The organism is Pseudomonas sp. HY13-MNA-CIBAN-0226, from assembly GCF_040310305.1.
In the GTDB taxonomy this organism is placed as follows: domain Bacteria; phylum Pseudomonadota; class Gammaproteobacteria; order Pseudomonadales; family Pseudomonadaceae; genus Aquipseudomonas; species Aquipseudomonas gregormendelii.
Map to the genome: position 1 here is coordinate 115344 of NZ_JBEOPS010000001.1, position 115343 is coordinate 230686.

101 protein-coding genes, 1 pseudogene and 1 riboswitch (1 of these 103 only partly in view) are annotated in these 115343 nt (G+C 60.3%); of the genes and pseudogenes, 56 read left to right on the plus strand and 46 right to left on the minus strand.

The features are described from left to right. The 5 genes from AAEZ05_RS00520 to AAEZ05_RS00540 all read right to left on the minus strand — a co-directional run. Window positions 1-2790 carry the 5' portion of a sarcosine oxidase subunit alpha gene (locus AAEZ05_RS00520; protein ID WP_045059911.1) on the minus strand. Its footprint begins 228 nt before the window's first position, so only the first 2790 of its 3018 coding nucleotides appear in the window; its start codon is at window positions 2788-2790; its stop codon lies beyond the left edge, outside the window. Beyond that, window positions 2787-3116 (minus strand): sarcosine oxidase subunit delta, encoded by a 330-nt coding sequence (locus AAEZ05_RS00525; RefSeq protein WP_350646433.1) that lies wholly within the window; start codon window positions 3114-3116, stop codon window positions 2787-2789. Before AAEZ05_RS00525 ends, AAEZ05_RS00520 begins: the two co-directional genes overlap by 4 nt. A 14-nt stretch (window positions 3117-3130) precedes the next feature. Continuing rightward, complete coding sequence (locus AAEZ05_RS00530) at window positions 3131-4381, minus strand: sarcosine oxidase subunit beta (protein ID WP_007947735.1); 1251 nt, start codon at window positions 4379-4381, stop codon at window positions 3131-3133. Between the two features lie 23 nt (window positions 4382-4404). Beyond that, window positions 4405-5658: a serine hydroxymethyltransferase gene (gene glyA, locus AAEZ05_RS00535; protein ID WP_045059909.1), complete on the minus strand. Its 1254-nt coding sequence runs from the start codon at window positions 5656-5658 to the stop codon at window positions 4405-4407. A 282-nt stretch (window positions 5659-5940) separates the two neighbouring features. Further along, window positions 5941-6657 (minus strand): TraX family protein, encoded by a 717-nt coding sequence (locus tag AAEZ05_RS00540; protein ID WP_350646434.1) that lies wholly within the window; start codon window positions 6655-6657, stop codon window positions 5941-5943. A gap of 132 nt (window positions 6658-6789) precedes the next feature. Between AAEZ05_RS00540 and AAEZ05_RS00545 the strand changes: the two genes are divergently transcribed. Then, entirely contained in the window at window positions 6790-7830 is a 1041-nt protein-coding gene (locus AAEZ05_RS00545; protein WP_045059907.1) for a threonine aldolase family protein, read from the plus strand. A gap of 211 nt (window positions 7831-8041) precedes the next feature. Here AAEZ05_RS00545 and gbcB read toward each other — a convergent pair whose 3' ends face one another. Continuing rightward, window positions 8042-9142, minus strand: coding sequence for a glycine betaine monooxygenase reductase subunit (gbcB, locus tag AAEZ05_RS00550; RefSeq protein WP_045059906.1), 1101 nt, complete (start codon window positions 9140-9142; stop codon window positions 8042-8044). A gap of 295 nt (window positions 9143-9437) precedes the next feature. Between gbcB and gbca the strand changes: the two genes are divergently transcribed. Continuing rightward, entirely contained in the window at window positions 9438-10733 is a 1296-nt protein-coding gene (gene gbca, locus AAEZ05_RS00555; RefSeq protein WP_045059905.1) for a glycine betaine monooxygenase oxygenase subunit, read from the plus strand. 695 nt (window positions 10734-11428) lie between these two features. Here gbca and etfB read toward each other — a convergent pair. The 6 genes from etfB to AAEZ05_RS00585 all read right to left on the minus strand — a co-directional run bounded on the left by etfB (window position 11429) and on the right by AAEZ05_RS00585 (window position 19192). Then, a complete protein-coding gene (gene etfB / locus AAEZ05_RS00560) occupies window positions 11429-12199 on the minus strand; it encodes an electron transfer flavoprotein subunit beta (RefSeq protein WP_045059904.1) in 771 nt (256 codons plus the stop codon). Window positions 12200-12214: 15 nt separating this feature from the next. After that, window positions 12215-13435, minus strand: coding sequence for an electron transfer flavoprotein subunit alpha (gene etfA / locus AAEZ05_RS00565; RefSeq protein ID WP_350646435.1), 1221 nt, complete (start codon window positions 13433-13435; stop codon window positions 12215-12217). Beyond that, a complete protein-coding gene (dgcB, locus tag AAEZ05_RS00570) occupies window positions 13435-15387 on the minus strand; it encodes a dimethylglycine demethylation protein DgcB (RefSeq protein WP_045059902.1) in 1953 nt (650 codons plus the stop codon). Before dgcB ends, etfA begins: the two co-directional genes overlap by 1 nt. Before the next feature lie 142 nt (window positions 15388-15529). Further along, window positions 15530-17590 carry a dimethylglycine demethylation protein DgcA gene (gene dgcA, locus AAEZ05_RS00575; RefSeq protein WP_045059901.1) on the minus strand — a complete coding sequence of 687 codons (2061 nt, stop codon included), beginning with the start codon at window positions 17588-17590 and terminating at the stop codon, window positions 15530-15532. Window positions 17591-17605: 15 nt separating this feature from the next. Further along, window positions 17606-18136, minus strand: coding sequence for a DUF5943 domain-containing protein (locus AAEZ05_RS00580; protein ID WP_034116150.1), 531 nt, complete (start codon window positions 18134-18136; stop codon window positions 17606-17608). Between the two features lie 78 nt (window positions 18137-18214). Further along, window positions 18215-19192 (minus strand): dipeptidase, encoded by a 978-nt coding sequence (locus AAEZ05_RS00585; RefSeq protein WP_008033250.1) that lies wholly within the window; start codon window positions 19190-19192, stop codon window positions 18215-18217. A gap of 247 nt (window positions 19193-19439) precedes the next feature. Between AAEZ05_RS00585 and AAEZ05_RS00590 the strand changes: the two genes are divergently transcribed. From AAEZ05_RS00590 to AAEZ05_RS00600, 3 genes are all read left to right on the plus strand, one after another. Then, entirely contained in the window at window positions 19440-19841 is a 402-nt protein-coding gene (locus AAEZ05_RS00590; protein ID WP_045059900.1) for a lysozyme inhibitor LprI family protein, read from the plus strand. 99 nt (window positions 19842-19940) lie between these two features. Continuing rightward, window positions 19941-20195, plus strand: coding sequence for a type II toxin-antitoxin system RelE family toxin (locus AAEZ05_RS00595; protein WP_045059899.1), 255 nt, complete (start codon window positions 19941-19943; stop codon window positions 20193-20195). After that, complete coding sequence (locus AAEZ05_RS00600; RefSeq protein ID WP_045059898.1) at window positions 20179-20502, plus strand: helix-turn-helix domain-containing protein; 324 nt, start codon at window positions 20179-20181, stop codon at window positions 20500-20502. Before AAEZ05_RS00595 ends, AAEZ05_RS00600 begins: the two co-directional genes overlap by 17 nt. A gap of 151 nt (window positions 20503-20653) precedes the next feature. Here the strand turns inward: AAEZ05_RS00600 and AAEZ05_RS00605 are convergent, their stop codons facing one another. Next, window positions 20654-21163 carry a nucleoside deaminase gene (locus tag AAEZ05_RS00605; protein WP_045059897.1) on the minus strand — a complete coding sequence of 170 codons (510 nt, stop codon included), beginning with the start codon at window positions 21161-21163 and terminating at the stop codon, window positions 20654-20656. A gap of 62 nt (window positions 21164-21225) precedes the next feature. Beyond that, window positions 21226-22560: a nucleobase:cation symporter-2 family protein gene (locus AAEZ05_RS00610; RefSeq protein WP_045059896.1), complete on the minus strand. Its 1335-nt coding sequence runs from the start codon at window positions 22558-22560 to the stop codon at window positions 21226-21228. Window positions 22561-22742: 182 nt separating this feature from the next. Here AAEZ05_RS00610 and AAEZ05_RS00615 point away from each other — a divergent pair, with 182 nt between their 5' ends. Next, the gene (locus AAEZ05_RS00615) at window positions 22743-23657 is read left to right on the plus strand and encodes a LysR family transcriptional regulator (protein WP_045059895.1); all 915 of its coding nucleotides are present in this window, start codon (window positions 22743-22745) and stop codon (window positions 23655-23657) included. Window positions 23658-23725: 68 nt separating this feature from the next. Further along, complete coding sequence (locus tag AAEZ05_RS00620) at window positions 23726-24142, plus strand: DUF3010 family protein (protein ID WP_045059894.1); 417 nt, start codon at window positions 23726-23728, stop codon at window positions 24140-24142. A 30-nt stretch (window positions 24143-24172) separates the two neighbouring features. On the opposite strand, the gene AAEZ05_RS00625 is transcribed toward AAEZ05_RS00620, so the two are convergent. Beyond that, window positions 24173-25117, minus strand: a complete 945-nt coding sequence (locus tag AAEZ05_RS00625) for a GlxA family transcriptional regulator (protein WP_205892074.1) — start codon at window positions 25115-25117, stop codon at window positions 24173-24175. A gap of 207 nt (window positions 25118-25324) precedes the next feature. Between AAEZ05_RS00625 and choX the strand changes: the two genes are divergently transcribed. From choX to AAEZ05_RS00650, 5 genes are all read left to right on the plus strand, one after another. Further along, window positions 25325-26269 (plus strand): choline ABC transporter substrate-binding protein, encoded by a 945-nt coding sequence (gene choX / locus AAEZ05_RS00630; protein ID WP_350646436.1) that lies wholly within the window; start codon window positions 25325-25327, stop codon window positions 26267-26269. 90 nt (window positions 26270-26359) lie between these two features. Beyond that, window positions 26360-27247 (plus strand): 3-dehydrocarnitine:acetyl-CoA trimethylamine transferase CdhC, encoded by an 888-nt coding sequence (cdhC, locus tag AAEZ05_RS00635; RefSeq protein ID WP_205892073.1) that lies wholly within the window; start codon window positions 26360-26362, stop codon window positions 27245-27247. Between the two features lie 140 nt (window positions 27248-27387). Further along, window positions 27388-28353: an L-carnitine dehydrogenase gene (locus AAEZ05_RS00640; protein ID WP_045059890.1), complete on the plus strand. Its 966-nt coding sequence runs from the start codon at window positions 27388-27390 to the stop codon at window positions 28351-28353. Between the two features lie 147 nt (window positions 28354-28500). After that, window positions 28501-28977 carry a thioesterase family protein gene (locus AAEZ05_RS00645; RefSeq protein ID WP_205892072.1) on the plus strand — a complete coding sequence of 159 codons (477 nt, stop codon included), beginning with the start codon at window positions 28501-28503 and terminating at the stop codon, window positions 28975-28977. Between the two features lie 466 nt (window positions 28978-29443). Then, entirely contained in the window at window positions 29444-29707 is a 264-nt protein-coding gene (locus AAEZ05_RS00650) for a hypothetical protein (RefSeq protein ID WP_045059888.1), read from the plus strand. A gap of 89 nt (window positions 29708-29796) precedes the next feature. Here AAEZ05_RS00650 and gbdR read toward each other — a convergent pair whose 3' ends face one another. Together gbdR and AAEZ05_RS00660 are read right to left on the minus strand one after the other, a co-directional pair. Next, entirely contained in the window at window positions 29797-30900 is a 1104-nt protein-coding gene (gene gbdR, locus AAEZ05_RS00655) for a choline metabolism transcriptional regulator GbdR (RefSeq protein ID WP_045059887.1), read from the minus strand. 540 nt (window positions 30901-31440) lie between these two features. Continuing rightward, on the minus strand, window positions 31441-32817 hold the full coding sequence (locus AAEZ05_RS00660) for an L-serine ammonia-lyase (protein WP_045059886.1): 1377 nt from the start codon (window positions 32815-32817) through the stop codon (window positions 31441-31443). A 435-nt stretch (window positions 32818-33252) separates the two neighbouring features. On the opposite strand from AAEZ05_RS00660, the gene AAEZ05_RS00665 reads away from it, so the two are divergent. The 3 genes from AAEZ05_RS00665 to choV all read left to right on the plus strand — a co-directional run bounded on the left by AAEZ05_RS00665 (window position 33253) and on the right by choV (window position 36300). Then, complete coding sequence (locus AAEZ05_RS00665) at window positions 33253-34203, plus strand: choline ABC transporter substrate-binding protein (protein WP_045059885.1); 951 nt, start codon at window positions 33253-33255, stop codon at window positions 34201-34203. 76 nt (window positions 34204-34279) lie between these two features. Next, a complete protein-coding gene (choW, locus tag AAEZ05_RS00670; RefSeq protein WP_045060006.1) occupies window positions 34280-35125 on the plus strand; it encodes a choline ABC transporter permease subunit in 846 nt (281 codons plus the stop codon). Further along, the gene (choV, locus tag AAEZ05_RS00675) at window positions 35122-36300 is read left to right on the plus strand and encodes a choline ABC transporter ATP-binding protein (protein ID WP_350646437.1); all 1179 of its coding nucleotides are present in this window, start codon (window positions 35122-35124) and stop codon (window positions 36298-36300) included. Before choW ends, choV begins: the two co-directional genes overlap by 4 nt. A 198-nt stretch (window positions 36301-36498) precedes the next feature. Here the strand turns inward: choV and AAEZ05_RS30620 are convergent, their stop codons facing one another. Both AAEZ05_RS30620 and AAEZ05_RS00680 read right to left on the minus strand, forming a co-directional pair. Beyond that, window positions 36499-36858 (minus strand): hypothetical protein, encoded by a 360-nt coding sequence (locus AAEZ05_RS30620; protein ID WP_205940125.1) that lies wholly within the window; start codon window positions 36856-36858, stop codon window positions 36499-36501. Between the two features lie 44 nt (window positions 36859-36902). Further along, window positions 36903-38448: pseudogene (locus tag AAEZ05_RS00680) on the minus strand (BCCT family transporter). A gap of 380 nt (window positions 38449-38828) precedes the next feature. On the opposite strand from AAEZ05_RS00680, the gene betI reads away from it, so the two are divergent. The 9 genes from betI to yccS all read left to right on the plus strand — a co-directional run bounded on the left by betI (window position 38829) and on the right by yccS (window position 52769). After that, window positions 38829-39422: a transcriptional regulator BetI gene (gene betI / locus AAEZ05_RS00685; protein ID WP_045059882.1), complete on the plus strand. Its 594-nt coding sequence runs from the start codon at window positions 38829-38831 to the stop codon at window positions 39420-39422. 118 nt (window positions 39423-39540) lie between these two features. Beyond that, a complete protein-coding gene (gene betB, locus AAEZ05_RS00690) occupies window positions 39541-41013 on the plus strand; it encodes a betaine-aldehyde dehydrogenase (protein ID WP_350646438.1) in 1473 nt (490 codons plus the stop codon). Window positions 41014-41164: 151 nt separating this feature from the next. Next, window positions 41165-42868 carry a choline dehydrogenase gene (gene betA, locus AAEZ05_RS00695; protein WP_045059880.1) on the plus strand — a complete coding sequence of 568 codons (1704 nt, stop codon included), beginning with the start codon at window positions 41165-41167 and terminating at the stop codon, window positions 42866-42868. Between the two features lie 311 nt (window positions 42869-43179). Further along, window positions 43180-44622, plus strand: a complete 1443-nt coding sequence (locus AAEZ05_RS00700) for a TldD/PmbA family protein (RefSeq protein ID WP_350646439.1) — start codon at window positions 43180-43182, stop codon at window positions 44620-44622. Further along, entirely contained in the window at window positions 44622-45959 is a 1338-nt protein-coding gene (locus AAEZ05_RS00705) for a TldD/PmbA family protein (RefSeq protein WP_350646441.1), read from the plus strand. Before AAEZ05_RS00700 ends, AAEZ05_RS00705 begins: the two co-directional genes overlap by 1 nt. Before the next feature lie 143 nt (window positions 45960-46102). After that, window positions 46103-47530, plus strand: a complete 1428-nt coding sequence (mdtD, locus tag AAEZ05_RS00710; protein ID WP_045059877.1) for a multidrug transporter subunit MdtD — start codon at window positions 46103-46105, stop codon at window positions 47528-47530. A 156-nt stretch (window positions 47531-47686) separates the two neighbouring features. Next, window positions 47687-49024, plus strand: coding sequence for an ATP-dependent RNA helicase DbpA (gene dbpA / locus AAEZ05_RS00715; protein ID WP_236695861.1), 1338 nt, complete (start codon window positions 47687-47689; stop codon window positions 49022-49024). A gap of 153 nt (window positions 49025-49177) precedes the next feature. Beyond that, window positions 49178-50356 carry a BaiN/RdsA family NAD(P)/FAD-dependent oxidoreductase gene (locus tag AAEZ05_RS00720; RefSeq protein ID WP_350646442.1) on the plus strand — a complete coding sequence of 393 codons (1179 nt, stop codon included), beginning with the start codon at window positions 49178-49180 and terminating at the stop codon, window positions 50354-50356. 229 nt (window positions 50357-50585) lie between these two features. Beyond that, window positions 50586-52769, plus strand: a complete 2184-nt coding sequence (gene yccS / locus AAEZ05_RS00725; RefSeq protein ID WP_045059874.1) for a YccS family putative transporter — start codon at window positions 50586-50588, stop codon at window positions 52767-52769. Between the two features lie 21 nt (window positions 52770-52790). Here yccS and AAEZ05_RS00730 read toward each other — a convergent pair whose 3' ends face one another. Beyond that, window positions 52791-53528 (minus strand): substrate-binding periplasmic protein, encoded by a 738-nt coding sequence (locus tag AAEZ05_RS00730; RefSeq protein ID WP_350646443.1) that lies wholly within the window; start codon window positions 53526-53528, stop codon window positions 52791-52793. Between the two features lie 168 nt (window positions 53529-53696). Between AAEZ05_RS00730 and AAEZ05_RS00735 the strand changes: the two genes are divergently transcribed. Continuing rightward, window positions 53697-54149 (plus strand): GNAT family N-acetyltransferase, encoded by a 453-nt coding sequence (locus AAEZ05_RS00735; protein WP_045059872.1) that lies wholly within the window; start codon window positions 53697-53699, stop codon window positions 54147-54149. A gap of 119 nt (window positions 54150-54268) precedes the next feature. Here AAEZ05_RS00735 and AAEZ05_RS00740 read toward each other — a convergent pair whose 3' ends face one another. Genes AAEZ05_RS00740 through AAEZ05_RS00750 form a run of 3 tightly spaced genes read right to left on the minus strand, consistent with a single transcriptional unit; the run spans window position 54269 to window position 57270 of the window. Next, complete coding sequence (locus tag AAEZ05_RS00740; RefSeq protein WP_045059871.1) at window positions 54269-54559, minus strand: winged helix-turn-helix domain-containing protein; 291 nt, start codon at window positions 54557-54559, stop codon at window positions 54269-54271. Window positions 54560-54609: 50 nt separating this feature from the next. Next, a complete protein-coding gene (locus tag AAEZ05_RS00745) occupies window positions 54610-55101 on the minus strand; it encodes a M48 metallopeptidase family protein (RefSeq protein WP_045059870.1) in 492 nt (163 codons plus the stop codon). A gap of 45 nt (window positions 55102-55146) precedes the next feature. Continuing rightward, window positions 55147-57270 carry a putative bifunctional diguanylate cyclase/phosphodiesterase gene (locus AAEZ05_RS00750; protein WP_045059869.1) on the minus strand — a complete coding sequence of 708 codons (2124 nt, stop codon included), beginning with the start codon at window positions 57268-57270 and terminating at the stop codon, window positions 55147-55149. A 321-nt stretch (window positions 57271-57591) separates the two neighbouring features. Between AAEZ05_RS00750 and AAEZ05_RS00755 the strand changes: the two genes are divergently transcribed. Next, window positions 57592-58260 carry a polysaccharide lyase family 7 protein gene (locus tag AAEZ05_RS00755; protein WP_205892064.1) on the plus strand — a complete coding sequence of 223 codons (669 nt, stop codon included), beginning with the start codon at window positions 57592-57594 and terminating at the stop codon, window positions 58258-58260. A gap of 129 nt (window positions 58261-58389) precedes the next feature. Here the strand turns inward: AAEZ05_RS00755 and fba are convergent, their stop codons facing one another. From fba to tkt, 6 genes are all read right to left on the minus strand, one after another. Continuing rightward, entirely contained in the window at window positions 58390-59454 is a 1065-nt protein-coding gene (gene fba, locus AAEZ05_RS00760) for a class II fructose-bisphosphate aldolase (RefSeq protein ID WP_008151974.1), read from the minus strand. Window positions 59455-59672: 218 nt separating this feature from the next. Then, window positions 59673-60002, minus strand: a complete 330-nt coding sequence (locus AAEZ05_RS00765; RefSeq protein ID WP_045059867.1) for an MliC family protein — start codon at window positions 60000-60002, stop codon at window positions 59673-59675. 56 nt (window positions 60003-60058) lie between these two features. After that, window positions 60059-60280 (minus strand): lipoprotein, encoded by a 222-nt coding sequence (locus AAEZ05_RS00770; RefSeq protein ID WP_045059866.1) that lies wholly within the window; start codon window positions 60278-60280, stop codon window positions 60059-60061. A 35-nt stretch (window positions 60281-60315) separates the two neighbouring features. After that, window positions 60316-61479: a phosphoglycerate kinase gene (locus AAEZ05_RS00775; protein WP_045059865.1), complete on the minus strand. Its 1164-nt coding sequence runs from the start codon at window positions 61477-61479 to the stop codon at window positions 60316-60318. A 17-nt stretch (window positions 61480-61496) separates the two neighbouring features. After that, the gene (epd, locus tag AAEZ05_RS00780) at window positions 61497-62561 is read right to left on the minus strand and encodes an erythrose-4-phosphate dehydrogenase (protein WP_045059864.1); all 1065 of its coding nucleotides are present in this window, start codon (window positions 62559-62561) and stop codon (window positions 61497-61499) included. Between the two features lie 154 nt (window positions 62562-62715). Then, the gene (gene tkt / locus AAEZ05_RS00785) at window positions 62716-64713 is read right to left on the minus strand and encodes a transketolase (protein WP_045059863.1); all 1998 of its coding nucleotides are present in this window, start codon (window positions 64711-64713) and stop codon (window positions 62716-62718) included. A 273-nt stretch (window positions 64714-64986) separates the two neighbouring features. Between tkt and AAEZ05_RS00790 the strand changes: the two genes are divergently transcribed. The 4 genes from AAEZ05_RS00790 (at window position 64987) to AAEZ05_RS00805 (ending at window position 69562) form a co-directional block, all read left to right on the plus strand. Continuing rightward, complete coding sequence (locus tag AAEZ05_RS00790) at window positions 64987-65982, plus strand: ArsR/SmtB family transcription factor (RefSeq protein WP_045059862.1); 996 nt, start codon at window positions 64987-64989, stop codon at window positions 65980-65982. 18 nt (window positions 65983-66000) lie between these two features. Continuing rightward, window positions 66001-67191, plus strand: coding sequence for a methionine adenosyltransferase (gene metK / locus AAEZ05_RS00795; RefSeq protein WP_045059861.1), 1191 nt, complete (start codon window positions 66001-66003; stop codon window positions 67189-67191). A gap of 208 nt (window positions 67192-67399) precedes the next feature. Next, window positions 67400-69067 (plus strand): NAD-dependent DNA ligase LigB, encoded by a 1668-nt coding sequence (gene ligB / locus AAEZ05_RS00800; RefSeq protein WP_350598851.1) that lies wholly within the window; start codon window positions 67400-67402, stop codon window positions 69065-69067. A 99-nt stretch (window positions 69068-69166) separates the two neighbouring features. After that, complete coding sequence (locus AAEZ05_RS00805) at window positions 69167-69562, plus strand: DUF1090 domain-containing protein (protein ID WP_045059859.1); 396 nt, start codon at window positions 69167-69169, stop codon at window positions 69560-69562. A gap of 82 nt (window positions 69563-69644) precedes the next feature. Here AAEZ05_RS00805 and AAEZ05_RS00810 read toward each other — a convergent pair whose 3' ends face one another. After that, entirely contained in the window at window positions 69645-70094 is a 450-nt protein-coding gene (locus AAEZ05_RS00810; RefSeq protein ID WP_205892063.1) for a c-type cytochrome, read from the minus strand. Window positions 70095-70221: 127 nt separating this feature from the next. On the opposite strand from AAEZ05_RS00810, the gene mltA reads away from it, so the two are divergent. After that, window positions 70222-71394 carry a murein transglycosylase A gene (gene mltA / locus AAEZ05_RS00815; protein WP_350646444.1) on the plus strand — a complete coding sequence of 391 codons (1173 nt, stop codon included), beginning with the start codon at window positions 70222-70224 and terminating at the stop codon, window positions 71392-71394. Between the two features lie 126 nt (window positions 71395-71520). Here mltA and AAEZ05_RS00820 read toward each other — a convergent pair whose 3' ends face one another. Continuing rightward, window positions 71521-71904 (minus strand): MAPEG family protein, encoded by a 384-nt coding sequence (locus AAEZ05_RS00820; RefSeq protein ID WP_122841172.1) that lies wholly within the window; start codon window positions 71902-71904, stop codon window positions 71521-71523. A gap of 39 nt (window positions 71905-71943) precedes the next feature. Next, on the minus strand, window positions 71944-72777 hold the full coding sequence (locus AAEZ05_RS00825; RefSeq protein ID WP_350646445.1) for an EamA family transporter: 834 nt from the start codon (window positions 72775-72777) through the stop codon (window positions 71944-71946). Between the two features lie 308 nt (window positions 72778-73085). Between AAEZ05_RS00825 and AAEZ05_RS00830 the strand changes: the two genes are divergently transcribed. Both AAEZ05_RS00830 and AAEZ05_RS00835 read left to right on the plus strand, forming a co-directional pair. Continuing rightward, window positions 73086-74255, plus strand: a complete 1170-nt coding sequence (locus tag AAEZ05_RS00830; protein WP_045059854.1) for an MFS transporter — start codon at window positions 73086-73088, stop codon at window positions 74253-74255. Between the two features lie 106 nt (window positions 74256-74361). After that, window positions 74362-75627: a cation:proton antiporter gene (locus AAEZ05_RS00835; RefSeq protein ID WP_045059853.1), complete on the plus strand. Its 1266-nt coding sequence runs from the start codon at window positions 74362-74364 to the stop codon at window positions 75625-75627. On the opposite strand, the gene AAEZ05_RS00840 is transcribed toward AAEZ05_RS00835, so the two are convergent. Then, entirely contained in the window at window positions 75628-76509 is an 882-nt protein-coding gene (locus AAEZ05_RS00840) for a formate/nitrite transporter family protein (RefSeq protein ID WP_045059852.1), read from the minus strand. It lies immediately after the preceding gene. A gap of 261 nt (window positions 76510-76770) precedes the next feature. After that, window positions 76771-77163 carry an acyl-CoA thioesterase gene (locus AAEZ05_RS00845; protein WP_045059851.1) on the minus strand — a complete coding sequence of 131 codons (393 nt, stop codon included), beginning with the start codon at window positions 77161-77163 and terminating at the stop codon, window positions 76771-76773. A 198-nt stretch (window positions 77164-77361) separates the two neighbouring features. Next, window positions 77362-77463, plus strand: a riboswitch (S-adenosyl-L-homocysteine riboswitch). 23 nt (window positions 77464-77486) lie between these two features. Here AAEZ05_RS00845 and ahcY point away from each other — a divergent pair. The 4 genes from ahcY (at window position 77487) to rhlE2 (ending at window position 83033) form a co-directional block, all read left to right on the plus strand. Continuing rightward, window positions 77487-78896 (plus strand): adenosylhomocysteinase, encoded by a 1410-nt coding sequence (ahcY, locus tag AAEZ05_RS00850; RefSeq protein WP_045059850.1) that lies wholly within the window; start codon window positions 77487-77489, stop codon window positions 78894-78896. Between the two features lie 179 nt (window positions 78897-79075). Next, window positions 79076-79921: a methylenetetrahydrofolate reductase [NAD(P)H] gene (gene metF / locus AAEZ05_RS00855; protein WP_045059849.1), complete on the plus strand. Its 846-nt coding sequence runs from the start codon at window positions 79076-79078 to the stop codon at window positions 79919-79921. Window positions 79922-80110: 189 nt separating this feature from the next. Next, entirely contained in the window at window positions 80111-80926 is an 816-nt protein-coding gene (locus AAEZ05_RS00860; protein WP_045059848.1) for a substrate-binding periplasmic protein, read from the plus strand. 223 nt (window positions 80927-81149) lie between these two features. After that, complete coding sequence (rhlE2, locus tag AAEZ05_RS00865) at window positions 81150-83033, plus strand: RNA helicase RhlE2 (RefSeq protein ID WP_350598836.1); 1884 nt, start codon at window positions 81150-81152, stop codon at window positions 83031-83033. Window positions 83034-83282: 249 nt separating this feature from the next. Here rhlE2 and AAEZ05_RS00870 read toward each other — a convergent pair whose 3' ends face one another. The 3 genes from AAEZ05_RS00870 to AAEZ05_RS00880 all read right to left on the minus strand — a co-directional run bounded on the left by AAEZ05_RS00870 (window position 83283) and on the right by AAEZ05_RS00880 (window position 86555). Further along, a complete protein-coding gene (locus AAEZ05_RS00870) occupies window positions 83283-83876 on the minus strand; it encodes a YceI family protein (RefSeq protein ID WP_045059846.1) in 594 nt (197 codons plus the stop codon). A 32-nt stretch (window positions 83877-83908) separates the two neighbouring features. Next, window positions 83909-84460 (minus strand): cytochrome b, encoded by a 552-nt coding sequence (locus tag AAEZ05_RS00875; RefSeq protein ID WP_350598834.1) that lies wholly within the window; start codon window positions 84458-84460, stop codon window positions 83909-83911. A gap of 343 nt (window positions 84461-84803) precedes the next feature. Next, window positions 84804-86555, minus strand: a complete 1752-nt coding sequence (locus AAEZ05_RS00880; protein ID WP_045059844.1) for a flavin monoamine oxidase family protein — start codon at window positions 86553-86555, stop codon at window positions 84804-84806. 222 nt (window positions 86556-86777) lie between these two features. On the opposite strand from AAEZ05_RS00880, the gene AAEZ05_RS00885 reads away from it, so the two are divergent. Further along, the gene (locus AAEZ05_RS00885) at window positions 86778-88184 is read left to right on the plus strand and encodes an adenosylmethionine--8-amino-7-oxononanoate transaminase (protein WP_045059843.1); all 1407 of its coding nucleotides are present in this window, start codon (window positions 86778-86780) and stop codon (window positions 88182-88184) included. A 155-nt stretch (window positions 88185-88339) separates the two neighbouring features. Further along, a complete protein-coding gene (locus AAEZ05_RS00890; protein WP_045059842.1) occupies window positions 88340-89059 on the plus strand; it encodes a 16S rRNA (uracil(1498)-N(3))-methyltransferase in 720 nt (239 codons plus the stop codon). Window positions 89060-89157: 98 nt separating this feature from the next. Here the strand turns inward: AAEZ05_RS00890 and trhA are convergent, their stop codons facing one another. The 7 genes from trhA to pilG all read right to left on the minus strand — a co-directional run bounded on the left by trhA (window position 89158) and on the right by pilG (window position 99824). Next, complete coding sequence (gene trhA, locus AAEZ05_RS00895) at window positions 89158-89775, minus strand: PAQR family membrane homeostasis protein TrhA (protein ID WP_045059841.1); 618 nt, start codon at window positions 89773-89775, stop codon at window positions 89158-89160. Between the two features lie 177 nt (window positions 89776-89952). Beyond that, complete coding sequence (locus AAEZ05_RS00900; protein ID WP_350646446.1) at window positions 89953-90408, minus strand: chemotaxis protein CheW; 456 nt, start codon at window positions 90406-90408, stop codon at window positions 89953-89955. Beyond that, a complete protein-coding gene (locus AAEZ05_RS00905) occupies window positions 90401-96292 on the minus strand; it encodes an Hpt domain-containing protein (protein ID WP_350646447.1) in 5892 nt (1963 codons plus the stop codon). The genes AAEZ05_RS00900 and AAEZ05_RS00905 overlap by 8 nt, the downstream gene beginning before the upstream one ends. 37 nt (window positions 96293-96329) lie before the next feature. Next, the gene (locus tag AAEZ05_RS00910; RefSeq protein WP_502947567.1) at window positions 96330-98390 is read right to left on the minus strand and encodes a methyl-accepting chemotaxis protein; all 2061 of its coding nucleotides are present in this window, start codon (window positions 98388-98390) and stop codon (window positions 96330-96332) included. A gap of 62 nt (window positions 98391-98452) precedes the next feature. After that, window positions 98453-98986, minus strand: a complete 534-nt coding sequence (locus AAEZ05_RS00915; protein ID WP_045059837.1) for a chemotaxis protein CheW — start codon at window positions 98984-98986, stop codon at window positions 98453-98455. 10 nt (window positions 98987-98996) lie between these two features. Then, window positions 98997-99362: a twitching motility response regulator PilH gene (gene pilH, locus AAEZ05_RS00920; protein ID WP_045059836.1), complete on the minus strand. Its 366-nt coding sequence runs from the start codon at window positions 99360-99362 to the stop codon at window positions 98997-98999. Between the two features lie 57 nt (window positions 99363-99419). Beyond that, entirely contained in the window at window positions 99420-99824 is a 405-nt protein-coding gene (gene pilG, locus AAEZ05_RS00925) for a twitching motility response regulator PilG (RefSeq protein ID WP_045059835.1), read from the minus strand. Window positions 99825-100069: 245 nt separating this feature from the next. Here pilG and gshB point away from each other — a divergent pair, with 245 nt between their 5' ends. The 7 genes from gshB to AAEZ05_RS00960 all read left to right on the plus strand — a co-directional run bounded on the left by gshB (window position 100070) and on the right by AAEZ05_RS00960 (window position 106046). Next, window positions 100070-101026 (plus strand): glutathione synthase, encoded by a 957-nt coding sequence (gene gshB, locus AAEZ05_RS00930; protein WP_045059834.1) that lies wholly within the window; start codon window positions 100070-100072, stop codon window positions 101024-101026. Window positions 101027-101143: 117 nt separating this feature from the next. Continuing rightward, on the plus strand, window positions 101144-102043 hold the full coding sequence (locus AAEZ05_RS00935; RefSeq protein ID WP_045059833.1) for an energy transducer TonB: 900 nt from the start codon (window positions 101144-101146) through the stop codon (window positions 102041-102043). 89 nt (window positions 102044-102132) lie between these two features. Beyond that, the gene (locus AAEZ05_RS00940; protein ID WP_045059832.1) at window positions 102133-102705 is read left to right on the plus strand and encodes a YqgE/AlgH family protein; all 573 of its coding nucleotides are present in this window, start codon (window positions 102133-102135) and stop codon (window positions 102703-102705) included. Beyond that, entirely contained in the window at window positions 102705-103142 is a 438-nt protein-coding gene (gene ruvX / locus AAEZ05_RS00945; RefSeq protein WP_005792259.1) for a Holliday junction resolvase RuvX, read from the plus strand. The genes AAEZ05_RS00940 and ruvX overlap by 1 nt, the downstream gene beginning before the upstream one ends. 97 nt (window positions 103143-103239) lie before the next feature. Continuing rightward, a complete protein-coding gene (pyrR, locus tag AAEZ05_RS00950; RefSeq protein ID WP_045059831.1) occupies window positions 103240-103746 on the plus strand; it encodes a bifunctional pyr operon transcriptional regulator/uracil phosphoribosyltransferase PyrR in 507 nt (168 codons plus the stop codon). A 27-nt stretch (window positions 103747-103773) separates the two neighbouring features. Then, the gene (locus tag AAEZ05_RS00955; RefSeq protein ID WP_007913665.1) at window positions 103774-104778 is read left to right on the plus strand and encodes an aspartate carbamoyltransferase catalytic subunit; all 1005 of its coding nucleotides are present in this window, start codon (window positions 103774-103776) and stop codon (window positions 104776-104778) included. Further along, window positions 104775-106046: a dihydroorotase gene (locus AAEZ05_RS00960; protein ID WP_045059830.1), complete on the plus strand. Its 1272-nt coding sequence runs from the start codon at window positions 104775-104777 to the stop codon at window positions 106044-106046. Before AAEZ05_RS00955 ends, AAEZ05_RS00960 begins: the two co-directional genes overlap by 4 nt. A 91-nt stretch (window positions 106047-106137) precedes the next feature. Here the strand turns inward: AAEZ05_RS00960 and AAEZ05_RS00965 are convergent, their stop codons facing one another. Beyond that, window positions 106138-106557 (minus strand): NINE protein, encoded by a 420-nt coding sequence (locus tag AAEZ05_RS00965; protein WP_045059829.1) that lies wholly within the window; start codon window positions 106555-106557, stop codon window positions 106138-106140. Window positions 106558-106807: 250 nt separating this feature from the next. Between AAEZ05_RS00965 and AAEZ05_RS00970 the strand changes: the two genes are divergently transcribed. Beyond that, window positions 106808-107416, plus strand: a complete 609-nt coding sequence (locus tag AAEZ05_RS00970; RefSeq protein ID WP_045059828.1) for a C40 family peptidase — start codon at window positions 106808-106810, stop codon at window positions 107414-107416. Window positions 107417-107547: 131 nt separating this feature from the next. Here the strand turns inward: AAEZ05_RS00970 and AAEZ05_RS00975 are convergent, their stop codons facing one another. Then, the gene (locus tag AAEZ05_RS00975; protein WP_122841143.1) at window positions 107548-108582 is read right to left on the minus strand and encodes a type IV pilus twitching motility protein PilT; all 1035 of its coding nucleotides are present in this window, start codon (window positions 108580-108582) and stop codon (window positions 107548-107550) included. 57 nt (window positions 108583-108639) lie between these two features. Here AAEZ05_RS00975 and AAEZ05_RS00980 point away from each other — a divergent pair, with 57 nt between their 5' ends. From AAEZ05_RS00980 to AAEZ05_RS01020, 9 genes are all read left to right on the plus strand, one after another. Further along, window positions 108640-109332, plus strand: a complete 693-nt coding sequence (locus tag AAEZ05_RS00980) for a YggS family pyridoxal phosphate-dependent enzyme (protein WP_045059826.1) — start codon at window positions 108640-108642, stop codon at window positions 109330-109332. 24 nt (window positions 109333-109356) lie between these two features. Continuing rightward, window positions 109357-110175 carry a pyrroline-5-carboxylate reductase gene (gene proC, locus AAEZ05_RS00985; RefSeq protein WP_205892053.1) on the plus strand — a complete coding sequence of 273 codons (819 nt, stop codon included), beginning with the start codon at window positions 109357-109359 and terminating at the stop codon, window positions 110173-110175. A gap of 10 nt (window positions 110176-110185) precedes the next feature. After that, window positions 110186-110776, plus strand: coding sequence for a YggT family protein (locus AAEZ05_RS00990; RefSeq protein ID WP_045059824.1), 591 nt, complete (start codon window positions 110186-110188; stop codon window positions 110774-110776). Window positions 110777-110969: 193 nt separating this feature from the next. Beyond that, window positions 110970-112109 (plus strand): homoserine O-succinyltransferase MetX, encoded by a 1140-nt coding sequence (gene metX, locus AAEZ05_RS00995; RefSeq protein ID WP_045059823.1) that lies wholly within the window; start codon window positions 110970-110972, stop codon window positions 112107-112109. 7 nt (window positions 112110-112116) lie between these two features. After that, entirely contained in the window at window positions 112117-112737 is a 621-nt protein-coding gene (metW, locus tag AAEZ05_RS01000) for a methionine biosynthesis protein MetW (RefSeq protein WP_045059822.1), read from the plus strand. Window positions 112738-112763: 26 nt separating this feature from the next. Then, window positions 112764-113198: a DUF4426 domain-containing protein gene (locus tag AAEZ05_RS01005; protein ID WP_350646448.1), complete on the plus strand. Its 435-nt coding sequence runs from the start codon at window positions 112764-112766 to the stop codon at window positions 113196-113198. Next, entirely contained in the window at window positions 113195-113791 is a 597-nt protein-coding gene (rdgB, locus tag AAEZ05_RS01010; protein ID WP_205892052.1) for an RdgB/HAM1 family non-canonical purine NTP pyrophosphatase, read from the plus strand. Before AAEZ05_RS01005 ends, rdgB begins: the two co-directional genes overlap by 4 nt. Continuing rightward, window positions 113788-114993, plus strand: a complete 1206-nt coding sequence (hemW, locus tag AAEZ05_RS01015) for a radical SAM family heme chaperone HemW (protein ID WP_045059819.1) — start codon at window positions 113788-113790, stop codon at window positions 114991-114993. The genes rdgB and hemW overlap by 4 nt, the downstream gene beginning before the upstream one ends. Window positions 114994-115015: 22 nt before the next feature. Next, the gene (locus AAEZ05_RS01020) at window positions 115016-115339 is read left to right on the plus strand and encodes a DUF3392 domain-containing protein (protein WP_205892051.1); all 324 of its coding nucleotides are present in this window, start codon (window positions 115016-115018) and stop codon (window positions 115337-115339) included. Window positions 115340-115343 lie beyond the last annotated feature (4 nt).

Genomic DNA, 115343 nt, shown 5'->3' on the forward strand with positions numbered 1-115343 from the left:
CTGCGCACCCTCAGGGAGCCATTTGGTCGGATCGATCGGCTTCAGGCCAACCAGCTGTTTGCGTTGATCGCGCACACAATCCTCGCGGTTCATGCCGCGCCAGCCGATCCACGAGAACGGTTTGGTGCGACCGACACACCAGCCCATGTTCAGGTCATCCGGGGTCATCGAACCGTCGGTGTCCTGGCCGACGATAATGAAGCCCTTCTCGGCCCGCAGAACGTGCATGGTTTCAGTGCCATACGGGGTCAGGTTGTACTGCTTGCCCGCCTCGACGATTTTCTCCAGCACGCCCATCGCGTAGTCGGCTTGCACGTTGACTTCATACGACAGCTCGCCGGTAAACGAAATCCGGAACACCCGCGCCGGGACGCCACCGACCAGGCCTTCTTTCCAGGTCATGAACGGGAAGGCTTCGTTGCTCAAGTCGATGTCCGTGACCTGGCTGAGCAGCTTGCGGCTGTTCGGGCCGGACAGGGTCATGGTTGCCCAATGGTCAGTCACTGAAGTGAAGTACACCTTCAGGTCTGGCCATTCGGTCTGCTGGTAAATTTCCAGCCACTGCAGTACCCGAGCGGCGCCGCCGGTGGTGGTGGTCATCACAAAATGGTTGTCGGCCAGGCAAGCGGTCACGCCATCGTCGAAAACCATGCCGTCTTCTTTGCACATCAGGCCGTAACGCGCCTTGCCCACATCGAGCTTGGTCCAGGCGTTGGTGTAGATGCGGTTGAGGAATTCGCGGGCGTCCGGGCCCTGGATGTCGATCTTGCCCAGGGTCGAAGCATCCAGCAGACCGACGCTGTCGCGCACGGCCTTGCATTCGCGCTTGACCGCGGCATGCAGGTCTTCACCGTTTTTCGGGAAATACCATGGGCGTTTCCATTGGCCGACGTCTTCAAACTCGGCGCCGTTTTTCACGTGCCAGTGATGCAATGCAGTAAAACGCACAGGCTCGAAGATGTGCCCACAGTGACGACCGGCTACGGCACCGAAAGTCACCGGCGTGTAGTTGGGACGGAACATCGTGGTGCCCATCTGCGGGATGGTGACGTTCAGCGAGCGGGCGGCGATGGCCAGGCCGTTGACGTTACCCAGCTTGCCCTGATCGGTGCCGAAGCCCAGTGCGGTGTAGCGTTTGACGTGCTCAACCGACTCGAAACCTTCGCGGGTCGCCAGTTCGATGCCACCGGCGGTGACGTCGTTCTGGAAGTCGACAAATTGCTTGGGTGCACGGGCCGAATTCTTCTCGTGGGGCACCTGGAACAGCGCCAGGGTTGGCTCTTCGAGGCGGCTCAGGGCTTTAGGCAAAGTACCTTCGACCACCCCGAAACCGGCTTCGCTGGCGGCACGGGCGCCACCTTCAAAACCATCGGCCAGGGAATCACCCAGACCGTAGACGCCATTGATACCGCCCACGCAGACGCGCTTTTGCGGTGCCTCGCCCGGTACAAAACCGAGGATGTCTTCACGCCAGGTCGGCTTGCCTCCCAGGTGCGACGCCAGGTGCACCACCGGGCTGTAGCCGCCGGAGCTGACCACCAGGTCGCAGTCCAGCCATTCGCCGGGGCTGGTGACCTTGTGCCCTTTGACGTCAATGGCAGCAATGCGCGCGCCAGTCACGCGCTTGGTGCCGCGAGACTCGATCACGGCACTGCCGGTCAGGATGCGAATGCCTTTGGCGCGCGCCTCTTCCACCAGCGCGCCGCGCGGATTGCTGCGCGCGTCAGCGATAGCCACGACTTGCAGGCTGGCATCGAGCCAATCCAGCGCCACGCGATAGGCGTGGTCGTTGTTGGTGCTCAGGACCAGCTTTTTGCCGGGTGCGACGCCATACCGGCGAACGTAAGTCGAGACGGCACCGGCAAGCATGTTGCCCGGCACGTCGTTGTTGCCGTAGACCAGCGGACGCTCGTGAGCACCGGTCGCCAGCACCACGCGCTTGGCGCGGACGCGGTGAATGCGTTGACGCACCTGGCCGATCGGAGCGCGGTCGCCGAGGTGATCGGTGAGACGCTCGTGAATGGTCAGGAAGTTATGGTCGTGGTAACCGTTGACCGTGGCACGCGGCAACAGCAGCACGTCAGGGGTGTTCTTCAGTTCGTCGATGACGCTGGCGATCCATTCCACGGCAGGCTTGCCGTCGAGGCTTTCGCGGGAATCGAGCAGGCTGCCGCCGAACTCTTCCTGTTCATCGGCCAGGATCACCCGGGCACCGCTGCGCGCAGCCGCCAGTGCCGCGGCCAGGCCAGCAGGGCCACCGCCAACGATCAGCACGTCACAGTGCTGGTTCATGTAGTCGTAGGTGTCCGGATCGTTCTCGGTCGGCGATCGACCAAGACCTGCGGCCTTACGAATGTACTTCTCGTAGGTCATCCAGAACGATTGCGGGTACATGAAGGTTTTGTAGTAAAAGCCCGGCGGCATCAGCTTGCCGCCGACCTTGCCGAGAATGCCCATCATGTCGTTGTTCACGCTTGGCCAGCCGTTGGTGCTGGTGGCGACCAGGCCTTGATACAGGGCCTGTTGCGTGGCGCGTACGTTGGGTATCTGCGTGGCTTCGGTCGCGCCGATCTGCAGCACTGCGTTCGGCTCTTCAGCGCCTGCGGCGAAGATGCCGCGTGGGCGGGAATACTTGAAGCTGCGACCGATGATATCCACGCCGTTGGCGATCAGCGCGGCGGCCAGGGAGTCACCTTCATAGCCCTTGTAGCTCTGGCCGTTGAACGTGAAGCTCAGCACTTTGTTGCGGTCGATGCGTCCGCCGTTGGACAGGCGATTGATCTGGCTCATACCTTCTCTCCCAGAACCGTGGCGGCCGCTTTCGGGCTGTCGGTCTTGTCGGTGAATTGTGGCTTGGTGCCGATCTTGTAGGTTTCGAGAATTTCGTAGGTCACGGTGTCGCGGGTGGCGTTGAAGTACTGACGGCAACCGGCGGCATGAATCCACAGCTCGTGGTGCAGGCCGCGAGGGTTATCGCGGAAGAACATATAGTCGCCCCACTCCTCGTCGGTGCAGGAGGTCGGGTCCAGTGGACGCGGGATGTGCGCCTGGCCGGATGCGTGAAATTCCTCTTCGGAGCGCAGCTCGCCGCAGTGAGGACAGAAGATATGCAACATGGGGATTTCTCCTGTTAGTGGGCAACCGCAGCAGCGCCGTGTTCATCGATCAACGCACCGTTGTGGAAACGGTCGATGGAGAAAGGTGCAGCCAATGGGTGCATTTCACCCTTGGCCAGGCTCGCGGCAAATACGTTGCCCGAGCCAGGTGTTGCCTTGAAGCCACCGGTGCCCCAACCGCAGTTGAAGAACATGTTCGGCACCGGGGTTTTTGAAATGATCGGGCAGGCGTCCGGCGTGGTGTCGACGATGCCACCCCACTGCCGGTTCATGCGCACGCGGGACAACACCGGGAACATCTCGACGATGGCCTGGATGGTGTGCTCGATCACCGGGTACGAACCGCGCTGGCCGTAGCCGTTGTAGCCGTCGATACCGGCGCCGATCACCAGGTCGCCCTTGTCGGACTGGCTGATGTAACCGTGTACGGCGTTGGACATGATCACGCTGTCGATAATCGGCTTGATCGGCTCGGACACCAGCGCTTGCAGCGGGTGGGATTCGATCGGCAGCCGGAAACCTGCCAGCTTTGCCATGTGCCCGGAGTTACCGGCTGTCACCACGCCAACGCGCTTGGCGCCGATGAAGCCCTTGTTGGTTTCCACGCCGATGCATACACCGTTTTCCTTGCGGAAGCCGATCACTTCGGTCTGCTGGATCAGGTCCACGCCCAGTGCATCGGCGGCACGGGCAAAGCCCCAGGCCACGGCATCGTGACGGGCCACGCCGCCGCGACGCTGGACAGTGGCGCCCATCACCGGGTAGCGAGTGTTTTTCGAGCAGTCGAGGTACGGAATCTCATCGGCCACTTGCTTGGCATCGAGCAGTTCACCGTCCACGCCGTTGAGGCGGTTGGCGCTGACCCGACGCTCGGAATCACGGATGTCCTGCAGGGTGTGGCACAGGTTGTAGACGCCGCGCTGGGAGAACATCACGTTGTAGTTCAGGTCCTGTGACAGGCCTTCCCACAGTTTCATCGCGTGTTCGTACAGGTGCGCCGACTCGTCCCACAGGTAGTTGGAACGAACGATGGTGGTGTTGCGCGCGGTGTTACCGCCGCCCAGCCAGCCTTTCTCGACCACGGCCACATTGGTGATGCCGTGTTCCTTGGCGAGGTAGTAGGCGGTCGCGAGACCATGCCCGCCACCACCGACGATGACCACGTCATAGACCTTTTTAGGGGTCGGCGTGCGCCACATTTTCTGCCAGTTTTCGTGATGGCTGAGGGAGTGTTTGAAGAGGCCGAAGCCCGAATACCGTTGCATAGTCATTTACTCCAAAACCGCGCTCAGCGATAAACCGGGAAGTCCGCGCACAGGGCCGTCACTTGCTGGGCAACATTTGCTTCTACGTCGGCGTCGCCGAGGTTGTCGAGGATGTCGCAGATCCAGCCGGCCAGCGTGACGCACTGCGTCACCTTGAAGCCGCGAGTCGTCACCGCCGGAGTGCCGATGCGCAGGCCAGAGGTCACGAACGGCGACTGTGGATCGTTCGGGACAGCGTTCTTGTTCACGGTGATGTGAGCGCGACCGAGTGCTGCATCCGCTTCTTTGCCGGTAAGGCCCTGACGAATCAGGCTGACCAGGAACAGGTGGTTATCGGTGCCGCCGGACACTACATCGTAGCCGCGATTGATAAATACGCCGGCCATGGCCTGGGCGTTGTCGATCACTTGCTGCTGGTACGCCTTGAAACCTGGCTCCAGCGCTTCCTTGAAGCACACGGCCTTGCCGGCTATCACGTGCATCAGCGGGCCGCCCTGGCCGCCGGGGAACACGGCAGCGTTGAATTTCTTTTCCAGCTCTTCGTTGGCCTTGGCCAGGATCAAGCCACCCCGTGGACCGCGCAGGGTCTTGTGGGTGGTGGTGGTGACGACGTCGGCGTATGGCAGAGGGTTCGGGTACAGCCCGGCAGCGACCAGGCCGGCGACGTGCGCCATGTCGACGAAGAAATAGGCACCGACTTTGTCAGCGATCTGGCGGAAGCGCGGGAAGTCCAGAGTCTTGGAGTAGGCGGAGAACCCGGCGATGATCATTTTCGGCTTGTGCTCGACCGCCAGGCGCTCGACTTCGTCATAATCGATCAGGCCGGTGGTGGTGTCGATGCCGTACTGCACGGCGTTGTAGAGCTTGCCGGAGAAGCTGACCTTGGCGCCGTGAGTGAGGTGACCGCCGTGGGCCAGGCTCATGCCAAGCACGGTATCGCCTGCGTTCAACAAGGCCAGATAGACAGCGGCGTTAGCCTGGCTGCCGGAATGCGGCTGGACGTTGGCGTAATCGGCACCGAAGAGTTGCTTGGCGCGCTCGATGGCCAGCGCTTCAACCTTGTCGACGTGCTCGCAGCCACCGTAGTAGCGCTTGCCCGGGTAGCCTTCGGCGTATTTGTTGGTCAGGCCGCTGCCTTGCGCTTCCATCACGCGTTTGCTGGTGTAGTTTTCGGACGCGATCAGCTCGATATGATCTTCCTGACGTTGCTCCTCGGCATTCATCGCCGCCAGCAGTGCATCGTCGTAACCCTGGATCTGGTCTTGCTTGCTGAACATCGCGTCTCTCCCAGCGGCATCTATGCGCCATTCGTCTCGGTGAGGCACTGGTGTTGCGACAGTGCCCTTTGATGCGATGGTATGACCGGCGCAGACAGGCCAAATGCCTACGGACGCCACGCAAAGGTGCGTTTACGACATGGGCGGAAATGGCATGCCGAACACGATCCTCAAATCAACGAAAAACCCTGTGGGAGCTGGCTTGCCAGCGATGGCGGTGGGTCATCCACCATCAATGCCGGATGTGACGCCGCTATCGCTGGCAAGCCAGCTCCCACAGGGTTAAGCGATGATTTCGCGGACGAGTAACAGCACAAGGAAATGCAGCGGATACAACGCATACGCCCAGCGTCGCATCGGCGCAGGCTTGAGATGTTTGGCATGTCGCAACAAGACCATCCCCAGCCATGGCGCGATCAGACAAGTGACAATGCCCCAGATGGCGGCGACATTGCCAAACTGCGCCGCCGGATACAGCACCTGCCATTGATTCGCCGCCAGGCCCACCACCCCAGGCAACAGGCTGTAATACCAGGGCCGCCTGATCACCAGCAGCATCGCCAGCGGCAACAGCACGCCGAAGAACCCGAACATCAGTCGTTCCGGGAACAATGCAGCCAGTACCAATGCACCCAGCGCGAGTAGACGCGATTCCAGCGTTTGCTGCTGCCAGCCGCGCGCCACCAACAACCCTAGTACCAGCGTGGGCAGCACGTTCAGCGTGTCGGGCGCCGGCATGAAGAGCCGATACGGGATCTCGCTGATGGCGCTGAACACCACCAACCACGACAGATACCGCCACGGAGTGCCGGCGCGGGATGCGCCCATCCGCGCCAGGTTCGCAGCCATTGCCAGGCAGAACCATGGGAACGCCAATCGCCCCGGCGCAAACAGGATATCAATGGAATAGCCGACATATCGCAGGTGATCGAGCACCATGCTCAAAAGCGCCAGCCACTTGAGCAGATCGAGTGCACCATCGCGCTGAGTCATGTGCATAATTGTCCGCCAACGCTGTATTTTTTCGAAAGCAACATCCCGTGTGCTCCCCGGACGATCTTCGGTAAAGTGCGCACCATCATTGACCACGAATGCTCTTCACCATAAGAGCTTCGATCACGGAAGCCGGCCATGACCGACAAGAGCCAACAATTCGCCAGCGACAACTATTCCGGTATCTGCCCTGAAGCCTGGGCTGCCATGGAGCAGGCCAACCACGGCCACCAGCGCGCTTATGGCGACGATGAATGGACCGCACGCGCGTCCGATCAATTCCGCAAACTGTTCGAAACCGACTGCGAAGTGTTCTTTGCCTTCAACGGCACCGCTGCCAACTCCCTGGCCCTGTCGTCGCTGTGCCAGAGTTACCACAGCGTGATCTGCTCGGAAACCGCCCACGTCGAGACCGACGAATGCGGCGCGCCCGAATTCTTCTCCAACGGCTCCAAGCTGCTGGTTGCGCGCACCGAAAATGGCAAGCTGACCCCGGCATCCATTCGTGAAGTCGCTCTCAAGCGCCAGGATATTCACTACCCAAAACCCCGCGTAGTGACCCTGACCCAGGCCACCGAAGTCGGCAGCATCTACACCCCTGAAGAAATCCGTGCCATCAGCGCCACCTGCAAGGAGCTCGGCCTGAACCTGCACATGGACGGCGCGCGATTCTCCAACGCCTGCGCCTTTCTAGGCTGCTCTCCAGCGGACCTGACTTGGAAGGCCGGTGTCGACGTGCTGTGCTTTGGCGGTACGAAAAACGGCATGGCGGTGGGTGAAGCGATCCTGTTTTTCAACCACAAACTGGCCGAAGACTTCGACTACCGCTGCAAGCAGGCCGGGCAGTTGGCCTCGAAAATGCGCTTCCTCTCGGCCCCCTGGGTCGGGATCCTGGAAAACGACGCCTGGCTCAAATACGCCCGCCACGCCAACCATTGCGCGCAATTGCTGGCCGAGCTGGTCAGCGATATTCCAGGAGTGGAACTGATGTTCCCGGTGCAGGCCAACGGCGTGTTCCTGCAACTGTCGGAACCGGCCATCGCCGCACTGACCGCCAAGGGCTGGCGCTTCTACACCTTCATCGGCAACGGCGGCGCGCGCTTCATGTGCTCGTGGGACACCGAGGAGGAACGGGTACGTGAATTGGCGGCGGACATTCGCGAGGTCATGTCCCGCTAAGCTTTCCCTCTGCAGGTCTGCGCAGCTACCTGCTTGTGGACCTGCGCACCTGTAGGAGCCGTAGGAGCTGTCGAGTGCAACGAGGCTGCGATCTTTTGATTTTGGTTTTAAAGTCAAGATCAAAAGATCGCAGCCTCGTTGCACTCGGCAGCTCCTACAGATTTCGTCATCCATGGTCCGCAGGGTCAATCAGCAGTCATCACCACGCCGATTAAAACTCAATGCGCACGTCCCCTTTCGGCACGCTGCAGCACGACAGGATGAACCCTTCCGCTTCGTCCTCTTCGGTAATTCCGCCGTTGTGGTCCATTTCCACCTCGCCCCCCAATTTCAACACCTTGCACGTACCGCAAATACCCATCCCGCAGGCCTTCGGAATCAGCAAACCGAGCTTGGCCGCCGCCGCATGCACGGTTTCACCGGGCGCCACACGAATGCTCTTGCCGGACGAGATAAATTCGACCTGATGCAGATCCGCCAAATCAACTTCCGGCGCGTCGGCAGCAATTTCCGCCTGCTCCACCGCATCCGCCCGGGCTTCCGGTGGCGTCGCACCGAAGGATTCTTCGTGATAACGCGACATGTCGAAGCCGACCGCTTCAAGCATGCGCTTGACCGCATTCATGTACGGCGTCGGGCCGCAGCAGAACACTTCGCGCTCCATGAAGTCGGGTGCCATCAGCTCCAGCATCTTGTGGTTCAGGTAACCGCGATACCCCGCCCAAGGCTCACCCAGACCATGCTTCTCGCATATCAGGTGCAGGCTGAAGTTGTCGATCCGCGACGCCATGTGTTCGAGCTCACGGTGGTAGATGATGTCCTTGGGTGAACGGGCGCTGTGAATGAACACCATGTCGACGTTGCCGTTGGTGTCGTAGAACCAGCGCGCCATGGACATCACTGGCGTGATGCCGACCCCACCGCTGAGGTACAAGACCTTTGGCGCGGTAAAGTCCATGGCGTTGAACAGCCCGACCGGCCCGTGCACCGCCAGCTCCTGGCCTTCGTGCAGAGTGTCGTGCAACCAGTTCGAGACCTTGCCCCCCGGCACGCGCTTGATGGTCACGGAGAAGCTGTACGGCACAGAGGGCGAGCTGGAAATGGTGTAAGAACGCATGATCGGCACGCCTTCGATTTCCAGCTCCAGGGTAACGAACTGCCCCGGCTTGAAAAAGAACAGGATCGGCTGGTCTGCCATAAAGCAGAAAGTGCGCACGTCCCAGGTTTCCTGGATGACTTTGACGCAACGGACGATGTGTCGACCATTGGCCCAGGTCTGGGTGGTTACCGGATTCAGGAAGCTGTTGGACATGCTGTTCTCCACCGCCGATGGTCGGCCTTATGTTGGCGATTCTGCGTATAGCGCGAACCACCCATTTACCTATCTGCGACATTCACATACTTATCGCGACCAGCCCTTGGTTACCGGGGGTTGCGCGTCGGGAACAGATTGGGCCATGTCGCCCATGGATAAGGTTCTGGGCAGCGCCGGCCCCACACTCGCTCCACACAAAGACAGATTCTTTACACCTTGCGTAGCAAACCCGCTAAACCGGCCACATAGCCACTTTCGCCGGCCACACAGAATGGCCTTGAGGATCAAATTGATGGACGTCACCGCAAAAATCAGCCTGGGCGATCCGCTGGAACCCGCACGCAAGGCCACCGCACAGATGCTGCAAGAGCGCGAGCGCACTTTCTCGCTGCCGCAGCCGTTTTACTCTGACGAGCGGCTGTTTGATATCGACATGCAGGAAATTTTCCAGAAGGAGTGGTTGATCGCCGGCATGACCTGCGAGATCCCGACCAAGGGCAACTACCTGACCCTGCAGATTGGCAAGAACCCGATCATCGTGATCCGCGGTGCCGAAGGTGTGGTGCATGCGTTCCACAACGTCTGCCGTCACCGGGGTTCGCGTTTGTGCACCAGCGAAAAAGGCAAGGTCGCCAAGCTGGTCTGTCACTACCACCAGTGGACCTACGAGCTGGACGGCCGCCTGCTGTTCGCGGGCACCGAAATGGGTGCAGACTTCGACATGAAGCAGTACGGCCTCAAGCCGGTGAACGTGAAGACTGCGGGCGGCTACATCTTTATCAGCCTGGCGGAAAATCCGCCGGCCATCGATGACTTCCTGTCGACGCTGAACCACTACATGGAACCCTACGACATGGAGAACACCAAGGTGGCGATTACCACCACCCTGGTTGAAAAAGCCAACTGGAAGCTGGTACTGGAAAACAATCGCGAGTGCTACCACTGCAACGCCTCGCACCCGGAACTGCTCAAAACCCTGCTGGAATGGGACGACGTCACCGACCCGCGAGCCGACCAGGGGTTCAAGGACCACGTGGCCGCCTCGGCCGCTGCCTGGGAAGCCGAGAAGATCCCTTACGCGCATGCCAGCTTCGGCCTGCGTAACCGCATCGTGCGCATGCCGCTGCTCAAGGGCACCGTCTCGATGACCCTGGACGGCAAACAGGGCTGCGCAAAACTCATGGGGCGCATCAAGAACCCCGATCTGGGCTCGATGCGCATCCTGCACCTGCCGCACTCATGGAACCACTGCATGGGCGATCACATCATTGTGTTCACCGTGTGGCCGATCAGTGCCCAGGAAACCGTGGTCACCACCAAGTGGATCGTGCACAAGGACGCCGTTGAAGGCGTGGACTACGACGTTGATCGCATGCGCCAGGTCTGGGATGCCACCAACGACCAGGACCGTCGCCTGGCGGAAGAGAACCAGCGCGGGATCAATTCCACGGCTTACCAGCCTGGGCCGTATTCCAAGACCTATGAGTTCGGTGTGGTGAACTTTGTGGACTGGTACAGCGAACGCCTGCTGAACAATCTGGGGGCTGAGCCTGCGCCGTATCTCAAAGGCGTTCCCGTTCAAGGTTGATCAAAGTCAAAAGATCGCAGCCTGCACCAGCTCCTACAGTGACGCGTGCACCGATAATTTATCGGACACAACAAACTGTAGGAGCTGCCGCAGGCTGCGATCTTTTAACGACAACACCCGATTCAAGTTATAACTGTACGAAATATGATCAATTGCGTTCAGAGCTATACAGTGCGCAGCTCGTGGCCTTCCGCCAACAAGTTATCCACATCTCCACCCACAGCAATTGGGGACAACTGTGGATAGGCGGAAATCATTTCCGTATAAACTAAATAAAATCCGTGACTTATCCGAAACATGCGTTTATCGAAGCAACTGATCATTTTTTGATCTAATGCTTCAAAGCCACGCTCTGCCTGGCTCGCAGCGGATCGCAAACACCTTATCCACAGAAGCGCCAACAGACTTCGGGGACAACTATTGGAGATCTGTGGAAAACCAGGGGAAACCACGCTAAATAAGGGATTTCGAAGGATATTCATGTAGATAATGAGAGATTGGCTATTTTTTAATCAAACTCTTGAGAAGCCCGATTTATGGGGCCTGTAGCCGACAGCAAACAACTTATCCACAAAACCGCCAACAGCGATTGTGGGCAAGTAGAAAGCCCCGGAATAACTGGATAGTTTGACGTATTGAAGCCACAGCATCCTCCGGCCCAGAGCTCACGGCTCGCGTGCAGTGGCTGCCAAGCCTTAGCGAACGACGCCTTCTTCGATCAACAACTTGAGGATCGCGTCGGCGGCGGCTTGCGCAGTCAATCCCTTCAAAACCTGCCCGCCCCCACCACTGGCCTTCGCCGTTGCGGCCTTCATGCGATCAGCGCCACTTTTGGCCTTGATCACCTTCAAGCGTTTCGGCCGTGGCTTGGCAGGTTGCAGGGTCGCTACCGCGAGTAACTCATCGTCGAATACCTCGACTTCGTCCGCCTGCAACAAGCCGCGTCGCGCCGGGCCGTAGGCGCTCTGGCGAGGCTTGGGTGCAGCGTTATCCACAGTGGCCAGAAACGGCAGCCGTACTTTAAGGCGACGACGCTGGCCTCGCGGTAATGCCTGCAGCACCATTGCGCAATTACCGTCGATGGATTCAACCTGCGCCAGCCCCACGACCAGCGGCCAGCCGAGACTCTCCGCCAGCAGGAACGGCAGCATGCCCGACCCTTCGCCGGTTTCCGCCTGGCTGCCGGTGAGTACCACCTGGGCGCCGGCTTCATGCAAGTAGGCGGTCAATGCGGGCAATGCATCGGCGCCCTGCGGTTGTTCCAGTACATGCAGTTGCTCAAGACCCATACCCAGATAGGCACGTAAGGCAGGCTCGGCGACGTCGCCTGCGTGCAGGACTTGCAAGTTATCCCCAGCCAGTTGCAAGCCCAGTTCTACCGCGCGCGCATCCTGCTCAGCGCGACGTGGCCGGCCGGAGGTTGGGTGGGCGCCGATGGACACCAGGCTGATGATTTTCGTGCTCATGACCTTTTCCTTCCCTTAAGCCGCATCGCGCTTGGCGTCGTTCCGGTAAGCCGCTACCGCATCGATCAAGGCTTGTAGAATCTCGGCACTCTCGCCGATCACCGACAGGTCGGCCCGTTTGATCATGTCGCAACCGGGGTCGAGATTGATCGCCACCACCTTGTCACAGGCACCGATGCCTTGCAGGTGCTGGATCGCCCCGGAAATCCCCACCGCTACATAGACCCGTGCGGTGACCCAGGTGCCGGACGCACCGACCTGACGCTCGCGCGCCATGAAGCCGTCGTCCACCGCTACCCGCGATGCGCCTTCGGTAGCGCCCAACGCTTGGGCGGTACTGTGGAAAAGTCCCCAGTCCTTGACGCCGTTACCGCCAGAGAAGATGAATTCCGCTTCGGCCATGGGAATCGCTGCCGGGTAGACTGCCACTGCGCCCAGATCTTCGATGCGCGAAAGGCTGCGCGCCACGGCTGTGGATAACTCCACCGGCAAGGCTTCATGACGGCTTTCACTGACCGGCTCGGCGCATTCGACGGCAGCCAGAATCAGGCGCGCAACCGGCCGGGCAAGATCCTGCAGGCCAGCACCGGCACGGCCGATACACTCCTGATCCTTGACCTGCCACACCCGTGTTGCCGGGCGTTCACCCAAGGTTGCGGCAAACCGACGGCCTAGTTCGCCGCCGCCGGTACGGCTGTCAGGCAGCAACCAGTGACGCGGATTGAACTGGTTATCCACAGCCCGCAGGCCCTGCACTCGTTGTTCCGGTGCATAACCGCTGAATTCCTCGCCGTCCAGCACCAACAGGCGATCCACGCCAGCGGTGGCAAATGTGCTTTCCTTGTGTTCACCGAACACCACCGCCAACACCGCGCCGTCCGAGCCAGCCAATTGATGAGCCAGCCCCAGCAAGTCACGGTCGTGACTGCTCAGGCGGCCACCGACCATGTCCGGGACCACGCAAATATAGAACGCCGGCGCAGGCACCTGATGCAGCGGCAATTGTACTTCTACAGCGGCGGTACGCTTGGTCGCCCCACCTTGCTGGGCCCCGCTGCGGTCGATGCGCTTCAGCCCGTTGGGCCCGATAAAGCCGACGCCGTGGGGGTTCTTGCGGATGACCCCGTTAGGCCCCATCCAGCTGTGTTGCGCCGGTTGCATGGCCGCGTGCAGCGGGTGCAAGCGGTTGCGGGCGATCCATTCGGCGCGCGGATCGCGGCGGATAATGTCGCTCATCAGTGGGCCTCCGCAGGTTCTTCATGTTGCACCGGTGCATTGGGCTTGTTCGGCGCCGCCTCTTCGAGCAGCGCGTCGGCCACCAGTTCAGCGATGTCCTTGATCAGCGGTCGCGGTTCGACCACGCCCTCAAGCATCGCGGTGCACTGTGGACAACCGACTGCCACCAGCTCGGCGCCGGTTTCGCGGATGTCTTCCATGCGCATGTCGGGGATTCGTTGCTTGCCCGGGATGTCGGTGATCGGCGCACCGCCACCACCGCCGCAGCAACGGGAACGGAAACCTGAACGCTGCATCTCTTTGACTTCGATGCCAAGGGCACGCAGCACTTCACGGGGTGCCTCGTACTCGCCGTTGTAACGACCGAGGTAGCACGGGTCGTGATAGGTGACGCTGCTGCCTTTGTGCTGGCCGAGGCTGAGGGCGCCGGCACCAATGATTTCTGCCATGTAGGTGCTGTGGTGCTGCACAAGGTAGTTGCCGTCGAAGGCGCCGTACTCGTTCTTCAACACGTGGAAGCTGTGGGGGTCACAGGTGACGATGCGGTTGAAGCTGTACCTGGCCAGGGTCTGGATATTGCGTTTGGCCAACAGCTGGAAAGTCGCTTCGTCGCCCAGTCGCCGTGCCACGTCACCGCTGTCGCGTTCTTCAAGGCCCAAAACGGCGAAGTCGACCTTGGCCGCTTTCAGCACTTTGACAAACGCACGCAGAGTGCGCTGGTTGCGCATGTCGAAAGCACCGTCGCCGACCCAGAACAGCACGTCGACGGATTTTTTCTCGCTCATCAGATTGAGGTTCAAGTCCGCTGCCCAGTTCATCCGCCCTCCCGGGGCGAAGCCGCCGGGATTGTCGGTGGCGATCAGGTTTTCCAGGACTTCGGCGCCCTTGTTCGGGGTCGCGCCTTTTTCCAGGGTGAGATGGCGGCGCATGTCAACGATGGCATCGACGTGCTCGATCATCATCGGGCACTCTTCAACGCAGGCGCGGCAAGTGGTACAGGACCATAGGGTTTCGGCGTCCACCAGACCGTTGACGATCGGCTGATGCGGATTGCCGGCGTGCTCACCGATGGGCTTGCCTGGGTATGGGCTGCCGGCAAAATTGGCATCGGTGCCACCGGCCAGGCCAACGACCATGTCCTGAATCAGTTTTTTCGGGTTCAACGGCTGGCCGGCGGCAAATGCCGGGCACGCGGCCTCGCACTTGCCACACTGTACGCAAGCGTCGAAGCCAAGCAACTGGTTCCAGGTGAAATCCTTGGGCTTTTCCACACCCAGCGGCGCAGTAGGATCGTTCAGATCCAGCGGTTTCAACCCGGTGGAGCGACCGCCGCCAAAGCGCTCGGCGCGACGGTGCCAGGCCAGGTGCAGAGCACCGGCAAAGGCGTGCTTCATGGGGCCGCCCCAAGTCATGCCTAAGAACAACTCGCAGACGCCCCACAACACGCCGACAAACAGGATTGCCGCCAGGATCCAGCCGCCGAAATTTTCCGGGAGGATGCCTGCTACTGGCAGGGTCACCAGGAAAAACGAAGCGGAGAACGCCAGGAGACTTTTCGGCAGGCGCATCCACGGGCCTTTGGACAAACGGGCCGAAGGATTGCGTCGGCGCAGGTAGACGAAAATCGCTCCCACGAACATCACGGCAGTCATCAGCAGCAGTGCATACCCGAGGAAGCGGTTATGCAGGCCGAAACCGTGAACCAGGATCGCCAGCACGGCGGAAGCCACCGCACCACCGGCGGTGGCGACGTGGGTATTGGCGATGTATTTGTCCCGCGCCACCACGTGGTGCAAGTCGACCATGTAGCGCTTTGGCATGGCAAGCAGGCCGCCGATCAGGTCAACTTTCGAAGCCCGGCCCCGACGCCACATGGCCACCCGCCGCAACGCGCCAAGGACAGCCAGGCCCAGGGCGGCAAACAACAGGATTGGAAGAAGGGTGTTCAACATGGTGAAGCTCCCACCAGTACATCTTGGAGAAACGCGTTCGGCGTAGGAGCTGCCGCAGGCTGCGATCTTTTGATCTTGATCTTGAAAACAGGATCAAAAGATCGCAGCCTCCGGCAGCTCCTACACAGGTGACGTCAAAAACTTAGAAATCCTTGCACAGCCGCAACGCGTCATAGATCGCCGCGTGCACGTTGCGCTGGGCTACGCAGTCGCCGATGCGAAACAGCAAGTAGCCGTCGCCGCTCTGTTCCAGGCAAGGCTGCGGCTTGATCGCGAACAGGGCTTCCACGTCGATCTGGCCCTTGTTGCGCGAGCCTTCTTTCATCGCGTAATAGATTTCTTCGTCCGGGCGCACGCCGTTTTCCACGACTACCTGATCCACCACCCGCTCCTCCTTGGCGCCGGTGTATTCGTTCTCCAGCACCGCCACCAGCTTGTCGCCTTCGCGGTAGACCTTCTCCAGCATCATGTCCCCGGTCATGATCACTTCTTTGGGGTACATGCTGCGGTAGTAGGTCGGGAACGATGTGCCGCCAATTGCCACGCCTGGCTTGATGTCGTCGGTAACGATCTCGACCTGGCTGCCTTTGTCCGCGAGGAAGTCGGCGGTCGACATGCCGGTAAACTCGCAAATAGTGTCGTACACCAGCACGTTCTTGCCCGGCGCAACTTTGCCATCAAGGATGTCCCAGCTACTGACCACGAGGCCTTCAGCCGCGCCCCAGTGCTCATTCTGCTCCAGGAAGGGATGACCGCCGACGGCGAGCACGACGACGTCCGGGCGCAGGTCCATAATGGTCGGCGCATCGGCCGCCACACCCAGGCGCAGGTCGACTTTCAAACGCGCCAGTTCCAGCTGATACCAGCGGGTGATACCGGCGATCTGGTCGCGCTGCGGCGCTTTCGACGCCGTGGTGATTTGCCCACCGATGAATTCCTTCTTCTCGAACAGGGTCACGTCGTGGCCACGTTCGGCGGCCACGCGCGCTGCCTCCATACCGGCAGGCCCGGCACCCACTACTACGACCTTGCGTTTGACCCCGGTAGTCTTTTCGATGATGTGCGGCACGCCCATGTATTCACGGGAAGTCGCTGCGTTCTGGATGCACAGCACATCCAGGCCCTGGTATTGCCGGTCGATGCAGTAGTTGGCACCGACGCACTGTTTGATCTGGTCGATCTGGCCCATCTTGATCTTGGCGATCAGGTGCGGGTCGGCGATGTGCGCGCGGGTCATGCCGACCATGTCGACGTAACCGCCTTCGAGAATGCGCGTCGCCTGGTTCGGATCCTTGATGTTCTGCGCGTGCAGAACCGGGGCCTTGACCACTTCCTTGATACCGGCTGCCAGGTGCAGAAACGGCTCCGGCGGATAACTCATGTTCGGGATCACGTTGGCCAGGGTGTTGTGGGTGTCGCAACCCGAGCCCACCACGCCAATGAAGTCCAGCATGCCGGTGTCGTCGTAGTACTTGGCGATCTGCTTCATGTCCTCGTGGGACAAACCATCCGGATGGAATTCATCGCCGCACAAGCGGATGCCGACGCAGAAATCGGGACCGACTTCGGCGCGCACGGCTTTTAATACTTCCAGGCCGAAACGCATACGGTTCTCGAAGCTGCCACCCCACTCATCGGTCCGCTTGTTGACGCGCGGGCTCCAGAACTGGTCGATCATGTGCTGGTGCACGGCGGACAACTCGACGCCGTCCAGGCCACCGGCCTTGGCACGGCGTGCCGCTTGCGCGTAGTTGCCGATAACCCGCCAGATTTCTTCCGGCTCGATGGTTTTGCAAGTAGCACGGTGCACCGGCTCGCGCACCCCGGACGGCGACATCAGTGTCGGCCAGTTGAAGCCGTCCCAGCGCGAACGCCGGCCCATGTGGGTAATCTGGATCATGATCTTGGCGCCGTGCTTGTGCATGGCGTCAGCAAGATTCTGGAAATGCGGAATGATCCGGTCGGTGGACAGGTTCACCGAGCTCCACCACTCCTGCGGGCTGTCGATGGCCACGACCGAAGAACCACCGCAAATGGCCAGGCCGATCCCGCCCTTGGCTTTCTCTTCGTAATACTTGACGTACCGGTCGGTGGTCATGCCGCCGTCGGTCGCGTAGACCTCCGCGTGTGCGGTGCTGAGCACGCGGTTGCGGATGGTCAGTTTGCCGATCTGGATCGGCTGGAACATTGCTTCGAAAGCCATGGCGGGTTCCTCGACTTACAACGGCTTGACGGTGAACAAACCGTCGTCGTGGCCTTCTTCGGAGCCACCGTAGACTTGCTCGGCAACCGTGCGGATCTGGCTGCCGCGGGCTTGCAGAATCTGATCCATGGCACCGGCAAACCAGCCGGTGAACATGTAGTCGACCTTGCGCCCGACCTTGCCGTACACGTAGACGAATGCGGAGTGCTCGAGCTTGACGCTGGCGGTGCCTTTATCGAGGTCGATGTCCTGGATCTTGAACAGGCCCCAGCCGCGTTGTGACAGGCGCTTCATGTAGTGCTCGAACACCGCGACGCCTTCAAGGCCGTGGCATTCGGCTTCTTTTTCGCACCAGTGCCAGGCGGACTTGTAGCCGGCCTTGTAGAGGATTTCGGCATAGGCGTCGGCGCCCAGCACTTCCTCGATGCCCATGTGGTTGTTGACGAAGAAATGACGTGGCACGTACAGCATCGGCAGGGCATCGGAGGTCCAGACACCGGTCTCGCTGTCGACTTCGATAGGCAATTGCGGGGCGATCTTGGCCATGGAAACATAACTCCAGAAAAATTGGGGTGTTGCCTGCGGCGCGGATGGCCGCAGGTAAGGATTCAGAAGTGCGGCGGCTTATTCGCCCCAGACGTCTTTGAGCACGTTGACCCAGTTCTCGCCCATGATCTTGCGCACCACGCGCTCGCTATGGCCGCGCTTGAGCAGGGTTTCGGTGAGGTTCGGGAACTCGCCGACGGTGCGGATGCCCAGCGGGTTGATGATCTTGCCGAAGCTGGTCAGGCGGCGGGCGTAACCCTTGTCATGGGTCAGGTACTCGAAGAAGTCCTGGCCGTGACCCTGGGTAAAGTCGGTGCCGATGCCGATGGCGTCTTCGCCGACGATGTTCATGGTGTATTCGATGGCTTCGGCGTAGTCGTCGATAGTCGAATCGATGCCCTTGGCGAGGAACGGCGCGAACATGGTCACGCCGACAAAGCCACCGTGATCCGCAATGAACTTGAGTTCTTCATCGGATTTGTTGCGCGGGTGAATCTTCAGGCCCGACGGCAGGCAGTGGGAGTAGCAGACGGGTTTCTTCGATTCGAGAATCACCTCTTCAGAAGTTTTCGAACCGACGTGGGACAGGTCGCACATCACGCCAACTCGGTTCATCTCGGCGACGATTTCACGACCGAAACCGGACAGGCCACCATCGCGCTCGTAGCAACCGGTACCGACCAGGTTCTGGGTGTTGTAGCACATCTGCACAATACCGACGCCGAGCTGCTTGAACACCTCGACATAGCCGATCTGGTCTTCAAAGGCGTGGGCATTCTGGAAGCCGAAGAGGATACCGGTCTTGCCCTGCTCCTTGGCCTTGCGGATGTCGGCGGTGGTGCGAACCGGAATGACCAGGTCGCTGTTTTCACGAATCAGCTTCTGACTCGCGGCGATGTTGTTGACGGTGGCCTGGAAGCCCTCCCACACCGACACGGTGCAGTTGGCCGCCGTCAGGCCGCCTTTGCGCATGTCCTCGAACAGCTCACGGTTCCACTTGGCGATAATCAGCCCGTCGATAACGATGCTGTCGGCGTGCAGTTCGGCTGGGCTCATCAGGCTGTCCCCTATTGTCGATTCATGCGCCGAATCGTGTGCCGGCGCTTTGGAGCCAGCATATGCCTGAGCACCGGGACAGCCGGGTGCAAAAACGACAGGGGAATTGCCGAAAGCGTCAATCCGCGACAAAGGGTCGTCGCCACCCCTGCTCGCCCGCCTGTTCAAGCCCGTCAGGTTGAGCCAGAATCCGCTGCACGACTGGATGCTTCACTGAGGCTCAACTGGAATGAGGGACGGCAGCGCAATGAAAATGATCTTTCTGGTTCTGGCATTGATCGCCACGGCCGTACACGCGGAAGAAGAGTCCGAGACCACCCCCTGCGACGCTGTCGAAAACGACGTCCAGACCCTCGAATGCTCGGTCTATGGCCGAACCGCCGCCGAAGACCTGCTCAAGGACAACTACCAGACCCTGGCCGAGCGCATGCAAATACTCTACGGCAAGAACCCGACCCAGCTGGCAGACATCACCGCAAAAATCAAAGCGGCGCAGCAACAATGGCTGAAGACGCGAGACGCCGATTGCGCAGTCGAAGCGTTCCCGGCGACGAGTGGCAGCAAGGCGTTCACCATTGCGCAAAATGACTGCATTGCACGCATGAGTGATGAAAGGTCGGAGTTTTTGGAGTCGATCGGGCAGGAGTGAGTTAGAAATCCGAGCAATATTCTGACACGGTTGATGCCTTTGCCTTCGCGAGAATATAAGTAAAGATTGATAGTCTTATAAAAGACTTATATTCTTCCAATGAACAGCATCCACTGGACACGCAAAGCCGTTAAGCAGCTGTTGAAATTGCACTCCATCCATCAGGTTAAAGTCCGTGATGCTGTCACGCTACTGACTTGCATGCCGGACGTGAACAATGTCAAAGCACTGGTGGGACATGACTACGCCTACCGACTACGAGTGGGTAGCTATCGCGTCATGTTCGACTGGGATGGCGTCATCAAAGTGGTCAGTATTCAAGAGGTCAAGAAACGCGATGAACGCACCTACTGACGTTCAAATCATCAACGATGCGGATGGCAATCCCGCTTTCGTCGTCATTCCCTATGCCCAGTACGTCGCACGCAAAATTGAACCCGATCTGATTCCTCACGAGGTAGTCAGTCGTATCGTTGACGGAGCGACGCCTATTCGCGCCTGGCGTGAACACCTTAACCTCACCCAGGACGAAGTCGCCAAACGTATGGGTATTTCTCAGCCGGCCTTCGCCCAGCAGGAGACAGTTGCCAAGCCTCGAAAGGCGACCCGGGAAAAGATTGCCGCTGCATTTGGAATAGGCGCCGATCAACTCGAACTGTAGGAAATTGCCTCCGTAGAAGCGGTGCAGGAGCTGTGTAGGAGCTGTCGAGTGCAACGAGGCTGCGATCTTTTCCACCATTAAACCCCAGCATCAAACCCCAAAGCCAAGGGAGGCAGCCCCGCCTCCACTCAGCAAAAACCGCCCTACCCAGTCACGTCCAGAACCCTTCATGCGCGCGCGCAGCCTCTGCTTCCAACATCGGCCCGAATGTCGGAATCTGTCGCTGGCCGCGCGCGAACACTTCCCGGCACGGCAACGAGAACGTCGGGTTTTCCGGGTGGCCACCCGTGAGCCCCAGCAAGGCATGCTCGGACAGCGCGTAGACCACTCGGCCAATGCCCGTCCAGTAAATCGCCCCCGCACACATGCAGCAGGGTTCGGCACTGGTGTAGAGCGTGCATTGTGCCAGGTCTGCCGGGCTTAGCAGCTTGGCCGCCTGCGCGGCTGCAGCGAGTTCGGCATGCTGGGTGGGATCGCCTTCCGGCGGCATGGAATTATTGCCCGCCGCCGCAATGATGTTACCGGCCCCATCGGCGACCAGTGCAGCAAACGGATGACGACCACGGGCCTTCGAGTCCTCTGCCAGTTCGAGAGAGCGGCGCAGCAGTTGCAGATCAAGCTCGGTGATGCCGGCAGGTACAGCGCAAGTGAAGCTTGTCATGTAAAACTCCTTATTATGTTCAACTGTGCCCCTGACCGCGTCGGCCAGGGGCTAAACACCTGTCAGTCGGCCAGCTCGGCGGCGGGTGCCACCGGCTCGCGCCTGCTCTGCGGATTGAGCAGGATATTGAGCACAATCGCGGTGATCGCACCGAGGAAGATTCCGCTTTCCAGTACCAGTTTGAGAGTGCCGCTGGCGTGTTCGAACAGCGCCGGGAACGACATCGGCAGCACACCGACGCTTATCGATACGGCAACGATGATTGCGTTGCGAGTCCCCTCGAATGTCACCCGTGAGAGCTCCTGGATACCGGCCACCGTGGTCATGCCGAACATCACCACGGCGCAACCGCCCAACACCGGCGTCGGCACCGCTGCGATCAGCGCACCCAGTTTGGGAAACAGGCCCATCAGCACCATGATTGCCCCCGCCGAAGCCACGACATACCGGCTCTTGACGTTGGAGAGCGCAATTAGGCCGGTGTTTTGGGTGAAGGCGTTGTAGGGGAAGCTGTTGAACAACCCGCCGAGCATTGTTGATAGCCCATCGGCACGGAATGCATTGCCAAGAGTTGTTTGCGTGGTGGTCTTGCCGGTCAATTTGCCGATCGCCAGGCAGTTACCGGTGGTTTCGGCCATGATCACCAACATCGCCAACGTCATGACCAGTATCGGCATCAGTGAAAACTGCGGCATGCCGAAGGCCATGGGCGGGCTCAGCTCGAACCAGGCTGCGCTGCTCACCTGCCCGAAGTGCGTCATGCCGAACGCTGCCGCGATCAGGCTGCCCACGAACAAGCCGATCAATACGCTTAGGTTGCCAATGAAGCCGGAAAACCTGGCATAGATCACCAATGTAACGATGACCGTGGCCAGCCCCAGCAGCAGGTTCGATGGCGCACCGAAATCTGCGGAATCAGGATTGCCGCCACCTAGCCAGATTGCCGCGGCAGGCATCAGGGAAATGCCGATGATGGTGATCAGGCTGCCGATCACCACGGGCGGAAAGAACCGCAGCAACCTACTGAACACGGGCGCCATGGCAATGGTGATCGCCCCCGCCGCGATCACCGCGCCGAACACTTCAGTGAGCCCGAACTCCTTGCCGATCATGATCATTGGTGCCAGCGCAATGAATGAACAGCCCTGTATCAGCGGCAGGCGCGCCCCGAACTTCCAGAAGCCGAGGGTCTGAATCATCGTGGCGATGCCCGACGTCAGCAGATTCGCATTGATCAACGTCACTATCTGCGCCGATGTCAGCCCCAGTGCGCTGCCCAGTATGAGTGGTACCGCCACCGCACCTGCATACATCACCAGTACATGCTGCAAACCGAATGTCACCAACTGGCGAACCGGCAGGATTTCGTCCACCGGATGAACCTGTGAATTGCTCATATCGAATGTCTCCTGAAGTGCTTTTTTCTTGTAGTCCTGGGAGGCGTCCACAGGCCAGGCACAGCGCAAATCGATGCAGCAGAAGAGGTCGTTTCAGGTCCGATATTCTCTGCTTGTAAACGATGGAGCAAATGAGCAACCATCGTTTTTAACGATAGATATATTCGCTTGAGGTCACGCCCATGCAGTTCTCTCTGGACCAGTTGCAAACATTCGTCCAGGCCGTGCACAGCGGGTCGTTCTCGGCGGCCGCGCGCAAGCTGGGCAAGACTCAATCAACCGTGAGCGTGGCGATTTCCAATCTGGAACAGGACCTGGGCGTGGAACTGTTCGATCGCTCGAATCGCAACCCGGTGCTGACCCAGGCCGGCCAGAAAATGTTGTTGCAGGCGCAGTCGGTGCTGGAACGTTGCCTGACCCTCCAGGCCCATGCGGATTGCCTGTCCGACGCGATCGAACCCAGCGTGTCACTGGCCATTGAAACGCCCTACAACGCCGTCATGCCGGTGCTGCTGGAGTTCGAAGAGGCTTTCCCCTATGTCGATCTGGTGATCAGGCACCCTGTATATGGGGATGTCAGCGAACTCGTAGCCCAGGGCCAGGCCGTGCTGGGGATCGCCTTCTCCCAGCCGCAGTACCCGCCGCAGCTCGAATTCCAGCAGATGGGCAAGCTGATCATGCTGCACGTCTGTCACCCCGCACATGCGCTGGCGAAATTGAGCAGCGTGACCTTCGAAGACCTGCACGTGCACCGCCGCCTGGCGTTTAGCGCACACGCCGAAAAGCTGCCCAGCAGCGAGTACCTGCGTTCCACTCGGATCTGGCAGGCCGAAAACTACCTGGCGCTGCTGGAAATGGTCCGTGCCGGCCTCGGTTGGGCCACGTTGCCGCGCCAGTTGATCCAGCGTGAACTGGCCAATGGCGAACTGGTCGAACTGCAGTTGGGTGCGTATCCCCACACCGACTGGCATGTGGGTGTTGACCTGCTCTGGGCCCGTACACGCAAGATGGGCAAAGCCGAACGCTGGCTGAAGACGCGCCTGCAACAGAACAAAGTGTTTGAACTGGATCGTCGGGGGCAGTCCACCACCCTGTAACACTCATGCCGTGACTTCACCTCAAGGCTGCGCCACCATCACACTTCACCGACTTAGAAGGGCACGAAATGAAAATCTGCGGCATTGAAATCAAAGGCAGTGAAGCCATCATCGCCGTCGCGTCCCTCGACAATCAGGCGCTCAGCCACCTGCCCCTGGCCACCAAGAAAATTGCCCTGGACGATGACGACGAAGCGGCCAACGTCAAAGTGTTTGCCGCACAGGTGGCATCGTTCATTCGGGAGAACTCAATCGACCGGATCGTGATCAAGAAGCGCAGTAAGAAAGGCGAGTTTGCCGGTGGGCCGACCACCTTCAAGATCGAGGGAGTTTTTCAGTTGCTGGACAGTTGTGAGGTGACGCTGCTGTCGCCACAGACGATCAATGCCCAGGCCAAGAAGCACAATTTTGAACTGCCGGGGACGCTGAACAAATATCAGCATGAGGCGTACAAGGCGGCGTGTTCTGCGCTGATGAAGAAGTAATAGCCCACGCAGATCCTACATTTTCTGTGTTCATGCTTTTGCGGTACGTCGGTCTTCCCGCGGGCACCGCTCAAACTTCGCCCGATAACTGCGGGTGAAATACGACGGCGATTCAAACCCGCACGCAATGCTCACTTCCAGCACACTCATGTCCGTCTGCCGCAGCAGTTGCCGGGCCTTTTCCAGTCGTAATCGCAGATAGAAATTGCTCGGCGTGTCATTCAAGTGCAAGCGAAACAGGCGCTCCAGCTGGCGCCGCGTCACTTTGATCGATTCGGCCAGGGCCAGCGTACTCAACGGCGGCTCACTGTGCTGTTCCATCTCGCCGATCACCTGCACCAGTTTCTTGTTGCGAATGCCGTACCGACTGGCTACTTCCATGCGCTGGTGATCCTTGCGCGGGCGGATGCGACCGAGTACGAATTGTTCGCTGACCTGAATCGCCAGTTCCGGACCGTGGGCCTGGCCGATGAGATCGAGCATCAGGTCAATTGACGCCGTGCCGCCCGCCGAGGTAATGCGCCTGCGGTCGATCTCGAAAAGCTCCTGGGTGACGCTGAGCAGCGGATAGGACTCCTTGAACGCGTCGATGGCTTCCCAGTGCAGGGTCAGGCGATGGCCCTCAAGCAACCCTGCCTCGGCGAGGACGAAGCTGCCGGTGTCGATGGCGCCCAGGGTCACGCCGTCGCTGTCCAGCCGGCGCAGCCAGTGCTCAAGCGCGGGCGTGGCGAATTTCAGCGGTTCGAAGCCGGCGACTACCAGCAACGTCGCCCCTTTTGCGAGCGGCTCCAGCGCGGCATCGGCGTTGACCGACATGCCGTTACTGGCCAGAACAGCACCGCCATCTGCGCTCAGCACATGCCAGCGATAAAGTTCACCGCGAAAGCGATTGGCCACCCGCAGCGGCTCGATGGCCGAGATAAACCCTATGGCCGAAAAACCCGGCATCAACAAGAAGTAGAAATCCTGGGACATGGAGCGCACTCGACTGGCAAGTAACGAGAGGGCGGGAAGCGTGTGGACGTTGATACGCCAGTTGCAAGCGGCATTCAAGGGGCAGGTCGCTCCAGTGCAAGAGCTGGTCGCCGTAGTGCGTGTTGACGGGGTCTTAGCTGCGTAACTTGGCATCACCGGTGCACATAGACATCGGAACCCACAATAACGTCTGCCGAGGAACCCGACATGAAACGACTCATCAGCAGCTGTGTTCTTGCACTGAGCGGTACCGCTTTCCTGAGCGCCAGTGTCATGGCGGCCGAACCCGCTTCTTGCCAGAACGTACGCATGGGCGTGGTGAACTGGACCGACGTGATCGCCACCAGCGCCATGACTCAGGTGCTGCTAGACGGCCTCGGCTACAACACCAAACAAACCAGCGCGTCCCAGCAAATCATCTTCGCCGGGATCCGCGACCAGCGCCTGGACTTGTTCCTGGGGTACTGGAACCCGCTGATGACCCAGACCATCACTCCTTTCGTCGACGCGAAACAGGTCAAGGTGCTTGATGCGCCAAGCCTCAAAGACGCCCGCGCGACCCTTGCCGTGCCGACCTACCTGGCAGACAAAGGCCTGAAGACTTTCGCCGACATCGCCAGGTTCGAGAAAGAACTGGGCGGCAAGATCTACGGGATCGAGCCAGGCTCGGGTGCCAATACCCAGATCAAGGCGATGATCGCCAAGAACCAGTTCGGCCTGGGCAAATTCCAGCTGGTCGAGTCCAGTGAGGCCGGTATGCTCGCGGCAGTGGATCGTGCCGTGCGGCGCAAGGAAGCCGTGGTGTTCTTCGGCTGGGCGCCGCATCCAATGAACGTTAATGTGCAGATGACCTATCTCACCGGCAGCGACGATGCGCTCGGCCCGAACGAAGGCATGGCCACCGTCTGGACCGTTACCTCGCCGAACTATGCCCAGCAATGCCCGAACATCGGCCGCCTGCTCAGTAACCTGACCTACTCCGCCGAAGACGAGAGCCGGATGATGCAGCCGCTGCTGGATCACAAGGAGGCATTCGAATCGGCCAAACAGTGGCTCAATGATCACCCCCAGGACAAACAGCGCTGGCTCGAAGGCGTGACCACCTTCGACGGCAAACCGGCCGCTGAAAACCTGAAACTGACCAGTAAATAAACCCTGACTGAACGCCCAATTGCAGCCCCCAACGGGCTGCTAACGGACTCATCACGCCCGCCATTCCCCTAAAGAACAGGAACCTGCCTCATGAACCACGACGTCATCATCACCTGCGCACTTACCGGTGCTGGCGACACGACCGCCAAGAGCCCGCACATACCGGTCACCCCGAAGCAAATCGCAGCGGCGGCCGTGGAAGCGGCCAAGGCCGGCGCCACCGTGGTGCATTGCCATGTGCGCAGTCCCGAAACCGGCAAGTTCAGCCGGGATGTGGCGCTGTACCGCGAAGTGATGGAGCGCATCCGCGAAGCGGACGTCGACATCATCGTCAACCTGACCGCCGGCATGGGCGGCGACCTGGAAATCGGCGCTGGCGAAAACCCGATGGAATTCGGCCCCAACACTGACCTGGTCGGCCCCCTGACACGCCTGGCCCACGTCGAAGAGCTGCTGCCGGAAATCTGTACCCTGGATTGCGGCACGCTGAACTTCGGCGATGGCGACACCATTTACGTATCCACACCGGCGCAACTGCGCGCGGGCGCCAAGCGCATACAAGAGTTGGGCGTTAAGGCCGAGCTGGAAATCTTCGACACCGGGCACCTGTGGTTTGCCAAGCAGATGATCAAGGAAGGCTTGCTCGATGATCCGCTGTTCCAGCTGTGCCTGGGCATTCCGTGGGGCGCACCGGCCGATACCACCACCATGAAAGCCATGGTCGACAACCTTCCAGCCAACGCCGTCTGGGCCGGCTTTGGCATCGGACGCATGCAGATGCCGATGGCTGCGCAAGCGGTACTGCTCGGCGGCAACGTGCGGGTCGGCCTGGAAGACAACATCTGGCTGGACAAGGGCGTGTTGGCCACCAATGGCCAGTTGGTGGAGCGCGCCAGCGAAATCCTCAGCCGCCTCGGCGCCCGTGTCCTGACCCCAGCCGAAGGCCGGGCAAAAATGGGCCTGACCAAGCGCGGCTGAGCCGAATCACACCTCACCTGTGGGAGCGGGCTTGCCCGCGATAGCGCCGGTACTACCGATACATTTTCTTCGGCAGGAATACCGTCATCGCGGGCAAGCCCGCTCCCACAGGGATCACCGAATTCTTTTAGGAAGTCGCCATGACGTTCATCACCGAAATCAAAACCTTCGCCGCCCTGGGCAGCGGTGTCATCGGCAGCGGCTGGGTGTCCCGCGCCCTCGCCCACGGCCTCAACGTAGTGGCCTGGGACCCCGCTCCTGGTGCTGAAGCCGCCCTGCGCAAACGCGTCGCCAACGCTTGGGGCGCCCTGGAAAAACAAGGCCTGGCCCCCGGCGCTTCGCAGGATCGCCTGCGCTTTGTCGCGACCATCGAAGAGTGTGTGCGCGATGCCGATTTCATTCAGGAAAGCGCCCCCGAGCGCCTGGACCTGAAACTCGAATTGCACAGCAAGATCAGTGCAGCAGCCAAACCCGACGCCTTGATCGGCTCCAGCACTTCGGGCCTGTTACCCAGCGAGTTCTACGAGAGTTCGACCCACCCGGAACGCTGCGTCGTTGGCCACCCGTTCAACCCGGTTTACCTGCTGCCCCTGGTGGAAGTGGTGGGCGGTAAAAACACGGCTCCGGAAGCTGTTCAAGCGGCGATGAAAGTCTACGAATCCCTGGGCATGCGTCCGCTGCATGTGCGCAAGGAAGTACCCGGCTTTATCGCCGACCGATTGCTCGAAGCGCTGTGGCGTGAGGCGCTGCACCTGGTGAACGATGGTGTGGCGACCACCGGTGAAATCGATGATGCCATTCGCTTTGGCGCGGGTCTGCGCTGGTCGTTCATGGGTACTTTCCTGACCTATACCCTCGCAGGCGGCGATGCCGGCATGCGGCATTTCATGGCGCAGTTTGGCCCGGCGTTGCAGTTGCCGTGGACCTACCTGCCGGCGCCGGAACTGACCGACAAGTTGATTGACGATGTGGTCGACGGGACCAGTGATCAATTGGGTACCCACAGCATTTCAGCGCTGGAGCGCTATCGTGATGATTGCCTGTTGGCGGTGCTGGAAGCGGTGAAAACCACCAAGCAGAAGCACGGGATGGCTTTTAGCGAGTAGAGCATCAGCAGGCCTGGCCCTATCGCGAGCAGGTTCGCTTCCACACTGATTGCAGGTTGGCCAGCTATGGGAGCAACCCCTAGTGTGGGAGCGAGCCTGCTCGCGATGGGGCCAGCCCAGCCTCCCTCATCATCGGAACCAGAAACAATGCCTACCCTCACCACCTACCAAACCACAATCATCCCCGACTGGGTCGACTACAACGGCCACCTGCGAGACGCGTTCTACCTGCTGATCTTCAGCTACGCCACCGACGCCCTGATGGATCGCCTCGGCATGGACAGCAGCCACCGAGAAGCCAGCGGCAACTCGCTCTTCACCCTCGAACTGCACCTCAATTACCTGCACGAAGTGAAGCTCGACGCCGAGGTCGAAGTACACACCCGGATCATCGGCCACGACAGCAAGCGCTTGCACCTTTATCACAGCCTGCACCTAGTGGGTGATGTCAAGGAGCTGGCGGGTAATGAGCAAATGCTGCTGCACGTCGACCTCGCTGGCCCCCGATCGGCGCCCTTCGGCGAAGACACCCTGGCCAGGCTTCAAGCCCTCGTCGCCGGGCAAACCGACGTGCCGCCGCCCCAGTACATTGGTCGAGTGATCGCATTACCCGCAAAAAAATAACCAGGAGATCGCCGTTGAACGCCGCCGTTTTTGCCGACTTCCGAAATGAAGTATTGCAGCGCTGAAACCGCGTCATCGTTCATCGCGGGCAAGCCTTGCTCCCACAGGATCGCGGAGACCACAAACTTGAGCGCCGACTCTTAACCTGGGGAGCGGCGGTTCGACTTGCCCGCGAAGGCATCAGCCCAGGCACAACATCCTTCGCTGATCCACAGGCAAAAAAAACCCCGATCAAGCCGTGACAGGATCGAGGCAGAGGTGGGTACTGTTGAGGAGCCGTTGCGCGAGGGTGACCAACCTTCGTGAAGCCAGCTGTAACCAGTGTGCCGACTCCTCTCTTAACGCAATTAGCCGAAAACGACCTGTTCATAGGTATCGCGGCCATTACGAAAAATCGCCCTTGCCGCCACCGCGCCCCCCGATGAGAATCGAGATACGACACCGTTCCCTGAAGAAGGATTGCGTCATGATGCACGCCGATTTGATTGACCAGGAAGACCTGTTGGGCCAGCTGAAGTCATTGGGCTTTCAAGTACCCAGCGGCTCTACAGCCGAGCAGGCTTGCGAATGCGCGGTGCGCGGTTTGAACGATGAACGGGCGATAACGCTACGGACCATGGTCAAGCAGATGTATACCAGCAGCGCTACCATCCTGCCGGCTGTGCGCCAGGCGATCGACAGGCAATTGCTGCCAGCATTGGCGGCGTATCAGCAGAGCCGTAGCGCCTGATAGGAAGCCATCGCGGGCAAGCCTTGCTCCGACAGATAACAGCAGCAATCTGTGGGAGCAAGGCTTGCCCGCGATGAAGGCGACTCGGTTTAGAGCCTTACGCTGGCAAAAGTCGACTCATTACGCGCCTGACTCAATGCCGACAACGGCCCCGACAATGGCGACAGCACCAGTGCCTGCGGCAGCGGCATCATTGCTACCTGCTGCGTGGTGTTGGAACCCACACGCTCGTCACGCGGCGGAATACCGAAGTATTCGCGATAGCACTTGGAAAAATGCGGAGTGGACACGAAGCCACATACCGACGCCACTTCGATAATCGACATCGGTGTTTGCTTGAGCAACTGCCGGGCGCGGATCAGGCGCAGTTTCAGGTAGTAGCGCGACGGCGAACAATGCAGGTACTTCTGGAACAACCGCTCCAGCTGACGACGCGACACCGCGACGTATACCGCCAGCTCATCCAGGTCGATCGGCTCTTCCAGATTGGCCTCCATCAGCGCGACGATTTCCTGCAACTTCGGCTGGTTGGTACCAAGCATGTGCTTGAGCGGCACACGCTGGTGATCCTGCTCATTGCGGATGCGCTCGTAGACGAACATTTCCGAGATCGCGGCCGACAGTTCGCGTCCGTGATCACGGCTGATCAGGTGCAGCATCATGTCCAGCGGCGCAGTGCCACCAGAGCTGGTGAAGCGATTACGGTCGAGGGTGAACAACCGGGTGCTCATGGCCACGCGCGGGAAAGCTTCCTGCATCGATGCCAGGCATTCCCAGTGCACGCTGCAATCAAAACCGTCCAGCAGCCCGGCGCACGCCAGGGCCCAGCTACCCGTGCACACTGCGCCGAGACGACGCGACTGGCGCGCCTGGCTCTGTAGCCATGAAACGTGTTCGCGGGTGACCGTGCGCTGGATACCGATACCACCGCAGACAATGATGGTGTCCAGCGCGGGAGCCTTGTGCATGGAGCAATCGGGGGTGATCTGCAGGCCGTCACTGGCCCAGACCTGCCCGCCATCGACGGTGAGTGTAGTCCAGCGATACAGCTCGCGACCGGACAACTGGTTGGCCATGCGCAGTGGTTCCACTGCGGACGCCAGAGAAATCAGCGTGAAATTGTCCAGCAGCAAAAAGCCGATGGATTGAGGCGCACGGTTCTGGGGTTGAGTCCCGGAGTTGAACGTCGTCATCGCAATATCTCCTCACACAAAGCGGGTGATGGCCTCAGGCGGAGGCTCTTGTTATTGCCATCATTCTCGCGTGGGAGACGGGCTTTGTAATGACAGAGCAATTGCCATGCCTAAAATTGAATGCGCGTTCAATAACTCCTGAAAACGACGTCGGAATGTGTCTGTATATGACCACGTAGAGTGGGGGGATATAAGTGCCATCAATCGCATCAAGCGCTCTGTCCCTTAGCGTGTGAGCAAATCGGTAGCACTTGTGGGAACAGCGCTGCGGCGTGTATTGAAAGAGTGTCACCACAAGCACAGGTGACAGGCGGTCAGCGACGATTGGGATCCCTGATCCTGTCGAAGTCGCTTATCTGTAAGCGACGCGCTAAAAGGTGGCGTATCAAGGATGGTGTGTTCACTTTGCGCGCGGTTTTGACTGATCTGGCAACATCGCGGGCAAGCCCGCTCCCACAGGGATCTGTGGTGTGCCCCACTTCTTGGTTGCACAGCAAATCCTGTGGGAGCGGGCTTGCCCGCGATGGGTTCAACCCGATATCAGCACTCCACCGCACTGACCGCTAATCCACCGCGCGAGGTTTCCTTATATTTGTCATGCATGTCCGCCCCGGTATCACGCATAGTCCGGATCACGCGGTCCAGCGAGATAAAGTGCTGCCCGTCACCGCGCAACGCCATCTGCGCCGCATTGATCGCCTTCACCGCGGCAATTGCATTACGCTCGATGCAAGGCACCTGCACCAGTCCGCCCACGGGGTCACACGTCAGCCCCAGGTTGTGTTCAAGTCCAATCTCAGCCGCGTTGCACAGCTGCTCCGGCGTGGCACCGAGGATCTCCGCCAACCCCGCCGCCGCCATGGCGCAGGCCGAACCGACCTCACCCTGGCAGCCGACTTCAGCCCCGGAGATGGAAGCGTTCTTCTTGCACAGGATCCCCACAGCCGCCGCGCTCAGGAAATAGTCGACGACATTGGCGTCAGTCACCGCTTCGCTGAACTTCATGAAGTAATGCAGCACCGCAGGAATGATCCCCGCCGCGCCGTTGGTCGGCGCCGTGACCATGCGCCCACCCGCCGCATTCTCTTCGTTGACGGCCAGGGCGAACAGGTTGACCCATTCCATGGCACTCAGCGTCGAGCCGATCACATTCGGCTTGCCCAGCTCCTGCAAGCTGCGGTGCAACCTGGCGGCGCGACGTCGCACATTCAGGCCACCGGGCAGGATGCCTTCATGCTTGAGGCCTTGCTCGACGCACTCCTGCATGGCTCGCCAGAGCTTCATCAGGCCGGCACGAATTTCGTCTTCACTGCGCCAGACCTTTTCGTTGGCCATCATCAGTTCGGCAACTCGCAGGTTGTGCTTCTGGCACAAGCTCAACAACTCGACCGCGCTGGAAAAATCGTAAGGCAACTCGGTGCGGTCCATATCCACCACGCCGCTACTGGCCTGTGCCTGATCCACGACAAAACCGCCACCCACTGAATAGTAGGTATCGCGGTGCAGTTCTCCCGTATCACCTTCAACCACCAACGTCATGGCATTGGGATGGAACGGCAGGTTTTCATCGATCAGGCGCATGTCCCGGGCCCAGATGAACGGCACCGGCAGATGACCATCGAGCAATAACTCGTCGGTTTCGCGCAGGGTGGCGATACGAATGCCGATTTGCGACGGATCGATCGCGTCCGGCCACTCACCCATCAGGCCCATGATCACCGCATTGTCGCTACCGTGACCGATGCCGGTGGCCGACAGCGAACCATACAGCTGCACTTCGACGCGCCGGACCTGATCCAGCAGCCCCTTCTCACGCAGGCCCTGCACGAACAGTGCGGCGGCGCGCATAGGCCCCACCGTGTGCGAACTGGAAGGGCCGATGCCGATTTTGAACAGGTCGAAAACGCTGATAGCCATTACTGCCGAACTCCTGGATATGCCCAACTCCAGACGCAAAAGCGCCCAGTGACGGAGCTGCTACGCTCAAGCTGCAATCCGCCGATGTGGCTGCATCATCAGGCTTTTACCCGGTCGTTCGACGTCTCGAACCGACGCACTCTTGTCCACCAACGCCGCGAGTCGCCAACGCTATGGTTCCGCCGTTTTTTTACGGCGCAGAGGTACAAACAGGGCAGAAAAAAGCTGTAAACGACGTCACCGACACTGGATGCGACCATCCCTGTACTGGTTACGACGCACCCTGTAGGCGTCAGATTTTCACTGGTACATGATCGTATCGACTCGATTGCAAGGCGCCGAGGTAGAGCTGTCTGAAAACGCCATCCAACCGCAACCTATAAGTGCGGTGGTCCAGTCGGAACACTGCCGAAAAAAACACCAAGGAGTCAGTCAATGAAAGGTTCCCCGTCGTTGTTGTTGGCCGCCATGCTTAGTCTGCCGGTTCTGGCGCAAGCTGCAGAACCGGCCCAGTGCAGCACCGTAAACTTCTCCGATGTCGGCTGGACCGACATCACCGTCACCACCGCTACCACCAGCGTCGTGCTCGACGCACTGGGGTACAAGACCAAAACTACAATGATCTCCGTGCCGGTGACCTACAAGTCGCTGGCAGATGGCAAGAACATGGACGTGTTCCTGGGCAACTGGATGCCAACCATGGAGAACGACATCAAGGCCTATCGTGATGCCGGTACCGTGGAGACCCTGCGCGCCAACCTGGAAAACGCGAAATACACCCTCGCCGTTCCCGAAGAGTTGTATAACAAGGGGCTGAAGGATTTCGCCGACATCGCCAAGTTCAAGAAAGAGCTCGATGGCAAGATCTACGGCATCGAACCTGGCAACGACGGCAATCGTCTGATCCAGAGCATGATCGACAAGAACGCCTTCGGCCTCAAGGAAGCCGGCTTCAAGGTCGTCGAGTCCAGCGAGGCAGGCATGCTCTCGCAAGTCGATCGCGCGCAGCGGCGCAATACCGCCGTGGTATTCCTGGGCTGGGAGCCACACCCGATGAACACGCGCTTCAAGATGAAGTACCTGACCGGCGGCGATGATTTCTTCGGCCCCAACTTCGGCCAGGCGACCATCTTCACCAACACCCGCAAGGGCTACGCCCAGGAATGCAGCAACGTTGGTCAACTGCTCAAGAACCTGGCGTTCACCCTCGACATGGAAAGCACGCTGATGGGCAACGTCCTGGACGACAAGATGAAGCCTGACGCGGCTGCCAAGGCCTGGCTGAAAAAGAATCCACAGGTGCTCGATACCTGGCTCGCTGGCGTAACCACCATTGACGGTAAACCAGGCCTGGAGGCCGTGAAAGCCAAACTCGCGCAGCCTTGAATTCAGGAGCATCGTTTATGCCGGGTGAGCGTGCTCACCCGGGCTGTTATTTCCTTGCATGCGGACGTTCAATACCATGCTGATTGATCAGAAAATCCCTCTAGGCCAGTACATTGCGAGCTTCGTCGAATGGTTGACGCAACATGGCGCCAACACCTTCGACGCCATCGCCGTGTCTCTGGAAACGATGATCCACGGCGTGACTTTTGCGCTGACCTGGTTCAACCCGCTGGCATTGATCGGCCTTATCGCACTACTTGCGCATTTCATTCAACGAAAGTGGGGACTGACAGTTTTCGTCATCGCCTCCTTCCTGCTGATCCTCAACCTGGGATACTGGCAGGAAACCATGGAAACCCTCGCCCAGGTGTTGTTCGCCACCCTGGTCTGCGTGGTCATCGGCGTGCCGCTGGGCATCGTTGCCGCGCATAAGCCGATGTTCTACACCATGATGCGTCCGGTGCTCGATCTGATGCAGACCGTGCCGACCTTCGTCTACCTCATTCCTACCCTGACCCTCTTCGGGCTGGGCGTGGTGCCGGGGCTGATCTCCACGGTGGTGTTCGCGATCGCCGCGCCCATCCGCCTGACTTACCTGGGTATCCGGGATGTTCCACAGGAACTGATGGACGCCGGCAAAGCCTTCGGCTGCTCGCGTCGTCAATTGCTCTCACGGATTGAACTGCCCCACGCGATGCCAAGCATTGCGGCCGGTATCACCCAGTGCATCATGCTGTCGTTGTCGATGGTGGTGATTGCCGCACTGGTGGGCGCCGATGGCCTGGGCAAACCCGTGGTCAACGCACTGAACACTGCTGATATCGCCCTGGGCTTCGAAGCGGGCCTGGCGATCGTACTGCTGGCGATCATGCTCGACCGTATCTGCAAACAACCCGACGCTAAAGTAGGGGGTGACGCATGAGCATTATTCGCTTCGAAGACGTCGACGTAATCTTTTCCAAGGACCCGCGCGAGGCGCTCAAGCTGCTCGATCAGGGCATGACCCGCGACCAGATCCTGAAAAAAACCGGGCAAATCGTCGGCGTGGAAAAAGCCAGCCTGGATGTCGATAAAGGTGAAATCTGCGTACTGATGGGCCTGTCCGGTTCCGGCAAATCCAGCCTGCTGCGCTGCATCAACGGCCTCAATACCGTGAGTCGTGGCAAGCTGTTCGTTGAACACGAAGGCAAGCAGATCGACATCGCTTCCTGTACCCCGGCAGAGCTGAAGATGATGCGCACCAAGCGCATCGCCATGGTGTTCCAGAAGTTCGCCCTGATGCCTTGGCTGACGGTGCGGGAAAACATCAGCTTCGGCCTGGAAATGCAGGGGCGTCCGGAGAAGGAGCGCAAGAAGCTGGTCGATGAAAAACTCGAGCTGGTCGGCCTGACCCAGTGGCGCAATAAAAAGCCCGACGAGCTATCCGGCGGCATGCAGCAACGCGTCGGCCTGGCGCGCGCGCTGGCGATGGACGCCGACATTCTGCTGATGGACGAACCGTTCTCGGCCCTCGACCCGCTGATTCGCCAGGGCCTGCAAGATGAATTGCTGGAACTGCAGAGCAAGCTCAGCAAGACCATCGTCTTCGTGAGTCATGACCTTGATGAGGCCCTGAAGCTGGGCAGTCGCATCGCGATCATGAAAGACGGCCGGATCATCCAGTACAGCAAGCCGGAAGAGATCGTGTTGAACCCTGCGGACGATTACGTGCGCACCTTCGTCGCCCACACCAACCCGTTGAACGTGCTGTGCGGCCGCAGCCTCATGCGCACCCTGGACAAGTGCAAACGCATAAACGGTTCGGTATGCCTCGACCCGGGCGGCGATTCATGGCTGGACCTGGCCGAAGGCAACACCATCAAGGGCGCCCGCCAGAACGGTGCGAGCCTGGATCTGCAGAACTGGGCACCGGGGCAGTCAGTGGACGGCCTGGGTCGTCGGCCGACCCTGGTGGACTCCAATATCGGCATGCGCGATGCGCTGCAGATTCGCTACCAGACCGGCAACAAACTGGTGCTGCATGACAACAACCAGGTGGTAGGGATCCTCGGTGACAGCGAGCTATACCACGCGCTGCTCGGCAAGAACCTGGGGTAACACAACAGACACAAAAACGCCGCGAGAGGATCGCGGCGTTTTCGTTTATGGGATATCGGGTGATGCAGTCGTTGAAGTAGAAGCCCCCATCGCCAGCAGGCTGGCTCCCACATTGGAATGCATGCTCTTGTGGGAGCCAGCCTGCTGGCGATAAAGCCGATGCGGTGCTTCAGACAGCAACACCGCTTACTTGACTACTCAGCTATAGACCCGGCCAAGGAGCTGCCGATGGCTTTCAAACTGATCGAGCACGTCACGGGTGATCTGATCCTGAGTGAAACCCATCAGATCGTAATCCTGGCTGCCATTGTGCAGGTAAACCTCGGCGCGGTAGTAGCGTGCCCGGGGTTCATCGACACTTTCAGCCGAGACCGTCTCGCTTGCCGCCGCCAGGTAGCCATCCAGGCTCACTTCGTAGACAAACGGGTTACCCTCTTCCATCTCGATCCGCAGGCCCATGCAGCGCTTGGCCTTGCCCAGCAATGTCTGCACATCCAGGCCTTGGCCACGCAACAGAACCGCCGCCTCTTCCAGCGCCGGCGTCACCTGTTTGTCCATGAAACGTTGAACGATCGACTGGTTCGGTTGCAGGTCCAGCTGGGTCAGGCGCTCGCTGAAACCGCGCCGCCCACGGGCTGCGAGCTCCGCCTGCTCCTGTTCGATTTGCACGTCCTGGCGCATGGCCTTGTGCAAGCCGAACATGAAGAACACCAGCACCACCGAGAACGGCAGGCCAGCCAGCACCACCATGGTTTGCATGGCTTCGAAGTTACCGGCGAACAGCAGGCCGATGGTCACCAGCGTGATCACCGCAGACCAGAAGATCCGCAACCAGTGCGGCGCATCTTCATCAACGTTGCCACCCTTGCACGACAGGTTCGCCATCATCACCGCGCCGGAATCCGCCGGCGTCAGGAACAGCACGAAACCCACGAAGATCGACACGCCGATCACCACTTTCGACGCCGGGTAGTGCTCGAGAAGCTGGTAGATCGCCATGGACGGCTGTTCCAGCGCGGTCTTGCCGAGCTCCACTGCACCATGGTTCATCACCAGGTCCAGGGCCGAGTTACCGAAGATCGACAGCCACGCCAGGGTGAAGCCCAGGGGAATCAGCAACACGCCGGCCACCAGTTCACGCACCGTGCGCCCACGGGAAATACGCGCGATGAACATGCCCACGAACGGTGCCCAGGAGATCCACCAGGCCCAATAGAACAGGGTCCACAGGCCCATCCAGCGCTCGGTCTTGTCAGCGTCGCCTTCATACACATAGAGGTCGAAGGTTTTCAGCACCACGCCGTTGAGGTAGTCGCCAATGTTCTGCACAAAACCGTTGAGCAGATGCAGCGTCGGGCCGAACAGCAGGACGAAGATCAACAGGCCGCTGAACAGGATGATATTCAGGTTGGATAGCCGACGAATGCCATTCTCCACACCCGACACGGCAGCAATGGTCGCCACGGTGCTCATCACGATGATCACAATCAGCAGGTTGGTGTTGCTGTGCTCCATGCCGAACAGGTTTTCCAGGCCCGACGACACTTGCAGAGACCCGATCCCCAGATTGGTCACCAGGCCCAGCAGGGTCACGAACATCCCGAAGCCATCCACCGCATGACCGGCCGCGCCCTTGACCCAGCGCTCGCCCACCAGTGGATACAGCGCCGAACGCAGCGCCAGCGGCTGGTTATGACGGTAGGCAAAATACGCCACGGCAAGGCCGACCAGCGCATAAATCGCCCAGCCATGCAGGCCCCAGTGCAGGAACGTCAGCTGTACCGCCTGACGTGCAGCCATGTTGCTGCCGGCCACGCCTTCCGGCGGGTTGAAGTAGTGATCCAGCGGTTCGGATGCACCGAAGTACAACAGCGAGATGCCGATACCCGACGAGAACAGCATGCCCGCCCAGGCGCCATAGCTGAAGTCCGGGGTGTCGTCCTTGCTGCCCAGTTTGAGTTTGCCGTAGGACGAGAACGCCAGGCCGATGACAAACACCAGGTAAGCGGCAATCACCACCATGTAGTACCAGCCGAAGCTGCGGGACAACCAGGCCTGGGCGACGCCGAGCACTCTGCCGGCCTCTTGCGGGGCAATGATCAGAATGGCGGTCAACAACAGGATCAGCGCGGTAGAGGTGTAGAACACCCAACCGTTGACCGTCACCTTCTCGGGTGGGGTCTTTATAAGAGAGGCAGAACTCATGGCACAGATGCTCCGGGCAGTGCGAGAGAAGAACACAAGGCAAAGCGGTACCCGACCAATCGGTTAGTTGGCAGCCGACCAGCGGGTGATATAAAGACACCCCGAAAATGCCTGAAAGTCCGCAAGCACCGGGGCGCACAGGTTTCGAGCGATTTTGGATGTCGGTTTATCGCCATTTACACGCAGGCAAAAAACTGTAAATAGCGACGATTTGTCGCAGAGCTTATTCTTTATTGATTGAACGTTCAATCAAAACAAAATAGACTGGCCTTCAATCCGATAGACGTTCCACGTCTGCCGGAAGGCCTAAGGAGATGTGCAAGATGCCCAAGGTCGGTATGCAACCCATCCGCCGTCAGCAGTTGATCGAAGCCACTTTGCAGGCTGTCGATCAGGTTGGAATGGGGGACGCCAGCATTGCGCTGATCGCCCGTTTGGCCGGTGTCTCGAACGGCATCATCAGTCACTATTTTCAGGACAAGAATGGCCTGATCGCTGCCACGGCGCAGTATCTGATGAGTGTCCTCAGCGAGAACGTCACCGCACGCCGTCAGGCGCTGACAGATGACAGCCCGCGGGCACATCTGCAGGTGATCATCGAAGGCAACTTCGACGCCAGCCAGGTCAATGGCCCGGCAATGAAAACCTGGCTGGCCTTCTGGGCCACCAGCATGCACCACCCGTCATTGCACAGGTTGCAGCGGATCAACGATCACCGTCTGTATTCCAACCTGTGTTGCCAGTTCCGCCGCGTACTGCCGCTGGATGACGCGCGCAGTGCAGCCCGCGGCCTGGCGGCGCTCATTGACGGTTTGTGGTTGCGCGGTGCGCTGTCCGGAGATGCTTTCGACACTGCCCAGGCGCACCAGATCGCTTACGAATACATGGATTTCCAATTGGCCAAGCAGGTGAGTTAGAGCACACATAGACGCTCAACCCCTGAACTGCTACTGATCGGTGTTGCCACAACCTTAGGGGAACTGGCTTTACCAGCAGTGGTTACCGCCAACCCACTTATGCTCTTGCGAGGACTTTATGGCCCGTTTCGAACTGCAAAAACTCTACATTGATGGCGGCTACAGCGATGCCAGCAGCGACGCTACCTTCGAAGCCATCAACCCGGCTAACGGTGAAGTCCTCGCAAACGTCCAGCGCGCGACCAAGGAAGACGTGGAACGCGCCGTGGTCAGCGCCGAAAAGGGCCAGAAAATCTGGGCCGCGCTGACCGCGATGGAGCGTTCGCGCATCCTGCGTCGCGCCGTCGACATCCTGCGCGAGCGCAACGATGAACTGGCAGCCCTGGAAACCCTCGACACCGGCAAATCGTTCTCCGAAACCAAGTACGTCGACATCGTCACCGGTGCGGACGTGCTGGAATACTACGCAGGCCTGGTACCGGCCATCGAAGGCGAGCAGATCCCGCTGCGCGACACTTCCTTCGTCTACACCCGTCGCGAGCCGTTGGGCGTGGTGGCCGGTATCGGCGCCTGGAACTACCCGATCCAGATCGCCCTGTGGAAATCTGCCCCTGCCCTGGCAGCCGGCAACGCAATGATCTTCAAGCCAAGTGAAGTCACTTCCCTGACGACCCTGAAACTGGCCGAAATCTACACTGAAGCCGGCGTTCCGGCTGGCGTGTTCAACGTTCTGACCGGCAGCGGCCGTGAAGTCGGCACCTGGCTGACCGAGCACCCGCGCATCGAGAAAGTGTCCTTCACCGGCGGCACCGACACCGGCAAGAAAGTCATGGCCAGCGCTTCGAGCTCGTCGCTCAAGGAAGTGACCATGGAGCTGGGCGGCAAATCGCCTTTGATCATTTTCGACGACGCCGACCTCGATCGTGCCGCCGACACCGCGATGATGGCCAACTTCTACAGCTCCGGCCAGGTCTGCACCAACGGCACTCGCGTGTTCGTACCGACCCATCTGAAAGCTGCGTTCGAAGCCAAGATCGCCGAGCGTGTAGCGCGCATCCGCATCGGCAATCCGGAAGACGAGAACACCAACTTCGGCCCGCTGGTCAGCTTCGCCCACATGGAAAGCGTGTTGGGTTACATCGCCAAGGGCAAAGAAGAAGGTGCTCGCGTTCTGTGCGGCGGCAGCCGTCTGACCGAAGGCGAATTCGCCAAAGGCGCCTTCGTGGCACCGACCGTGTTCACCGACTGCACCGACGAGATGACCATCGTTCGCGAAGAAATCTTCGGGCCGGTGATGGCGATCCTGACCTACGACAGCGAAGAAGAAGTAATCCGTCGTGCCAACGACACCGACTTCGGCCTGGCCGCCGGCATTGTCACCAAGGACCTGAACCGCGCTCACCGTGTGATTCATCAACTGGAAGCGGGTATCTGCTGGATCAACGCCTGGGGCGAGTCCGACGCGAAGATGCCGGTGGGTGGCTACAAGCAGTCGGGTGTTGGTCGTGAGAACGGCATCAGCTCGCTGAACAACTTCACGCGCATCAAATCGGTACAGGTCGAACTGGGCGATTACGCCTCGGTTTTCTAAGTCGGCATCTGCTTCGCCTGCGAGGCCGTCATCGCCAGCAGGCTGGCTCCCACAGGAGTACGCATTCCAATGTGGGAGCCAGCCTGCTGGCGATCGAGTGCGCAGCACTCGCAACGGTCTGACCTGACCTACTTCAAAGAGGGTGCATTCAATGTCCCAAGAATTCGATTACATCATCATCGGTGCCGGCTCTGCCGGTAACACCCTGGCGACCCGTCTGACTGAAGACGAAGGCGTCACCGTCCTGCTGCTCGAAGCCGGTGGCCCGGATTACCGTCTGGACTTCCGCACGCAGATGCCAGCCGCCCTGGCGTTTCCGCTGCAAGGCCGTCGCTACAACTGGGCCTACGAAACCGATCCTGAACCACACATGGACGGTCGCCGGATGGAATGCGGTCGCGGCAAGGGCCTGGGTGGCTCTTCGCTGATCAACGGCATGTGCTACATCCGCGGCAACGCCATGGACTACGACAACTGGGCCAAGCTGCCTGGCCTGGAAGACTGGGACTACCTGAACTGCCTGCCGTATTTCCGCAAGGCGGAAACCCGTGACATCGGTCCGAACGACTACCACGGTGGCGAGGGCCCGGTCAGCGTGACCACGCCAAAAGCCGGCAACAACCCGCTGTTCCACGCGATGGTTGAAGCAGGCGTGCAAGCCGGTTACCCGCGCACAGAAGACCTGAACGGTTACCAGCAGGAAGGCTTCGGCCCGATGGACCGCACCGTCACGCCGAACGGTCGTCGCGCCAGCACCGCTCGCGGCTACCTGGACACGGCCAAGAAGCGTTCGACCCTGACCATCGTCACCCACGCCCTGACCGACAAGATCCTGTTCGAAGGCAAGCGTGCGGTCGGCGTGCGTTACCTGATCGGCGCTGCAGAAGAGCGCGTTGAAGCCCGTGCCCGCAAGGAAGTGCTGCTGTGCTCCGGCGCCATTGCCTCGCCGCAAATCCTGCAACGCTCCGGCGTCGGCCCGGCCGAACTGCTGAACAAGCTCGACATCCCGGTGGTCCACGACCTGCCAGGCGTTGGCGAAAACCTGCAGGATCACCTCGAGCTGTACTTGCAGTACGCTTGCACTCAACCGGTTTCGCTGTACCCATCGCTGCTCTGGTACAACCAGCCAGCCATCGGTGCCGAGTGGCTGTTCAACGGCACCGGCATCGGCGCCAGCAACCAGTTCGAAGCCGGCGGTTTCATTCGTACCCGCGAAGATTTCGATTGGCCGAACATCCAATATCACTTCCTGCCGGTGGCGATTAACTACAACGGCAGCAACGGTGTGAAAGAGCACGGTTTCCAGGCACACATGGGTTCCATGCGTTCGCCGAGCCGCGGTCGCATCCAGGCCAAGTCCAAGGATCCGCGCGAGTACCCGAGCATCCTGTTCAACTACATGGCCACCGAGCAGGACTGGCAGGAATTCCGCGATGGCATTCGCCTGACCCGTGAAATCATGCAACAGCCGGCGCTGGACCAGTACCGTGGCCGTGAAATCAGCCCGGGCATCGAAGTGCAAACCGATGAGCAGCTCGACAAGTTCATCCGCGAACACGCTGAAACCGCGTTCCACCCGTCCTGCTCGTGCAAGATGGGCACCGACGAAATGGCTGTGGTCGATGGCGAAGGCCGCGTGCATGGCATGCAGGGTCTGCGAGTGGTCGATGCCTCGATCATGCCGATCATCACCACCGGTAACCTGAATGCGCCAACGATCATGATCGCCGAGAAAATCGCCGACAAGATCCGCGGCCGCCAGCCTCTGCCGCGCAGCACGGCGGATTACTATGTGGCCGGTGATGCTCCGGTACGTGGCAAGCCGATGCGGGATGTGAGCCTGACTGCTCAGTAAGACAGTCAGACTGCGGCGCGGCCATCGCGGGCAAGTCGAACGTCGCACCGCCGCTCCCACAGGGATCTCGGGTGTTCACATAATCTGTGCTCACTGAATATCCAATGTGGGAGCGGCGGTGCGCCGTTCGACTTGCTCGCGAAAGGGCCCGGCCCAACAACCACACTGCACCCTGATAAACCCGGCAATCCCTACCCCCTCTGCCCACGCCCTTGATCTACCCCACGCCCAGGCCTAATCTAGCGCCACGCAAACGTTTCACCCCCTTCGCCACACCGCGTCACCGCCACTCCATCCAGGGAGGTTCCCGAATGTTCGATTTCCACCCCCAGCTCAAGCAGCGCTTTGCTGCCTTGCGCACGGGCGCCGAGTTCTTTTCGCTACGCTATGTGCACGAGTCCGGCCAGTACCTGTCAGTGCGCAAGAACGTCGCCGAACCGCCGAGCCTGAGCCGCGACGAAGGGGCGATGTTGACGGTGCGGGTCAATGGCGTTGAAGCCTATGCGGCGACCAACGACCTGTCGCAACCAGGCCTGCAAGCAGCACTCGAAAAAGCCGAGCAACAAGCCCGACTATTCAAGCCCCATGCCTTGCTCGACCTTCGCGAGCAGGCCGTTTCCAGTGATCGCGCCGACTACTTTTCGCCCAATCTCGATCAGCCCTTCCCCTCTCTCAGTGATTGCTATCAGCTGCTCGGCGCCGAATCCGCAGCTGTACCCAAGGATGAGCGGCTGGTGAACTGGCAGGTCAGCATCGGCGTCACCCACGTCGAGCAGATCTACCTCAACAGCGCCGGCGCCGAGTTGCGCCAGGCCCAGCGCTTCGTTTACCCGGGCCTCGACGTCACTGCCTACGATGGGAACGACAGCCAGACCCGCAGCCTGGGCCGCGAGAACTTTGGCCAGCAGGGCGGTGCCGACGTGATCAGCCGCTGCGGACTGATCGGCGCCGGTCCGCAAGTAGCGGATCAGGCCCTGCAGTTGCTGCTGGCACCCAACACCCCGCAAGGCACGCGTGACCTGCTATTGATGCCCGACCAGATGATGCTGCAAATCCACGAGTCCATCGGTCACCCCCTGGAGCTGGACCGCATCCTGGGCGATGAACGCAATTACGCGGGCACCAGCTTCGTCAAGGCGCAAGACTTCGGTCAACTGCAGTACGGCTCGCACCTGCTCAACGTGACCTTCGACCCGGACATTCCCGAACAACTCGCAAGCTACGGGCATGACGACGATGGCAGCGCCGCCAGCAAGCAGTTTCTGATCAAGCAAGGTTTGTTGCTGCGGCCATTGGGTGGTGCCCTCTCGCAGTTTCGTGCGGGCATGGAGGGCGTAGCCAACAGTCGCGCCTGTGGCTGGAACCGTCCGCCGATCGATCGCATGGCCAACCTGAACATTGAGCCTGGGGATCAACCGCTGGAGCAACTCATCGGCAATATCGAGCACGGCATCCTGATGAGCACCAACCGCTCCTGGTCGATCGACGATGCACGCAACAAATTCCAGTTCGGCTGCGAGTGGGGCCAGTTGATCGAGAATGGCGAACTCAAGGGCGTGGTGAAAAACCCTAATTACCGGGCAATCTCTGCACAGTTCTGGAAAAACCTCAGCGCCGTCGGCGACGCCAGCACCTTCAAGGTATTAGGCACACCGAACTGCGGCAAAGGTGAACCGAATCAGGTGATCCGCGTAGGCCATGCCTCGCCCGCCTGTGTATTCAGCAACGTGGATGTATTCGGGGGAGACGCCTGATGAGTATTCCAATCAATCAGGCCGAGTCGTTCAAGGCCCTGGTGACCTGGCTGCAGGGCGCCATTCGCCAGCCGGAACAGTTCACCCTGAGCTACGCCGCCGAGTCCTCGGCTTTCGTGCGGTTCAACCATGGCAAGGTGCGCCAGGCCGGACAGGTGCAGCAGGCCAGCATCGGCTTCAAGCTGATCGACCAGGGCCGCCACGCCGACCTCGACATCACCCTGTCGGATGATCCCCGGGCAGATATCCAGCGTCTGGCCGAGGGCCTGCAGCAGCTGCGCGACACCCTGCCGCTATTACCGGAAGACCCGTACCTGCTGCTCAACTTCAACGACTGGCAGAGCCAGAACGTGCAGGATCATCCGCTACCGGAGACCGCGCAGGCCGTGGCTGAAATCACCCGCGCGGCGGCAGGCCTGGACCTTGTGGGCTTTTACGCAGCGGGTCCGATCAGCCGCGGTTTCGCCAGCTCTTCGGGAGCGTTCGGCTGGCATCAGGCGAACAGTTTCAATTTCGATTTCAGCCTGTTTCACGAAAACGGCCAGGCGGTAAAAGCCAGCTATGCCGGGCATGAGTGGAACAGCGAGGGTTTTGCCAAACGCTTCGAGCAAGCCCGCGAGCAACTTGAATTTCTCGGCCGCCCGCTACGCACCCTGGCGCCGGGTCAGTACCGCGCCTACCTCGCACCTGCTGCGCTGGAAGAAATCATCGGCATGCTGTGCTGGGGCGGGTTTTCCGCGCAGTCGATTGCCAGCAAGAGCAGCCCGCTGCAGAAGCTCTATGCCGGCGACCAGGCATTCAGTGCGCTGGTGTCGCTGGATGAACACGTGAGCGGTTCGTTGAGCCCGGCGTTTTCCGGCGAAGGTTATCCGCGCAGCGACCTGAAGCTGATCGTCGAAGGCCGGGCGGGCGAGCAGTTGGTGGGCTCACGCAGCGCCGCCGAATATGGCCTGGCCGCCAACGGCGCCGGCAGCGGTGAATCGCCCAGCGCCGTGAACATGGCGGCTGGTACGTTGCCGGACGCCGACATTCTCAAGCAATTGGGGACCGGCCTGTACATCAGCAACCTGTGGTATCTGAATTACTCGGACCAGCCAGGCGCCCGCATGACCGGCATGACGCGGTTCGCCACGTTCTGGGTCGAGAACGGCGAGATACAGGCACCGGTGAGCACCATGCGCTTTGATGACACGGCCTACAGCTTGCTCGGTTCTCAGTTGGAAGCGTTGACGCAGGAGCGGGAACTCCTGCTGTCCGCCAGCACCTATAGTCAGCGGGCAACGGCCTCGGCGTTGTTGCCGGGCGCGCTGATCAGTCGGTTAACCCTGACCCTGTAAATCCACAAATCCTTGTAGGAGCGAGCTTGCTCGCGAAAAACCGGAGAGCGCTGAGGGGCATCAGATGCCCCGCGTTATCGTTGACAACCATCGCGAGCAAGCTCGCTTCTACAGGTGCGTTGTTCCAATTGACAAGAGGTCCCATGCCCAATCGCCCGCCTCTGGATCCCGTCACCGCCCGCTGGCTGCCTTGGGTGGTGGCCATCGCTTTTTTCATGCAGTCCCTCGATGGGACCATCCTCAACACCGCACTGCCGGCCATGGCCCGCGATCTGGCGGAAGATCCGTTGCGCATGCAAGGCGTGATCATTGCCTACATGCTCACCGTCGCCTTGCTGATCCCGGCTTCGGGCTGGATCGCCGATCGTTTTGGCACCCGCAAGATATTCTTCGGCGCCATCCTGCTGTTCAGCATCGGCTCGTTGCTGTGCGCACTGTCCAATAGCCTGGGCATGCTGATCGGCGCCCGGGTCATCCAGGGCCTGGGCGGCGCGCTGATGCTGCCGGTCGGTCGCCTGGTAGTGCTGCGCGCCTATCCGCGGTCAGAGCTGGTGCGGATCATGGGCTTTATCACCATCCCCGGTCTACTCGGCCCACTGCTGGGCCCCACCACTGGCGGCTGGATGGTTGAGTATTTGTCCTGGCACTGGATCTTCCTGCTCAACCTGCCGGTGGGTGTCATCGGTTGCTACGCCGTGTGGAAATTCATTCCCGACCTGCGCGGCACCGAGCGTACCCGCTTCGACAGCCTTGGCTTCCTGCTGTTTGGCGCCGCGATGGTGCTGATCACCATCGCCATGGAAGGCCTGGGCGAGCTGCACCTGCCGCACCTGCGCGTGATGTTGCTGCTGTTCGCCGGCATGGCCTGCCTCGCTGCGTATTGGCTAAGAGCCGGGCACATCGACAATCCGCTGTTTGCGCCTTCGCTGTTCAAGACCCGGACCTTTGCCGTGGGCATCCTCGGTAATCTGTTCGCCCGCCTCGGCAGCGGCGCCTTGCCGTTCCTTGTACCGCTGCTGCTGCAAGTGGCGCTGGGCTACTCGCCCTCCCAGGCCGGCATGAGCATGTTGCCACTGGCCGCCGCAGCCATGGTCGCCAAGTCGGTGGCTCGGCCGCTGATCGAACGCCTGGGTTATCGCATCGTGCTGACTGGCAACACCCTGGCCCTGGGGGTGATGCTCGCGAGCATGGGCTTGGTCAGCGAGCAGACGCCCTATTGGCTGCTGTTGGGCATGCTGGCGATCCTGGGTGCAATCAACTCGCTGCAATTCACTGCAATGAACACGGTGACCCTGATCGACCTGGACGACGCCAGCGCCAGCAGCGGCAACAGCTTGCTGTCCGTGGTTGCGCAATTGTCCCTGAGCCTGGGAGTTGCTTGCGCCGGCGCTTTGCTCGGCGGCTTCACCGCCGAAGTCGGCAATGACGGCGTGGACACGGTGCTGGGCGCCTTCCAGCTGACCTTCGTGACCGTGGGCATCATGGCGATGCTGGCGGCTGCCATCTTCTCGCAGCTATCGAAGGAAGACGGACGGCGTGTCAAACGTCCAGAGGAGCACATCGAACCTTAGTTTGCGGACGACAAGTGGCTGGGCCTGGCGACTTTCCGTCCGGAAAATACAGGCCAGTAGCCACGGGACTGATACACTACGCGACATTTTGTTTTGCAGGCCAGTCCCGTGACCACCATCGCCACCGCTTTTAATACTTTGCCGCTGTCCGCCGCCATGCTGGCTAACCTCGACTCCCTCGGTTATGCCCAGATGACGCCGATCCAGGCGCAAAGCTTGCCGGTGATCCTCAAGGGGATGGACCTGATCGCCCAGGCCAAGACCGGCAGCGGCAAGACCGCAGCCTTCGGTATCGGCCTGTTGAACCCGATCAATCCGCGCTTCTTCGGTTGCCAGGCACTGGTCATTTGCCCGACTCGCGAGCTGGCCGACCAGGTGGCCAAGGAAATCCGTCGCCTGGCCCGTGCCGAAGACAACATCAAGGTCCTGACCTTGTGCGGCGGCGTGGCATTCGGCCCGCAGATCGGCTCGCTGGAGCACGGCGCGCACATCATCGTCGGCACACCGGGTCGCATCCAGCAGCACCTGCGCAAGGGCTCGCTGGTGCTGCATGGCCTGAATACGCTGATTCTCGACGAAGCCGACCGCATGCTGGACATGGGTTTCTACGATTCCATCGAAGAAATCATCATGCAGGCCCCGGAACGTCGCCAGACCCTGCTGTTCTCGGCTACCTACCCGGTCGGCATCAAGCAGCTGGCGTCCAAGTTCATGCGCAACCCTCAGCAAGTGAAGGCCGAGGCATTCCACGACGACACGCAGATCGAGCAGCGCTTTTACGAAATCTCCCCGGAAGAGCGTATGGACGCGGTCGTCAAAGTCCTCGCGCATCACCGTCCGGCTTCCTGCGTAGCCTTCTGCTTCACCAAGCAGCAAGTTCAGGAAACGGTTGATCACCTGACCTCCAAAGGTATCTCCGCCGTCGGCCTGCACGGCGACCTGGAACAGCGCGATCGCGACCAGGTATTGGCGATGTTCGCCAATCGCAGCACTTCGGTACTGGTTGCCACCGACGTCGCCGCACGCGGCCTGGACATCGATGCACTGGACATGGTGATCAACGTCGAGCTGGCACGTGACTCGGAAATCCACATTCACCGCGTTGGCCGTACCGGTCGTGCTGGCGAGAAGGGTATCGCAATCAGCCTGGTCGCCCCGTCCGAAGCGCACCGCGCCCAGGCCATCGAACAACTGCAGAAATCGCCGTTGAGCTGGGATCAGCTGGACAACCTCAAATCCCAGGGCGGCGCCCCACTGCTGCCGGTGATGAGCACGCTGGTGATTGGCGCAGGCCGTAAAGACAAAGTTCGCCCTGGTGACATTCTGGGCGCACTGACAGGCGACGCCGGCATCCCCGGCGCCCAGGTCGGCAAGATCGCCATTTTCGATTTCCAAGCCTACGTGGCAGTGGAACGCGGCATCGCCAAGCAGGCTTTGCAGCGCCTGAACGACGGCAAGATCAAAGGCCGCTCGCTGCGCGTGCGTATCTTGTAAGAGATCATCTGCCCAACGAATATCCCCTGTGGGAGCGAGCTTGCTCGCGATGAGGCCAGCACATTCAGCATCAATGTTGTCTGTCAGTCCGCCATCGCGAGCAAGCTCGCTCCCACAGTTTGTTTTGTGGTGACATATCTAGAGGACACCGTTTTGCGCTCTACCGAAGTCGTGATCATTGGCGCTGGCGCCGCAGGTTTGATGTGTGCGCTGACCGCCGCCGGGCGCGGGCGCAAAGTGATGTTACTGGACCACGCGAACAAGGCCGGCAAGAAAATCCTGATGTCGGGCGGTGGTCGCTGCAATTTCACCAACATGTACACGGAACCGGGCAATTTCCTGTCCCAGAATCCCCATTTTTGCAAATCCGCACTGGCGCGTTACACCCAGTGGGATTTCATCGCTATGGTCGCCAAGCACGGCGTGCCGTACCACGAGAAAAAGCTCGGCCAGCTGTTCTGCGATAACAAATCCAGCGACATCCTCGAGATGCTGCTCAACGAGTGCGACCAGGTCGGCGTCAGCCTGCACCTGGACACCTCGATCCAGACCATCGAGAAAATCGAAAGCGGCTATCTGCTGGACACCACGCTGGGCCAGTTGAGCTGCCAGTCCCTGGTCATCGCCACGGGCGGCCTGTCGATTCCGACGCTGGGTGCTACCGGTTTCGGTTATCAGGTGGCCAGGCAATTCGGCCACCAATTACTGCCTACCCGCGCCGGCCTGGTGCCCTTCACCATCACCGATCAGCTCAAGGAGTTGTGCACCGAGCTGTCCGGCACGTCGGTGGATTGCCTGGTGAGCTGCAACGAGCAAAGCTTTCGCGAGAACATCCTGTTCACCCATCGCGGCCTCAGCGGGCCGGCGATTTTGCAGATTTCCTCGTTCTGGGAGTCTGGCGACGCCGTCGAGATCAACTTGATGCCCGACCATGATGTACCGGCCTGGTTGCAGCAACAGCAAGCCGAACGCCCGAACAGTGAGCTGAAGACCTTGCTGGGGGAAATCTTCACCAAGAAGATGGCCAACCTGCTGGCCGACAACTGGTTCGTCTCCAAGCCGATGAAGCAGTACACCCACGGGGAATTGGCCGAGATTGCCGAGAAACTGGCCAGCTGGAAGGTGGTACCGGCAGGGACTGAAGGGTATCGAACGGCAGAGGTGACCCTGGGCGGCGTCGACACCCACGAGGTGTCGTCGAAGACCATGGAATCACTGAAAAGCCCTGGCCTGTATTTCATCGGTGAAGTGCTGGATGTCACCGGCCACCTGGGCGGCTTCAACTTCCAGTGGGCCTGGGCTTCAGGCTACGCCGCCGCGCAGTACGTCTGAAACACCGCGCAACGCACCCCGTAGGAGCTGTCGAGAGAAACGAGGCTGCGATCTTTTGATCTTCAAGATCAAGATCAAGATCAAAAGATCGCAGCCTTCGGCAGCTCCTACGGGACCGTGTTCTGCCGGACAAGGAACAGATTTTGCTGTCAGATGTGATCGACGCCATTGCGTCAACGTCATTACTGGCTCAATTTAGCGTCATTGCCTCGGAAGGCCTTCGCACTTCATGCCATCAAGTTCATTTCGTCAGTCTCTGCGCCGCCTCTGGGCACTGGATAAATTCAGCTACAGCGTGCGGGTGTTCATTGCCCTGACCGGCAGCATGGCGCTGTGCTGGTATCAAGATGAAATGGGCCTGCTGATTCCACTGTTCCTGGGGATCATCGCCAGCGCCCTGGCCGAGACCGACGACAGTTGGCAAGGCCGCCTCAATGCCCTGGCGGTTACGCTGGTGTGCTTCAGTGTTGCCGCACTCTCGGTCGAGCTGCTGTTCCCCTATCCCATTGTCTTTGTCATCGCCCTGGCCCTCGCCAGCTTCGGCCTGACCATGCTCGGCGCCTTGGGCGAACGCTATGGGGCGATTGCCTCGGCGACCCTGATTCTGTCGGTCTACACCATGATCGGCGTGGACCAGCGCGGGGGCGCGGTCACCGATTTCTGGCATGAACCGCTGCTGCTGGTGGCCGGTGCGGCATGGTACGGCCTGCTCTCGGTGCTGTGGCAGGCGATGTTTTCCAATCAGCCAGTGCAACAGAGCCTGGCGCGACTGTTCCGTGAACTGGGTTTCTACCTGAAGCTGAAATCTTCGCTGTTCGAACCGATACGGCAAATGGACGTGGAAGCTCGTCGCCTGGAACTGGCACAGCAGAATGGTCGGGTGGTCGCCGCCCTCAACGCCGCCAAGGAAATCATCCTGCATCGGGTCGGCAATGGTCGCCCCGGCTCGAAAGTCAGCCGCTACCTGAAGCTGTACTTCCTCGCGCAGGACATCCACGAGCGCGCCAGTTCCTCGCATTATCCCTACAACGCCCTGGCGGACGCGTTCTTCCACAGCGACGTGCTGTTCCGTTGCCAGCGTCTGCTGCGCCAGCAAGGCAAAGCCTGCCGCGCCCTGGCGGAGTCGATCCAGATGCGCCAGCCGTTCGTCTACGACGCCAGTTTCGCCGAGGCCCTGAGCGACCTGCACGCTTCTCTCGAACACCTGCGAGTGCAGAGCAACCCGGCCTGGCGCGGCCTGCTGCGCTCGCTGCGGGCGTTGGCGGCCAATCTCGGCACCCTCGACCGCCTGCTCAGCGACGCGAGTAATCCCGACGCCCTGGCCGACGCCACCGACAGCAGCCTGCTCGACCGTTCGCCCCGCAGCCTCAAGGATGTCTGGATTCGTCTGCGCACGCAGCTGACACCCACCTCGTTGCTGTTCCGCCACGCCTTGCGATTGCCCCTGGCCTTGAGTATCGGCTACGGCATGGTGCATTTGATCCACCCGTCCCAGGGTTACTGGATCATCCTCACGACACTGTTTGTCTGTCAGCCCAACTATGGCGCCACCCGGCGCAAGCTCGGTCAGCGGATTATCGGCACTGCCATTGGCCTGACCGTGGCCTGGGCGCTGTTCGACCTGTTTCCCAACCCGCTGGTGCAGTCGTGCTTCGCGATCGCCGCAGGCGTGGTGTTCTTTATCAACCGCACCACCCGCTACACCCTGGCAACCGCCGCGATCACCCTGATGGTGTTGTTCTGCTTCAATCAGGTCGGCGACGGTTACGGTTTGTTCCTGCCCCGGCTGTTCGATACCTTGCTGGGCAGCCTGATCGCCGGCCTGGCGGTGTTCCTGTTCCTGCCGGACTGGCAGGGTCGACGCCTGAACCAAGTCCTGGCCAACACCCTCACCTGCAACAGCATCTATCTGCGTCAGATCATGCAGCAGTATGCCGCCGGCAAGAGCGATGACCTGGCCTATCGCCTGGCCCGACGCAATGCCCACAACGCCGATGCGGCCCTGTCCACGACATTGGCCAATATGCTGATGGAGCCTGGGCATTTCCGTAAGGAGGCCGATGTCGGCTTCCGCTTCCTGGTGCTCTCGCACACCTTGCTCAGTTATCTGTCCGGCCTCGGCGCCCACCGCGAGACGCTGTTGCCGGCGGAGATGCGCGAGTACTTGATCGAGGGCGCCGGCATCAAGCTGGCCGCCAGCATCGACGAAATCGCCCAGGGTCTGGCAAGCAAGACGCCCATCGCAATTCAGAGCGATGAAGAAGAAGCGCTGGCCAATGAGCTCGAACAGATGCCGGACGAGATCGATGAAGGGCAGCGCCTGGTGCAGACTCAATTGGCACTGATCTGCCGTCAGCTCGGGCCGTTACGGACCTTGGCGGCGCATTTGATCAAGGACGGCAGCGAAGTTTGAAGCCTGGAGCGGCCTCCGCCTTCACATGCCATGCTGCTTGAACAACCGCGCATAGCTTCCATCCGCCTTCATTGCCGCAATCTCCCGATCGAATCCCGCAACGATCTGCTCATGCTGGGGGTTCTTCAGGCTGACCAGGATATGCAGGCTGTTCTCGCTCAAAGGCTTGGGCAGGAACTCCACTGAGTTGCGTACCTTGGCGGATTCGCGCGACAGGTAGTAACGCGCCACGAACTCATCTTCCAGCGTGAGTTTTACCCGGTCGGCAGCGAGCATCCGCACCGCCATGGCAAAGCTGTGCACCGGGACTTTCTGCAGCGACACATCGTCGTCGAATGCCCTGGAATAGGCGTAACCCCGCACCACCGCGATCGGGTAGGTGTGCAGCTGCTGCAGGTTGTTGTATTCGATGGGGGCGTCTTTGCGCTTGATGAAGCGCACCCGGTTCAACAGATACTCACTGGAAAATTGCCCGATCCGGGTGCGTTCCTCGTTGTACCAGGCATTGACCAGCACGTCATAACGCCCCTCGCCAACCCCGAGCATGGCCCGCGCCCAAGGCACCTGCTCGAAGTCGCTGGCGTAACCGGCGCGCGCCAATGCAGTGCTGACAATGTCTGTGGCCAAGCCGCCATTGATCAGCGTGGCATCGGTAAACGGCGGCCAGGCATCCGCCACCAGCCGCAGCTTTTCCGCCTGAGCATTCTGAAACAACAACAGCAATCCGATCAGAACAAAGGCATGAGGCACTCGCGGCATGCTGGAAAATCCTTGGCGGGCGGGCTGTCATCGAAGATTACACAAAGAAGAGTGAGCCGCACGAATTGAATGATGGCATTTTGGCCTTTGTCACAGAATTCTGCGTCATCAAGACATCTTCCCTCAGGGCGCTTAGTATCAGAGCAACGTTGAACAAGGAATTTGAAGATGACAGTTGAATGGGTCTGCAAACACCATAGCGATCTGGGTAAAGAGCAGCTGTACGCCATCTTGCAACTGCGGGCGGAAGTCTTCGTGGTCGAGCAGAAGTGTGTGTACCAGGACATCGATGGCCAGGACCTGGAAGGCGACACCCGCCATCTCATGGCCTGGAGCGACGACCGGCTGGTGGCCTATCTGCGCCTGCTCGACCCGGAGCTGCAGGGCGGCGATGTAGTGATCGGGCGGGTGATCATTGCACCTCAGGTGCGCGGCACCGGGCTGGGTCATGACCTGATGGCCCAGGCGCTGAAACAGGCAGAAAAGCATTGGCCGGATATGCCGATCTATCTCTCGGCCCAGGCGCATTTGCAGGGGTATTATGGGCGGTACGGGTTTGTGGTGGCAGGTGAAGAATACCTGGAGGATGACATTCCACACATAGGCATGCGTCGTCCTTAGGATAGTCGCGAGCAAGCCCGCTCCCACAGTTTTTTGCCAGGGTTCGGGACCTGCGGCGTTGCGCACATCATTTTGGGAGCGGGCTTGCTCACGAAGAGGTCAGCACCAGCACCGCACAATCAGGGATACTCAAGCACCGCCTTGACCTGCTGCAAATTGCGCTCAATCCACCCCCGATCAATCGCCCCCCAATCGCGAATGCGATAGCGGCCGGCATGATTGCGCGCGCCCTCCTCCTGCTCGAACTCGCAGACGATATCCAGGTCGGCCAGCGCTGCGATGGTGTCCTGCGCCGTACGCCGGGGCATGCCTGTTGACTCGGTCAGCGCCGGAACGCTGCTGGCGAGTCCGCTGTCGATCAGGTAGGCCACGTACAGGCGGCGATAGAAACTGGTTTTGGTCTTGCTCACGTTCGGTCCTTGTTATTGGAAGATCAGAGAATCGCAGCCTTCGGCAGCTCCTACAGCATATCCCGCCAAGTCAGGTACACCCGCAGGTCAAACTCCACCTGGTGATACCCAGGCAACATGTGTTCACACAACTTGTAGAAAGCCTTGTTGTGATCCGATTCCTTGAAGTGCGCCAGTTCGTGCACCACGATCATCTTCAGGAACTCGGACGGAGCCTCCTTGAACAACGAAGCCACCCGGATCTCTTTCTTCGCCTTGAGCTTGCCGCCCTGCACTCGGGAAATGGTGGTGTGCAGGCCGAGGGCGCGATGGGTCAGGTCCAGACGGTTGTCGAACAGCACCTTGTCGATCGCAGGGGCGTTACGCAGGTATTCCTGCTTGAGGTCCAGCGCATAGGTGTACAGCGCCTTGTCGCTCTGCACACCATGTTTGTCCGGGTAGCGCCGGGTCAGGTACTCGCCCAGCCGCTTCTCGGCGATCAGCTGGCGAACCTGATCCTGCAGCGCGGCGGGATAGGCCTGGAGGTATTTCAACGCGGTCATGAAAAGGGCAACATCAATGACGAACAGGCCGCCAGTGTAGCGAATTCACGATGCCAGCGTGTTCCAGTCGAACGGCAGGACAAATTCGCCGACGTCCTCGGCCACCATCGGTCGCGCTACCAGGAAGCCCTGCACATATTCGCAACCGTGCGCCTGCAGCCATTCATATTGCGCGACGGTTTCCACGCCTTCGGCAATGACCAGAATCCCGTACTGGCGGCACAAATCAATCACATTGCTCACCAATGCCGCATCCCGGGACGACTGCGGCAACCGGGCGATCAGATGCCTGTCGATTTTCAAGGTGTCCAGCTCCAGGTCGCGCAGATTCGACAACGAACATGCGCCAGAGCCGAAGTCATCCAAAGCGACCCGCACCCCCAGGTTGCGCAGCAAACGCAGTTGCTTGCGAGTTTCCTCGGGGTTTTGTGCCAACGCCGCCTCGGTGACTTCGACTTCCAGATGGCGAGGCTTGAGCCCATGACGCTCCAGCACCTGGCGCAACTCAGTGGCCAGGTTCGGCATGCCGAACTGGGTACTGCTCAAACTCACTCCCAGCACCAGGTCCTCGGCAAACACGGCTTCCCACGCCTTGCGCTGTCCCGCACCGCGCTGGTAGATCCAGCTGCCCAGGCGACTGATCAGCCGCGCTTCTTCCAGCAACGGCAAAAACAGCCCGGGCGGCACGTCACCAACGCTGGGGTGCTGCCAGCGCAACAGGGCTTCGAACCCGCGAATCTGCCCACCGTTAATGGCCACCTGGGGCTGGTAGACCAGGTTGAAATCACGGTTCTCGATGGCGTCGCGCACGCTCTCCTCAAGCATCAATCGTGAGCGCGCGCGGCCGTTCATTTCATGGTCATAAAAGCGGTACTGCTGGCGACCGGCACGCTTGGCTTCGTACATGGCGATGTCCGCCGCACGCAACAAACCATCAAGGTTGGAACCGCAGTCCGGGAATGTGGCGATGCCGATACTGGCACCCAGCGCGACGTCCAGGCCATCAATCTGCTGACAGACCGAGACCCGCTCGATCAGCTTTTCGGCGATCCGCGCTGCCTGCTCGGGAAACTCCAGGTCCAGCAGCGCTGTGAACTCGTCGCCGCCCATGCGGGCGAGAATATCCAAGGGTTGCAAACAGGCCTTCAATTGCTCGGAAACCCAGCGCAGCACCCTGTCCCCGGCATCATGACCGAGCGAATCGTTCACCCGCTTGAAGCCATCAAGGTCCAGGTACAACAACACCCACGCGCTGTCGGAGCGCTCACCGCGCAGCAGCAGATTCTCAACCGTCTGATAGAAACCTCGACGATTAAGCAGCCCCGTAAGGGGGTCGGTAATGGCCTGAAACTCCAGTTGCTTATGCAGATGGCGCACCACTGACATGTCGAGCACCGTCACCACCATAGCGCGCTGTTCAGCAGGCAATGGTGCACAGGACAGCGCAACCGGCACCTGCTGATTGGGGGCCGTTCGCAGCAGCGCATCGTGCAGACGCAGGGTTTCACCGCGCCTGTAGCCGGCCAGCAGTTCGGAATCGGCCCACAGGGCAATATGCGGTTTTTGCAGGAAATCCAGAAACTCCTTGCCCTCCAGTTCCTGCACAGTAGCACTGAGCATCCGCGACATCGCCGGATTCGCAAAGCGAATCAGACCGCCCTCATCGACCACCAGAATGCCTTCGGCGGCGTTATCCAGCACCGACGCATTAAACGCGCGAGCGAGTTCCAGATCGTGGCTCAGGCGTTGCAGCGCCCGGCGATTGCGTTGATGCTCGAGCAGCGCCTGAACTTTTGGCTTGAGAATCTGCGGGTCGAAGGGTTTAAACAGGTAATCCACCGCGCCGCTGGCATAGCCCTTGAGCACGGCGTCCTGAGACTGTTCGTTGGCCGTGAGGAAGATGATCGGGGTAAGACGGGTTCGCTGACTGCCCCGCATCAACTGCGCGACCTCAAAACCGTCCATGCCTGGCATCTGCACATCCAGCAGCACCAGGTCGACATCATGCTCCAGCATCAACCCCAAGGCCTCGAAACCCGAGGTGGCGGTCATGACCTGCCAATCCTCACGTTCGAGCAAGGCCCGCATGCTAATCAGATTTTCCGGGTAATCATCGACGATTAACAGAATCGAATTGCCTTCACCTGGCGTAAGTGGCCCGCATTCCATGCTGCTTCTCTTCGTTCGGGGAGTCAGGCCGGTTTTTTTGAAAAACCGGACAAATACTAAGCCCTCACTCTAGACCTGGATCCAACAAAGCAGTAGCTGTCAGAGCGCCATCATCTAACTAAAGCGTTAATTCACCGACTAACGGTCACGGCTGTAGCCCCCTGAAACCGGGGAAGATGGCTTTTTGACAGGATTTTGACGTCACCCATCTGTCAGTTTTGCGTTAACAAGGCGGGCTTACGCGCTTATAAAGGCCCACCTCCGAGCTGCGTGCCAGAGCGTCTGGTACGTGCGTGCAAGAAAACTGTGGAAGCTTTGTCTATGATCGATCTCGCAACCTGGAACCTGAGTGTTCCTGTCGGCAATCCGCCCTACACCGTTGAAACAGCCAAATTGGTGAAGGGGTTCAAGGATCAATACTTCCACTCCGACACCGGCACATTATTTTTCTGGTCCCCGGTGACCGGTTCACGCACTGAAAATGCCAAATACCCGCGCACTGAACTTCGTGAAACCTATAGCAATGGCACGCTTCGCAACTGGTACTACCCCGACGCCGACAACTCCCTGCGCGCAACCCTGGCGGTCAATCAGGTGCCCAGTTCAGGCAAGTTGGTCATCGGTCAGATCCATGCCTACGACAGCCAGAAACCCATGGTAAAACTCGAATACCAGTACAAGACCAAGACGCAAACCGGGAATATCGTTGCCAAAGTGCGCATGCACCCGGATGACGGCGAAGGTCGGGTCATTACACTGGCGACCGGCATCAAGCTCGACCGGCAGTTTTCCTACCTCATTCACCTCAGCCCCGGCGGCGCATTGGGTATCAGTGCTGCGGGATATCAATGGGACACCAACATCAGCGCCACCTGGCGCGACAAGCCGCTGTATTTCAAGGCGGGTGTTTATGTCCAGGACAATACGGGGTACACCAGCGAAGGTGCCAAGGTGACGTTCAGCAAACTGGATATTGATCACGACAAGTAGCGCGAACACATTCTGTGTTGTGTCGGGGGCCTTGCATGCGCTGGAGCGCAGGACATCCCGGAACCTCGGAACGACAGGCAAAAAAAACCCGCATCGCTGCGGGTTTTTCAGTGCTGACTGAAGCCTGACTCAGTTGACCTTGGCGTTCAACTCGCCCTTCAGGTAACGCTGGTACATACCTTCCAAGGAGATCGGCTTGATCTTCGAAGCGTTGCCGGCAGTGCCGAAGGCTTCGTAGCGCGCAATGCACACGTCGCGCATGGCGGTGACGGTGGCGCCGAAGAATTTACGCGGGTCGAACTCGCTTGGGTTGGTAGCCATCAGGCGACGCATCGCACCAGTGGAAGCCAGGCGCAGGTCAGTGTCGATGTTGACCTTGCGCACGCCATGCTTGATGCCTTCGACGATTTCTTCAACCGGAACGCCGTAGGTTTCTTTAATGTCGCCACCGTACTGGTTGATGATCGCCAGCCAGTCCTGAGGCACCGAAGACGAGCCGTGCATCACCAGGTGAGTGTTGGGGATGCGTTTGTGGATCTCTTTGATACGATCGATCGCCAGCACGTCGCCAGTAGGCGGCTTGGTGAACTTGTAGGCGCCGTGGCTGGTGCCGATGGCAATTGCCAAGGCGTCGACCTGAGTGCGCTTGACGAAGTCAGCAGCTTCTTCCGGGTCGGTCAGCATCTGGCTGTGATCCAGTACGCCTTCGGCCCCGATGCCGTCTTCTTCACCGGCCATGCCGGTTTCCAGGGAGCCCAGGCAACCTAACTCGCCCTCAACCGAAACACCGCAGGCGTGAGCCATGGCAACGGTTTGCTGGGTGACGCGAATGTTGTAGTCGTAGTCAGTTGGGGTCTTGCCGTCTTCGCCGAGGGAGCCGTCCATCATCACCGAGCTGAAGCCCAGCTGGATCGAGCGCTGGCAGACGTCAGGGCTGGTGCCGTGGTCCTGGTGCATGCACACCGGGATGTGCGGGAATTCTTCGATAGCCGCCAGGATCAGGTGACGCAGGAACGGCGCGCCAGCGTATTTGCGAGCACCGGCCGAAGCCTGGACGATCACCGGGGAGTCAGTCTTGTCAGCGGCTTCCATGATGGCGCGCATCTGCTCAAGGTTGTTGACGTTGAAGGCTGGAACGCCGTAGCCGAACTCGGCTGCGTGGTCCAACATCTGGCGCATGCTGATAAGTGCCATTGTGTGTGTCTCTCCCGGTTTGGGTCGTTAATCGTGCCAGCCTGCCGTAGCGGCGGCGGCTATTCAAGTTATTGCAGATCGGGGGTTGGCCCTGCCTGCGAATTCGGTGTTGCATCGGCCCCCTGTAGGAGCGAGCTTGCTCGCGAAGATGGCCCAGACAGCGCGGGCACTCAGGCACCCAGCGTTATCGTTAACGACCATCGCGAGCAAGCTCGCTCCTACAGATGGCAACCGCGGCCAATCAAATCATTGGTGGCGACCCAGTACACCAGGCCTTCCTCACCTTTCATGTGAAACGCCAGCATGTCGTTGCTGTACAGCGCACCCGAGGCGCCCTGTTCCTGCTTCAGGCGATAGACCTGATCTGCCCCGCCGAGGCGCACATCCACCGCCTCACGGCTGGCATCGGTATAGCGCCACAGCACCTTGGCCTGGCTGTCACAGGTCCAGCTCGTCCAGCTGTCAGTCGGTTGGGCAGGCGTGAACAGGTTGAAATTCGAGCAACCTGCCAGCAGTGCCAATGCCGTAACGGCGATAAAACCTTTCATCCATGTTCCTCGACTGGCGGCACGCGCCGCCAGCGCTGGGTAAAGAGTCAGACCCGTCAAGGGCAACCATGTTCCTTGGCCGGCGTCCGGGTCTCATATTTCTCCAGGCCATCAGGCCCGGAACGCTTGTTGATCACCGGGTTGGTCTCGGCCTGCCAGTCAGCCTGGTAACAGCCTTTTTCCACCTCGGACGGTGCAGGCTCCGGCTTGGCCTTGGGATTACTCCCGCAGGCGGCCAGCGATGCCACGACGACCAACAGCGCCAGTGTCTTGACCATGTGAACACTCCCTTTCCTGGTCAACAGAGCAGACCTCAGGCCTTGGCCCGGCTTTCCAGGACTTCAACCGCCGGCAGCACTTTGCCTTCGACGAATTCGAGGAACGCACCGCCGCCGGTAGAAATGTAGGAGATCTGGTCGGCAACGCCATATTTATCGATAGCGGCCAGGGTATCTCCGCCACCGGCAATGGAGAAGGCCGAGCTTTCGGCGATGGCCTGGGCCAGGACCTTGGTGCCGTTGCCGAACTGGTCGAACTCGAACACGCCCACCGGGCCGTTCCACAGGATGGTTTTGGACGATTTCAGCAACTCGGCGAAATTCGCCGCGGTCTGCGGGCCGATGTCCAGAATCATGTCATCGGCGGCCACGTCGGCGATCAGCTTGACGGTGGCGGTCGCACTTTCGGCGAACTCCTTGGCCACCACCACGTCTACCGGCAGCGGCACGCTGACCTTGGCGGCGATTGCGCGAGCGGTGTCCAGCAGGTCCGGCTCGTACAGGGATTTACCAACCGGATGGCCGGCTGCGGCCAGGAACGTGTTGGCAATGCCGCCGCCGACGATCAGCTGGTTGCAGATCTGGCTCAGGCTGTTGAGTACGTCGAGCTTGGTCGACACCTTCGAGCCGGCGACGATGGCGGCCATTGGCTGGGCTGGTGCACCCAGGGCTTTGCCCAGTGCGTCCAGTTCAGCAGCGAGCAGCGGACCTGCAGCGGCGACTTTGGCGAATTTGGCCACGCCATGGGTCGAACCTTCGGCTCTGTGAGCGGTGCCGAAGGCGTCCATCACGAACACGTCGCACAGTGCGGCGTATTGCTGGGCCAGTTCGTCAGCGTTCTTTTTCTCGCCCTTGTTGAAGCGCACGTTTTCGAACAACACGATGTCGCCGGCCTTGACCTCAACGCCGCCCAGGTAATCGGCAACCAGTGGCACTTCGCGGCCCAGGGCCTTGCTCAGGTAATCGGCGACTGGCTTGAGGCTGTTCTCGGCCGAGAACTCGCCTTCGGTCGGACGGCCAAGGTGCGAGCAGACCATCACGGCTGCACCTTTCTCCAGGGCCAGCTTGATGGTCGGCAGCGAGGCCAGGATTCGCGCATCGCTGGTGACAACACCGTCCTTGACTGGGACGTTGAGGTCTTCGCGAATCAGTACGCGCTTACCTTGCAGATCGAGGTCGGTCATCTTCAACACGGTCATGGGTCGCATTTCCTGAGTTACGGCTTTTGAGAAGCAGAGAGTGGAGAAGCTGCTTGCAGATAGTGCTCTGCAACGTCCAGCATTCGGTTGGCAAAACCCCATTCGTTGTCGAACCAGGCCAGGATGTTCACCAGCTTGGGGCCGGAGACCCGAGTCTGACTGGCATCGACGATGGCAGAATGTGGGTCGTGGTTGAAATCACAGCTTGCGTGAGGCAACTCGGTATAGGCGAGCAAGCCCTTGAGCGGACCGCTGGTGGCCGCCTCGCGCAGGATCCGGTTGATCTCGGTGGCATCAGTAGCGGTAGCGGTCTGCATCGTAATGTCGAGGCAGGAGACGTTTACCGTCGGCACCCGCACGGCTTTGGCCTGAATTCTGCCGGCAAGTTCCGGCAACAGGCGTTCGATGCCACGCGCCAGACCAGTGGACACCGGAATCACCGACTGAAACGCCGAACGGGTGCGGCGCAGGTCTTCGTGGTGATAGGCGTCGATCACTGGCTGATCGTTCATCGCCGAGTGAATGGTGGTGATCGACACGTAATCCAGGCCAATCGCCTTGTCCAGCAGGCGCAACAGCGGCACGCCGCAGTTGGTGGTGCAGGACGCGTTGGACACCAGCAGCTCGGCGCCGGTCAGGCAATCCTGGTTCACACCGTAGACGATAGTGGCGTCAACGTCGGCCTCGCTGGCCATCGGCTGGGAAAACAGCACCCGCGGCGCACCGGCATTGAGGAAACGCTGGCCATCCTCGCGGGTGTGGTAGGCACCGGAGCATTCAAGCACCAGATCGACGTCCAGTGACGCCCAGTCGATGCCTTCGGGCGTAGCACTGCGCAGGACCTTCACGCAGTTGCCATTAATATGCAGACAATCGCCGTCGACTTTCACTTCGCCGGGAAAACGCCCGTGCGTGGAGTCGAAGCGTGTCAGGTATTCGATGCTGGCCATGTCGGCCAGATCGTTGATCGCGACAATCTCAAACCCGGCCTTGTCGCCTCGCTCGAACAACGCACGCAAGACGCAACGACCAATCCGGCCGTAGCCGTTGAGTGCAACTTTGTAAGGACGCGGTTGGGGCATGGGGTTCTCGATAATGTTCGCTAACAACACAACCCCTGTAGGAGCTGCCGAAGGCTGCGATCTTTTGATCTCGAGCTTAAAAACAAGATCAAAAGATCGCAGCCTCCGGCAGCTCCTACAGGGGACGCGGCAGCCTGGGCTACCGCGCACTGCTTTAGTCTTCCAGCAGCTCTTCAGCCTGACCCAGGATGTTTTCCAGGGTAAAACCGAACTCTTCGAACAAGGCAGGGGCAGGCGCCGACTCGCCGTAGGTGGTCATGCCGATGACGCGGCCTTCCAGGCCCACGTACTTGTACCAGTAGTCCGCATGCGCGGCTTCGATGGCGATACGGGCGCTGACCTGCAACGGCAATACCGATTGCTTGTAGTCGGCATCCTGGGCATCGAACACGCTGGTGCAAGGCATAGACACCACACGCACATTGCGACCTTGCGCAGTCAGCTTGTCGTACGCCTGAACAGCCAGGCCCACTTCCGAACCAGTGGAAATCAGGATCAGCTCAGGCTCGCCCACGCAGTCCTTCAACACGTAGCCGCCACGGGCGATGTCGGCGATCTGGCCGGCATCACGATCCTGATGCTGCAGGTTCTGACGCGAGAAGATCAGCGCCGAAGGGCCGTCCTTGCGCTCGATTGCCAGTTTCCAGCAAACCGCCGATTCAACGGCATCCGCTGGACGCCAGGTATCGAGGTTCGGGGTGCTGCGCAGGCTGGTCAGTTGCTCGATTGGCTGGTGAGTCGGGCCATCTTCGCCCAGGCCGATGGAGTCGTGGGTGTAGACGAACACCACGCGCTTTTTCATCAGCGAGGCCATGCGCACTGCGTTGCGTGCGTATTCCATGAACATCAGGAAGGTCGCGCCGTAAGGCACCAGACCGCCGTGCAGGGCGACGCCGTTCATGATCGCGCTCATGCCGAATTCGCGAACGCCGTAGTACATGTAGTTGCCGCTGGCGTCTTCGCCGGTGACACCTTTGCAACCTTTCCACAGGGTCAGGTTGGAACCGGCCAGGTCAGCGGAGCCGCCCAGCAGTTCAGGCAACAGCGGACCATAGGCATTCAGGGCGTTCTGGCTGGCCTTGCGGCTGGCGATGGTCTCGCCTTTGGCCGCGACTTCAGCAATGTAGGCCGAGGCTTTTTCGGCGAAGTCAGCTGGCAATTCACCGCTCAGGCGACGAACCAGTTCGTTGGCCAGGTCAGGGAAGGCAGCGGAATAGGCGGCAAAACGCTGATCCCACTCGGCTTCAGCGGCAAGACCGGCTTCCTTGGCATCCCACTCGGCGTAGATGTCAGCCGGGATTTCGAACGGACCGTGGTTCCAGTTCAGCGCGGTGCGGGTCAGAGCGATTTCCGCATCACCCAGCGGGGCACCGTGGCAGTCTTCTTTACCCTGCTTGTTCGGCGAACCGAAGCCGATCGTGGTCTTGCAGCAGATCAGCGTCGGCTGGTCGCTTTTGCGAGCGGTGTCGATGGCCGTCTTGATTTCTTCAGGGTCGTGACCATCGACGTTGCGGATAACCTGCCAGTTATAGGCTTCGAAACGCTTTGGCGTGTCGTCGGTGAACCAGCCTTCGACTTCGCCGTCGATGGAAATACCGTTGTCATCGTAGAAGGCGATCAGCTTGCCCAGGCCCAAAGTACCGGCCAGGGAGCCGACTTCGTGGGAAATGCCTTCCATCATGCAGCCATCACCCAGGAATACGTAGGTGTGGTGATCAACAACGTTGTGGCCCGGACGGTTGAATTGCGCGGCCAGAACTTTTTCTGCCAGAGCAAAACCAACGGCATTGGCCAGGCCTTGGCCCAGTGGACCGGTCGTGGTTTCAACGCCAGGGGTGTAGCCGAATTCCGGGTGGCCCGGGGTGCGGCTGTGCAGTTGGCGGAAGTTTTTCAGGTCATCGATCGACAGGTCGTAGCCGGTCAGGTGCAGCAGCGAGTAGATCAACATCGAGCCATGGCCGTTGGACAGCACGAAGCGGTCACGGTCAGCGAACGATGGATTGCTCGGGTTGTGCTTCAGGTAGTCACGCCAAAGTACTTCGGCGATATCCGCCATACCCATAGGGGCACCGGGATGGCCGCTGTTGGCTTTTTGCACGGCATCCATGCTGAGGGCACGAATGGCGTTGGCACGCTCACGACGGCTGGGCATCGCTGTTCTCCTGCGGATATTGAATCGAGAGTGAATAAAACGAATCGGAAAAAAGGCGAGCATTTTCCCTCACCGACCGGCCTCGGGGCAATGACAGATAGTCATATGAGGACGTTTTTCCCATGACAGGCGGCGGTTTCGCTTGGTGAAACCTTTCCGCTGTACGTTTGTAGAGTAAAGCAGGCGCCGGGAAGTGCCATCTATCGAGCAATATCAAAACTTTTTGATATTGCTCTTGCGGTGTTTTCGACCCGTGACTAGACTGCCGGCCTTATGAATTTACGCGTGCCATCCATTCAACATGACGATTGCGACGAGCTGGCGGCCCTTTGCAAGGCCGGTGGCGATCCTTTGCGTCTGAATGTGTTGCGCGTGCTGGCCAACGATTCGTTTGGCGTACTGGAACTGGCGCAGATTTTCGGCATGGGTCAGTCGGGCATGAGTCACCACCTCAAAGTACTGGCCCAGGCCGAACTGGTGGCGACTCGCCGTGAAGGCAATGCGATTTTCTATCGTCGCGCCCTGCCCCACACTGAACTGCTGGGCGGCAAGCTGCATGCCGCCCTGCTCGAAGAAGTGGATAACCTGACCCTGCCTGCCGATGTGCAGTCGCGGATCGGTCAGGTCCATGGGCAACGAGCAGCTGCCAGCCAGGACTTCTTCTCGCGGGTCGCGGAAAAATTTCGCGCCCAGCAGGACCTGATTGCCGGCTTGCCGCAGTACCGCGACAGCGTGGTAGCACTGCTCGACAAGCTGGGTTTCGGCGAGAGCGCCACGGCGATCGAAGTCGGCCCCGGTGACGGCGCCTTCCTGCCGGAACTGGCGCGGCGTTTCATGCACGTAACGGCACTGGATAACAGCCCGGCCATGCTTGAACTGGCACGCCAGGTCTGTGAACGCGAAGCCCTGGGCAACGTCAGCCTGCAGCTCGCCGATGCGTTGAACGGCGTCAGCCTCACGGCTGATTGCGTTGTATTGAACATGGTACTGCACCATTTTGCCGCGCCGGCTGATGCCCTAAGGCACATGGCCGTTTTGCTGAAACCAGGCGGTAGCCTGTTAGTGACAGAGTTATGTAGCCACAACCAGAGTTGGGCCAAGGAGGCCTGCGGTGATCTCTGGTTGGGGTTTGAACAGGACGATCTGGCCCGTTGGGCCACCGCTGCGGGACTCGTTCCCGGGGAAAGCCTCTATGTAGGCTTACGTAATGGTTTCCAGATTCAGGTCCGCCACTTTCAGCGGCCGGCTGGCGACACTCACCATCGGTAAATTCAGGAAAACATCGAGATGAGCGAATACTCCCTCTTCACCTCCGAGTCCGTGTCTGAAGGGCATCCGGACAAAATCGCCGACCAGATTTCTGATGCGGTGCTGGACGCAATCATTGCTGAAGACAAGTTCGCCCGCGTGGCGTGCGAGACGCTGGTGAAAACGGGCGTGGCGATCATCGCCGGCGAAGTCACCACCTCGGCCTGGGTTGACCTGGAGCAGATCGTTCGTGATGTGATCACCGACATCGGCTACACCAGCTCCGACGTTGGTTTCGACGGTGCGACCTGCGGCGTGATGAACATCATCGGCAAGCAGTCCCCTGACATCAACCAGGGTGTCGACCGTGCCAAGCCTGAAGATCAGGGCGCCGGCGACCAGGGCCTGATGTTCGGCTACGCCAGCAACGAGACCGACGTGCTGATGCCGGCACCAATCACCTTCTCTCACCAGCTGGTACAGCGTCAGGCTGAAGCGCGCAAATCCGGCCTGCTGCCGTGGCTGCGCCCGGACGCCAAGTCCCAGGTCACCTGCCGTTACGAAAATGGCAAAGTCGTGGGCATCGATGCCGTGGTCCTGTCGACCCAGCACAACCCTGAAGTGTCGTACAAAGACCTGCGCGAAGGCGTGATGGAGCTGATCGTCAAGCACGTACTGCCTGCCGAGCTGCTGCACAAGGACACCCAGTTCCACATCAACCCGACTGGCCAGTTCATCATTGGTGGCCCGGTTGGCGACTGCGGCCTGACCGGTCGCAAGATCATCGTCGACACCTACGGCGGCATGGCTCGTCACGGTGGCGGTGCGTTCTCCGGCAAGGATCCTTCCAAGGTTGACCGTTCGGCCGCCTACGCCGGTCGTTACGTGGCCAAGAACATTGTGGCTGCTGGCCTGGCCGAGCGTTGCGAGATTCAGGTTTCCTACGCAATCGGCGTGGCCCAGCCTACGTCGATCTCGCTGAACACCTTTGGCACCGGCAAGATCAGCGATGAGAAAATCATCAACCTGGTGCGTGAAGTGTTCGACCTGCGTCCTTACGCCATCACCACCATGCTCGACCTGCTGCACCCGATGTACCAGGAGACCGCCGCTTACGGCCACTTCGGCCGTACCCCGGAAACCAAGACCGTGGGCGAAGACACCTTCACCACGTTCACCTGGGAAAAAACCGACCGCGCTGACGCCCTGCGTTCCGCTGCTGGTTTGTAAGACTTCCCCGGCGGTACCCGAAGCCCCGCACGGTTCGCCGTGCGGGGCTTTTTTGTGGCTGTGTCTCAAGCTCAGCACTGTGGGAGCGAGCCTGCTCGCGTTGGGGCCGGCCCATTCACCGCGGGAAATACCAGGCAAAACACTCACCCTCCGGGCCTGGCAATACTGACTAATCTTCAACAACCCCCAATGAGCAAGGACGCTCACGATGCGCTTGTTGATCGCTATTCTCCTGACCTTCCTTTCGCTCTCCGTCCACGCAGCCCCATGCCCCGACTGGCCCCCCGGGCGAGCCCAGGAAGAGATCAGCGCCGTGCAAAAACAGATCGACCTGTGGGACGACAGCTACCATCGCCAAGGCCAGTCCATGGTCGCCGACGAACTTTACGATCAAGCCCGCGCTCAACTGACCGACTGGCAGCAATGCTTCAATCTGGACGCGCCGGCAGATCCACTGCGCACCGCAGGTGGCTCGATTCCACACCCCATCCCCCACACCGGCCTGAACAAACTCATTGATGGCGCAGCCATTGAAGACTGGCTGAAAAATCGCAACCAAGTCTGGGTTCAACCCAAGGTCGATGGCGTGGCAGTGAGCCTGGTGTATGAGAAAGGTGTACTGGTGCGCGCGATCAGTCGCGGCAACGGGGTGCAGGGCAAGGACTGGACCGCATCGGCGCGGCGGATTGGCGGCATCCCGCAACAGCTTTCGCAACCCCGGGACCTGGTGGTGCAAGGTGAACTGTATTGGCGCCTGGATGGCCACGTTCAAGCCAGTGCCGGCAGCCTCAATGCTCGGGGCAACGTCGCCGGACTGATGGCGCGCAAACAACTAAGCGCGCAGGACGCCGCAGGCATCGGCCTGTTCGTGTGGGAATGGCCAGAAGGCCCAGCCAGTCTTTCCGCGCGCATTGCCGCCCTGGACGCATTGGGATTCGATAGCACCGCGCCCTTGAGCCACCCGATCGCGGAACTGGCCGACGTCGTGCGCTGGCGTGAGCATTGGTACCGCTCACCCCTGCCTTTCGCCAGCGATGGCATTGTCCTGCGCCAGGACGAGCGCCCCTCTGCCGATCGCTGGCAAGCCAAGGCGCCCTACTGGATCGTGGCCTGGAAATACCCTTTCGCCCAGGCGCTGGCCGAAGTTCGCAAGGTCCATTTCAACATCGGACGCACTGGCCGGATCACTCCAGTGCTGGATGTAGCGCCGATATGGCTCGATGATCGCCAGATCAAGCGCGTCAGCGTCAGTTCCCTGCCACGCTGGCAAGCGCTGGATATCCGCCCTGGCGACCAGGTGTCCATCAGCCTGGCCGGCCTGACCATTCCAAGGCTGGACGGCGTCATACTGCGTAGCGTCGAGCGCGTTCACATGGAGGTTCCAGAAGCTGCGGATTTTCATCAGCTCAGTTGCTGGCAACCCACTCAGGGCTGTCAAAGCCAGTTTCTCGCGCGACTGACCTGGCTCAGCGGCAAGCAAGGGCTGGACATGCCAAACATCGGCCCGGGCACCTGGGAGAAACTTCTGGAAACAGGCCGACTGAAGGGACTGCTGGATTGGTTGACCCTCGATGCTCAAGAGCTTGCTAACATTAACGGTTTCGGCGAGCGCAGCACGGCTCAGCTTTTAAACAGCTTCAACAGCGCCCGACAACGTCCGTTCGCACGCTGGCTCAATGCGTTGGGCATGCCGCCAATCGGTCAGGCACAGCTTGCTGATTCGTGGCGGGAACTGGCGCAACGTGAAACCGAACAATGGCAGGCCCAGGCCGGTATAGGCCCGGGACGCGCGGCGCAATTAAGCGCGTTTTTCCGTGACCCGCAGGTCCTGGCCTTGAGCGAAACATTACGTATGGCGGGCGTTGACGGTTTTTAGCGGCCGGCAATACCGTGCATACGGGAACCCATAGGTGCCGATCCGGCTCAAACGGCCCGTCGTCACACCGACACGATTGCCTTTACACATGGAGCTTTTATGAAATTTCTTTCTCCACTCGCCCTGTTGACGCTTTGCAGCGTCATGGCCGCTCCACTGATGGCCGCTGAAGAGGCTCCCGGCCTGACCGGTTGCGCGGCCAAGAAACAGGGCATCATCAACCAGATCGAACTGGCCAAGTCCCACGGTAATGCTGATCAACAGGCCGGCCTGGAAAAAGCCCTGAGCGAAGTCACCACCCACTGCACCGACGCATCACTGCAGAAAGAACGGGAAAACAAGGTGCTGGACGCCAAGCATGAAGTCAGCAAGCGCCAGGCAGACCTGGACAAGGCCATGAAGAAAGGCGACCCGGAGAAGATCAACAAACGCAAAGACAAGCTCGCCGAGTCCCGCAAGGAATTGCAGGAAGCGCTGGATGAGCTGGATAAATAAATATAAAGAATGACCGAAGCTTTCGGTTGCTCTGACTGGCCTCTTCGCGAGCAAGTCGAATCGTCAGCCAGAGCGCCGCAAATCAGTGATCCCGAAATTCTTTATGGCACGCACTGCAGGCATCTTCGACTTTCTGCACCGCCGGCCCCAGATTGCTGGCTTTGTAGGGTTGAACCTTGCTGGCAACCACCAATTCACCGGTGGCGGCTTCAAGCGTGCGAGCCATTTCCTGGAAGCGTGCCTGTTTCTGCCAGACATCATCCTTGGCGCTGGTGTGATCTTCTTCGCGCACCTGCGGGAAATGTTTCCAGGGCTCATGGGACAAGGCATCGAGCTTCACGGCACCGTCAGCGAACTTCGCGCCATCGAATGGAATGCGACCCCGCAACATGCCACCCAGGTCTTCACCGGTCTTGAGCATCTGTTTGAAAATCGCCTTGCGCTGGCCCAGCGGCGAATTCGGGTCGACGCCGCCACAAGCAGTCAACGTCAGGCAGGCCAGCAATACAACGGAAAGTCTTTTAAGAGTCATGGTGGCTTCAGGTCACGGGAACGGCGGCCAGTATCCTCGCGTCATCCGTAAAGACCAATAGCCCTATTATCAATATGGGTTGTTCGAGCGCATGGAGCACTCAGGCAACCAGCAAAGGAATTACTCCATGATCAGCTGCATCAAGGCATGGCGCCCTCGCCTGTCCTGGACTCTCCCGATAGTCGCCGTGCTCGCCGGCTGCACCGGGGGCGAAAGCACCCCACCCAAAACCCACGCGCTGGCGACTTACTCCAGCGCCACCTGGGAAGCGTTGCCAACGGTGTCGGACAACGACCTGATCGCCGGCTTCGGTTCGTGGCGCAGCGCCTGTAACCGACTCAAGGCCGACGCGGTCTGGGGCGCCACTTGTGCGGCCTCCGCCAACGTCCCGGCAACCGCCAACGAAATCCGCGGATTCCTCAAGCAACACCTGGACGTCTACGGCTTGCGCGCTGCCAATGACAACCCCAACGGCCTGATCACCGGTTACTACGAACCGGTCTACCCTGGCAGCCTGACTCAGACCGCGGTGGCGAATATTCCGGTGTACGGCGTGCCGGAGGACATGATCATTGTCTCGCTGGACAGCATCTATCCGGAACTCAAAGGCAAACGCCTGCGCGGAAGGCTCGAAGGTCGCGTACTCAAGCCCTACGACGATGCAGCCACCATCGAAACCAAAGGGGTGAAGGCACCCGTCGTGGCCTGGCTGACCGACCCGATGAATCTGCAATTCCTGCAGATCCAGGGTTCGGGTCGCATCCAGCTCGATGATGGCCGTCAGTTGCGCATTGCTTACGCCGATCAAAACGGCCACCCCTATCGACCGATCGGCCGCTGGCTGGTGGAACAGGGCGAGCTGAAAAAAGAAGATGTGACGATGGGCGCCATCAGTGATTGGGCCAAGGCCAATCCGGCTCGCATACCGGAACTGCTTGGCAGCAACCCGAGCTACGTGTTTTTCACCCGCAACCCGGACAGCAACGAAGGCCCTCGCGGGTCGCTTAACGTACCGCTCACAGCCGGCTACAGCGCGGCGGTTGATCGCAAGGTGATCCCGCTGGGCAGCCTGTTGTGGCTTTCCACCACCCGACCTGACGGAACGGCGCTGGTTCGACCGGTAGCGGCACAGGATACTGGCGGAGCGATTGCCGGCGAAGTACGCGCGGACCTGTTCTGGGGCACCGGTGAAGCTGCCGGGCAGTTGGCCGGGGATATGAAACAGCAGGGTCAGATCTGGATGTTATGGCCCAAGGGCGCGGCGTTGCCGCAGGTGCCTCAGGTGGCTGACAAACCCTGAGCGCGAACAAAGATAAAGATCGCTGCCTCGTTGCACTCGACAGCTCCTACACAGCTCCTTCAACACAGCTCCTGCAGGGATCTGCGTAGGAGCTGTCGAGGGCACCGAGGCTGCGATCTCTTGATCTTACGCCGACACCACAAACAAACTGATAATCAGGCCCATCCCCACAAACCACACCAACGACCGCAAGATCGCCCAATCTGCCAGGTAGCAGATGATGTAGAGCAAGCGGCTGGTGATAAACAACACCGACAGCACATTGATCGTCACCAGCTCCGCATTGCCGGCCAGGTGCGCCACGATCACCGCAGCTGCAAACGCTGGGGTCACTTCGAAGCTGTTCAGTTGCGCCGCATGCGCGCGTCGACCAAACCCATTCAACGATTCAAGAAAGTCCCGAGGGTCGTGGTTGTCTTTCAACCTGTACCCACCACTGATCTTGGCCACGCCGACGCAGACGTAGGGCAGAAATATCGCGATCAAGATGCACCACAGAGCAACCGTCATAAAGCAGTCCCTTTTCAAGTTCCAGAATTGTTATCAGCGTTAAAACTTCATCACCAGCATGCCGATCAGTACCAGCCCACAGGCTAAGAGCCGCGGCCGGCCGAAAGGTTCTTTCAGGTAGCGCATGCCGAACAGCACCACCAGGATCACACTGATCTCGCGCAACGCCGCCGCTTCGGCAATCGAGCCCAGCTGCATGGCCCACAGCACCAGAGCGTAGCTGAACAACACGCAGAATCCGACTGCCAATCCCAGCCGCCATTGTTCGCGCCAGAACAGCATGAACGCCGGTCGCTTGCGCACCAGTGCCAGCAATGGAAAAGGCCAGGCGCTGATCAGCGTCACCCACACCAGGTAATCCAGTGGATGTGACCAGCGCCGCAAAGCCTGGCCGTCGATGAAGGTGTAGCAGCCAATACACAGGCCGATCAACGCCACCACCGGCAACATCGACCACGGCAGCCGCGCCCCGCCTCCGCCTTGCCACAGCAGGCACAGCATGCCGAGCGGGATCAGCAAGATGCCGAAGATCTGCTGATGGGTCAGTACCTCTCCGGCGAAAAGCAGTGTCAGCGCCAGCACCACCAACGGCGACAATCCGCGCATCAGTGGATACACCAGCCCGAGGTCACCGACCCTGTAAGCCTGGATCAGCAGATAACGATAAAGCAACTCGAAGGCCGCCGACGCAAGAATCCATGGCCAGATCTCCTGCGGCGGCCACTCCACGAAAGGCAACATGACGGCCACGAACAACAGGGCCACGCTGTCCATGCAGGCAACTACCAGCAGCCGTTCGGCGCTGAATTTGATCAAGGTATTCCACGCCGCGTGCAACAGCGCCGCCACTAACACCAAAGCCGTTGCAAGCACGGCATGCTCCTTTTGTGACCCACTCCCCTGTAGGAGCTCGCTCGCGATGGACGTCAACGATAACGCGTGCCTTCCGGATCAACGCATCGCCATCACTTTTTTTTGCGAGCAAGCTCTCTCCTAAGGGAAACGGGAGAATTGATTCGCCATATGTCAGCAGCTGTTTATACTGCAAGCGACCACGCCGCACTCAGTTGCGCACAGACCAATTCCAATAATTTTTGCCCGCGCCCCGCTCTATTCCAGAGCGGTCTCTGGCATGCGTATGCCTGATTACAGCGTCAAGACTACCGACAGAGAACTTGCGCATGCCACTCGCGTTATTCGCCCTCGCTGTTGCCGCATTCGGCATCGGCACCACTGAATTCGTCATCATGGGGCTGCTGCCCGACGTCGCCCGCGACCTTGCGGTAAGCATCCCCCACGCCGGCCTGCTGATCACCGGGTACGCCCTGGGTGTGGTGTTCGGCGCGCCGATCCTCGCGATCGGCACCGCCAACATGCCGCGCAAGGCGACGCTGCTGGGCATGACGCTGATGTTCATTCTCGGCAACATTCTGTGTGCCCTGGCGCCGAACTACGCGACGCTGATGGCCGCTCGCGTGGTCACCGCCCTGTGCCACGGGGCGTTTTTCGGCATTGGTTCGGTGGTGGCCGCCGGCCTGGTAGCACCGAACAAACGTGCCCAGGCGATTGCCATGATGTTTACCGGCCTGACACTGGCCAATGTGTTGGGCGTACCACTGGGCACCGCCCTCGGACAATACGCCGGCTGGCGCTCGACGTTCTGGGCCGTCTCGGTGATTGGCGTGATTGCGGCCATCGCCCAGTGGGCGTGGCTGCCTAAGGACATCGCCATGGACAAGGCCAACCTTGCCAGCGAGTTCAAGGTGCTGGGCAAGGCCAATGTGTTGATGGCGCTGGGCATGAGCGTGTTGGCGTCGACCAGCCTGTTCAGTGTGTTCACCTACATTGCGCCGATCCTGCAGGACATCACTGGCGTCAGCCCCCATGGCGTGACCATCATGCTGCTGTTGTTTGGCGTAGGCCTCACGGCAGGTAGCATGCTCGGCGGCCGGCTGGCGGACAGCCGCCTGCTGCCGTCATTGGTGGGCATGGCACTGGCGGTAGTGGTGGTGCTTGCAGCTTTCACGCAGACCAGCCACTCGGTCATCCCGGCAGCCATCACGCTGGTGCTGTGGGGAATTTTTGCTTTCGCGCTGTGCCCAATCCTGCAACTGCTGATCATCGACCAGGCCCATGAGGCACCGAACCTGGGCTCGACCCTGAACCAGAGCGCATTCAACCTGGGCAACGCCGCCGGCGCCTGGATCGGCGGGCTGGTAGTCGCCAGCGGCGCCGACCTCGCCGACCTGCCCTGGACCGGCGCGCTGGTCAGCGGCCTGACCGTGGTGACGGCGTTGTACTTCATCTACCGGCAACGACGTGAAGCACCGCTGGCCGGCATCACCGACTGACGTATGAAGTCTCCAGGCGAACGTAGAACCCAAGCCCGCCATCCAGGCGATAATCGATCACGCTTTGCTTTTAACAGTCTTTCCACCACCTGCCAAAGGACCCCGAATGCTTGAGCTTGTCGCTGCATTTATCTGCCTTACCTCGCTGCTCACCTACGTCAATTTCCGCTTTATCGGCCTGCCACCCACCATCGGCGTCATGGTCACTGCCCTGCTGTTTTCCCTGCTCCTGCAAGGACTGAGCTTCCTGGGTTATCCCGGTCTTGAAGATCGCATTCAACAACTGATCGGACAGATCGACTTCGGCGATCTGCTGATGAACTGGATGCTGTCATTCCTGCTGTTTGCCGGCGCCCTGCACGTCAATCTCAATGACCTGCGCAGCTATCGCTGGCCCATTGGCCTGCTCGCGACTTTCGGCGTCCTGATCGCCACCGCCGTGATCGGTAGCCTGGCCTATTACATCTTTGCCCTGTTCGGCTGGCACGTGAGCTTCCTGTACTGCCTGCTGTTCGGCGCGCTGATTTCGCCGACAGATCCAATCGCGGTGCTCGGCGTATTACGGACGGCCAACGCCTCCAAGCCGCTGAAAACCACAATCGTCGGCGAGTCGCTATTCAACGACGGCACGGCGGTGGTGGTGTTCACCGTACTGTTGGGTATCGCGCAACTGGGTGAGACGCCAACCGTCGGCGCAACCGCCATGCTGTTCGTGCATGAAGCTGTTGGCGGCGTGCTGTTTGGCGCGCTGATCGGTTATCTGGTGTACCTGATGATCAAGAGCATCGAGCAGCATCAGATCGAAGTGATGCTGACGTTGGCGCTGGTGATCGGTGGTTCGGCGATGGCCTCGGAGTTGCACGTGTCCGCGCCGATCGCGATGGTGGTTGCCGGCCTGATCATCGGCAACCTGGGCCGCAACCTGGCGATGAACGACATGACCCGCAAGTACCTGGACGGTTTTTGGGAGCTGCTCGACGACATGCTCAACGCCCTGCTGTTTGCCCTGATCGGCATGGAGCTATTGCTGCTGCCATTCAACTGGCTGCATGTGCTGGCAGCCAGTTTGCTGGCCGTGGCAATCTTGCTGTCACGCCTGCTGACCGTGGCGCCGGCCATCCTGCTGCTGCGTCGCTGGCGCACAGTCCCGCGCGGGACAATCAGGATTCTGACCTGGGGCGGGCTGCGTGGAGGTGTTTCGGTAGCCTTGGCGCTGGCGCTTCCGCTGGGGCCGGAGCGCGACCTGTTGCTGAGCATTACCTACATTGTGGTGCTGTCGTCGATCCTGCTGCAGGGCCTGAGCATCGGCAAACTGGTCAAGCACGTCACCCGTGATGAGCCTGCGCCAGCGGCACAGGCGGGTCATCACTGATTACTTCTTGAGCTTTTGCGGATCAGGCTGCTGATCCGCATCCTCCTTGGGCGGCCCGCTTTCGCTGCGAATCTGTGCATGGCTCAGCAGCGCAAAAATGAAGCTGCCTCCGATGATATTCCCCGCCAGCGTCGGCCCGGCAAACACCAGCCAGAAATCACTCCACGACAACTCGCCGGCAAACACCAGGTACGACACCTCGGCCGAGCCGACCACGATGTGGGTGAAATCCCCCAGCGCCATCAGGTAGGTGATCAGAATGATGATCCACATCTTCGCGCTTTCCATGGAAGGGATCATCCAGACCATAGTGGCGATCATCCAGCCCGAGACGATGCCCTTGGCGAACATCTTGCTCGCGTCGTTCTCCATCACCTTGCGCCCGATGTCGAGAAAGGCCATGTCGGTCTTGGTGTCGAAAATCGGCAGGTGGAGCATTACATAAGCCACCAGCAAGGTACCGCACAGGTTGCCCACCAGCACCACCGTCCACAGCCGCAGCAGCCGCCCGAAATTGTTAAGGGTCGGTTTGGTCATGACCGGCAGCACTGCCGTCAGGGTGTTTTCGGTAAACAGTTGCTGACGGGCAAGGATCACCGCGAGGAAGCCGGCGCAGTAACCGAAGCTGGCGATTACCTTGAACCCTTCTGCGTCCGGCAGGCGAGAGTTAAGCAAGCCCATGGCCATGAGGGACAAGCCCATGGTCAGGCCGGCCGCGAGGGCGGACCACCAAAGGGCGGCGACGCTGCGTTCCAGCTCCTGATCACCCTGGGTGCGGATGATTTCATGCAGCACGGCAGCGCGCGGCGGCTGGCTTTTGTCGACGTCGTGTTTTTCCTGGGCCGAAAGGTTCGGGGTCTTGCCGTCTTTTTGCGTGTCCATAGTGCTCCGGAACCGGTGGCGTGAGATGTACGTACGACAGGCGCGGTTCGGAGCTGTTCACTGCTCACACTAACGAAACATCAGTCCTGTGGTAGTGCGGCCTGTGGGAGCCATGTGTGGAGCCTGTGGGAGCATCAATCTGTGGGAGCAAGGCTTGCCCGCGATGGGGTCATTAGCGACACCAGGAACCGAGATGAACTCGGATTTTTCCGGTGATGCTAGCGACGCCATCGCCGGCAAGCCGGCTCCCACGAACTCGTGTTACTCGTCCTGGAACTGATCTTTGACGTATTTGATTTCGGTCCGGCCGTGCGGCGCAGGCAAGCCGTCTTCGCCGAGGTTCACGAACACCATTTTCTCCACCGTCAGGATGCTCTTGCGCGTAATCTTGTTGCGCACTTCGCAGGTCAGGCTGATGGACGTGCGGCCAAACTCGGTGGCGGTAATGCCCAATTCAATGATGTCACCCTGGCGCGAGGCACTGACGAAGTTGATTTCCGAAATGTACTTGGTGACCACGCGCTGGTTGCCCAGCTGGACAATGGCGTAAATGGCCGCCTCTTCGTCGATCCAGCGCAACAGGCTGCCGCCGAACAGCGTGCCGTTGGGGTTGAGGTCTTCGGGTTTTACCCATTTGCGGGTGTGGAAATTCATATTCACTCCTGAGCGTCTTGCCGAATGATGGTTACCATCATGGCAGAGCCCGGGCTAGAGCTCTATTCGCCATCGACTATGGCATCGATTACCGTTTAGACATTGACCTGCAGAAAGGCTTTGGAAGATCAGCATAGCCCGCTATAATCGCCACCGTTTCAAAACGGTAAAGATCGTTTGCTACCGTTTTCCCGCCACCTGTCCGAGGGGCGCTGCAGCAGGTTCAACCTGTCAGGCTCGGATGGGGCGTTGCCTGGTCCCAGCGACCGGACACTAAACGCACAACGGCGCCCATTCGCATACATTACGAATGGAGGCTCTTCATGAGCGCTGTTATCACGCCTGCAGATTTTAACGATTACAAAGTTGCCGACATGTCCCTGGCCGCCTGGGGTCGTCGCGAAACCATCATCGCCGAATCGGAAATGCCGGCCCTGATGGGTCTGCGTCGCAAATACGCTGCCGAGCAGCCGCTCAAAGGCGCGAAGATCCTCGGCTGCATCCACATGACCATCCAGACTGCCGTGCTGATCGAAACCCTGGTTGCCCTGGGTGCCGAAGTGCGCTGGTCGTCCTGCAACATCTTCTCGACTCAGGATCAGGCCGCTGCTGCTATCGCCGCTGCCGGCATCGCGGTATACGCCTGGAAAGGCGAAACCGAAGAAGAGTACGAGTGGTGCCTTGAGCAAACCATCCTTAAAGATGGCGCGCCTTGGGATGCCAACATGATCCTCGACGATGGCGGCGACCTGACCGAGTTGCTGCACAAGAAATACCCGGCAATCCTGGACCGCGTCCATGGCGTCACCGAAGAGACCACCACCGGCGTTCACCGCCTGCTGGACATGCTGGCCAAGGGCGAACTGAAAATCCCGGCCATCAACGTCAACGACTCGGTCACCAAGAGCAAGAACGATAACAAGTACGGCTGCCGTCACAGCCTGAACGATGCGATCAAGCGTGGCACCGACCACCTGCTGTCGGGCAAGCAAGCACTGGTTATCGGCTACGGCGACGTCGGTAAGGGTTCGGCCCAGTCCCTGCGCCAGGAAGGCATGATCGTCAAGGTTTCCGAAGTCGATCCGATCTGCGCCATGCAAGCCTGCATGGATGGTTTCGAACTGGTTTCGCCATTCATCGACGGTATCAACAACGGTACTGAAGAGAGCATCGACAAAGCACTGCTGGGCAAGATCGACCTGATCGTGACCACCACCGGCAACGTCAATGTCTGCGACTCCAACATGCTAAAAGCCCTGAAGAAGCGCGCTGTTGTCTGCAACATCGGCCACTTCGACAACGAGATCGACACTGCTTTCATGCGCAAGAACTGGGCATGGGAAGAAGTGAAGCCGCAGGTGCACAAGATCCACCGCACCGGTCCTGGCGCATTCGATGCCCAGAACGATGACTACCTGATCCTGCTGGCTGAAGGCCGTCTGGTTAACCTGGGCAACGCCACAGGTCACCCAAGCCGCATCATGGACGGTTCGTTCGCCAACCAGGTTTTGGCACAGATCTTCCTGTTCGGCCAGAAATACGCCGACCTGTCGCCAGCCCAGAAAGCCGAGCGCCTGACCGTTGAAGTACTGCCCAAGAAACTCGACGAAGAAGTGGCTCTGGAAATGGTTCGCGGCTTCGGTGGTGTTGTGACGCAACTGACCAAGCAGCAGGCTGACTACATCGGCGTGACTGTTGAAGGTCCGTTCAAGCCGCACGCCTACCGCTACTGATCGGTCCTGCTCCGCTCCCCCATGGGGAGCGGTTTAATGCAGGCCTGTGGGAGCAAAGCTTGCTCGCGATGGCGTCGCCATGGTCTCACTGAAGACCGCAGCGTCTCTATCGCGAGCAAGCTTTGCTCCCACAGGGTGCACGGTGCCTTCCAGGCTTACGCGTTTCCAAGGATATGACCATGTCCCAAGACCGTCGCTACAGCTTCGAGTTCTTCCCTACGAAGACCGACGCTGGGCATGAAAAGCTGCTCGCCACTGCCCGCCAGCTGGCTACCTACAACCCTGATTTCTTCTCCTGCACCTACGGCGCAGGTGGCTCAACCCGTGATCGCACGATCAACACCGTGTTGCAGCTCGAAAGCGAAGTCAAAGTCCCTGCCGCCCCGCATTTGTCCTGCGTGGGTGACAGCAAGGACGATCTGCGCGGCCTGTTGACTCAGTACAAAGCGGCTGGCATTACCCGTATCGTCGCCTTGCGCGGCGACCTGCCCTCGGGAATGGGCATGGCCAGCGGCGAATTGCGTCACGCCAATGACCTGGTGGAATTCATTCGTGAAGAGACCGGCGATCATTTCCACATCGAAGTCGCCGCTTATCCGGAAATGCACCCGCAAGCGCGCAATTTCGAAGACGATCTCGCCAACTTCGTGCGCAAAGCCAACGCCGGCGCCGATAGCGCGATCACCCAGTACTTCTTCAACGCCGACAGCTACTTCTACTTCGTCGAGCGGGTGCGGGCATTGGGCGTTAACATCCCGATCGTGCCGGGCATCATGCCAATCACCAACTACAGCAAGCTGGCACGCTTCTCTGATGCCTGCGGTGCGGAAATTCCGCGCTGGATCCGCAAGCAGCTGGAAGCCTACGGCGACGACACCCGCAGCATTCAGGGCTTCGGTGAGCAAGTCATCACCGAGATGTGCGAGCGTCTGCTGCAGGGTGGCGCGCCAGGGTTGCACTTCTATACGTTGAACCAGGCCGAGCCGAGTCTGGCGGTGTGGAACAATTTGAAGTTGCCGCGCTAAGCAAAGAGCAAGATCAAAAGATCGCAGCCTTCGGCAGCTCCTACCGGGAATAAACAAACCCGGTGCAGGAGCTGCCGAAGGCTGCGATCTTTTGCTTTTAACGCCCTTTTTCTGTGCGCTAATCCACGGAGATAGAGCTTCTCCATGCAGTTTCTGGCTCTTTGCGGCTTCTCGTCGTAATCTCAGGCCATGCCTTTGATCTCACAGTTACTGACGGTGATTTTATTCACGTGCCTGAGCTTTACAGCCCGGGGCGAGAAACTGCGCATTGTCACCGAGCCCTGGGCACCTTACGTCTATGAAGAGAACGGCAAGGCGCTGGGGCTGGACTATGAAACCACCGCCATCGTCTTCAAACGCCTGGGCATTGAAGTGCAGTGGCAGTTCCTGCCCTGGAAGCGCTGCCTGTCGATGCTCGAACAAGGCCAGGCCGATGGTGCGCTGGACATTTTTCACAGCGACGAACGCGACGCCACCCTGCTTTACCCCAGCGAACCCCTGTCGCAAGTACAGTTCGTGATGTTCTACGCCAACGACCGCCCGCACCCGTTCACCTCCCTGAACGCCCTGCGCGGCCTGACCATCGGCACCTCGCCGGGCTACCTGTACAGCACCGACTTCAGCCAATCGACGCTGTTTACCAGGGAGCCCGCACCCAGTCATGAAGCAAACTTCGGGAAACTGCTGCGCGGGCGCGTCGACCTGTTGATCACCGACCGCCGAGTGGGCCAGCACCTCCTGGATGAATTGGGCATTCGCGACAAGATCACTGAAAATCCGCTTATCATCAGTGAACAAAGCCAATTCCTCGCGGTGCGTCGCAGTGGCGGCATGGACTTGCTGGTGCAGCGGTTCGGCGCCGAGCTCAAGCGCTTTAAGCGCGAGCCTGCCTATGCCGAGCTGAGTGCCCGATATGGCGCGGGACCTGCCGTCGAAGTACCCGCAAACGGCCTGACTACCGTACGCGGCAAAACCGTTGAGCAGCAGGAAAGCGGCGCGCAGTGATTGCTCTGTTATACTCCGGCCTTCCCGCCAGGCTCACGCCCGGACGCTCGGACTTGTTCAAGGCATCTCGACCCCGCTACAGCGCAGCTTTTCAGCCCGCGCGAGCGCTCCAGACGAGCTTTTCAGACCCAGCAGGACCGGACGGGATTGCGTTCTTCTTAAACGCCATTCGCGCCAGGCAAGACTCCCATTGGGCCAAGCCCTAACTAAAACAGGATTACTCATGTCCTTTGCTTCCCTCGGTCTCTCCGAGGCTTTAGTCCGCGCCATCGAGGCGGCGGGCTATACCGAGCCTACTCCGGTGCAACAGCGGGCCATTCCCGCCGTGTTGCAAGGTCGCGACCTCATGGTTGCGGCACAGACAGGTACTGGTAAAACCGGTGGCTTCGCCCTTCCGATTCTGGAGCGGTTGTTCCCTAACGGTCACCCGGACAAATCCCAGCGTCACGGCCCGCGCCAACCGCGCGTACTGGTCCTGACCCCTACCCGTGAACTCGCGGCCCAGGTCCATGAGAGCTTCAAGGTCTATGCCCGTGACCTGAAGTTTGTCAGCGCCTGCATTTTCGGCGGCGTCGGCATGAACCCACAGGTTCAGGCCATGTCCCGTGGCGTTGATGTGCTGGTGGCCTGCCCTGGCCGCCTGCTCGACCTCGCCGGCCAAGGCAGCGTCGATTTGTCCCACGTGGAAATCCTCGTGCTGGACGAAGCAGACCGCATGCTCGACATGGGCTTTGTGCATGACGTGAAGAAGGTGCTGGCTCGCTTGCCAAGCAAACGTCAGAACCTGCTGTTCTCGGCGACCTTCTCCAAGGACATCACCGATCTCGCCGGCAAGCTGCTGCACAACCCGGAACGCATCGAAGTCACTCCGCCGAACACCACGGTCGAGCGCATCGAGCAACGCGTGTTCCGTCTGCCAGCCAACCACAAGCGTTCGCTGCTGGCGCACCTGATCACCGCAGGCGCCTGGGAACAGGTCCTGGTCTTCACCCGCACCAAGCACGGCGCCAACCGCCTGGCCGAGTACCTGGACAAGCACGGCCTCAGCGCCGTCGCCATCCACGGCAACAAGAGCCAGAACGCCCGCACCAAAGCCCTGGCCGATTTCAAGGCCGGTGAAGTGCGCATCCTGGTTGCCACCGACATCGCGGCTCGCGGCCTCGACATCGACCAGTTGCCACACGTGGTCAACTTCGAATTGCCGAACGTCGACGAAGATTACGTTCACCGTATCGGCCGTACTGGCCGTGCCGGTCGTTCGGGCGAGGCCATTTCGCTGGTGGCTCCGGACGAAGAAAAGCTGCTCAAAAGCATCGAGCGCATGACCAGGCAGAAAATCGCCGACGGCGACCTGATGGGCTTCGACTCCAGCGCTGTAGAGGCCGAGAAGCCTGAAGTGCGCGAGCGTCCGGATGTGCGTAACCCGCGCAACCCACGTGGCCCGCGCGGCGACGGTCCAAACGGCGGCGGTGGCGGTGGCGGCGGTCGTAAAGACAAGGGCAAGGACAAGGGCGGCAAGGAAAAACCTGCAACCACTGGCCGTGGCGATCGCCCGGCCCGTGAGCACAAGCCACGTGAAGGCACGCCAGCTCGCGAGCAACAGCGCCCGGCACCTCGTGCTTCCGCTGATCGCGCACCGGACGAGTTCCTGGACGACGACATCGATAACTTCGGTAATCGCGTCGACTACGTGCCGCAAGCCAAGCCGGCTCAGGGCCGTGGCCGTCGTCCAGGTGCTCCGGCACCGGGTGCGGCAGCCGGCGCAGGTGCCGGTGCACCGCGCAACGGCGGTAAGCCACAGGGTCGCCAGAGCGGTCCGCGCAGCAGCGACGGCGCCACCACTGGCACTCCGCCGGCCAAGCGCAGTGGCCCACGCAGCGGTGCTCCACGTGACGGTCAAGCCCGTCGCGAAGAAGGTCGCAATCGCCGTCCGGCGCGTGACGATCAGCCTCGCTCGGAACCAGCGGTGCAGAACCCGCGCGGCCCGGCACCGAAGATCATTCACAAGGAGTCGAAAACCGATCGTTTCCCGACACCTGAACAGCTTGATCAATTGCCAGGCCGTCCTCGCGGCGAAAAACCAGCGCTGCTGACTCGTAATCGCTGAGTTAACGCTGCAATAAAAAATGCCCCGGATCGCGAGATTCGGGGCATTTTTTCTGGCTAAAGCAAACCCTGTGGGAGCGGGCTTGCCCGCGATGGCGTCAGTCCTGCAGACATTGATATTGACTGACACGCTGCCATCGCGGGCAAGCCCGCTCCCACACTGGATTTCACCACCTGCGTAGATTGCGCCAGGCAATAAAAACGCCCCGGATCGCGAGATCGGGGGCGTTTTTTGTGTCAGCGGCGAATGTTATTTCGCTTTCACACCTTCAAACGAAATGTACAGCTCGACTGCATCGGACTTCGGACCCAGGTCTTTCTGCTTGCCGAAATCGGAACGCTTGATGCTGGTGGTGCCTTCGAAGCCGGCACGGTAGCCGCCCCATGGGTCCTTGCCTTCACCCAGGAAAGTGGCCTTGACCACGATTGGCTTGGTCACGCCAGCCAGAGTCAGGTCGCCCGCGACATCAGCAGTTTCCTGACCAGCAGCGTTTTTGCCGGTGGATTTGACGCTGGTGGAAACAAAGGTCGCCTTGCCGAATTTGCTGGCGTTCAGGAAGTCGGCGCTGGCGATGTGCTTGTCACGTTCAGCGTGGTTGGTGAATACGCTGGCGGTGTTTACATTGAACTCGATCTTGCTGTCTTCAGGCTTGGCCGCATCGAAGCTGAACTTGCCGTCGATGTCCTTGAAGGTACCTGTGATGAAGCTATAGCCCAGGTGGCTGATCTTGAAGTCGACGAAGGCGTGCTGGCCTTCCTTGTCCACGGTGTAGTCGGCCGCCATTACGTTGGCGGACAGCAGCGCGGAACCGATTGCCAGAGCGGCGAGAGTCTTTTTCAACATGCTTTCTATTCCTTTGGAGTCGAGGTTGAACATCAGGCTTTGCGGCCGAGCATTCGCTTAAGGGTCGCATCACGATCGATAAAGTGGTGCTTCAATGCTGCCAACGCATGAAGGCCGGAAAAAATGACCAGCGCCCATGCCAGGTAGAAATGAATCAAACCGGCGGTATCTGCCTGGTCCGGTAGCCCGGAGACCAGTGCAGGCACTTCAAACAAGCCAAACACCGGAATCCCGACACCGTCTGCGGTGGAAATCAGGTAACCGGCAATCATCACAGCGAACAAACCAAGGTACAGGAACGAGTGGCCAAACTTGGCGCCAAGGCGCGTCATGCGGCTGTAGCTTTCCAGGGTAGGCGGCGGTGGGCTGACGAAACGCCAAAGCACCCGCAGCAACATCACGGCGAACAGCACCAGGCCAATGCTCTTGTGCAGCTCCGGCGCGTCTTTGCGCCAGGTGCTGTAGTAGTCCAGGTCGATCATCCACAAGCCCAGCGCAAACAATCCAAAGACTGCCAGTGCCACAGTCCAGTGCAAGAAGACGCTGATCCAACCGTAGCGCGAAGAAGAGTTACGTAGCTGCATTGCCCAAATCCTGTGAGAACTGCGACCAAGACTATCGACTTATCTATCGAATTAAAGCGGAAAATTTTGCTTTGAAATATCGAGAAATACGATCAAGAGTGTGAGACGGATGAGTTAAGGAAAGATTAAAGTCCAAAGCGTGGCGGGATGTTAGTGGCAGACCGGAAATTAAGTGGTCATCGTGAAGACGCTTTCGCGGGCAAGCCCGCTCCCACAGGAGATGCGTAAACCGAGAAATCACGTACGACACAAAACCCTGTGGGATCGGGCTTGCCCGCGACGGCGATAGTGCGGGCAAAAAAAAGCGCGGCCATTGAGCCGCGCTTCTGTTCAACAGCAAATTTTACTGAGCCTTGGTCTCAGTGGTTGCTGCCGGTTTAGCCGCAGGCTTCCTGGCCGGTTCAGCCTTTTTTGCCGGGGCTTTGGCCGGCGCTTTTTTTGTCTCGGCCTTGGCTGCCGGCTTCTTCGCCGGGGCCTTTTTAACCGGCTCGGCTTTCACCGGTGCCGCAGGCTTCGGCGCTTCAACCGGAGCAGGCGCAGGCGCTGGTACCGGCGCCGGGGTTGGGGCAACCGGAGCGACGGGGGCTGGCGCCTTTACAGGTTCCGGCTTCTTCTCATCATCCGAACCACCAAACAGGTTGGTGAAGAAGTTGCCCTTCTTCGCCGCAACCGCGCCTGCCGCCGCAGCAGCCGCCACTGGTACAACCTTCGCTGGCTCAAACGACTTGCCTGCCGCCAGGTCTTCAACCTGGCCGGCCGCGCGCTGACCGGTGCGCAATGCGCCTTCCAGCGTGCCTGGGTACAAGGTGTCGGTGTGTTCGCCAGCGAAAGCTACACGCTGCAGCGGGCGCTCCCACAGGCGCCAGTATTTGCTGATCTGGCCAGGACCAAAGGCCAGGTAAGCGCCACCCATGGAAGGGTCGGTGCTGTAGCGGCGGATTTCATAGCCGGTGAACGAGCCGCGGGCCTGGGGGTAAAAAGCGTGCAGGCGAATCAGCACCTGATCGGCCATCTGCTTGTCGCCGAAGGCCTGCATCACGCGGGCGTTGTCGCCGGACAGGTTGATCACCACATTGGCGCCGCCCTTCAGCGCCGGCTCGACCCACAACATGCCAAGGCCAGTGTTGCTGTAGATCTCGCCGGACATGCGCGCCTTGCTTTCCCACACAGGCGTCTTGAACTTCAACATGATCTGGTCGCGCCAGCCGTAGTTGGTGCCCTTGATCGCGCCCAGGTGCTGGGCATCCAGTGCGGGGGTCAGCTGGATCTTGTTCAGTGCGCGCAATGGCACAGCCACCACGACGTAGTCAGCCTGATAGCCAACGCTGCCGACCTTGACGGTCACGCCATCCTTGTCCTGGACGATCGCCGACACCGGCGAGCTGGTCTTGATGGTCTTCAGTTGCTTGACGAATGCCTGTGCCAGCACCGGGCTGCCACCGATCAGGCGCGAGGCGCGCAAGTCACGGTCGGAAACGCCCAGGTAAACGCGGCTCTGCTGCGCGAAGTACAGCAGTGACAGGCGCGACGGTTCGTCGTAGCGGGTACGAATCTGCTGGTTGATCAGCTGACGGGCCGTGGCAGGCAGTGTCAGGCGGTCGAGCCAGTTGGAGACGTTGATCTGGTCGAGGGCGTGCAGCGTGTTGTTCGCTGCCGGGTTCTGCGGGTCTTCGATCGAGCGGGCCAGGTCGTCAACGGTCTTCTCGTAGCGTTTGAGCGCTTCGGCAGTCGTCGGGTCCTTGATCGCCAGGTCGGCAGCGCTGTAATACACGCCATCGATCAGGTAGCTCGGGGTGCGCACGAACTCCGGAGCCGGCGTGGTGCCAAGCTTGAACGTCGATACGTACTTGTTCAGCACCGGCTGGGTCTTGTCGTTGCCGATCCACTCACTGGTGGCCATGCCGGAGCGACCTCCCAGGCTCGGCTTGGCTTCCAGCAGGGTGACCTGCCAGCCTTTGTTCTGCAGCTCGTAAGCCGCCGTCAGGCCGGACAGCCCGCCGCCGATCACGATCGCTGTTTTATCCTTGGCCAGCGCAGATACGCTGAACAGGCCCAACATCACCAGCGCACAGGCGCGCAGCCAACCAGCAGACATTCAGCGAACTCCGGAAATACACGAGGAAAAATCAGTTTTGCGAGTCAGACGACTCAAGGAATGGCGAAGAATACGTCAGCCATCAAATGGCCGCCAGCGACGTCTATCGCCCCATCCAATGTAGCTCAATTGACCCAATGGGTTGTTCCAGGGCCAGTCATTGCATAGGCTTGCGCGATTGCAGGTCCGCGTTTGTCACGGACTGCCTCGAGGAGACTGAATATGGGCCTGAATAATCAGTGGATGCAACGCGATCTCGCGGTGCTGTGGCATCCCTGCACCCAGATGAAAGACCACGAACAGCTGCCGCTGATCCCGATCAAGCGCGGGGAAGGCGTATGGCTTGAAGACTTCGAAGGCAAACGCTACCTCGACGCCGTCAGCTCCTGGTGGGTCAACGTGTTTGGCCACGCCAACCCGCGCATCAACCAGCGCATCAAGGATCAGGTCGACCAGCTCGAACACGTTATCCTCGCCGGTTTCAGCCACCAGCCAGTGATCGAGCTGTCCGAGCGCCTGGTGCAGATGACGCCGGAAGGCCTGACCCGGTGCTTCTATGCCGATAACGGTTCGTCTTGCATCGAAGTCGCGCTGAAAATGAGCTTTCACTACTGGCTCAACCGCGGTCAGCCGAACAAAAAACGATTTGTCACCCTCACCAACAGCTACCACGGCGAAACCATGGCGGCGATGTCGGTTGGCGATGTGCCGCTGTTCACCGAAACCTACAAGGCGCTGCTGCTCGACACCATCAAGGTGCCGAGCCCGGATTGCTACCTGCGCCCTGAAGGCATGAGCTGGGAGGAGCATTCGCGCAACATGTTCGCGGCCATGGAACAGACCCTGGCCGAACATCACGACACGGTTGCGGCAGTGATTGTCGAGCCCCTGATCCAGGGCGCCGGCGGCATGCGCATGTACCACCCGGTATACCTCAAGCTGTTGCGTGAGGCCTGTGATCGCTATGGCGTGCACCTGATCCACGACGAAATCGCCGTCGGCTTCGGCCGTACCGGCACGATGTTCGCCTGCGAACAGGCAGGCATCCGCCCAGACTTCCTGTGCCTGTCCAAGGCCCTCACCGGCGGCTATCTGCCGCTGGCGGCCTGCGTCACTACTGACGATGTCTACAGCGCCTTCTACGACGACTACCCGACCCTGCGCGCCTTCCTGCACTCCCACAGCTACACCGGCAACCCGCTGGCCTGTGCGGCGGCGCTGGCGACCCTGGATATTTTCGAAGAAGACAACGTCATCGAGAACAACAAGGCCCTGGCCCAACGCATGGCCTCCTCCACCGCGCACCTGGCCGACCATCCGAACGTCTCGGAAGTACGCCAGACCGGCATGGTACTGGCGATCGAGATGGTCAAGGACAAGGCCACCAAAGAAGCCTATCCGTGGCAGGAGCGACGCGGCCTGAAAGTGTTCCAGCATGCGCTGGAACGCGGGGCCCTGCTGCGGCCTTTGGGCAGCGTGGTGTACTTCCTGCCGCCGTACGTGATCACGCCTGATCAGATAGACTTTCTGGCTGAAGTGGCCAGCGAAGGGATCGACATTGCAACGCGCGACAGCGTCAGTGTGTCAGTGCCGGAAAACTTTCACCCGGGATTCCGCGATCCGGGTTGATTGGCCCGAAAATGAAAGCACTGTGGGAGCGAGCCTGCTCGCGATAGCAATCGGTCAGCCAGCACTCATCGCGAATGCGAGACCGAATCGCGAGCAGGCTCGCTCCCACAGAAGGCACCACCTTTTATGATTCACTCCCTTTCCAGAGAACCCGCATGAGACTGTCCCGCTTCTTTATCGACGCCCCCCTGAGCACCGGTGAGCACGAGCTGCCCGAGGCCCAGGCGCACTACATCAGCCGCGTGCTGCGCATGGCCGAAGGTGATGCGTTGCAGCTGTTCGACGGCTCGGGACAAGAGTTCCGCGCCCGGCTGGTAGAGGTCGGCAAGAAGCGCGTGGTGGTGCAGATCGATGAGAGTTTCGCCGGGCAGGTCGAATCCCCCTTGCAGATCCACCTCGGCCAGGGTTTGTCCCGTGGCGAGCGTATGGACTGGGCGATCCAGAAAGCCACTGAACTGGGCGTGAGCGAGATCACCCCGATCTTCAGCGACCGTTGTGAAGTGCGCCTCAAGGACGAACGTGCCGACAAACGCCTGATGCACTGGCGCCAGGTGGCAATCAGTGCCTGTGAGCAATGCGGACGGTCGAGGGTCCCGGTGATTCATCCGCCGCAGTTATTGGCTGATTGGCTCAAGCAGACTGAAGCGCAGCTGAAGCTGGTGCTGCATCCGGTGGCCGAGCCGTTGCTGAGTCACGCCAAGCCCGCCACGCTGGCATTTCTGATCGGGCCAGAAGGCGGGCTGTCGGATGCCGAGGTTGATCAGGCCAAGGGCGCAGGCTTTCACGCGGCACGGCTTGGCCCGCGAGTGTTGCGGACTGAGACGGCGCCGGTTGTGGCGCTGGCGGTGGCTCAGCAGCTTTGGGGGGATTTCTAGATCAAAAGATCAAAAGATCAAAAGATCGCAGCCTGCGGCAGCTCCTACAGGGGATCATATTTCCCTGTAGGAGCTTCTGAGATCTGTTGATCCGTTGTTCAAAGCACGTAAAAGAAAATCGCCACAAAGTGCAGCAAGCTTCCCGCGATCACAAACAAATGCCAGATCCCATGCGCATGCCGCAGCCGGTGGTCCAGCGCAAAAAAGACGATCCCCACGGTGTACAACACCCCGCCCGATGCCAGCCAGGCAAACCCTGTCGAACCCAGCGCGGCTAACAATGGCTTGACCGCCACCAGCACGATCCAGCCCATCACCGCGTAAATCACGATAGACAGCACCCGCGCTTCCGACCGCGGTTTGATCTCCTGCAGGATGCCAATCAGCGCCAACCCCCAGACGATCCCGAACAAGGTCCAGCCCCAGGGACCGCGCAGCGTGACCAGGCAAAACGGCGTGTAGCTGCCGGCGATCAACAGATAGATCGAAAAGTGATCGACCTTCTGCATAATCGCTTTCTTGCGTCCCCGCACGCTGTGGTAAACGGTCGAGGCGCTGTACAGCACCAGCAAGGTGAAACCATAGATCGCCACACTGACGATTTTCCACGGACTGCCGTCCATACTGGCAATCACCAGCATCCATACCACGCCGACAAAGGCCGCCACCGCCCCCACCAGATGCGTCCAGGCGTTGAGTTTTTCCCCGTGATACATGTATTGCCTACCTCAAAACCCATTACGACAGTGCGCAAGGCTCCGGCTTGAAGCCTGAAAACGCAACGCTTCAGACCGCATCATTCGCATTAAAAATCCGCTGGCGGCATCACTACACATCGTTGCAGGAGCGTTCGGCGACATCCAGGAGCCTTCCCACAATGCTTCCAGGCCCCGTCAGACCAGCCCCGCCTCCACCAGCAAACCTTCCAGCGCCAGCAAGTCAGGGACCTTGGCCACTTGATCGCCCACTTGCACCGCGGCTTGCTCCAGCGCGCACAAGGGCACATCGACATAGCTCAACTGGCTGTCGAGCTTGCAGGACCGTGGAATGCCCTGCACCAACAGTGCGATGAACTTCAACTCCGGGCGCCCACCCAGGGCATTGAGGATCACGATCCGCACCCGCTCGCCCATGACGATTTTCTGACCACAGGCCGACTCGAAACTGAGCATTGGAATCTGCCGGTCCCGCCACCCTACCCGCCCCAGGTACCAGGGCGGCGTATCCAGGTCGAACGTGCCCGGCTGGTAGTCGATCAGTTCGGCGACCGCCACATTGGGCAGAATCAGGTGGCGATCGGCCAGGGGCAACAGCAGCCCGGTGAGGTTGCTGGTGCGGTGTTCAAGCATGGGGTTTGCTCCAGAAGGCGATGCTTTCGAGCAATACCGATTCCTGATACGGCTTGCCAAGGTAATCGTTGACGCCAATGGCCATGGCGCGGTCGCGGTGTTTCTGTCCGGTGCGCGAGGTGATCATGATGATCGGCAGATGCTGCGTACGCTCGTCCGCGCGCACTTGGGTGGCCACTTCGAAGCCATCCATGCGCGGCATTTCGATGTCCAGCAGCATCAGGTCGGGCAGGTGCTCTTCCAGCAGCAACATCGCGTCGACTCCATCCTTGGCGGTCAGTACGTTCATGCCGTGACGTTCCAGCAAACGACTGGTGACCTTGCGCACCGTGACCGAATCATCAACCACCAGCACCAGCAGGGGTTTGTGCGACTCTGGCTCGGCGTCTTGCATCAGGGCCTGACGCGGCAAGCGGGTCTGCATGGCGCGGATCGGCGCCAACAGGTCAAGAATGAGCACCACCCGGCCATCCCCCAGGATCGTTGCTCCGGACAAACCTTGCACGGCAGCGAACTGCGGGCCGAGGCTCTTGACCACGATCTCGCGAGTGCCGGCCATGGCGTCGACTTGCACGGCGATGTGGCGTTCGTTGCACTGCACCAGCAACACCGGCAGCGGCAGGTTTTGTCCCAGCAGCTTCGGGCGGCTGCTGGTTTTCAGCAGTTCGCCGAGGTAACACAACTCATAGTGCTGCCCGGCATATTTGTAGGTTGGCGGATCCAGGCGATAGTGGCCTTCAAGTTCATTGGGCAAGACACGAACGATGCCGTCGATGGTGTTGAGCGGGATCGCATACTGATCTTCCGCGCATTGCACCATCAGCGCCCGGTTGACCGACACGGTGAACGGCAGGCGGATGCGAAAATGCACGCCCTGCCCGGACACCGAGTCAATGCTCATGGTCCCGCCCAGCTGCCGCACCTCTTCGTGGACCACGTCCATACCCACGCCACGCCCGGAAATCTGGGTGATTTTTTCCGCCGTCGAAAATCCCGGTTGCAGGATAAATTGCAGCACATCGCGGTCGCTGATATCGCTGTCAGGCGCCAGCAGGCCACGCTTGATCGCCTTGCGGCGTACCGCGTCCAGGGGCACGCCGGCGCCGTCATCGCGGATATCGAAAATGATGTCCCCACCCTCGCGCGACAGGTCCAGGGTAATCTTTCCCTGAGCGGGTTTGCCCGCAGCGATGCGCACCTCGGAGGATTCCAGGCCGTGGTCCACGGCGTTGCGCAGCATGTGCTCCAACGGCGCGGCCATGCGCTCGAGGACGTTACGGTCCATCTCGCCTTCGGCGTTGCCGACGATGAATTGCACATCCTTGCCCAGTTCGCCGGAAACCTGACGGACGATGCGCTTGAGGCGCGGCAGCATCCGTTCGAACGGCACCATGCGTGTACGCATCAGGCCTTCCTGCAACTCGGTATTGATGCGCCCCTGTTGTTGCAGCAGGTTTTCGGCGTCCTGATTGCGCCGGTCGAGGGTTTCCTTGAGGTCAAGCAGGTCGGACGCGGACTCGAACAGCGCACGCGACAGCTGTTGCAGCTGCGAATGCCGGTCCATTTCCAGCGGATCGAATTCCTCGTACCCCAGACGTTCGGCTTCCACCTGCTGGCGGCTGAGGATCCGCCCCTGGGTTTCCGTATCGAGGCGCCGCAACTGGTCGCGCATGCGCTCAATGGTGGTTTCCATTTCGCTCAGGGCCACCCGTGCATCGCTGACCTGCTGTTCGATGCGCCCGCGGAAAATCGAGGTTTCACCGGCCAGGTTGACCAAATCATCCAGCAACTCTGCCGAGACCTTGACCATGTCGGCGCCGGCGTCAGGCTGCGGTGCAGGAGGTTCGGGCTTGATCACCGCAGGTGCCGTGACAGGATCTGCCGGCAACACTGGGTGACTGAAATTGCGGATCGAGTCGATCAACTGATCGGCAGGCGGCATGGGTTGACCGGCGCGCGCCGCGTCGAGCATTTGTGCCAGTCGGTCATGGCTGCTCTGCAACAGCGCGAACAAGGCCTGGGTCGGTTGCAGTAAGCCTGCCGACAAACCTTCATAGAGAAATTCCAGCTCGTGGGCCAGATCACCGATCGGTGTGATTTCGACCATCCGCGCGCCCCCCTTCAGGGTGTGCAGATCACGCAGCAGGTTTTCCACTTCCTGGCGATTCGCCGGGTCGGCCTGCCAGCGCACCAGCGCCGCCCCGGAGTTTTCGATGATGTCGAAACCTTCTTCCAGGAAGATCTCCAGTAGCTCCGGATCATGGCCTGGGTGATCGCTGACCGGCAGCGGTTCGGCCACTTCAGCGCTGCCGAGGTTGTTCTGGCGAAACTCGCGGATGGCCTCGATCAGCTCATCTGGCTCATCCAGGGGATGCTGGTCCTGCAACTGCTCAAGCAGCTGCCCGAGGCGATCATGGCTGCGCAGCAACAGCTGCGCCAAGGCATCGGTGTGCTGATAACGGCGATCCACCAGGCCTTCGTACAGCCCTTCCAATTCATGGGCCAGATCACCCACGGGTTCGACCTCGGCCATCCGCGCCCCGCCCTTGAGCGTGTGCAGGTCACGTTGCAACGACAGCAGCGGTGCGGCGTTATCCGGATCGCTCAACCAGCGTTGCAGGGCCTGGCCCGAGCTTTCGAGGATATCCACAGCCTCTTCCAGGAAGATCGACACGATAGCGTCGTCTGGTTCTGCCTGCGCCAGTTCGGCAGTGGCGCTGCCCAGCTCGCGAATGCTCAGGGCGCGGCTGCCGTCGCTGCGAATCAGGCCGGTGGCCGACGGGTCCAGGCTTTCATCCAGCAAATCGCGCAAGGCTCGCACCCGCGCCGGTTGCGGGCTGACTTCCTGGCCGGCTGCGAGCTCGTCGAGCATGTTGATCAGCGCTTCATGGGCACTTTGCGCTTCATGGAAAAACGCCGGGCTGACCGCCAGGCTGCTTTCCTCCACCGCACCGTACAGATCGAGCAAGGCTTCACACAGCTCATCCACCGGATGCAGATCAGCCAGGTGTGCGCCTTCACCCAAGGTCGTCAATTCGTCCAGCAGCGCGCTGAGTTCCTGGCGTTCACCGGGGTGTTGCTGCCAGCGTTGCAGCAAGCTCTCGGCGTCCAGCAGGATGTCCATGCCCTGGGCCAGAAAATTGTTGATCAATTGCGGGTCGCGCTTGATACGTGGCCGACTCTGGGGTGCGCTCAGCAGGGTTTGCAGGCGCATGGCCAGCAGTGCATGGGTTCGCTCGATCAGATGCTGCGCGCCCGTTATCTCGGCCAGCGGATCCGTCTTTAGCTGGCGCAGGCCTAGCCGGAACAGCCCTTCGGCCTCCAGTAACAGTTCCACTTCGTCCAGGTCCAGTGAGAGCAGGTGCGCCTTGTACTCGCGGGCAAGTTGATCCAGCGGCGCGGCCAGTTCGGCGATCGGCACCACGCCGGCCATTGAGGCGCTCCCCTTGAGCGTATGCAAGGCGCGCTGCAACTCGTCACTGGCCTGCAAGGGCACATGCTCGGCGGCCTGGTCGAGGAAGCGATTGACGCTGGCCAGATGGGTTTCGGCTTCGTTGCGGAAAATTTCCAGCAGCAGCGGATCGAGTGCCACGACGTCCTCTGCATCCTCATCCACCAACGGTTGCTCGCCCTTGGCCAAGGCATGCGCACGGGCCGCCACCTGGTCGACATCGTTGCGCTGGCGCTGGGCATTGCGGGCAAATTCCGCGACCAGCTCCGGCAACAGCTGCAGCACATCAGCCAGCAATTGCTGCACGCCAGGGCCCGGCTTCACGCTGTGTTCGAGCACTCGATTGAGCAGGTTTTCCACCGCCCACGCCAGCTCGCCCAGGATCAGCGCCCGAACCATCCGGCCGCTGCCTTTGAGGGTGTGGAAGGCCCGGCGCAGCTCACTCAGGGCCGAAGTGTTCTGCGGGTCGGCAGTCCAGCGGGGCAAGTACTCACGGAGGACTTGCAGTACTTCGTCAGTTTCTTCCAGGAACACTTCACGCAGTTCATCGTCCACCGGCTCTTCGCCCGCAGGCGGCGGTAGCAGGCTACCCGGGGTATGCAGCGCCGGGGGATTTACCGCAGACACAGGATTGGCGAGCACGTCCGCGAGGGTCTGCACCAACTCAGGAGCACCGTACGCCTGCAACTCCTGAATGAGATGCGCCTCAGTCGGCTCCGGCACTTGTTCGAGTTCCGGGGCATGCCGGGCGCGGGGGAAAAACCCCAGTGCGGCGAGGCCTTTCTCGGCGACGTCGAGCACCTGTTCCCCGGCTGCCTCGGGGTCGTCGCTGAGGCGCTCCAGGTAATATTCGATGCTGGTCACCACGTCGGCCAGGCTGTCGAGCTCCTGCCATCCCGGCTGGCCAGGATCCAGCAGCAGGTGTTCACGGATGAACTGGTTGCACGCTTCGACCAGGCTGGCAGCGCGACTCAACGGGATCATCGCCAGTGCGCCGCGGATCTGCGTCAACAAGGCAGGCAAGGGCTGCAGGTGCTGGCGGTCCCAGTCGGCGTCGATGTAGTCGACGATCATGTCCTTGGCCTGTTGCAGGCAGATGCGCGCTTCGCGGATGACGATCTGGTGAATCTGTGTCAGGTCGGTGGTCGGCAAGCGGCTGTCTTCCTGGCTTTCCGGTTCCAGGTTGCCGACCATGCCGGCCAGGTTCGCTTCGACGTAGAGCAAGGCGCCCGCGACGTCCATCAGGATGGCGTCCGTGGGCTCACGCTGGCCTTGGGCCAGGCTCAGGACCACCGCCAACTGATCGATGATCACCTTGCGCGGCTGGCCAAAACCCAGCACCGCCAGGGTGTCGGCGATTTGCCGCAGGGGCGACAGCAGGCTGTCGAGATCGGCAATGTGTTGGCGGTCACTGCGCACGAACAGGTCCAGGCGTTCCTTGACCCGCACCAGCTCTTCGCACAGCGCCACCAGCACCGAGCGCATCGCATCGCGGTCGGGACCGCCCAGGCGCGCGCGCTCGTCATCAACCATTGCGCTGTCAGGCAACGCGTCCTCTAGGGAGTAGCGATCTTTCATGGTCAGCATGCGCCCGGTGGGGTGTTCGGCCTTGGCAATATAGAACAGCAAACTCTTGAGCAGCTCTGGTGGTGCCGGTTGATTGATGCCGCGCATGCCTTCTTCGAGCAAGCGCTTGAGTTCCGTGTCAGCTTCCTTGAACAGGCTTCGCAGCGCCGGACTGTTGGCGATCGCACCGCCACGCATGCCTTCCACCAGCGCCGAGGCCACCTGCCACAACGGGCTGAGCGGCGCCTGACCGGAGATACTTTCGAGTCGCGCGAACACCTTTGCCAGGTAACCCAGGTGAGTGTCGTCAGCCTGTTCGCGCAGCAATCCAACGAGTGCCATCTGCAGCATTTGCCGCAACTTGCGCAACACATTGGCCAACTCTGGCGGCTCCAGCTGCGCCAGCGCTGCGTCGTCCAGCGGGGGCAAATCCGGCATTTGCGGGCTGAACAGGCTGGTTTCCGACAACAGCCCCTCGCCGCGGGCACTGCGCAAATCATTGATCAGGGGCAGCACCACCAGCGGCAAGTCCCGGCGCGCACCTTGCACCCGGTCGAGGTACACCGGCAACTGCGCCAGCGCCTGCAACAGCAGGTGGATCGCTTCTTCACGATGGCTCACACGGTTCTGCTGCAACGCCTGGGTCAGCTGTTCCATTTCTTCGGCCAGCAGTGCCGCGCCGTAGAATTCGACCATCTGCAAACTGCCGTGAACCTGGTGGATGCACGCCAGGCATTCAGCGAGCGCCAGGGGCGTCTGCTCTTCGTCCATCGCCATGCTCTCCAGATGGAGCGCCGCCTGCCTCAGCGTTTCGGCAATCTCGCCCTTGACCCACTCGAGGGCCACATAGTCGTGCCGATCACCCATAACCACTCCACTGGAAAAAACCTGCGCCTGCCACGCCCTATACTTTATCAGCAGCCTGCGCGCTCGCCGCGGGCAAGGTGAAACCGGACACCGAACGCCTCAGCTGGCTGGCCATCTTCGCCAGGTTACCGATGCTTTCGGCGGTTGCAGTGGAGCCGGAGGAGGTCTGCGAGGTGATCTGCTGGATCACGTTCATCGTCAGGGAGATCTGTCCGGCCGAGGACGTCTGCTGCTGGGCGGCATTGGAAATACTCTGGATCAGCGCCGCGAGCACTTTGGATACGCCTTCGATTTCCTCCAGCGCCACCCCGGCATCCTGCGCCAGACGTGCGCCACGCACCACTTCGGTGGTGGTCTGCTCCATGGAAATCACAGCTTCATTGGTGTCCGTCTGAATTGCCCGCACCAGGGTCTCTATCTGTCGGGTCGCAGCGGATGAGCGCTCGGCCAGGCGCTGCACCTCATCGGCTACCACGGCGAAACCGCGACCAGCGTCACCCGCCATCGAGGCCTGGATCGCAGCGTTGAGGGCCAGAATGTTGGTCTGATCGGCAATGTCGTCGATCAGGCTGACAATGTCGCCGATTTCCTGGGAAGACTCACCAAGGCGCTTGATTCGCTTGGCGGTATCCTGGATCTGCTCGCGAATGTTATCCATGCCGTGGATGGTGTTATGCACCACCTCGTTGCCCTTGTTGGCGATTTCCACCGACCGCTCAGCCACCGCCGAGGACTCGGCCGCGTTGGCCGACACCTGGTCAATGGATTGGGCCATGTCGTTGATGGCCGTGGAAGCTTCGGATATCTGCTGCGCCTGATGCTCGGAGGCTTGCGCCAGGTGCATGGCGGTGGCCTGGGTTTCCTGCACGGCGGCGGCGACCTGGCCGGCGGTCAGGTTGATGGTTGCCACCAGGTCGCGCAACTGGTCGACGGAATAATTGATAGAGTCGGCAATGGAGCCGGTGAAATCTTCCGTCACCGAGGCCGTCACCGTCAGGTCGCCGTCTGCCAGGTCTTCAATCTCGTCGAGCAGGCGCATGATCGCCGTCTGGTTGCGTTCGTTCTTTTCGGCCGTCTCACGCAGCTGCCGATTGGTTTCGCGCACCATCACCAGGCCGATCAGGATGATCGACGTCAGCGCCAGCAAGCCCAGGACATAGCCGCCGATGGTGTCGGTGTGACGACCGCCGGCAAGGTTTTCAAAACCATTGGCCAGGTGCGAGGCTTCGTCCAGCAGCGTTTGCGACAGGCCGAAGATGTTGGTTGCTGACTCCCGGACCTTTAACAGTTCAGGCGAGGTTTCGATAATTTCATCGACGGAACCCGAGACGAACTCGAACAGTTCGGAAATCTCGAGCAGGCGGGCCCGGGCATCGCGGTCCTCGACCTGGCTGACTTTCAGCGCCGGATCCCCTTGCAACATGCCCGTCAGGACCTGGCCGAAGCGTGCCGCGTCACGCCCGAAGACGTCGGCAGCCTGTTGCGAATTCTCGTCCCCGGACAACACGGTATTCACCGCCCCCAGGATTCGCTCGGCCAGCAAGGATTGCCGTTGAGCCATCGCGACCTGGGCGGCGGGAGCGCCCCGCTGCAGCAGAATCTCGACGACTTTTTCATACTCAACCTGCAGTTGCGGCACAGTCTCGGCCAGGGTCGCGGCGACCTGGTGCAGCGACAGTACGGTCTGTTCGCTGGTGAGGATGGCGTCGGTATTTTTCAGCAGGCGCTCCCAGTCCGTTTGCACTGCGCGCATTTCCGGGCGCACGGCGGACGGCGCAGGGGGAAGACCGGTAGAGGGGTCGCCTTGCTTCAGATAACTCCAGCGCCGGGCAAAATCATTGCGCGCATCACTGAGCAGCTTGAACGCGGCAGCCTTGCCGGCAGCGGCTTCCGTAGCATTCTTGGCGATACGCTGGGACAGCACGCGTAACTCGCCTGCGTGGCCGATGTACTGTTTATCGTACGTAGCCTGGGTGTTGAGGTACGCGAAATTGGCGAACAACAGCATGATGAAGATGATCAGCGCGATAAACAGCACGATGATCTGCGACCGGCTGCGCGACCCTTCCATTGGCTTGCCTGCTTTTGCTTTTATCATCGGTCCTCGCCTGTTAACTCACATCTACCTACCCACCACAGATCGCTTTGTGGGGTCTGCGTTTACAAAGCGACGTGCATGAACGCCCGCGACTGCGCCAGCGCAAACGGGCTGAACACCTGCCAATCCTGCTCGCGCTTAAACCGGCCCTTGATGAACGGCGCAATCGCCCCGCTCAAGTTATCCACCGGCTCCAGACTTCCCTGGGCAAAATGCTGCAGCCCGTAAACTTCGTCGACCATCAACCCGGCAAACACCTCGTTGTGCTCCACCACCAACACCCGACGCTGCTTGCGCACCGCCGACAGCTCCAGGGCGAAGAAGCCGCAGACATCCATGATCGGCAGCAAGCGACCCCGCAGGTTGGCCACGCCCTTGACCCAGGGTTTTACCCCGGGCAACTGGGTGAATCGCGGTTCGTGCAAGACTTCACTGATCTCGCCCATGGGAGCGACGTACCAGTGCTCGCCCAATCGAAATCCTATACCGCTCCAGCTGTCCTGGCGGGCCGGCTGGGAAGGCAGGTCTGCCGCCAGCAGACGGCAACGCTGATCGAGTTGCAGCAGCAGTTCGAAGGCAGTCAGCGATTCACTCATGGTCCGATGATCAGCCGGCAAGCACGTTGTTGAGGGTCTTGATCAGGGTGTCTTCGTCGACCGGCTTGGTCAGGTAATCCTTGGCGCCCTGGCGCGTACCCCAGACCTTGTCGGTGTCTTGATCCTTGGTGGTGATGATAATCACCGGGATGTGCCCGGTTTCCGGGTCCTTGGTCAACTGCCGGGTGGCTTGAAAACCATTGAGGCCGGGCATGACGATGTCCATCAGCACCGCGTCAGGTTTTTCCTGGCGGGCCAGGGCCACGCCGTCGGCGCCGTTTTCGGCTTTCAACACTTCGTGACCATACTTTTCCAGCATGCCCGTCAGTTTGTACATTTCGGTCGGCGAGTCGTCGACGATCAGAATTCGTGCCATGGTCTTCCCCATTCTTGTCGACGCCGGGCCCGTTGGCCGAGCGTCACTGTGCGTGTCCTACTGCGGCAAAACGGCGGCAAACCCTGGAACATGGGCCTGGATCGCGTTCAGCAATTCTTCCCTGCTGAAAGGCTTGGTCAAAAACTGATCGGAGCCGACGATGCGCCCCTTGGCCTTGTCGAACAGCCCGTCCCTGGACGACAGCATGATCACTGGCGTGGATTTGAACGCGCTGTTGTTCTTGATCAGGGCGCAGGTCTGATAACCATCCAGACGCGGCATCATGACGTCGACAAAGATGATGCCGGGATGGTTGTCGGCGATTTTCGCCAGCGCATCGAAACCATCGATGGCCGTGATGACCTCGCAACCTACATTTTTCAGCAACGTTTCGGCGGTGCGGCGAATCGTCTTCGAATCGTCGATCACCATGACCTTCAAGGCGCTGGAATGCTGATCCATATTTACTCTACCGTCGCCTTTGCGAATCAAATTGTCCGTTTTCGGATCTTCCAGGGCTCGAAACCCTTGATGTTCAAGGGCAAAGCCTTTTTAGCACAGTCTCCAAATCCAATCTATCGGGTGACTGGCACTGTGGTTTTCCCTTGACCGCAAACACGCCCGGCGCCAATCTGACGCCACTTTTATATAGCCCTGTGGCCCGCTTCCACAGGGGATCGACAAAGCCCAAATTCGAGGAAAAACCCATGAGCGTTCGCGTCGGGATTGTCATGGATCCCATTGCCGGCATTTCCTATAAAAAGGATAGCTCGCTGGCCATGCTGCTGGCCGCGCAAAAGCGCGGCTGGGAACTGTTCTACATGGAGCAGCGCGACCTGTATCAGGGCGAAGGCGAAGCCCGGGCGCGCATGCGTCCGCTGAAAGTCTTCGCCAACCCGGAAAAGTGGTTCGAACTGGAGGCCGAGACTGACGCGCTCCTGAGCGATCTGGACGTGATTCTGATGCGCAAGGATCCGCCCTTCGACATGGAGTTCGTCTACTCCACCTACCTGCTGGAGCAAGCCGAGCGCGCCGGCGTGCTGGTCGTCAACAAACCGCAGAGCCTGCGCGACTGCAATGAAAAGCTGTTCGCCACACTGTTTCCCCAGTGCACCCCGCCAACCGTGGTCAGCCGCCGCGCCGACGTGCTGCGTGAGTTCGCCGCCAAGCATGGCGACGTGATCCTCAAGCCGCTGGACGGCATGGGCGGCACCTCGATCTTCCGTCATCGCGCTGGCGACCCGAACCTGTCGGTCATTCTCGAGACCCTGACCGCGCTGGGCGCCCAGCAAATCATGGGCCAAGCCTACCTGCCGGCGATCAAGGACGGCGACAAGCGCATCCTGATGATCGACGGTGAGCCTGTGGATTACTGCCTGGCGCGGATTCCCGCCGCCGGTGAAACCCGCGGCAATCTCGCGGCTGGTGGTCGTGGCGAAGCCCGCCCATTGACCGACAAGGATCGCTGGATCGCCGCTCAGGTCGGCCCGACACTGCGCGAAAAAGGCCTGCTGTTCGTCGGCCTGGACGTGATTGGCGAGCACCTGACGGAAATCAACGTCACCAGCCCGACCTGCATCCGCGAGATCGATAATGCCTTTGGCACCGACATTGGTGGCCTGCTGATGGACGCCATCGAGAAGAAGTTGCAGAGCAAGCCATAAGCTGCAAGTGAGATTCGCTCAATGCAGCCTGTCGCTTGAAACTTCAAGCTTGAAGCTAAAAACCAACATTGCGTTATCATGCCGAGCCCTTAAAAACGCGATGTTGGTTTTTTCACCATGACACTTCCGTCCGATCTGCCTGCCGAACTCGCCCACCGCGGTGTGCGCCCGGCCGATCGCCTCGGATTTACCCTGTTTCTCGCAGCGTTAATTCATTTGGCGTTGCTGCTGGGCGTGGGCTTCACCATGGTCGAGCCCAAGCAGATCAGCAAAACCCTGGAAATCACCCTCGCCACTTTCAAAAGTGAAAAGAAGCCCGAGAAAGCCGATTTCCTCGCCCAGGAAAACCAGCAAGGCAGCGGCACCCTGGATAAAAAGGCGACCCCCAAGACCACCGAGGTCGCGCCCTTCCAGGACAACAAGGTCAAGAAAGTCACGCCGCCTCCTGCCGCTAAACCTGAAGTCCAGGAAGCGCCGCCCAAGGCCGCAGTGACCACGGTTGCGCCGAAACCGAAGAAAGCACCGGCAAAAACCGAAGCGCCCAAGATCGATGCCAAACCCAAGGTGGCCGCGCCGACGTTCGACAGTGAACAGCTGTCCAGTGACATCGCCAGCCTCGAAGCCGAACTGGCCAACGAACAACAGCTGTACGCCAAGCGCCCGCGTATACACCGCCTGAGCGCCGCCTCGACCATGCGCGACAAGGGTGCCTGGTACAAGGATGAATGGCGCAAGAAAGTCGAGCGCATCGGCAACCTGAACTACCCGGACGAAGCGCGACGCAAGCAAATCTATGGCAATTTGCGCCTGATGGTCTCGATCAACCGCGACGGCTCGCTGTATGAAGTGCTGGTACTGGAATCCTCCGGCCAGCCGCTGCTGGACCAGGCCGCCCAGCGCATCGTGCGGCTCGCGGCGCCGTTTGCGCCGTTTACCGGGGACCTGTCGGACATCGACCGCCTGGAAATCATCCGCACCTGGAAATTTGCCCGCGGCGACAGGTTGTCCAGTAATTAGATGTGGCACCTGTAGGAGCTGCCGAAGGCTGCGATCTTTTGACCGGCTTCAGCTTGTCAGTTTGCCCCTCCAACGCCACACTAGCGCTCATGAAAAACGTCAGCCCCAGTTACCTCAAGCATCATTTCCTGATCGCCATGCCGCACATGGCCGACCCGAACTTTGCCCACACCTTGACCTACATCGTCGAGCACACGGCCAATGGTGCCATGGGGCTGGTGGTCAACCGTCCGCAAGATCTGAATCTGGCTGATATCCTCGAGCAATTGCGCCCGGATATCGAACCACCGGCGCTATGCCAGCACGTACCGATCTTCATGGGCGGCCCGGTGCAGACCGATCGCGGTTTTGTCCTGCACCCCTCAGGCCAGACTTACCAGGCGACCGTTGATCTGGAAGGCGAGCTGTCGCTGTCCACGTCCCAGGACGTGCTGTTCGCGATTGCAGACGGCGTCGGTCCCGGGAAAAGCGTGATCACCCTCGGTTACGCCGGCTGGGAAGCCGGGCAACTGGAGTCGGAACTGGCTGACAACGCCTGGCTGACCTGCCCGTACAGCGCCGACATCCTGTTCAATACCAGCAGCGAACTGCGCCTGGAAGCGGCGGCCCGGCACCTGGGGATCAATCTCAGCCTGCTGACCAGCCAGGCGGGGCACGCCTGATGGCTCTGCGGTTGATTCTCGGCTTCGACTACGGCACCAAACAGATCGGCGTGGCGGTCGGCCAGGTGATTACCGGCCAGGCTCGCGAGCTGTGCACCCTGAAGGCGCAGAACGGCATACCCGACTGGAACCAGGTCGAAGCCCTGATCAAGGAATGGAAACCCGACGCTGTCGTGGTCGGCCTACCCCTGAACATGGACGGAACGCCCAGCGACATGTGCCTGCGCGCGGAAAAATTCGCCCGCCGCCTCAATGGCCGCTACAACCTGCCCTTCTATACCCACGATGAACGCCTGACCACCTTTGAGGCCAAGGGCGAGCGGCGGGATCGGGGCGGACAAAAGGGCAGCTACCGCGACAATCCGGTGGACGCCATCGCCGCCGCCCTGCTGCTGCAAGGCTGGCTCGACGAAAATACCGCACTGTTCGAATCCTGATCACACCCTATCCTGAAGAGCCGCCACGCGACTCTCTAAGCTGCAACCCGGGCCATTGCTCAAGCAGAATCTGGCCCGGGCCCAAGAAGGAGCAACCATGAGCCTGCCCAATCCCGCCGAACTGATCAGCCAGATGGCGATCCGTCTCAAGGCGCACCTGGAACATCGCGGCATCAGCGAGCCACGCTACATCGGCATTCGCACCGGCGGCGTCTGGGTCGCCCAGGCCTTGCTCGATGAACTGGGCAGCGACTCGCCACTCGGCACCCTGGACGTCTCCTTCTATCGCGACGACTTCAGCCAGAACGGCTTGCACCCGCAGGTCCGCCCTTCTGCCCTGCCGTTCGAGATCGAAGGCCAGCACCTGGTGCTGATCGACGACGTGCTGATGAGTGGCCGGACCATTCGCGCCGCGCTCAATGAGCTGTTCGACTACGGCCGCCCGGCCAGCGTGACGCTGGTCTGTCTGCTGGACCTCGACGCCGGTGAGCTGCCGATCCGCCCGAACGTAGTCGGCGCAACCCTGTCGCTGGCCGCCCATGAACGGGTGAAACTGTCCGGGCCATCGCCGCTCGTGCTGGAACTGCAAGATTTCGCCCTTTAATCCGCCCTATTGAGAGTCCCCCTCGCGATGACGCCTCTAGACACCAAGCGCCCGCTGCAGCTCAATGATCAGGGCCAGCTGCGCCACTTCCTCTCGCTCGACGGTTTGCGCCGCGAGCTGCTGACGGAAATCCTCGACACTGCCGACTCGTTCCTCGAAGTCGGCGCCCGGGCGGTGAAAAAAGTCCCGCTGCTGCGCGGCAAGACCGTGTGCAACGTGTTTTTCGAGAACTCTACCCGTACCCGCACCACCTTCGAACTGGCGGCCCAGCGCCTGTCGGCGGATGTCATCACCCTGAACGTGTCGACTTCCTCGGCGAGCAAGGGCGAAACGCTGCTCGACACCCTGCGCAACCTCGAAGCCATGGCCGCCGACATGTTCGTCGTGCGCCACGGTGACTCCGGCGCGGCGCACTTCATTGCCGAGCATGTCTGCCCGCAAGTGGCGATCATCAACGGCGGCGACGGCCGGCATGCGCACCCGACCCAGGGCATGCTCGACATGCTGACGATCCGTCGGCACAAGGGTGGTTTCGAAAACCTCTCGGTGGCCATTGTCGGCGACATCCTGCACTCGCGGGTCGCGCGCTCGAACATGCTGGCGCTCAAAACCCTCGGCTGCCCGGACATCCGCGTGATTGCGCCGAAGACCCTGCTGCCGATCGGCATCGAGCAATACGGCGTCAAGGTCTATACCGACATGACCGAAGGCCTGAAAGACGTCGACGTGGTGATCATGCTGCGCCTGCAGCGAGAACGCATGACTGGCGGCCTGCTGCCGAGCGAGGGCGAGTTCTACCGCCTGTTCGGCCTGACGACAGCACGCCTCGCCGGCGCCAAGCCCGATTGCATTGTCATGCACCCGGGACCGATCAATCGCGGGGTGGAAATCGAGTCCGCAGTGGCCGATGGTCCGCACTCGGTCATCCTCAATCAGGTGACCTACGGGATTGCCATTCGTATGGCCGTTTTGTCCATGGCCATGAGCGGACAAACCGCCCAGCGCCAATTCGAGCAGGAGAACGCCCAGTGAAGCTCAGCATTCTCGGCGCACGCGTCATCGACCCCGTCAGCGGGCGGGATCAAGTCACCGATATCCACATTGAAGCCTGCAAGATCGTCGCCCTCGGTGCCGCACCTGCCGGTTTCGTCGCAGTCGATACCATAGACGCCCAGGGCCTGGTGGCCGCTCCCGGCCTGGTCGACCTGAACGTTGCCCTGCGCGAGCCAGGCTATAGCCGCAAAGGCTCGATCATCAGCGAAACCCGCGCAGCGGCTGCGGGCGGCGTCACCAGCCTGTGCTGCCCACCGAAAACCAAACCGGTCCTGGACACCTCGGCCGTCGCCGAACTGATCCTCGACCGCGCCCGTGAGGCCGGCAACACCAAAGTCTTCCCGATCGGCGCCCTGAGCAAAGGCCTTGATGGCGAACAGCTTGCAGAGCTGGTCGCATTGCGCGATGCCGGTTGCGTGGCCTTCGGCAACGGTCTGGAGAGTTTCCGCAACACCCGCACCTTGTGCCGGGCACTGGAATATGCGGCAACGTTCGACCTGACGGTAATCTTCAACTCCCAGGATCATGACCTGGCTGAAGGCGGCCTGGCCCACGAAGGCCCGACCGCGAGCTTCCTAGGCTTGCCAGGCATTCCGGAAACCGCCGAAACCGTGGCCCTGGCCCGTGATCTGTTACTGGTCGAGCAAAGCGGCGTACGCGCGCACTTCAGCCAGCTCACCAGCGCCCGCGGCGTAGCCCTGATCGCCCAGGCCCAGGCCCGTGGTCTGCCGGTGACCGCCGATGTGGCCCTGTATCAGTTGATCCTGACGGATGAAGCGCTGATCGACTTCAGCAGCCTCTATCACGTCCAGCCGCCGCTGCGCACCCGCGCTGACCGCGACGGCCTGCGTGAGGCGGTGAAGTCTGGCGTGGTGTCGGCCATCTCCAGCCACCACCAGCCCCACGAGCGCGATGCCAAACTGGCGCCGTTCGGCGCGACCGAACCAGGCATCAGCAGCGTCGAGTTACTGCTGCCGCTGGCCATGACGTTGGTGGAGGATGGATTGCTCGACCTGCCGACACTGCTGGCGCGACTGAGCGCCGGGCCCGCCGAAGCGTTGCGCCTGCCGGCAGGCAAGCTGGCGGTGGGAGGTGCGGCGGATATCGTGCTGTTCGATCCGGCGGCTTCGACCGTAGCCGGTGAAAATTGGCTGTCCAAGGGCGAGAACTGCCCGTTCATTGGCCACAGCCTGCCGAGTGTGGTGCGGTACACCCTGGTGGATGGACGGATCAGCCACCAGGCCTGAAAACCAAAAGATCGCAGCCTGCGGCAGCTCCTAAAGGGAAACGCATATCCCTGTGCAGGAGCTGGCGAAGCCTGCGATCTTTTGATCTTGCTTAACGGCTCTGCGCGTTACGCACGGAAACCTGGTCATTCAACGTCCAGAAGTCATACAGCACCCCCAGGAAGAACAACCCACCCGTGACCAGGTACAGCAACCCGCTGATCCATTTCCCCTGGTACATGCGGTGTACACCGAACACTCCGAGGAAGGTCAGCAGAATCCACGCGACGTTGTATTCGATCGGCCCAGCGGTAAAGCGCAGGTCCGCCTCGCGATCCATGGCCGGGATCAGGAACACGTCGATCAGCCAGCCGATACCCAGCAAACCGAAGGTGAAGAACCAGATCGTCCCGGTCACCGGCTTGCCGTAATAAAAGCGGTGAGCACCGGTAAATCCGAGGATCCACAGCAGGTAGCCAATGAGCTTGCTATGGGTGTCCTGATGCGGAACAGGGTGCTGATAGGTATTCATGAATGACCTCGATTCAGACGATAGATAAATATTCTTTAATTCTTTGTGACTTTTTTACGCGTGGCCGACAAATGGCAAATGTTATCCTTCTGTTCTCTAAAGTCTTGTCGCATAAGGCATTTGCCTGAAGACCCTCGTACATCTGTCGCCAATTTGGTTCCCTTGAGACTTTTGCGAATCGACCAACGGACCCGGAATGGACAAAAAAGCTGTTATAAAGTTGCGCGCTAACCAATATGAGCCCTGCCTAATGCGTCCAATTTTCAAGACATGGCTAACCATTTGCCTTTTGATGCCACTGGCCGCCCACGCCACCAATCGTGAGCAACGTCTTCCCAACGTTAATGGTTACACCCCGAAATCCCATGCTTCTGCTCCTTCGAGCAAAAGCAAAAAAACAGCTCCAACCCTGACCAGTAAAAGCAGCCTGGTTCCGCCAATGGCGAGCAAGGAAAGCAGCAACGTGCTGAGCCGTGCGGTGAATGTGCTCGGTACTCCTTATCGTTGGGGCGGTAGCAGCCCAAGTAAAGGGTTTGACTGCAGCGGCCTGGTGAAATACGCGTTCAACGACGCGACATTCGACCTGCCCCGCACGTCGAACGCCATGGCCAGTGGTCATGGCGAGAAAGTCGATCGCAAGGATCTGAAGCCTGGCGACCTGATTTTCTTCAACATCAAGAGCCGTCGGGTCAATCACGTCGCCATTTACCTGGGCAACGACCGCTTCATCCACGCACCGCGTCGTGGCAAGTCGGTGAGTATCGATACGCTGAAAAAACCGTATTGGGAAAAACACTACGTAGTGGCCAAGCGGGTACTGCCGAAAGAACAGAGCGCGTTGCGGGTTGTTCAGCGCTGATCTGAAGCCAAAACATCTTCGCCGGACATTACGGCCCTATCGCGAGCAGGCTCGCTCCCACGTTGGAATGCATTCCGCTGTGGGAGCGGGCCTGCTCGCGATGGCATACTTGAAAGCGCCACCAATCTCCCTCAGAAGTTATCCGGCAACCGCGCCTTCTCCCGCGCATGCTCGCGGCTGATCAGCCCTTTGTTGACCAGATCCTTCAAGCACATATCCAGCGTCTGCATCCCCAACGACGCGCCGGTCTGAATCGACGAATACATCTGCGCCACCTTGTCCTCACGGATCAGGTTACGGATCGCCGACGTTCCTATCATGATCTCGTGCGCGGCAACCCGGCCGCCACCGACTTTCTTGATCAGCGCCTGCGAGACCACGGCCAGCAGGGACTCGGAGAGCATCGAACGCACCATCGACTTCTCGTCTCCCGGAAACACGTCCACCACCCGGTCGATGGTTTTCGCCGCCGACGTGGTGTGCAGCGTGCCAAACACCAGATGCCCGGTTTCCGCCGCCGTCAAGGCCAGCCGAATAGTCTCCAGATCGCGCATTTCACCCACCAGAATCACGTCCGGGTCCTCGCGCAGGGCCGAGCGCAGGGCCGTGGCAAAGCTGCGGGTATCACGGTGAACTTCGCGCTGATTGATCAGGCATTTGCGTGATTCGTGAACGAATTCGATAGGGTCCTCAATGGTTAGGATATGGTGATGACGATGGTTGTTCAGGTAATCGATCATGGCCGCGAGGGTGGTCGACTTGCCGGAGCCGGTAGGCCCGGTCACCAACACCAGGCCGCGCGGGGCCTCGGTGATTTTGCGAAATACCTCCCCCATGCCCAGGTCATCCATGCTCAGGACTTTTGAGGGAATGGTACGAAAAACCGCACCAGCGCCGCGGTTCTGGTTGAAGACATTGACGCGAAAGCGCGCCACGCCGGGCACATCAAAGGAAAAGTCGGTCTCCAGATGCTTCTCGAAATCCACCCGCTGGGTGTCGTTCATGATCGCGTAGATGAGCTCCTGCACCTGTTTGTGGTCCAGGGCAGGCAAGTTGATGCGGCGTACATCGCCATCGACGCGAATCATCGGTGGCAGGCCGGCGGACAAGTGCAGGTCGGACGCGCCCTGTTTGGCGCTGAAGGCCAGCAGCTCAGTGATATCCATAGCGCTCCTCAATTCCAGTAGAATGCCGCCAACCTCAGAACCGCTGGCGCCTCTTGAATGTCCACGATAGCAGACAACATCGCACAGGTTAGTTCGCGCATCCATGCTGCGGCCCAAGCCGCTCACCGCGACGAGCACAGCGTGCAGTTGCTCGCCGTGAGCAAGACCAAGCCCGCCGAAGCGTTGCGCGAAGCACACGCCGCCGGGATCTGCGACTTCGGCGAGAACTATCTGCAGGAAGCCCTGGGCAAACAGCTCGAATTGGCCGACCTGCCCTTGATCTGGCACTTCATCGGCCCCATTCAATCGAACAAGACTCGCGCTATCGCCGAGCACTTCGCCTGGGTGCATTCCGTGGATCGCTTGAAAATCGCACAACGCCTGTCCGAGCAACGTCCCGCCGATTTGCCTCCACTGAATATCTGCATCCAGGTCAACGTCAGCGGTGAAGCCAGCAAATCCGGCTGCACCCCTGAAGATCTGCCGGCGCTGGCGCAAGCCATCAGCCAATTGCCGCGCATCCGCTTGCGCGGGCTGATGGCGATTCCCGAGCCAACTGAAGATCGCGCCGCCCAGGACGCCGCCTTTGCTGCCGTACAGCAACTGCAAGCCAGTTTGAACCTGCCGCTCGACACACTTTCCATGGGCATGAGCCACGACCTCGAGTCGGCCATCGCCATGGGCGCCACCTGGGTCCGTATCGGTACGGCCCTGTTTGGCGCCCGCGGCTCTCAACCAATGCAGCCTTGATGGCTCTCTTTGTAAGGACCTGACATGAGCAAGACTCGTATTGCCTTTATCGGTGCCGGCAACATGGCCGCCAGCCTGATCGGCGGCCTGCGCGCCAAAGGTCTGGAAGCCGAGCTGATCCGCGCCAGCGATCCGGGCGCTGAAACCCGCTCGAAAGTCGCCGCTGAACACGGCATTGCTGTATTTGCCGACAACGCCGAGGCGATCAAAGACGCCGAAGTGGTCGTCCTGGCGGTCAAACCCCAGGCGATGAAGGCCGTGTGCGAAGCGATTCGCCCAAACCTGAAGCCGAACCAACTGGTGGTGTCCATCGCTGCCGGCATTACCTGCGCCAGCATGAACAACTGGCTCGGCGCACAGCCTATCGTGCGCTGCATGCCCAATACCCCGGCGCTGCTGCGCCAGGGTGTGAGCGGGTTGTTCGCTACGGCCGAAGTCAGCGCCGAGCAACGCCAGCAAGCCGAAGAGTTGCTGTCCGCCGTCGGCATCGCCCTGTGGCTTGACGAAGAACAGCAGCTGGACGCGGTCACTGCGGTGTCCGGCAGCGGCCCGGCGTACTTCTTTCTGCTGATTGAAGCGATGACCGCTGCCGGCGTGAAACTCGGCCTGCCAGCAGATATCGCCGCTCAACTGACCGTGCAAACGGCCTTGGGCGCTGCGCACATGGCGGTTGCCAGTGACGTCGACGCGGCTGAATTGCGTCGCCGCGTGACTTCCCCTGCAGGTACCACCGAAGCTGCAATCAAGTCGTTCCAGGCTGGCGGCTTTGAAGCGCTGGTAGAAAAAGCACTCGGCGCCGCTGCGCACCGCTCGGCCGAAATGGCCGAACAATTGGGTCAATAAGGAGCCTTACATGATTGGATTGAACACTGCAGCGGTCTACGTGCTGCAAACCCTCGGCAGCCTGTATCTGCTGATCGTACTGTTGCGTTTCGTGCTGCAACTGGTGCGGGCGAACTTCTATAACCCGCTCTGCCAATTCGCGGTAAAAGCCACCCAACCGCTGCTCAAGCCCCTGCGCCGGATTATCCCGAGCATGTTTGGCCTGGACATGTCGTCCCTGGTGCTGGCGATCCTGGTGCAATTGGCACTGATGGCGCTGACACTGCTGCTGACCTACGGCACGACCGGCAACCCGCTGCAACTGCTGATCTGGTCGCTGATCGGCGTGACCGCGCTGTTCCTGAAGATTTTCTTCTTTGCCCTGATCATCAGTGTGATCCTGTCGTGGGTTGCACCGGGTAGCCACAACCCTGGCGCCGAGCTGGTCAACCAGATCTGCGAACCGGCCCTTGCACCGTTCCGCAAGATCCTGCCAAACCTCGGCGGCCTGGATATCTCGCCGATCCTCGCCTTCATGGTGTTGAAGCTGATCGACATGCTGGTCATCAACAACCTGGCCGAGATGACGATGATGCCGCAGATCCTGCGCTTGCTCATCTAACTCCCAGGCTCACTGCAGTATCGTTCTTCGCGAGCAAGCCCGCTCCCACAGGTAAAGTGCAGACTTGTTGGAGCAAGGCTTGCCCGCGATGGCAACGCCTCGGTATGACAAGTAACAAACAGCCCCGGCCTTTGCTTGCCGCTAACCCCACCGGTCTTTAGACTTACGCCTCATTTCAACGAGAGCAGGGTCGATGCCAACTGCCTTTCCCGCCGATTCTGTTGGCCTGGTGACGCCGCAAGTGGCGCACTTCAGTGAACCCCTGGCCCTGGCCTGTGGCCGTTCGCTTCCAGCCTATGACCTGATCTACGAAACCTACGGCACGCTGAACGCCACGGCGAGTAACGCCGTGCTGATCTGCCACGCCTTGTCCGGCCACCACCACGCCGCCGGTTTCCACAGCCCCGACGACCGCAAACCAGGTTGGTGGGACAGCTGCATCGGCCCCGGCAAGCCCATTGATACGACTAAATTTTTTGTCGTCAGCCTGAACAACCTGGGCGGCTGCAATGGCTCCACCGGCCCGAGCAGCATCAACCCGGAGACCGGCAAGCCATTTGGAGCCGACTTCCCGGTGCTCACGGTAGAGGATTGGGTGCACAGCCAGGCACGCCTGGCGGACGTGCTCGGCATCAACCAATGGGCCGCCGTGATCGGCGGCAGCCTGGGCGGCATGCAGGCGATGCAATGGAGCATTACCTACCCCGATCGCATCCGGCACTGCCTGGCAATCGCCTCGGCCCCCAAGTTGTCGGCACAGAACATCGCGTTCAACGAAGTGGCGCGCCAGGCTATCCTGACCGACCCCGAATTCCACGGTGGCTCGTTCCAGGAAGCAGGCGTAATCCCCAAGCGCGGCTTGATGCTGGCACGGATGGTCGGGCACATCACTTATCTTTCCGATGACTCCATGGGCGAGAAATTCGGCCGCGGCCTGAAAAGTGAAAAGCTCAACTACGACTTCCACAGCGTCGAGTTCCAGGTTGAAAGCTACTTGCGTTACCAGGGGGAGGAGTTTTCCGGCCGCTTCGACGCCAACACCTATCTGTTGATGACCAAGGCGCTGGACTACTTCGATCCTGCGGCGAATTTCGACGACGACCTGGCGAAAACCTTCGCCAACGCCCAGGCCAAATTCTGCGTGATGTCGTTCACCACCGACTGGCGCTTCTCCCCTGCCCGCTCGCGGGAGCTGGTGGATGCGCTGATGGCCGCCAAGAAAGACGTGTGCTACCTCGAGATCGACGCTCCGCAAGGCCACGACGCCTTCCTGATTCCGATTCCGCGTTACCTGCAGGCGTTCAGCAACTACATGAACCGAATTTCGCTTTGAGGACATCATGAGAGCCGATCTGGAAATCATCCAGGAATGGATCCCCGCCGGCAGCCGCGTACTCGACCTGGGTTGCGGCGACGGTGAACTGCTGACCTGGCTGCGCGACAACAAGCAGGTGACCGGCTACGGGCTGGAAAACGACCCGGACAATATTGCCGAATGCGTCGCCAAAGGCATCAACGTCATCGAGCAGGACCTGGACAAGGGCCTGGGCAACTTCGCCAGCAACAGTTTCGACATCGTGGTCATGACCCAGGCGTTGCAGGCGGTGCACTACCCGGACCGAATCCTCGACGAGATGCTGCGGGTCGGTCGCCAGTGCATCATCACCTTCCCGAATTTCGGCCACTGGCGCTGCCGCTGGTACCTCGCGAGCAAGGGGCGGATGCCCGTTTCCGATTTCCTGCCATACACTTGGTACAACACGCCGAACATCCACTTCTGCACTTTCGGCGACTTTGAAGAGTTGTGTCGCGAACGTGAAGCCAAGGTCATTGATCGGCTGGCTGTCGATCAACAGCATCGCCACGGGTGGGCCAGCAAGCTATGGCCTAATCTATTAGGTGAAATCGGCATCTACCGCGTCAGCAGCCCCGGCCTGCAGGATCACAAGATCGCGGTGTGAAACACGACATTTCGAGGAGAACCAACATGGGTCGTCTAGCGCTGTTTCTATTTACTGCCTGCCTGAGCGTGACCGCCATGGCCGCCGATGCCATCAAGGGTGAACGCCAGGAAAAATTCGGTGACGTGACGGTGCATTACAACACCTTCAATTCCACCTTCCTGACGCCGGACATTGCCAAAGCCGCGGAACTGACCCGCAGCAAGAACCAGGGCGTGATCAACATTTCGGTGCTCAAGGACGGCAAGCCGCTGATGGCCCAGGTCAGCGGCACCATCAAGGACCTGACCAGCCAGAGCGTAAAGCTCAACTTCCGCCAGATCACCGAACAGGGTGCGATTTACTATATCGCCCAATACCCGGTCGATCAGCAGGAGACCCGCACCTTTAATATTCAGGTGGAGACTGGCGATAAAATCAACACCATCAATTTCAACCAAGAGCTTTTCCCCGGCCAATGATGAACTTCACCCAACTCGTACTGGCCAGCCACAACGCCGGCAAACTCAAGGAACTCCAGGCCATGCTCGGCGATTCGGTGCAATTGCGCTCGATCGGCGAATTCAGCACTGTCGAGCCTGAAGAAACCGGCCTGTCGTTTGTCGAGAATGCCATTCTCAAGGCCCGCAACGCCGCGCGCATCTCCGGCCTGCCGGCACTGGCCGATGATTCGGGCCTGGCAGTGGACTTCCTCGGTGGCGCACCGGGCATCTATTCGGCCCGTTACGCTGATGGCCAAGGCGATGAGGCGAACAACGCCAAGCTGCTCGACGCCTTGAAAGACGTACCTGAAACCGAACGCGGCGCGCAATTCGTCTGTGTACTGGCCCTGGTGCGGCACGCCGATGATCCGCTGCCGATACTCTGCGAAGGCTTGTGGCAAGGGCGCATCCTGACCCAGGCCAGTGGCGAGCATGGTTTTGGCTATGATCCGCTGTTCTGGGTGCCGGAACGCGACTGCTCCAGCGCAGAGCTGAGCCCTGGCGACAAGAACCTGATCAGCCACCGCGCCCGTGCAATGGAACTGCTGCGCCTGCGTCTGGGCTTGAAATGACCCACGACTCCTCCGCATCGCCGCTGATTTACGGCGGCGCTGCACAACCGCCTCGGGCAGCGCTTGCCGTACTGCCGCCCCTGGCGCTGTACATCCACATCCCGTGGTGTGTACGCAAATGCCCTTATTGCGACTTCAATTCCCACACGGCCAGCCCGGTGCTGCCGGAAGAGGAATACGTCGATGCCTTGCTGGCCGATCTCGATCAGGATCTGCACGCGGTGTATGGCCGCGAGCTGAGTTCGATCTTCTTTGGCGGTGGCACGCCGAGCCTGTTCAGCGCTGCGGCCCTGGGCCGACTGCTCAAGGGCGTCGAGCAGCGCATAACGTTCGCCGCAGACATCGAAATCACCCTGGAAGCCAATCCCGGGACCTTCGAGCAGGAAAAGTTCATGGCTTACCGCGCGCTGGGCATCAATCGCCTGTCGATCGGCGTCCAGAGCTTCCAGGAAGAGAAACTCAAGGCCCTGGGCCGCATTCATAACGGTGACGAAGCCCTCCGTGCTGCCGGCATGGCGCGTCAGGCCGGGTTCGACAACTTCAACCTGGACCTGATGCACGGCTTGCCCGATCAGTCCCTGGACGATGCGTTGAGTGACCTGCGCCAGGCCATCGCCCTTAAGCCTACTCACCTGTCCTGGTACCAACTGACCCTGGAACCGAACACGGTGTTCTGGAACCAGCCGCCGACGCTGCCGGAAGACGACACACTGTGGGACATTCAGGAAGCCGGCCAGGCGTTGCTCGCCGAGCACGGTTACGCGCAATACGAAGTCTCGGCGTATGCCCAACCCGGGCGCCCGGCGCGGCACAATCTCAATTACTGGAGCTTCGGTGACTTCATCGGCATCGGCGCCGGCGCTCACGGCAAGCTCAGTCATCCGGACGGGCGCATCGTGCGCACCTGGAAGACGCGCCTGCCGAAGGACTACCTGAACCCGGCGAAAAGCTTCAAGGCGGGCGAGAAAGCGCTGACCAATGAAGAAATGCCGTTCGAGTTCCTGATGAACGCCTTGCGCCTCACCGAAGGCGTCGAATCGCGGCTGTACCAGGAGCGTACCGGCCTGAGTCTGGAAAGCTTCGCCGAAGGCCGCCTCGAGGCCGAACAAAGCGGCTTGTTGCAGGTCGAACCGTCACGTCTGGCGGCCACCGAGCGCGGGCAACTGTTCCTCAATGACTTGCTGCAGAAATTTCTGAGCTGATTTCAGCCTTAAGGGAAAACGAATGGATTTGATACTCGACCTGCTCGCCACCGTCTCCCGCTGGAGCCGCAGCAACCTGTCGGAGATCTCTCTGGCGCTGGTGGGCTGTTTGCTGGTGCTGTTTGGCGCGGACATCAAGGGCTGGATCGACCAACGCCTGGGCAGCATCGCCGGCGCCTTGCGCGTCCCGCTGATGGCCTTGGTGTGCATGGTCGGCAGCGGCCTCGCGCTGATCTACGCCACGCCGTGGATCATCAAAGGCCTGAGCCAGTTCAACAACTACAGCCTGGCGCCGGTGTTGTTGGTGGTGTTGGTGCTCATCGGCGTAGTGGCCGACCGCCGCTGAATTT

Excerpts from the sequence above, each read along its gene's own strand:
- AAEZ05_RS00525 (WP_350646433.1), bottom strand. The coding sequence starts at position 3,116 with ATGTTGCATATCTTCTGTCCTCACTGCGGCGAGCTGCGCTCCGAAGAG.
- AAEZ05_RS00530 (WP_007947735.1), bottom strand. The coding sequence starts at position 4,381 with ATGCAACGGTATTCGGGCTTCGGCCTCTTCAAACACTCCCTCAGCCAT.
- glyA (WP_045059909.1), bottom strand. The coding sequence starts at position 5,658 with ATGTTCAGCAAGCAAGACCAGATCCAGGGTTACGACGATGCACTGCTG.
- AAEZ05_RS00540 (WP_350646434.1), bottom strand. The coding sequence starts at position 6,657 with ATGCACATGACTCAGCGCGATGGTGCACTCGATCTGCTCAAGTGGCTG.
- AAEZ05_RS00545 (WP_045059907.1), top strand. The coding sequence starts at position 6,790 with ATGACCGACAAGAGCCAACAATTCGCCAGCGACAACTATTCCGGTATC.
- gbcB (WP_045059906.1), bottom strand. The coding sequence starts at position 9,142 with ATGTCCAACAGCTTCCTGAATCCGGTAACCACCCAGACCTGGGCCAAT.
- gbca (WP_045059905.1), top strand. The coding sequence starts at position 9,438 with ATGGACGTCACCGCAAAAATCAGCCTGGGCGATCCGCTGGAACCCGCA.
- etfB (WP_045059904.1), bottom strand. The coding sequence starts at position 12,199 with ATGAGCACGAAAATCATCAGCCTGGTGTCCATCGGCGCCCACCCAACC.
- etfA (WP_350646435.1), bottom strand. The coding sequence starts at position 13,435 with ATGAGCGACATTATCCGCCGCGATCCGCGCGCCGAATGGATCGCCCGC.
- dgcB (WP_045059902.1), bottom strand. The coding sequence starts at position 15,387 with ATGTTGAACACCCTTCTTCCAATCCTGTTGTTTGCCGCCCTGGGCCTG.
- dgcA (WP_045059901.1), bottom strand. The coding sequence starts at position 17,590 with ATGGCTTTCGAAGCAATGTTCCAGCCGATCCAGATCGGCAAACTGACC.
- AAEZ05_RS00580 (WP_034116150.1), bottom strand. The coding sequence starts at position 18,136 with ATGGCCAAGATCGCCCCGCAATTGCCTATCGAAGTCGACAGCGAGACC.
- AAEZ05_RS00585 (WP_008033250.1), bottom strand. The coding sequence starts at position 19,192 with ATGAGCCCAGCCGAACTGCACGCCGACAGCATCGTTATCGACGGGCTG.
- AAEZ05_RS00590 (WP_045059900.1), top strand. The coding sequence starts at position 19,440 with ATGAAAATGATCTTTCTGGTTCTGGCATTGATCGCCACGGCCGTACAC.
- AAEZ05_RS00595 (WP_045059899.1), top strand. The coding sequence starts at position 19,941 with ATGAACAGCATCCACTGGACACGCAAAGCCGTTAAGCAGCTGTTGAAA.
- AAEZ05_RS00600 (WP_045059898.1), top strand. The coding sequence starts at position 20,179 with ATGAACGCACCTACTGACGTTCAAATCATCAACGATGCGGATGGCAAT.
- AAEZ05_RS00605 (WP_045059897.1), bottom strand. The coding sequence starts at position 21,163 with ATGACAAGCTTCACTTGCGCTGTACCTGCCGGCATCACCGAGCTTGAT.
- AAEZ05_RS00610 (WP_045059896.1), bottom strand. The coding sequence starts at position 22,560 with ATGAGCAATTCACAGGTTCATCCGGTGGACGAAATCCTGCCGGTTCGC.
- AAEZ05_RS00615 (WP_045059895.1), top strand. The coding sequence starts at position 22,743 with ATGCAGTTCTCTCTGGACCAGTTGCAAACATTCGTCCAGGCCGTGCAC.
- AAEZ05_RS00620 (WP_045059894.1), top strand. The coding sequence starts at position 23,726 with ATGAAAATCTGCGGCATTGAAATCAAAGGCAGTGAAGCCATCATCGCC.
- AAEZ05_RS00625 (WP_205892074.1), bottom strand. The coding sequence starts at position 25,117 with ATGTCCCAGGATTTCTACTTCTTGTTGATGCCGGGTTTTTCGGCCATA.
- choX (WP_350646436.1), top strand. The coding sequence starts at position 25,325 with ATGAAACGACTCATCAGCAGCTGTGTTCTTGCACTGAGCGGTACCGCT.
- cdhC (WP_205892073.1), top strand. The coding sequence starts at position 26,360 with ATGAACCACGACGTCATCATCACCTGCGCACTTACCGGTGCTGGCGAC.
- AAEZ05_RS00640 (WP_045059890.1), top strand. The coding sequence starts at position 27,388 with ATGACGTTCATCACCGAAATCAAAACCTTCGCCGCCCTGGGCAGCGGT.
- AAEZ05_RS00645 (WP_205892072.1), top strand. The coding sequence starts at position 28,501 with ATGCCTACCCTCACCACCTACCAAACCACAATCATCCCCGACTGGGTC.
- AAEZ05_RS00650 (WP_045059888.1), top strand. The coding sequence starts at position 29,444 with ATGATGCACGCCGATTTGATTGACCAGGAAGACCTGTTGGGCCAGCTG.
- gbdR (WP_045059887.1), bottom strand. The coding sequence starts at position 30,900 with ATGACGACGTTCAACTCCGGGACTCAACCCCAGAACCGTGCGCCTCAA.
- AAEZ05_RS00660 (WP_045059886.1), bottom strand. The coding sequence starts at position 32,817 with ATGGCTATCAGCGTTTTCGACCTGTTCAAAATCGGCATCGGCCCTTCC.
- AAEZ05_RS00665 (WP_045059885.1), top strand. The coding sequence starts at position 33,253 with ATGAAAGGTTCCCCGTCGTTGTTGTTGGCCGCCATGCTTAGTCTGCCG.
- choW (WP_045060006.1), top strand. The coding sequence starts at position 34,280 with ATGCTGATTGATCAGAAAATCCCTCTAGGCCAGTACATTGCGAGCTTC.
- choV (WP_350646437.1), top strand. The coding sequence starts at position 35,122 with ATGAGCATTATTCGCTTCGAAGACGTCGACGTAATCTTTTCCAAGGAC.
- AAEZ05_RS30620 (WP_205940125.1), bottom strand. The coding sequence starts at position 36,858 with ATGGACAAACAGGTGACGCCGGCGCTGGAAGAGGCGGCGGTTCTGTTG.
- betI (WP_045059882.1), top strand. The coding sequence starts at position 38,829 with ATGCCCAAGGTCGGTATGCAACCCATCCGCCGTCAGCAGTTGATCGAA.
- betB (WP_350646438.1), top strand. The coding sequence starts at position 39,541 with ATGGCCCGTTTCGAACTGCAAAAACTCTACATTGATGGCGGCTACAGC.
- betA (WP_045059880.1), top strand. The coding sequence starts at position 41,165 with ATGTCCCAAGAATTCGATTACATCATCATCGGTGCCGGCTCTGCCGGT.
- AAEZ05_RS00700 (WP_350646439.1), top strand. The coding sequence starts at position 43,180 with ATGTTCGATTTCCACCCCCAGCTCAAGCAGCGCTTTGCTGCCTTGCGC.
- AAEZ05_RS00705 (WP_350646441.1), top strand. The coding sequence starts at position 44,622 with ATGAGTATTCCAATCAATCAGGCCGAGTCGTTCAAGGCCCTGGTGACC.
- mdtD (WP_045059877.1), top strand. The coding sequence starts at position 46,103 with ATGCCCAATCGCCCGCCTCTGGATCCCGTCACCGCCCGCTGGCTGCCT.
- dbpA (WP_236695861.1), top strand. The coding sequence starts at position 47,687 with ATGCTGGCTAACCTCGACTCCCTCGGTTATGCCCAGATGACGCCGATC.
- yccS (WP_045059874.1), top strand. The coding sequence starts at position 50,586 with ATGCCATCAAGTTCATTTCGTCAGTCTCTGCGCCGCCTCTGGGCACTG.
- AAEZ05_RS00730 (WP_350646443.1), bottom strand. The coding sequence starts at position 53,528 with ATGCCGCGAGTGCCTCATGCCTTTGTTCTGATCGGATTGCTGTTGTTG.
- AAEZ05_RS00735 (WP_045059872.1), top strand. The coding sequence starts at position 53,697 with ATGACAGTTGAATGGGTCTGCAAACACCATAGCGATCTGGGTAAAGAG.
- AAEZ05_RS00745 (WP_045059870.1), bottom strand. The coding sequence starts at position 55,101 with ATGACCGCGTTGAAATACCTCCAGGCCTATCCCGCCGCGCTGCAGGAT.
- AAEZ05_RS00750 (WP_045059869.1), bottom strand. The coding sequence starts at position 57,270 with ATGGAATGCGGGCCACTTACGCCAGGTGAAGGCAATTCGATTCTGTTA.
- AAEZ05_RS00755 (WP_205892064.1), top strand. The coding sequence starts at position 57,592 with ATGATCGATCTCGCAACCTGGAACCTGAGTGTTCCTGTCGGCAATCCG.
- fba (WP_008151974.1), bottom strand. The coding sequence starts at position 59,454 with ATGGCACTTATCAGCATGCGCCAGATGTTGGACCACGCAGCCGAGTTC.
- AAEZ05_RS00765 (WP_045059867.1), bottom strand. The coding sequence starts at position 60,002 with ATGAAAGGTTTTATCGCCGTTACGGCATTGGCACTGCTGGCAGGTTGC.
- AAEZ05_RS00770 (WP_045059866.1), bottom strand. The coding sequence starts at position 60,280 with ATGGTCAAGACACTGGCGCTGTTGGTCGTCGTGGCATCGCTGGCCGCC.
- AAEZ05_RS00775 (WP_045059865.1), bottom strand. The coding sequence starts at position 61,479 with ATGACCGTGTTGAAGATGACCGACCTCGATCTGCAAGGTAAGCGCGTA.
- epd (WP_045059864.1), bottom strand. The coding sequence starts at position 62,561 with ATGCCCCAACCGCGTCCTTACAAAGTTGCACTCAACGGCTACGGCCGG.
- tkt (WP_045059863.1), bottom strand. The coding sequence starts at position 64,713 with ATGCCCAGCCGTCGTGAGCGTGCCAACGCCATTCGTGCCCTCAGCATG.
- AAEZ05_RS00790 (WP_045059862.1), top strand. The coding sequence starts at position 64,987 with ATGAATTTACGCGTGCCATCCATTCAACATGACGATTGCGACGAGCTG.
- metK (WP_045059861.1), top strand. The coding sequence starts at position 66,001 with ATGAGCGAATACTCCCTCTTCACCTCCGAGTCCGTGTCTGAAGGGCAT.
- ligB (WP_350598851.1), top strand. The coding sequence starts at position 67,400 with ATGCGCTTGTTGATCGCTATTCTCCTGACCTTCCTTTCGCTCTCCGTC.
- AAEZ05_RS00805 (WP_045059859.1), top strand. The coding sequence starts at position 69,167 with ATGAAATTTCTTTCTCCACTCGCCCTGTTGACGCTTTGCAGCGTCATG.
- AAEZ05_RS00810 (WP_205892063.1), bottom strand. The coding sequence starts at position 70,094 with ATGACTCTTAAAAGACTTTCCGTTGTATTGCTGGCCTGCCTGACGTTG.
- mltA (WP_350646444.1), top strand. The coding sequence starts at position 70,222 with ATGATCAGCTGCATCAAGGCATGGCGCCCTCGCCTGTCCTGGACTCTC.
- AAEZ05_RS00820 (WP_122841172.1), bottom strand. The coding sequence starts at position 71,904 with ATGACGGTTGCTCTGTGGTGCATCTTGATCGCGATATTTCTGCCCTAC.
- AAEZ05_RS00830 (WP_045059854.1), top strand. The coding sequence starts at position 73,086 with ATGCCACTCGCGTTATTCGCCCTCGCTGTTGCCGCATTCGGCATCGGC.
- AAEZ05_RS00835 (WP_045059853.1), top strand. The coding sequence starts at position 74,362 with ATGCTTGAGCTTGTCGCTGCATTTATCTGCCTTACCTCGCTGCTCACC.
- AAEZ05_RS00840 (WP_045059852.1), bottom strand. The coding sequence starts at position 76,509 with ATGGACACGCAAAAAGACGGCAAGACCCCGAACCTTTCGGCCCAGGAA.
- AAEZ05_RS00845 (WP_045059851.1), bottom strand. The coding sequence starts at position 77,163 with ATGAATTTCCACACCCGCAAATGGGTAAAACCCGAAGACCTCAACCCC.
- ahcY (WP_045059850.1), top strand. The coding sequence starts at position 77,487 with ATGAGCGCTGTTATCACGCCTGCAGATTTTAACGATTACAAAGTTGCC.
- metF (WP_045059849.1), top strand. The coding sequence starts at position 79,076 with ATGTCCCAAGACCGTCGCTACAGCTTCGAGTTCTTCCCTACGAAGACC.
- AAEZ05_RS00860 (WP_045059848.1), top strand. The coding sequence starts at position 80,111 with ATGCCTTTGATCTCACAGTTACTGACGGTGATTTTATTCACGTGCCTG.
- rhlE2 (WP_350598836.1), top strand. The coding sequence starts at position 81,150 with ATGTCCTTTGCTTCCCTCGGTCTCTCCGAGGCTTTAGTCCGCGCCATC.
- AAEZ05_RS00870 (WP_045059846.1), bottom strand. The coding sequence starts at position 83,876 with ATGTTGAAAAAGACTCTCGCCGCTCTGGCAATCGGTTCCGCGCTGCTG.
- AAEZ05_RS00875 (WP_350598834.1), bottom strand. The coding sequence starts at position 84,460 with ATGCAGCTACGTAACTCTTCTTCGCGCTACGGTTGGATCAGCGTCTTC.
- AAEZ05_RS00880 (WP_045059844.1), bottom strand. The coding sequence starts at position 86,555 with ATGTCTGCTGGTTGGCTGCGCGCCTGTGCGCTGGTGATGTTGGGCCTG.
- AAEZ05_RS00885 (WP_045059843.1), top strand. The coding sequence starts at position 86,778 with ATGGGCCTGAATAATCAGTGGATGCAACGCGATCTCGCGGTGCTGTGG.
- AAEZ05_RS00890 (WP_045059842.1), top strand. The coding sequence starts at position 88,340 with ATGAGACTGTCCCGCTTCTTTATCGACGCCCCCCTGAGCACCGGTGAG.
- trhA (WP_045059841.1), bottom strand. The coding sequence starts at position 89,775 with ATGTATCACGGGGAAAAACTCAACGCCTGGACGCATCTGGTGGGGGCG.
- AAEZ05_RS00900 (WP_350646446.1), bottom strand. The coding sequence starts at position 90,408 with ATGCTTGAACACCGCACCAGCAACCTCACCGGGCTGCTGTTGCCCCTG.
- AAEZ05_RS00905 (WP_350646447.1), bottom strand. The coding sequence starts at position 96,292 with ATGGGTGATCGGCACGACTATGTGGCCCTCGAGTGGGTCAAGGGCGAG.
- AAEZ05_RS00910 (WP_502947567.1), bottom strand. The coding sequence starts at position 98,390 with ATGATAAAAGCAAAAGCAGGCAAGCCAATGGAAGGGTCGCGCAGCCGG.
- AAEZ05_RS00915 (WP_045059837.1), bottom strand. The coding sequence starts at position 98,986 with ATGAGTGAATCGCTGACTGCCTTCGAACTGCTGCTGCAACTCGATCAG.
- pilH (WP_045059836.1), bottom strand. The coding sequence starts at position 99,362 with ATGGCACGAATTCTGATCGTCGACGACTCGCCGACCGAAATGTACAAA.
- pilG (WP_045059835.1), bottom strand. The coding sequence starts at position 99,824 with ATGGATCAGCATTCCAGCGCCTTGAAGGTCATGGTGATCGACGATTCG.
- gshB (WP_045059834.1), top strand. The coding sequence starts at position 100,070 with ATGAGCGTTCGCGTCGGGATTGTCATGGATCCCATTGCCGGCATTTCC.
- AAEZ05_RS00935 (WP_045059833.1), top strand. The coding sequence starts at position 101,144 with ATGACACTTCCGTCCGATCTGCCTGCCGAACTCGCCCACCGCGGTGTG.
- AAEZ05_RS00940 (WP_045059832.1), top strand. The coding sequence starts at position 102,133 with ATGAAAAACGTCAGCCCCAGTTACCTCAAGCATCATTTCCTGATCGCC.
- ruvX (WP_005792259.1), top strand. The coding sequence starts at position 102,705 with ATGGCTCTGCGGTTGATTCTCGGCTTCGACTACGGCACCAAACAGATC.
- pyrR (WP_045059831.1), top strand. The coding sequence starts at position 103,240 with ATGAGCCTGCCCAATCCCGCCGAACTGATCAGCCAGATGGCGATCCGT.
- AAEZ05_RS00955 (WP_007913665.1), top strand. The coding sequence starts at position 103,774 with ATGACGCCTCTAGACACCAAGCGCCCGCTGCAGCTCAATGATCAGGGC.
- AAEZ05_RS00965 (WP_045059829.1), bottom strand. The coding sequence starts at position 106,557 with ATGAATACCTATCAGCACCCTGTTCCGCATCAGGACACCCATAGCAAG.
- AAEZ05_RS00970 (WP_045059828.1), top strand. The coding sequence starts at position 106,808 with ATGCGTCCAATTTTCAAGACATGGCTAACCATTTGCCTTTTGATGCCA.
- AAEZ05_RS00975 (WP_122841143.1), bottom strand. The coding sequence starts at position 108,582 with ATGGATATCACTGAGCTGCTGGCCTTCAGCGCCAAACAGGGCGCGTCC.
- AAEZ05_RS00980 (WP_045059826.1), top strand. The coding sequence starts at position 108,640 with ATGTCCACGATAGCAGACAACATCGCACAGGTTAGTTCGCGCATCCAT.
- proC (WP_205892053.1), top strand. The coding sequence starts at position 109,357 with ATGAGCAAGACTCGTATTGCCTTTATCGGTGCCGGCAACATGGCCGCC.
- AAEZ05_RS00990 (WP_045059824.1), top strand. The coding sequence starts at position 110,186 with ATGATTGGATTGAACACTGCAGCGGTCTACGTGCTGCAAACCCTCGGC.
- metX (WP_045059823.1), top strand. The coding sequence starts at position 110,970 with ATGCCAACTGCCTTTCCCGCCGATTCTGTTGGCCTGGTGACGCCGCAA.
- metW (WP_045059822.1), top strand. The coding sequence starts at position 112,117 with ATGAGAGCCGATCTGGAAATCATCCAGGAATGGATCCCCGCCGGCAGC.
- AAEZ05_RS01005 (WP_350646448.1), top strand. The coding sequence starts at position 112,764 with ATGGGTCGTCTAGCGCTGTTTCTATTTACTGCCTGCCTGAGCGTGACC.
- rdgB (WP_205892052.1), top strand. The coding sequence starts at position 113,195 with ATGATGAACTTCACCCAACTCGTACTGGCCAGCCACAACGCCGGCAAA.
- hemW (WP_045059819.1), top strand. The coding sequence starts at position 113,788 with ATGACCCACGACTCCTCCGCATCGCCGCTGATTTACGGCGGCGCTGCA.
- AAEZ05_RS01020 (WP_205892051.1), top strand. The coding sequence starts at position 115,016 with ATGGATTTGATACTCGACCTGCTCGCCACCGTCTCCCGCTGGAGCCGC.